112 protein-coding genes and 1 riboswitch (1 of these 113 only partly in view) are annotated in these 115,343 nt (G+C 36.3%); of the genes, 52 read left to right on the top strand and 60 right to left on the bottom strand.

The genetic code is table 11. The annotated features are described in order from the left end of the window. Window positions 1-220: 220 nt before the first annotated feature. Entirely contained in the window at window positions 221-829 is a 609-nt protein-coding gene (locus DF947_RS05540) for a cupin domain-containing protein (protein ID WP_109928716.1), read from the bottom strand. Window positions 830-836: 7 nt separating this feature from the next. Next, window positions 837-1,241, bottom strand: a complete 405-nt coding sequence (locus DF947_RS05535) for an RNA polymerase sigma factor (RefSeq protein WP_109928715.1) — start codon at window positions 1,239-1,241, stop codon at window positions 837-839. A 189-nt stretch (window positions 1,242-1,430) separates the two neighbouring features. Here DF947_RS05535 and DF947_RS05530 point away from each other — a divergent pair, with 189 nt between their 5' ends. Next, window positions 1,431-1,964, top strand: a complete 534-nt coding sequence (locus tag DF947_RS05530) for an OmpA family protein (RefSeq protein WP_109928714.1) — start codon at window positions 1,431-1,433, stop codon at window positions 1,962-1,964. A 69-nt stretch (window positions 1,965-2,033) separates the two neighbouring features. Here the strand turns inward: DF947_RS05530 and DF947_RS05525 are convergent, their stop codons facing one another. Continuing rightward, window positions 2,034-2,300, bottom strand: coding sequence for a hypothetical protein (locus DF947_RS05525; protein ID WP_109928713.1), 267 nt, complete (start codon window positions 2,298-2,300; stop codon window positions 2,034-2,036). A gap of 266 nt (window positions 2,301-2,566) precedes the next feature. On the opposite strand from DF947_RS05525, the gene DF947_RS05520 reads away from it, so the two are divergent. Beyond that, window positions 2,567-3,004 (top strand): hypothetical protein, encoded by a 438-nt coding sequence (locus tag DF947_RS05520; RefSeq protein WP_146202873.1) that lies wholly within the window; start codon window positions 2,567-2,569, stop codon window positions 3,002-3,004. A 43-nt stretch (window positions 3,005-3,047) separates the two neighbouring features. Here DF947_RS05520 and DF947_RS05515 read toward each other — a convergent pair whose 3' ends face one another. The 12 genes from DF947_RS05515 to DF947_RS05460 all read right to left on the bottom strand — a co-directional run bounded on the left by DF947_RS05515 (window position 3,048) and on the right by DF947_RS05460 (window position 10,746). Next, window positions 3,048-3,494 (bottom strand): pyridoxamine 5'-phosphate oxidase family protein, encoded by a 447-nt coding sequence (locus DF947_RS05515; RefSeq protein WP_109928711.1) that lies wholly within the window; start codon window positions 3,492-3,494, stop codon window positions 3,048-3,050. 107 nt (window positions 3,495-3,601) lie between these two features. Beyond that, on the bottom strand, window positions 3,602-4,126 hold the full coding sequence (locus tag DF947_RS05510) for a thermonuclease family protein (RefSeq protein WP_240615321.1): 525 nt from the start codon (window positions 4,124-4,126) through the stop codon (window positions 3,602-3,604). Next, window positions 4,114-4,323 (bottom strand): hypothetical protein, encoded by a 210-nt coding sequence (locus DF947_RS05505; protein WP_109928709.1) that lies wholly within the window; start codon window positions 4,321-4,323, stop codon window positions 4,114-4,116. The genes DF947_RS05510 and DF947_RS05505 overlap by 13 nt, the downstream gene beginning before the upstream one ends. A 45-nt stretch (window positions 4,324-4,368) precedes the next feature. After that, complete coding sequence (locus DF947_RS05500) at window positions 4,369-5,355, bottom strand: DUF4407 domain-containing protein (RefSeq protein WP_109928708.1); 987 nt, start codon at window positions 5,353-5,355, stop codon at window positions 4,369-4,371. Then, a complete protein-coding gene (locus tag DF947_RS22185; protein WP_158526233.1) occupies window positions 5,356-5,520 on the bottom strand; it encodes a hypothetical protein in 165 nt (54 codons plus the stop codon). A 20-nt stretch (window positions 5,521-5,540) separates the two neighbouring features. Further along, the gene (locus DF947_RS05490; RefSeq protein ID WP_109928706.1) at window positions 5,541-5,930 is read right to left on the bottom strand and encodes a hypothetical protein; all 390 of its coding nucleotides are present in this window, start codon (window positions 5,928-5,930) and stop codon (window positions 5,541-5,543) included. Then, window positions 5,923-6,300 (bottom strand): HNH endonuclease, encoded by a 378-nt coding sequence (locus DF947_RS05485; RefSeq protein WP_205940744.1) that lies wholly within the window; start codon window positions 6,298-6,300, stop codon window positions 5,923-5,925. Before DF947_RS05485 ends, DF947_RS05490 begins: the two co-directional genes overlap by 8 nt. A 90-nt stretch (window positions 6,301-6,390) precedes the next feature. Next, a complete protein-coding gene (locus tag DF947_RS05480; protein WP_109928705.1) occupies window positions 6,391-7,452 on the bottom strand; it encodes a type I restriction endonuclease in 1,062 nt (353 codons plus the stop codon). Window positions 7,453-7,536: 84 nt separating this feature from the next. After that, a complete protein-coding gene (locus DF947_RS05475) occupies window positions 7,537-7,863 on the bottom strand; it encodes a hypothetical protein (protein ID WP_109928704.1) in 327 nt (108 codons plus the stop codon). A gap of 196 nt (window positions 7,864-8,059) precedes the next feature. Further along, on the bottom strand, window positions 8,060-8,728 hold the full coding sequence (locus DF947_RS05470; protein ID WP_109929192.1) for a response regulator: 669 nt from the start codon (window positions 8,726-8,728) through the stop codon (window positions 8,060-8,062). 10 nt (window positions 8,729-8,738) lie between these two features. After that, window positions 8,739-10,394, bottom strand: a complete 1,656-nt coding sequence (locus DF947_RS05465; RefSeq protein ID WP_146202872.1) for a tetratricopeptide repeat-containing sensor histidine kinase — start codon at window positions 10,392-10,394, stop codon at window positions 8,739-8,741. Window positions 10,395-10,548: 154 nt separating this feature from the next. Then, window positions 10,549-10,746: a hypothetical protein gene (locus tag DF947_RS05460; RefSeq protein WP_109928702.1), complete on the bottom strand. Its 198-nt coding sequence runs from the start codon at window positions 10,744-10,746 to the stop codon at window positions 10,549-10,551. Between the two features lie 356 nt (window positions 10,747-11,102). On the opposite strand from DF947_RS05460, the gene DF947_RS05455 reads away from it, so the two are divergent. After that, window positions 11,103-11,831 carry a hypothetical protein gene (locus DF947_RS05455; RefSeq protein ID WP_109928701.1) on the top strand — a complete coding sequence of 243 codons (729 nt, stop codon included), beginning with the start codon at window positions 11,103-11,105 and terminating at the stop codon, window positions 11,829-11,831. A 4-nt stretch (window positions 11,832-11,835) separates the two neighbouring features. Here DF947_RS05455 and DF947_RS05450 read toward each other — a convergent pair whose 3' ends face one another. Next, window positions 11,836-12,438: a hypothetical protein gene (locus DF947_RS05450; protein ID WP_109928700.1), complete on the bottom strand. Its 603-nt coding sequence runs from the start codon at window positions 12,436-12,438 to the stop codon at window positions 11,836-11,838. A gap of 214 nt (window positions 12,439-12,652) precedes the next feature. Here DF947_RS05450 and DF947_RS05445 point away from each other — a divergent pair, with 214 nt between their 5' ends. The 3 genes from DF947_RS05445 to DF947_RS05435 all read left to right on the top strand — a co-directional run bounded on the left by DF947_RS05445 (window position 12,653) and on the right by DF947_RS05435 (window position 15,423). Then, complete coding sequence (locus DF947_RS05445; RefSeq protein WP_109928699.1) at window positions 12,653-13,378, top strand: SDR family oxidoreductase; 726 nt, start codon at window positions 12,653-12,655, stop codon at window positions 13,376-13,378. Between the two features lie 127 nt (window positions 13,379-13,505). Further along, entirely contained in the window at window positions 13,506-14,732 is a 1,227-nt protein-coding gene (locus DF947_RS05440; RefSeq protein ID WP_158526232.1) for a GAF domain-containing sensor histidine kinase, read from the top strand. A 106-nt stretch (window positions 14,733-14,838) separates the two neighbouring features. Beyond that, window positions 14,839-15,423 (top strand): RNA polymerase sigma factor, encoded by a 585-nt coding sequence (locus DF947_RS05435; RefSeq protein WP_109928697.1) that lies wholly within the window; start codon window positions 14,839-14,841, stop codon window positions 15,421-15,423. Between the two features lie 44 nt (window positions 15,424-15,467). Here the strand turns inward: DF947_RS05435 and DF947_RS22580 are convergent, their stop codons facing one another. Further along, complete coding sequence (locus DF947_RS22580) at window positions 15,468-15,596, bottom strand: hypothetical protein (RefSeq protein ID WP_262510072.1); 129 nt, start codon at window positions 15,594-15,596, stop codon at window positions 15,468-15,470. Window positions 15,597-15,790: 194 nt separating this feature from the next. Between DF947_RS22580 and DF947_RS05430 the strand changes: the two genes are divergently transcribed. Further along, window positions 15,791-16,195, top strand: a complete 405-nt coding sequence (locus tag DF947_RS05430; protein ID WP_158526231.1) for a hypothetical protein — start codon at window positions 15,791-15,793, stop codon at window positions 16,193-16,195. Here DF947_RS05430 and DF947_RS05425 read toward each other — a convergent pair whose 3' ends face one another. Continuing rightward, entirely contained in the window at window positions 16,196-17,161 is a 966-nt protein-coding gene (locus DF947_RS05425) for a ligand-gated ion channel (protein ID WP_109928695.1), read from the bottom strand. It lies immediately after the preceding gene. Between the two features lie 120 nt (window positions 17,162-17,281). Between DF947_RS05425 and DF947_RS05420 the strand changes: the two genes are divergently transcribed. Beyond that, a complete protein-coding gene (locus DF947_RS05420; protein ID WP_109928694.1) occupies window positions 17,282-21,010 on the top strand; it encodes a DUF3857 domain-containing protein in 3,729 nt (1,242 codons plus the stop codon). Window positions 21,011-21,081: 71 nt separating this feature from the next. On the opposite strand, the gene DF947_RS05415 is transcribed toward DF947_RS05420, so the two are convergent. The 5 genes from DF947_RS05415 to DF947_RS05395 all read right to left on the bottom strand — a co-directional run bounded on the left by DF947_RS05415 (window position 21,082) and on the right by DF947_RS05395 (window position 26,300). Continuing rightward, entirely contained in the window at window positions 21,082-23,310 is a 2,229-nt protein-coding gene (locus DF947_RS05415) for a glycoside hydrolase family 2 protein (protein ID WP_109928693.1), read from the bottom strand. 235 nt (window positions 23,311-23,545) lie between these two features. Next, complete coding sequence (locus DF947_RS05410) at window positions 23,546-23,980, bottom strand: DoxX family protein (RefSeq protein ID WP_109928692.1); 435 nt, start codon at window positions 23,978-23,980, stop codon at window positions 23,546-23,548. A gap of 4 nt (window positions 23,981-23,984) precedes the next feature. After that, window positions 23,985-24,668: a hypothetical protein gene (locus DF947_RS05405; RefSeq protein ID WP_109928691.1), complete on the bottom strand. Its 684-nt coding sequence runs from the start codon at window positions 24,666-24,668 to the stop codon at window positions 23,985-23,987. A gap of 86 nt (window positions 24,669-24,754) precedes the next feature. Next, entirely contained in the window at window positions 24,755-25,777 is a 1,023-nt protein-coding gene (dcm, locus tag DF947_RS05400) for a DNA cytosine methyltransferase (RefSeq protein WP_109928690.1), read from the bottom strand. Then, entirely contained in the window at window positions 25,770-26,300 is a 531-nt protein-coding gene (locus DF947_RS05395; protein ID WP_109928689.1) for a hypothetical protein, read from the bottom strand. Before DF947_RS05395 ends, dcm begins: the two co-directional genes overlap by 8 nt. A 151-nt stretch (window positions 26,301-26,451) precedes the next feature. Between DF947_RS05395 and DF947_RS05390 the strand changes: the two genes are divergently transcribed. Further along, entirely contained in the window at window positions 26,452-27,831 is a 1,380-nt protein-coding gene (locus DF947_RS05390; RefSeq protein WP_109928688.1) for a DUF418 domain-containing protein, read from the top strand. A gap of 6 nt (window positions 27,832-27,837) precedes the next feature. Here the strand turns inward: DF947_RS05390 and DF947_RS05385 are convergent, their stop codons facing one another. Both DF947_RS05385 and pepT read right to left on the bottom strand, forming a co-directional pair. Continuing rightward, a complete protein-coding gene (locus DF947_RS05385) occupies window positions 27,838-28,704 on the bottom strand; it encodes an aldose 1-epimerase family protein (protein WP_109929191.1) in 867 nt (288 codons plus the stop codon). Window positions 28,705-28,945: 241 nt separating this feature from the next. Beyond that, window positions 28,946-30,199, bottom strand: coding sequence for a peptidase T (gene pepT, locus DF947_RS05380; RefSeq protein WP_109928687.1), 1,254 nt, complete (start codon window positions 30,197-30,199; stop codon window positions 28,946-28,948). Between the two features lie 57 nt (window positions 30,200-30,256). On the opposite strand from pepT, the gene DF947_RS05375 reads away from it, so the two are divergent. From DF947_RS05375 to DF947_RS05365, 3 genes are read left to right on the top strand one after another with little or no spacing between them, the layout of a single operon-like run. Continuing rightward, on the top strand, window positions 30,257-30,991 hold the full coding sequence (locus tag DF947_RS05375) for a hypothetical protein (protein WP_240615320.1): 735 nt from the start codon (window positions 30,257-30,259) through the stop codon (window positions 30,989-30,991). A 29-nt stretch (window positions 30,992-31,020) separates the two neighbouring features. Continuing rightward, window positions 31,021-32,760: a M14 family zinc carboxypeptidase gene (locus tag DF947_RS05370; protein ID WP_167397999.1), complete on the top strand. Its 1,740-nt coding sequence runs from the start codon at window positions 31,021-31,023 to the stop codon at window positions 32,758-32,760. Between the two features lie 5 nt (window positions 32,761-32,765). Further along, entirely contained in the window at window positions 32,766-33,380 is a 615-nt protein-coding gene (locus DF947_RS05365; protein WP_109928685.1) for a rhomboid family intramembrane serine protease, read from the top strand. A 17-nt stretch (window positions 33,381-33,397) separates the two neighbouring features. Here DF947_RS05365 and DF947_RS05360 read toward each other — a convergent pair whose 3' ends face one another. Together DF947_RS05360 and DF947_RS05355 are read right to left on the bottom strand one after the other, a co-directional pair. After that, a complete protein-coding gene (locus tag DF947_RS05360; RefSeq protein ID WP_109928684.1) occupies window positions 33,398-34,381 on the bottom strand; it encodes a hypothetical protein in 984 nt (327 codons plus the stop codon). A 239-nt stretch (window positions 34,382-34,620) separates the two neighbouring features. Further along, entirely contained in the window at window positions 34,621-35,757 is a 1,137-nt protein-coding gene (locus DF947_RS05355) for a hypothetical protein (protein WP_109929189.1), read from the bottom strand. Between the two features lie 107 nt (window positions 35,758-35,864). Between DF947_RS05355 and DF947_RS05350 the strand changes: the two genes are divergently transcribed. Continuing rightward, window positions 35,865-36,896, top strand: coding sequence for a dipeptide epimerase (locus tag DF947_RS05350; RefSeq protein WP_109928683.1), 1,032 nt, complete (start codon window positions 35,865-35,867; stop codon window positions 36,894-36,896). Here the strand turns inward: DF947_RS05350 and DF947_RS05345 are convergent. The 5 genes from DF947_RS05345 to DF947_RS05325 all read right to left on the bottom strand — a co-directional run bounded on the left by DF947_RS05345 (window position 36,874) and on the right by DF947_RS05325 (window position 41,408). Beyond that, entirely contained in the window at window positions 36,874-37,071 is a 198-nt protein-coding gene (locus DF947_RS05345; protein WP_109928682.1) for a DUF6358 family protein, read from the bottom strand. The two genes, DF947_RS05350 and DF947_RS05345, sit on opposite strands and share 23 nt — an antisense overlap. Before the next feature lie 140 nt (window positions 37,072-37,211). Beyond that, window positions 37,212-37,529, bottom strand: coding sequence for a rhodanese-like domain-containing protein (locus DF947_RS05340; protein ID WP_109928681.1), 318 nt, complete (start codon window positions 37,527-37,529; stop codon window positions 37,212-37,214). A gap of 113 nt (window positions 37,530-37,642) precedes the next feature. Beyond that, window positions 37,643-39,085, bottom strand: coding sequence for a PD40 domain-containing protein (locus DF947_RS05335; RefSeq protein WP_109928680.1), 1,443 nt, complete (start codon window positions 39,083-39,085; stop codon window positions 37,643-37,645). Between the two features lie 77 nt (window positions 39,086-39,162). After that, on the bottom strand, window positions 39,163-40,992 hold the full coding sequence (locus DF947_RS05330; protein WP_109928679.1) for an outer membrane protein assembly factor BamB family protein: 1,830 nt from the start codon (window positions 40,990-40,992) through the stop codon (window positions 39,163-39,165). 14 nt (window positions 40,993-41,006) lie between these two features. Then, window positions 41,007-41,408, bottom strand: coding sequence for a hypothetical protein (locus tag DF947_RS05325; RefSeq protein WP_109928678.1), 402 nt, complete (start codon window positions 41,406-41,408; stop codon window positions 41,007-41,009). Between the two features lie 163 nt (window positions 41,409-41,571). On the opposite strand from DF947_RS05325, the gene DF947_RS05320 reads away from it, so the two are divergent. The 3 genes from DF947_RS05320 to DF947_RS05310 all read left to right on the top strand — a co-directional run bounded on the left by DF947_RS05320 (window position 41,572) and on the right by DF947_RS05310 (window position 45,996). Further along, window positions 41,572-42,696, top strand: coding sequence for a DUF4407 domain-containing protein (locus tag DF947_RS05320; RefSeq protein WP_109929188.1), 1,125 nt, complete (start codon window positions 41,572-41,574; stop codon window positions 42,694-42,696). A gap of 121 nt (window positions 42,697-42,817) precedes the next feature. Then, window positions 42,818-44,650, top strand: coding sequence for a M61 family metallopeptidase (locus tag DF947_RS05315; RefSeq protein ID WP_109928677.1), 1,833 nt, complete (start codon window positions 42,818-42,820; stop codon window positions 44,648-44,650). Between the two features lie 35 nt (window positions 44,651-44,685). After that, the gene (locus tag DF947_RS05310) at window positions 44,686-45,996 is read left to right on the top strand and encodes a M20/M25/M40 family metallo-hydrolase (RefSeq protein WP_109928676.1); all 1,311 of its coding nucleotides are present in this window, start codon (window positions 44,686-44,688) and stop codon (window positions 45,994-45,996) included. 94 nt (window positions 45,997-46,090) lie between these two features. Here DF947_RS05310 and DF947_RS05305 read toward each other — a convergent pair whose 3' ends face one another. The 5 genes from DF947_RS05305 to DF947_RS05285 all read right to left on the bottom strand — a co-directional run bounded on the left by DF947_RS05305 (window position 46,091) and on the right by DF947_RS05285 (window position 51,405). After that, on the bottom strand, window positions 46,091-46,585 hold the full coding sequence (locus DF947_RS05305; RefSeq protein WP_109928675.1) for a GNAT family N-acetyltransferase: 495 nt from the start codon (window positions 46,583-46,585) through the stop codon (window positions 46,091-46,093). Beyond that, window positions 46,582-47,145, bottom strand: coding sequence for a thiamine pyrophosphokinase (locus tag DF947_RS05300; protein WP_109928674.1), 564 nt, complete (start codon window positions 47,143-47,145; stop codon window positions 46,582-46,584). The genes DF947_RS05305 and DF947_RS05300 overlap by 4 nt, the downstream gene beginning before the upstream one ends. A gap of 49 nt (window positions 47,146-47,194) precedes the next feature. After that, window positions 47,195-47,827: a thiamine phosphate synthase gene (locus DF947_RS05295; protein ID WP_109928673.1), complete on the bottom strand. Its 633-nt coding sequence runs from the start codon at window positions 47,825-47,827 to the stop codon at window positions 47,195-47,197. Between the two features lie 160 nt (window positions 47,828-47,987). After that, entirely contained in the window at window positions 47,988-50,429 is a 2,442-nt protein-coding gene (locus DF947_RS05290; protein ID WP_317046752.1) for a TonB-dependent receptor, read from the bottom strand. A gap of 445 nt (window positions 50,430-50,874) precedes the next feature. Further along, window positions 50,875-51,405, bottom strand: a complete 531-nt coding sequence (locus DF947_RS05285) for an AAA family ATPase (protein WP_109929186.1) — start codon at window positions 51,403-51,405, stop codon at window positions 50,875-50,877. 469 nt (window positions 51,406-51,874) lie between these two features. Between DF947_RS05285 and DF947_RS05280 the strand changes: the two genes are divergently transcribed. Beyond that, window positions 51,875-52,192 (top strand): carboxypeptidase regulatory-like domain-containing protein, encoded by a 318-nt coding sequence (locus tag DF947_RS05280; protein WP_109928672.1) that lies wholly within the window; start codon window positions 51,875-51,877, stop codon window positions 52,190-52,192. Window positions 52,193-52,403: 211 nt separating this feature from the next. Beyond that, the gene (gene carB / locus DF947_RS05275) at window positions 52,404-55,241 is read left to right on the top strand and encodes a carbamoyl-phosphate synthase large subunit (RefSeq protein ID WP_109928671.1); all 2,838 of its coding nucleotides are present in this window, start codon (window positions 52,404-52,406) and stop codon (window positions 55,239-55,241) included. Window positions 55,242-55,323: 82 nt separating this feature from the next. Here the strand turns inward: carB and DF947_RS05270 are convergent, their stop codons facing one another. The 3 genes from DF947_RS05270 to DF947_RS05260 all read right to left on the bottom strand — a co-directional run bounded on the left by DF947_RS05270 (window position 55,324) and on the right by DF947_RS05260 (window position 60,603). Further along, window positions 55,324-56,070: a DNA alkylation repair protein gene (locus tag DF947_RS05270; RefSeq protein WP_205940743.1), complete on the bottom strand. Its 747-nt coding sequence runs from the start codon at window positions 56,068-56,070 to the stop codon at window positions 55,324-55,326. A 167-nt stretch (window positions 56,071-56,237) separates the two neighbouring features. Then, window positions 56,238-58,679 (bottom strand): outer membrane beta-barrel family protein, encoded by a 2,442-nt coding sequence (locus DF947_RS05265; protein ID WP_109928670.1) that lies wholly within the window; start codon window positions 58,677-58,679, stop codon window positions 56,238-56,240. A gap of 244 nt (window positions 58,680-58,923) precedes the next feature. Continuing rightward, a complete protein-coding gene (locus DF947_RS05260) occupies window positions 58,924-60,603 on the bottom strand; it encodes a dipeptidyl-peptidase 3 family protein (protein ID WP_109928669.1) in 1,680 nt (559 codons plus the stop codon). Between the two features lie 115 nt (window positions 60,604-60,718). Between DF947_RS05260 and DF947_RS05255 the strand changes: the two genes are divergently transcribed. Then, window positions 60,719-61,546 carry an N-acetylmuramoyl-L-alanine amidase gene (locus DF947_RS05255; protein WP_109928668.1) on the top strand — a complete coding sequence of 276 codons (828 nt, stop codon included), beginning with the start codon at window positions 60,719-60,721 and terminating at the stop codon, window positions 61,544-61,546. 131 nt (window positions 61,547-61,677) lie between these two features. Here DF947_RS05255 and DF947_RS05250 read toward each other — a convergent pair whose 3' ends face one another. Continuing rightward, the gene (locus tag DF947_RS05250; RefSeq protein ID WP_109928667.1) at window positions 61,678-63,333 is read right to left on the bottom strand and encodes a glutamine--tRNA ligase/YqeY domain fusion protein; all 1,656 of its coding nucleotides are present in this window, start codon (window positions 63,331-63,333) and stop codon (window positions 61,678-61,680) included. Window positions 63,334-63,720: 387 nt separating this feature from the next. Here DF947_RS05250 and DF947_RS05245 point away from each other — a divergent pair, with 387 nt between their 5' ends. The 7 genes from DF947_RS05245 (at window position 63,721) to DF947_RS05215 (ending at window position 68,831) form a co-directional block, all read left to right on the top strand. After that, complete coding sequence (locus DF947_RS05245; protein ID WP_109928666.1) at window positions 63,721-64,140, top strand: cobalamin B12-binding domain-containing protein; 420 nt, start codon at window positions 63,721-63,723, stop codon at window positions 64,138-64,140. Between the two features lie 3 nt (window positions 64,141-64,143). Further along, window positions 64,144-64,923 carry an enoyl-CoA hydratase/isomerase family protein gene (locus DF947_RS05240; protein WP_109928665.1) on the top strand — a complete coding sequence of 260 codons (780 nt, stop codon included), beginning with the start codon at window positions 64,144-64,146 and terminating at the stop codon, window positions 64,921-64,923. A 180-nt stretch (window positions 64,924-65,103) separates the two neighbouring features. Beyond that, complete coding sequence (locus DF947_RS05235) at window positions 65,104-66,534, top strand: sigma-54-dependent transcriptional regulator (protein ID WP_109928664.1); 1,431 nt, start codon at window positions 65,104-65,106, stop codon at window positions 66,532-66,534. Between the two features lie 50 nt (window positions 66,535-66,584). Next, window positions 66,585-67,634, top strand: a complete 1,050-nt coding sequence (locus DF947_RS05230; protein WP_109928663.1) for an AI-2E family transporter — start codon at window positions 66,585-66,587, stop codon at window positions 67,632-67,634. 72 nt (window positions 67,635-67,706) lie between these two features. After that, window positions 67,707-67,973 carry a YtxH domain-containing protein gene (locus tag DF947_RS05225; protein ID WP_109925794.1) on the top strand — a complete coding sequence of 89 codons (267 nt, stop codon included), beginning with the start codon at window positions 67,707-67,709 and terminating at the stop codon, window positions 67,971-67,973. 53 nt (window positions 67,974-68,026) lie between these two features. Continuing rightward, window positions 68,027-68,407 carry a phage holin family protein gene (locus DF947_RS05220; protein WP_109928662.1) on the top strand — a complete coding sequence of 127 codons (381 nt, stop codon included), beginning with the start codon at window positions 68,027-68,029 and terminating at the stop codon, window positions 68,405-68,407. Beyond that, a complete protein-coding gene (locus DF947_RS05215) occupies window positions 68,394-68,831 on the top strand; it encodes a hypothetical protein (protein ID WP_109928661.1) in 438 nt (145 codons plus the stop codon). Before DF947_RS05220 ends, DF947_RS05215 begins: the two co-directional genes overlap by 14 nt. A 66-nt stretch (window positions 68,832-68,897) precedes the next feature. Here the strand turns inward: DF947_RS05215 and DF947_RS05210 are convergent, their stop codons facing one another. Together DF947_RS05210 and mutY are read right to left on the bottom strand one after the other, a co-directional pair. Next, window positions 68,898-69,341, bottom strand: coding sequence for a single-stranded DNA-binding protein (locus tag DF947_RS05210; protein ID WP_109928660.1), 444 nt, complete (start codon window positions 69,339-69,341; stop codon window positions 68,898-68,900). A gap of 56 nt (window positions 69,342-69,397) precedes the next feature. Next, window positions 69,398-70,456, bottom strand: coding sequence for an A/G-specific adenine glycosylase (mutY, locus tag DF947_RS05205; RefSeq protein ID WP_109928659.1), 1,059 nt, complete (start codon window positions 70,454-70,456; stop codon window positions 69,398-69,400). Between the two features lie 168 nt (window positions 70,457-70,624). Here mutY and DF947_RS05200 point away from each other — a divergent pair, with 168 nt between their 5' ends. The 5 genes from DF947_RS05200 (at window position 70,625) to DF947_RS05180 (ending at window position 75,983) form a co-directional block, all read left to right on the top strand. Then, a complete protein-coding gene (locus DF947_RS05200) occupies window positions 70,625-70,927 on the top strand; it encodes an HU family DNA-binding protein (RefSeq protein WP_109928658.1) in 303 nt (100 codons plus the stop codon). A gap of 11 nt (window positions 70,928-70,938) precedes the next feature. Continuing rightward, window positions 70,939-71,817: a tetratricopeptide repeat protein gene (locus DF947_RS05195; RefSeq protein ID WP_109928657.1), complete on the top strand. Its 879-nt coding sequence runs from the start codon at window positions 70,939-70,941 to the stop codon at window positions 71,815-71,817. 282 nt (window positions 71,818-72,099) lie between these two features. Then, a complete protein-coding gene (locus DF947_RS05190) occupies window positions 72,100-73,650 on the top strand; it encodes an Rne/Rng family ribonuclease (RefSeq protein WP_109928656.1) in 1,551 nt (516 codons plus the stop codon). 155 nt (window positions 73,651-73,805) lie between these two features. Then, on the top strand, window positions 73,806-75,182 hold the full coding sequence (radA, locus tag DF947_RS05185; RefSeq protein ID WP_109928655.1) for a DNA repair protein RadA: 1,377 nt from the start codon (window positions 73,806-73,808) through the stop codon (window positions 75,180-75,182). A 336-nt stretch (window positions 75,183-75,518) separates the two neighbouring features. Then, window positions 75,519-75,983, top strand: a complete 465-nt coding sequence (locus tag DF947_RS05180; RefSeq protein WP_109928654.1) for a DUF4920 domain-containing protein — start codon at window positions 75,519-75,521, stop codon at window positions 75,981-75,983. Between the two features lie 64 nt (window positions 75,984-76,047). Here DF947_RS05180 and DF947_RS05175 read toward each other — a convergent pair whose 3' ends face one another. Further along, window positions 76,048-77,112, bottom strand: coding sequence for a branched-chain amino acid aminotransferase (locus DF947_RS05175; protein ID WP_109928653.1), 1,065 nt, complete (start codon window positions 77,110-77,112; stop codon window positions 76,048-76,050). A 143-nt stretch (window positions 77,113-77,255) separates the two neighbouring features. Continuing rightward, the gene (locus tag DF947_RS05170; protein WP_109928652.1) at window positions 77,256-78,221 is read right to left on the bottom strand and encodes a tryptophan 2,3-dioxygenase family protein; all 966 of its coding nucleotides are present in this window, start codon (window positions 78,219-78,221) and stop codon (window positions 77,256-77,258) included. Window positions 78,222-78,283: 62 nt separating this feature from the next. Continuing rightward, window positions 78,284-78,346: riboswitch (Fluoride riboswitch) on the top strand. Window positions 78,347-78,365: 19 nt separating this feature from the next. Between DF947_RS05170 and DF947_RS05165 the strand changes: the two genes are divergently transcribed. After that, window positions 78,366-79,655: a voltage-gated chloride channel family protein gene (locus DF947_RS05165; protein ID WP_109928651.1), complete on the top strand. Its 1,290-nt coding sequence runs from the start codon at window positions 78,366-78,368 to the stop codon at window positions 79,653-79,655. A gap of 238 nt (window positions 79,656-79,893) precedes the next feature. Here the strand turns inward: DF947_RS05165 and DF947_RS05160 are convergent, their stop codons facing one another. After that, a complete protein-coding gene (locus DF947_RS05160) occupies window positions 79,894-81,195 on the bottom strand; it encodes an HAD-IB family phosphatase (protein WP_109928650.1) in 1,302 nt (433 codons plus the stop codon). Next, a complete protein-coding gene (locus tag DF947_RS05155) occupies window positions 81,195-82,157 on the bottom strand; it encodes an NAD-dependent epimerase/dehydratase family protein (RefSeq protein ID WP_109928649.1) in 963 nt (320 codons plus the stop codon). The genes DF947_RS05160 and DF947_RS05155 overlap by 1 nt, the downstream gene beginning before the upstream one ends. Before the next feature lie 173 nt (window positions 82,158-82,330). Here DF947_RS05155 and DF947_RS05150 point away from each other — a divergent pair, with 173 nt between their 5' ends. After that, entirely contained in the window at window positions 82,331-83,512 is a 1,182-nt protein-coding gene (locus DF947_RS05150) for a formimidoylglutamase (RefSeq protein WP_109928648.1), read from the top strand. A 90-nt stretch (window positions 83,513-83,602) separates the two neighbouring features. Continuing rightward, entirely contained in the window at window positions 83,603-84,757 is a 1,155-nt protein-coding gene (locus DF947_RS05145) for a TlpA disulfide reductase family protein (RefSeq protein ID WP_109928647.1), read from the top strand. Between the two features lie 64 nt (window positions 84,758-84,821). On the opposite strand, the gene DF947_RS05140 is transcribed toward DF947_RS05145, so the two are convergent. The 7 genes from DF947_RS05140 to dcd form a co-directional block, all read right to left on the bottom strand. Next, on the bottom strand, window positions 84,822-85,328 hold the full coding sequence (locus DF947_RS05140) for an SMI1/KNR4 family protein (RefSeq protein WP_205940742.1): 507 nt from the start codon (window positions 85,326-85,328) through the stop codon (window positions 84,822-84,824). Window positions 85,329-85,346: 18 nt separating this feature from the next. Then, window positions 85,347-86,618, bottom strand: coding sequence for a phosphoribosylamine--glycine ligase (gene purD, locus DF947_RS05135; protein WP_109928646.1), 1,272 nt, complete (start codon window positions 86,616-86,618; stop codon window positions 85,347-85,349). Window positions 86,619-86,713: 95 nt separating this feature from the next. Continuing rightward, window positions 86,714-87,595, bottom strand: a complete 882-nt coding sequence (locus DF947_RS05130; RefSeq protein WP_109928645.1) for an SDR family oxidoreductase — start codon at window positions 87,593-87,595, stop codon at window positions 86,714-86,716. A gap of 49 nt (window positions 87,596-87,644) precedes the next feature. Continuing rightward, window positions 87,645-88,406, bottom strand: coding sequence for an enoyl-CoA hydratase/isomerase family protein (locus DF947_RS05125; protein WP_109928644.1), 762 nt, complete (start codon window positions 88,404-88,406; stop codon window positions 87,645-87,647). Window positions 88,407-88,600: 194 nt separating this feature from the next. After that, on the bottom strand, window positions 88,601-91,291 hold the full coding sequence (locus DF947_RS05120) for a carboxypeptidase-like regulatory domain-containing protein (protein WP_167397998.1): 2,691 nt from the start codon (window positions 91,289-91,291) through the stop codon (window positions 88,601-88,603). 146 nt (window positions 91,292-91,437) lie between these two features. Further along, the gene (locus tag DF947_RS05115) at window positions 91,438-94,191 is read right to left on the bottom strand and encodes a hypothetical protein (protein ID WP_109928643.1); all 2,754 of its coding nucleotides are present in this window, start codon (window positions 94,189-94,191) and stop codon (window positions 91,438-91,440) included. Between the two features lie 42 nt (window positions 94,192-94,233). Next, window positions 94,234-94,770 carry a dCTP deaminase gene (dcd, locus tag DF947_RS05110; protein ID WP_109928642.1) on the bottom strand — a complete coding sequence of 179 codons (537 nt, stop codon included), beginning with the start codon at window positions 94,768-94,770 and terminating at the stop codon, window positions 94,234-94,236. A gap of 72 nt (window positions 94,771-94,842) precedes the next feature. On the opposite strand from dcd, the gene DF947_RS05105 reads away from it, so the two are divergent. From DF947_RS05105 to DF947_RS22665, 5 genes are all read left to right on the top strand, one after another. After that, window positions 94,843-95,487: a 4'-phosphopantetheinyl transferase family protein gene (locus DF947_RS05105; protein ID WP_109928641.1), complete on the top strand. Its 645-nt coding sequence runs from the start codon at window positions 94,843-94,845 to the stop codon at window positions 95,485-95,487. A gap of 47 nt (window positions 95,488-95,534) precedes the next feature. Continuing rightward, the gene (gene lipB / locus DF947_RS05100) at window positions 95,535-96,314 is read left to right on the top strand and encodes a lipoyl(octanoyl) transferase LipB (protein WP_109928640.1); all 780 of its coding nucleotides are present in this window, start codon (window positions 95,535-95,537) and stop codon (window positions 96,312-96,314) included. A gap of 46 nt (window positions 96,315-96,360) precedes the next feature. After that, complete coding sequence (locus DF947_RS05095) at window positions 96,361-97,086, top strand: SGNH/GDSL hydrolase family protein (RefSeq protein ID WP_109928639.1); 726 nt, start codon at window positions 96,361-96,363, stop codon at window positions 97,084-97,086. Between the two features lie 91 nt (window positions 97,087-97,177). Continuing rightward, window positions 97,178-97,519 (top strand): CD225/dispanin family protein, encoded by a 342-nt coding sequence (locus DF947_RS05090; RefSeq protein WP_109928638.1) that lies wholly within the window; start codon window positions 97,178-97,180, stop codon window positions 97,517-97,519. After that, complete coding sequence (locus DF947_RS22665; protein ID WP_109928637.1) at window positions 97,516-97,917, top strand: DUF2752 domain-containing protein; 402 nt, start codon at window positions 97,516-97,518, stop codon at window positions 97,915-97,917. The genes DF947_RS05090 and DF947_RS22665 overlap by 4 nt, the downstream gene beginning before the upstream one ends. Here the strand turns inward: DF947_RS22665 and DF947_RS05080 are convergent. Then, window positions 97,914-98,648: an RDD family protein gene (locus DF947_RS05080; protein ID WP_109928636.1), complete on the bottom strand. Its 735-nt coding sequence runs from the start codon at window positions 98,646-98,648 to the stop codon at window positions 97,914-97,916. The genes DF947_RS22665 and DF947_RS05080 overlap by 4 nt on opposite strands. Window positions 98,649-98,741: 93 nt before the next feature. Between DF947_RS05080 and DF947_RS05075 the strand changes: the two genes are divergently transcribed. The 6 genes from DF947_RS05075 to DF947_RS05050 are packed head-to-tail and all read left to right on the top strand — an operon-like array spanning window position 98,742 to window position 104,825. After that, window positions 98,742-99,695 (top strand): stage II sporulation protein M, encoded by a 954-nt coding sequence (locus DF947_RS05075; RefSeq protein ID WP_109928635.1) that lies wholly within the window; start codon window positions 98,742-98,744, stop codon window positions 99,693-99,695. Continuing rightward, window positions 99,695-100,588 (top strand): hypothetical protein, encoded by an 894-nt coding sequence (locus DF947_RS05070; protein ID WP_109928634.1) that lies wholly within the window; start codon window positions 99,695-99,697, stop codon window positions 100,586-100,588. The genes DF947_RS05075 and DF947_RS05070 overlap by 1 nt, the downstream gene beginning before the upstream one ends. Before the next feature lie 2 nt (window positions 100,589-100,590). Continuing rightward, window positions 100,591-101,316 carry a hypothetical protein gene (locus tag DF947_RS05065; protein ID WP_109928633.1) on the top strand — a complete coding sequence of 242 codons (726 nt, stop codon included), beginning with the start codon at window positions 100,591-100,593 and terminating at the stop codon, window positions 101,314-101,316. Then, window positions 101,313-102,494: a DUF4350 domain-containing protein gene (locus DF947_RS05060; RefSeq protein WP_109928632.1), complete on the top strand. Its 1,182-nt coding sequence runs from the start codon at window positions 101,313-101,315 to the stop codon at window positions 102,492-102,494. Before DF947_RS05065 ends, DF947_RS05060 begins: the two co-directional genes overlap by 4 nt. A 2-nt stretch (window positions 102,495-102,496) precedes the next feature. Next, on the top strand, window positions 102,497-103,474 hold the full coding sequence (locus DF947_RS05055; protein ID WP_109928631.1) for an AAA family ATPase: 978 nt from the start codon (window positions 102,497-102,499) through the stop codon (window positions 103,472-103,474). A gap of 4 nt (window positions 103,475-103,478) precedes the next feature. Then, window positions 103,479-104,825 (top strand): DUF58 domain-containing protein, encoded by a 1,347-nt coding sequence (locus DF947_RS05050; RefSeq protein WP_109928630.1) that lies wholly within the window; start codon window positions 103,479-103,481, stop codon window positions 104,823-104,825. A 197-nt stretch (window positions 104,826-105,022) separates the two neighbouring features. On the opposite strand, the gene DF947_RS05045 is transcribed toward DF947_RS05050, so the two are convergent. Further along, the gene (locus DF947_RS05045) at window positions 105,023-106,081 is read right to left on the bottom strand and encodes a nucleoid-associated protein (RefSeq protein ID WP_109928629.1); all 1,059 of its coding nucleotides are present in this window, start codon (window positions 106,079-106,081) and stop codon (window positions 105,023-105,025) included. 135 nt (window positions 106,082-106,216) lie between these two features. Here DF947_RS05045 and DF947_RS05040 point away from each other — a divergent pair, with 135 nt between their 5' ends. Then, window positions 106,217-106,600 carry a hypothetical protein gene (locus DF947_RS05040; RefSeq protein WP_109928628.1) on the top strand — a complete coding sequence of 128 codons (384 nt, stop codon included), beginning with the start codon at window positions 106,217-106,219 and terminating at the stop codon, window positions 106,598-106,600. A gap of 32 nt (window positions 106,601-106,632) precedes the next feature. Here the strand turns inward: DF947_RS05040 and DF947_RS05035 are convergent, their stop codons facing one another. Next, window positions 106,633-107,376 (bottom strand): LytR/AlgR family response regulator transcription factor, encoded by a 744-nt coding sequence (locus DF947_RS05035; protein ID WP_109928627.1) that lies wholly within the window; start codon window positions 107,374-107,376, stop codon window positions 106,633-106,635. A gap of 1 nt (window position 107,377) precedes the next feature. Beyond that, on the bottom strand, window positions 107,378-108,970 hold the full coding sequence (locus DF947_RS05030) for a sensor histidine kinase (protein WP_109928626.1): 1,593 nt from the start codon (window positions 108,968-108,970) through the stop codon (window positions 107,378-107,380). Between the two features lie 573 nt (window positions 108,971-109,543). On the opposite strand from DF947_RS05030, the gene fumC reads away from it, so the two are divergent. The 6 genes from fumC to DF947_RS05000 all read left to right on the top strand — a co-directional run bounded on the left by fumC (window position 109,544) and on the right by DF947_RS05000 (window position 114,367). Continuing rightward, the gene (fumC, locus tag DF947_RS05025; protein WP_109928625.1) at window positions 109,544-110,941 is read left to right on the top strand and encodes a class II fumarate hydratase; all 1,398 of its coding nucleotides are present in this window, start codon (window positions 109,544-109,546) and stop codon (window positions 110,939-110,941) included. A gap of 306 nt (window positions 110,942-111,247) precedes the next feature. Beyond that, the gene (locus DF947_RS05020; RefSeq protein ID WP_240615319.1) at window positions 111,248-111,799 is read left to right on the top strand and encodes a fumarate hydratase; all 552 of its coding nucleotides are present in this window, start codon (window positions 111,248-111,250) and stop codon (window positions 111,797-111,799) included. Between the two features lies 1 nt (window position 111,800). Beyond that, window positions 111,801-112,607, top strand: a complete 807-nt coding sequence (locus DF947_RS05015) for a S1/P1 nuclease (protein WP_109928624.1) — start codon at window positions 111,801-111,803, stop codon at window positions 112,605-112,607. A gap of 78 nt (window positions 112,608-112,685) precedes the next feature. Continuing rightward, the gene (locus tag DF947_RS05010) at window positions 112,686-113,123 is read left to right on the top strand and encodes a hypothetical protein (protein WP_109928623.1); all 438 of its coding nucleotides are present in this window, start codon (window positions 112,686-112,688) and stop codon (window positions 113,121-113,123) included. 4 nt (window positions 113,124-113,127) lie between these two features. Continuing rightward, window positions 113,128-113,562, top strand: coding sequence for a low molecular weight protein-tyrosine-phosphatase (locus DF947_RS05005; RefSeq protein ID WP_109928622.1), 435 nt, complete (start codon window positions 113,128-113,130; stop codon window positions 113,560-113,562). Window positions 113,563-113,602: 40 nt separating this feature from the next. Beyond that, the gene (locus DF947_RS05000) at window positions 113,603-114,367 is read left to right on the top strand and encodes a ThuA domain-containing protein (protein ID WP_109928621.1); all 765 of its coding nucleotides are present in this window, start codon (window positions 113,603-113,605) and stop codon (window positions 114,365-114,367) included. Between the two features lie 125 nt (window positions 114,368-114,492). Here the strand turns inward: DF947_RS05000 and DF947_RS04995 are convergent, their stop codons facing one another. Then, window positions 114,493-114,897, bottom strand: a complete 405-nt coding sequence (locus DF947_RS04995) for a hypothetical protein (protein WP_109928620.1) — start codon at window positions 114,895-114,897, stop codon at window positions 114,493-114,495. A gap of 59 nt (window positions 114,898-114,956) precedes the next feature. Beyond that, window positions 114,957-115,343, bottom strand: partial view of a hypothetical protein gene (locus tag DF947_RS04990; protein WP_109928619.1) — the 3' portion only. It continues 288 nt past the right edge of the window; the window shows 387 of its 675 coding nt (coding positions 289-675); the start codon falls outside the window, past its right edge; the stop codon is at window positions 114,957-114,959.

The following is a 115,343-nucleotide window of genomic DNA, read 5'->3' as shown; positions in this document are numbered from 1 at the left end:
CCCCGCTGGTCGAGATTTGTAATCTCGTCCTTAAGAACTGTGGATTTGTAATCCACAGGAAAACATAGTTTAACGGCATGAGGTCCGCTGGTTGAGATTTTATAATCTCGTCCTTAAGAACTGCGGATTTGTAATCTACAGGAGAAATAATTTAACAACATTGAAATTCCCCGCTATGTTGAAATAACGATTAAGCTAATGGTTTTTACAAAACAATTGATTAAACCGGAACAGTTACGTGTTGCAATATTGCGGTAACCGAGGGAGAGGTCAGTGTAACGGTATGTGGCTCGTGAAGCGGGATTTGCATAAAATCGCCCGGACCCATGTTAAAAGAAGTTTCGCCTATGGTGCACGTGCAGGTTCCTTTTAAAATTAGAAAACTTTCTTCCAAATCTTCGTGTACCTCTTCGTCTATATCCGTTTCAGAAACCACCAGCATTTGCATCACACCATCTGTATTGCGGAGGATTTTTCCAAACCGTTCGGTAAGTTTATGTTCTTTGGGCAAATAAGAAGAGATCAATTCTAACCATGCATTTGGATTAGAAAATGGGTTTATCAATGGAAGCCGATCTATAGACATTTGATGTTCCAGTTCTAAGTTGGCAAAAACAACTTCCATTTTTTTATCTAAGGCGAAACTTGGTTTTATCGCATTCTGTAAAGCATCTTGCTCAAAAAAGTATTCCAATGCCTTAATTTCTGCAGAGATTTCGACAGGATGTTTTAAACACATTTGTTCCATAAGCGCCGCCTCTTCAAGATTAAGACTGCCTAGTAGGTAGAGTTCTAATATGCCACTTTTAAAAAATTCTGCTAAATCCATTCCGATATTATTCCCTCAAACGATTTCTTAATTTATCCATAACCTCAACAAGACTAATTCCCAATAATCCCGCGGCCTCTTTCGGGTTAAATCCCTCACAAAGTACCAATTGCACCGGGCAACGCTCTGCAATGCTTTTCTTAATTGAATAATCCAATAGGTATTCGCGTGATATGTTTCTGGAAATCCGCAACAGCCAGATCGATATTTTGCCTTTTATCGCACCCGTAATTTTTATTTCCTGTTCTGCCTTTTCAAAAACCCGCCTCATTAATTCTACCGCCATCGATTTATCTTTGCAAAACGAAATAAACCGGCCATAAACCTGACAGCGATATTGTTCGTAAAGCGCCGACTGAAAACCTTCGTTTTGCGATTGCATCAGCTTTTTAAGATCTTCTTCACCAATCATTTTATAACGAGGTATTTAGCGGTTTTTAAAGATAACAAAATCCCGACAAATTGATCATATACAATTTTATTTAGCTGATTTATAGCTTTTCAAAATTTAACTTAAACACAAGTTCTTATAAAATGTACCGTTATAAGTGTAATTATAAACTGCTTCGTATTTGGAAGCATCAAATTAAACCCTTAAAATATGAACTTGACCAAAAATCTCTTTTTTACAGCACTCATCGGATTATCTACCTTAACGTTATATTCTTGCAAAACCAAGAAACTTGTTGCCAAACCCGATCCAGCTCCAGTTTCGAAACCTGCACCACCCGTTGAAGAAAAAAAGCCTGAGCCTGTACCGGAAAAAGAACCTGAAAAACCAGCACCTGTAGAAAAGCCCGATTTTAATTTGGATAACATTCAGTTTGAGTTTAATTCCTTTGTTTTAAAAACGTCTTCGTTCCCGATTTTGGATAAAGCAGTAATGGAAATGAAAAAGGCGCCGAATACTAAATTTGTACTTAACGGCCATTCATCGGCAGAAGGAACTCCCGAGCATAATATGTCCTTATCTATTGATCGGGCCAATGCCGTTAAATCGTACTTTGTAAATGCCGGATTAAATGCCTCTATTTTTACCATTGTAGGCCATGGCGAAAAAGAACCTGTGAGCAGTAATGCCACAGAGGAGGGCAGAATGTTAAATAGGCGGACTGAAATTAAGGTGCAGAACTAATTGTTTTTACCAAAAAAAGCGTCCTGATGTTTGTTAGGGCGCTTTTTTGTGGTTGAGAAAAAAAATGCGTTACACTGATTTTTTTGATTCTAGCGTTGTGGTTATTTGAGCCAGTGTTTTTTCGCTAAAATTATGTTTTCCATTTAGCCATTTATTTACCTCCGAAATCTGCGTATCTACCAACTGAGCAAGTGCATGGGCATCCATTCCATTTTGGGCGAGAAATGAAGATACCTTGCTAGCGGTTTCCAAATTTACCTGGGTTAATTTTTCAATTGCCGGGTTGCCATTTTCTTTGATCCAATTGGCTACCAAATCCTCGTTTTCAGTGCTCATTCTATATGCTATGCTTTATTTTTCGAATAAAATTTGGGCAAAGATATTAAATTGAAGCTTAGTGAAAAGGTTGTTGGAAAAAACCTTTCCCCTTCCGATGGGAATAGCTGACGCTATAGACTATTTTACAAATACAGTTAATGTATATCCGCACAAAATACACCGCCCCATGCCCCATCCAAATAGGATAAATTGTTAAGCGCCTAAATATCAAGTACGGAAACTGATACTTCGTTAAAGATCCATTTTCTTCCTACCTTTAAAGTATGATGACTATCAGACTAATTGCAATGTTTTTGGTGCTGCTCCTTCTTGGTTCGTGCAATAATAACGTGCTGGATTTGGATCATTCAAAAATCTTAAAGATAATATCTTCACCAGATAAAAAGATTGATGCGGTTTTAATTGCAACCACCGGTGGTGCAACTGTAGCCGACGGGAACAAAGTATATATCCTGCTCAGTGGAAAAAAAATAACTGAACATGATCATCCAATACTTGTAGCAGATTATACCAGGAATTTAGATATTATTTGGAGGGCAAATAAACGGTTAAATATTAAATATGATGATGCCAGAATATTTCAGTTCACCAATTTTTGGAAATCGGAGGAATTAGATAACTGGAATTACATTGTTGAAATTGACTTAGAAAACAATTCTATGAGCAAGGAATTTAAGCCGGCTGAAAAGAGACCGCTCTGATCAGGTTTAAAATCTTGCACAAAATCTAAATACTCAGTCCTCCCTAAATATAATCGAAATGCGATTCGTACTTTCCACTAACCGATGTTAGAACGATTTTATACACAATAATTTGATTGTGCTTTTCGGGATTTATCCCGTGGGATGGTTCTTCCGAAGGCCGATCTGTTAAAGGCATAATTCTATGAATAATTCCCTGCATGGCCTGTTGCCTTTCTTCCCCAAACAATTCTATAAAATTTCCATTAAGTATGGCGCTCGTCCATCTAAAGGTGTCGATGATCTCATCCACTTCGAAGCAAACCTTTGGATTGATGCGCATCATGTCGATTTTTTTTCCATTTCCAGAATGCCCGTAAATGGCATTATCTTTATACACATAGTTAATGGGCACCACATAAGTTTCGCCATTTGCATGGCAACCCAATCTGCCGATTACCTGTTTTTCTAGAAACTCAATGAGTTCTCCTTTATTTAAATCGCCTAACATAACCTTGTAATTTGATTCAATAAATATGCGAGTAACTGGGCTCAAAATAAATGATTGTAATCATTTTAAAATGGAATGTAGATCAAATTTAAAACTAAATGGCTTTTTTATTCGGTAAGGCCGTGCCTGGGTTTTCTCCACTCCCATGGCGGTGTCGGTTTAGCATCGTGCCATAAGCCGATCTTGTTCTTTCTGGCGTTTATTTCCAATTGGGCATAAAGTGGATCAGTAGAGTATTTCTTAAAATGCCAAGCCATGCCCTGCTTAATCATTTCCTGATTTACAATTTGTTTTTTGCTGTTTTGTACCACTGCGATTAATCTTTTATAACGATCGTATTTTTGACCGAAAATTGTAACCTTTTGCCCGAAACATAAATCAGACAAAGCTTTTTTTGCATGGTTACCAAAGGGTTGAGCACCTCTTTTTTCTGGACAATCTATATGGGCCAAACGGATTTTGATGGGATTATTTTTATACAAAACCTCCATGGTATCACCATCCAATATGCGAATTACCTTGGCACTGAATGTCTGATTTTTTAAGTTAACCTGGACCGCTTGATCAATCTCTTTCTTACACAATACAGGCGTAAAAAAGAGAAATAAAACCAGCGGTATTATTTTTCCCATCCACATAAAGTTTTGCCATCTTTCTTGGCCTTATCTAATGTTGTTTCTAAAATTTTATATTGGCAATTGCTTAAGCCACGACAACTAGATTTATAATGATATTTTTTAGCGCCTTCGCTGTTGCAAACATAAACGGTTTTAGTTTCTTTACAGGTAGCACTGATAAGGAAAAGGAATAATAAAGAGAGGGTTTTCATTTGGGATGAGATTATTTTTAAAATAGATTTTTGTACTGATTTTTATTAAAGTAACTGTATTTTTCTTAAATGTATTTCCATTTGTTTTTGTATTGTTTTGTCATAATCAGATTCTGAATCATTTGATTTTCCAATTAACACTAATAATTCAAGAAGAAGGAGAAAAATAAACCATATTAAATATACTACACCTGCAATTATTGAATTTCTAATTATGCTGAACATAATTGTCAATTCATCTAAGAAACCCACTTTACTTTGAACTTCTTTTTCTAGATTCGCTTTTACATTTAACAGCATAGTTTCTTTAGAACCCTTTTGCACATTCAGCTCTTTAAGTTGATTATATATTTCTGGAAGTTGCTGTGTCTTAGGATTTGGAATAACTCTTACATTAGTGGAAGTTGTTCTTTTTAGGACTGTATTTGTAGTTGATCTTTTAAGGCTATCTGTAGTCTGCTTAGTTACGGGAATCATGTTTGACGATGTTTCGATAATACTTATGTTCGGATTTTTATTAATATCTTCGATAAGTATTTTACGTTCATTTTCCTTCATTCTTATAGCGTCATTGAATGCAGAGATCTGATTTGTTATTTCTTTTGTCTTGGTTGACATAAGCGAATTAACTTTTTGCTGATTTATAGCGATTTTTGTTTTATCAATATCATCTTTAAAAATCAATTGATCTATTATTAATGAACCGATGATCGCCATTAGTATTGCCAACCCGATACGGGTTGCTTTAAGTATGTTGTTCGTTTTATCAATTAACAGAATCTGCCTTTCAATTTGAAGAATGATAAGAACGGAAATAATTGAGCCTAAAATACTTCCAGATACTCCTAATTTAATATAACGTGAACAAAAACAGAATCCAACAAAGGACCAAACAACTGAAATGATTAGTAGCGCAGCAGTGTATTTTTTTACCTTTCGAATTGATACTTCGCTACAATTACTTAAGATATAATAGTTATAACCCGTTAAAAAGCAACTTATTTTAAGCCACCAAATTTGAAATGCTCTCATCTAAAATCTTTTTAAAATACTATAATGTGAAATTGCCGAAAGTCCATTCATAAATCCTCTGGTATAGCTTATAATCATACCTCGACTATCACCGACGTTCTTTTGATGTTCTATTTCCATTTCAAAAACTTTTTGAATATGACTTTCAGCGATGCTTCTTTTCATTTTTAATTCATCAACAATATCTACCATTCCATTTCGTGATCTACTATCAATGTGAAAATCAATCTCCTTAATAAAATCCTCATAAAAGGTTTTAACTCTTCTAATAGTCTCTCTAGTTGATTGTTTAAAGCGTCCACATTCTGATTTAGATGCTTGACGTCAGGATTCATTAAGGCATCTTCATAACCCTTTGTTTCATGATTTTTATCTAGGAAATCAAAAAGCGACTCAATAGTGCTTTCGGGCTTCTTTATTTTTGATTCATTGTTTTCACCAAATGAGCCTACTTCTTTTTCAATAAACACATTTTCTGGAATGTCAATCTTAGTTAATTGATTGGTTGCATCTGAAGCTTGGAATTGATTTGAAGGCATATTTTTTGCCTTGTCGTTACTGAAAATTTTAAACATAAATTACAGGTACTTTAAATTTGGAATGGCCACGTTGATGGCATGAATTGCAAAGAGTAATCAATATCTTATCCGGATATTCCCATGGTGCACAGAATTTTTTTAATTCTTTTATGAACCTATACTGTCTATGATGAACTTCTAAATCATTATTGTTTTCGCAAATAACACATTGATTGTTATCTCTCATTAATATAATTGCTCTCTTATCTTTCCATCTTTTGTCAAATAATAATGCACCATAAGATCCATGTTGTTCAGGGGCATTAATGATAATTGCTTTCGAATTAGTTTCGTTATTAGTAAATCTTCTATAGAGAGCCATATTTTTGGTAATAAGTTGATGATATTCTAGAGATGGTTTTCTCATTTCCAAAATGCGGGATTGCCTTACCGGAACTACTAACCAGGAGGCAACCCCTACATTTTTCTGAGAGCTGAGCGCTAACGGTGATTGCGTTTAATATTGATCGATGGATTGATGCAATTGGCTTCGGAAATTGTAGAGCTCGTCTAAGTTATTGAGCTGTATTTTTTCTCCTGCATCTTTTCCATTGGCAAAAGTTTCTAGGTATTTATTTGCAGTATTGAAATTAAATCTGCAGATCGGTTTGCGATTATTATCATCGAGGAGTACACCGAAATAAGATTGTGTATCTCTTGGCGCAATGCGATGAGATGGAATTTTTTCTCGCAAAATGGCTTTCACAATTTGGAAGGCTTCCAGTTCCTCATCAGTTGTAATAATTTTGGACACTTCGTTGTCTATAATTGGGCTTGATTTTGAATCGTCTATTTTCTCAATTTTTTCGTTAATATTTAACGCGGATTTTAAGCGATCGCTAATGGATTCGTTAATGGAAATGGCCAGTGCTTTTCGCGAATATTCTTTAAAAGCCAACATTCGGTTTGCTGTTAAGGGCTTATCAAAAAAACGGTTCACCAATAATTTTACCAGCTCATCAGAAGGATTATCAACTTCTTTTTCGAATTCTTTTCTAATGGCTTTTATGTATTTTAAACCTTCAGCCGAATCTAAAATGGTTTCTAGGTTATATTCGGTTTTGGTAAAACTTTCTAAAATCTTAATCGCATTGTCTTTCAGGTCTTCAATATCAATGGTTAAGAAAGGTTTCTCGTCCATGATGTTTGGCTTTTCCAAATCTGTATAAAAGTTATAAACCGTACCATTGGTAAGTACGCCGAATCTTGCTTTTGATACATGATAATATCTGTGCAACTGAGAATTGTGTGCATCGGCATTCTCTTTCCAATGTTTGCATTCGAAGATCAGAATCGGCTCGTTGTTTTTACGGATTACGTAATCTACCTTTTCGCCTTTTTTGGTGCCGATATCGCAGATGTGCTCTGGAATAACTTCAGTTGGGTTAAAAATATCATAACCCAAAATTTGGATGAACGGCATTACGAAAGCGTTCTTTGTGGCCTCTTCGGTATTAATCTGATCTTTCAATCCGACTACCCGCTGGTGAAGTTGTTCTAACTTTAGTTTAAGATCCATAGCCTGTAAATAAATAGAGTGGTTTGTTACTCAAAAGTATACAGGTGCTGTTTGCTTTTATTACGGGAAACCGTAAACGAAAATTTATTTTATCGGCCCTTCAGATTTTTCCTTTTTCCACAGATTACCATCTAAGCGCTTAATGGAATAAAATTTTCGGGTTACGCCCACTTTCATTGTTGCGGTATCAAGATCATTGTACCAAACATAAAGGATTGTGTCTTTACCTATTTTTACCCACCAAAATGTTTTGCCGTAACGCTGAGTGGTGTAAACTTCGGAAATTGTTCCACCTATTTCTTTGGTGTTAAATCCAGGCTTCATTAGCTGGAAGGTTTTTACATTTTGTTTTTGTGCACGGGCACTCCCGAGTGCGAAAAAGAATAAAATTACGGTTAAAGTATTTTTCATATATAGCAATTAGGCTATACATGCTAGAGATGTGGACTAGGGAAAATATGGATTATTACTTTTTCAGAAACCAAAAAGCATGTTCAATATCACGAGGATATGGGAATTAATACATTAAGGTTTCTGTTTCCAAAAATAAGAGCATATAAATTCCTACCCTTACGGTTGTCCGTAAAATGGTTTAAAAGAAGTTTTGTTAAATAATTTGCCGATCCTTACAATAAGCAATCAGTTGCTCGTTGTTGGAAATGTTCAACACCGTTTTTATAGTGTTTAAACGTTTTTCGATGCTGCTTAAACCAGATGGTTTGATGTTGTTTTTTTGTAGATAAAATGGAATATCTTTTTGAGGTGTTCCTTTTGTAAGCAAAGAAATAATCGTTTTATCGAATGAAGAAAACTCAAAGGGTGTTTCTTCCTTTACAGCCTGTTTAAGATTCGGAGAAAGATATTTCCGGTTTTTATAAATGGTTTCTATGGCAATTTTTAAGTCTTTGGCATCGCCACGGGCTTTTGGTACAAATGCATCAATCTCGAGATCTTCCATTAATGCTTTAGCTACATGGGATCTGTTCTCTATTGAAAATATTAGGATCTTTAAGTCTGGCTGAATCAGCTTAACCGCTTTTATAAGTGTTGCGCCATCGGAAATTTCCTGTGGCCTGTCGTGCTCAAAAGAAAGGTCGGTAATTAGTAATTCATACGGTTTCTCTTCTCGCAATGCTTTTTTAATCCGTCCTAGGGCATCGTCACAATAAAAAACATAATTGCTATGATCGTGAACAATATTTATATCTGATAAGGTTTTTTGAACAGAGATGCTAACGCTTTCGTGATCTTCGGCAATTAATATTTTTTTAAACATATTCATGTAATTAAGAAATCGGGAATGAGATTAAAATTTTCAAACCCTTTTCAGCTTTTGTATCAAAGGTAATTGTGCCCCGAATATGATCTATACGGTTTCCCGTACTACTTAGTCCGTTTCCGTACTGAAACTGATCTGAAATGCCAATTCCATTATCGGAATAATTAATATTGATATTGCCATTTTTTTGTTCAAAGTGTAATGCAACCTGATTTGCCTCGCTGTGTTTCATCATGTTGGTCATCAGTTCTTGCAAAATGCAGGAGACCTCAGATTTTGTAATGCTTGAAACAGCTGTCCAGATGCTTTCATGGTTTCCCTCAATATCAACTTCAACCTTTTCAGAAGAGTAGGCTTTTAGCATCTGATTAAGTTGTTGAGCAAAATTTTCCTCATCTATGTCATTTCTTTCGTAAGAGATATTTCGCGAAATGTCATATAAAACTTCAAGCTTATCCAGCAGTTTTTCTTTGTCCAGATGAGGTGTATTTTCCACTTCAGACATTACATGGTAAACTTTATTGGCAACTCGATCGTGCACCTTTTTTACATACTTAAGTTCAGTATTTTTAACTTCTAGTTCTCTTTCATTTTTTAATATTTCTTTCCTTTTCCTGTGCCAAAAATAAGCGGAAATTAAAATCACACCTAAAACACCAAGCCCAATATTTTTAACTAAAATATCTTTTTGTTTTTCTATGTTTTCAGCTTGGGCTTTTAAAAAGTCGCCCTTATTTTTCTCACTTTCGTACCGAATAATGGCATATTGGTTTTTTTCCGAATTTCTAACCGTTTGCAAACTGTCTGATAAGTTTTGATAACGTTCGAAGTATTTCTTCGCCAAAACGGGAGAACTTAGTTTGATAAGTTTTTGAAGTGCCTCTAATTGATCATCTGGACTAGCGAGCGTCTGCGCTACATGGTACATCTTAGAAGCATAATATAGCGCAGAATCTGGAACTCTGCCGGAATAATAATCGGCAAGATGAGCATAGCTGGCATTCTGCCCCCATTCATCATTTTCCTTTACGCGAATCTGAAGAGCTCTTAAAAATTTTGGTAGGGCGTTATATTTAGGATTTTGAAGCCACTGTGTTTTGGCGATGTTGGATAATATTCTGGCATATTCTACGGTATTTGCATTTTTTTTTGAAATGATTCGATTATAGATGAGCAAGGCTTCATTATATTTTCCGGCATTTCGGTATACAAGTGCTTTATTATTCAGTATGGTAAGCCTAAAAACATCGTCTGCCGAAAAGTAAAGTGCCTTTTCAAAATAAGTTAATGCAATTTTATAGTTTTTTAGATAGTAATTGGTTAATCCGAGCTCATTGTAAGTTGAGGATAAACAATCAAAATTTGATGTTTTTTGTTCGTTTAAAAATCTTAAAGAAAGAATTAAGCTCTCCTGGCTTCCAAAGTAATCGCTTGATTCGGTTTGAATGGTGGCCATAAATGTATAGGCTTGAGCAACCATAAGACTGTCTACACTGTTTGTGGCGACTTTGTTAAAATGAAAAAAGGCAGAATCATTATCTTTATACATTAAAGACTTAGCCTTTTCAAAATCTAAATCTTTTATGGTTAGATTATTAAGTTTCTTTTCTTGGCAAGCCAAATAGAAAAGGCAGAATGCGAGAATTGCTATTATATTTTTCAAGGAGAGCGGATATTTCCTCAAATATAAAAAAAGAGGCTGTAACAATATGATCTATTTCTCAGCTTTAAGTTTGCCGAAAGCCTTAAATAATAAGGCATTCCGACAAGCTTGACATGAAATTTTTAGATCTTTGTTACAGCCTCAAAAATTCAGCTTATGGTTTTATTGGCGGTTTAACAGGTGGCACGTGGCCTCCTTCTCCGCCCGTGTCATCGCCTCCTGGAGGCGTATCGCCAGGGTCTTCATCGCCGTAAGCGCTTACTGTTGTTCCGTTGTTGTGATTACAATTGGTATTTGTATTTGATGGGCTTGCCAACCCTAATAATATGGCAATGAATAATGGAATAAACATGATTCAAAAATTTTAGAAAATGAGATACTAGTGGCTCCCTGCGACCATTCGCAGGGTTCACCACAATTGAGTATCAGAAGGCCTTCTGAAAATTTTTGGGAAGTGTTTTGAGTTTCAATCGCGGGAGCTTATAACTGCTTCCCAAACCGGTTATTAACTACCACGATTTCGGCTCTTTTTAGAAATCGGGTTTATATAAAGTCCAATTAGCTTGAAGGACTTGCGTTGATTTCTGAAACAAATGTATAGGGGTAAAAAGCTAATCTTCAAAGGATTCCGTTTATTCCGTTCGAATTCCGATTATGCAGTAAAAATTCCGAAAATTCCGTTTATTTGCATCTGTTAATGCTCCCTATATGATAGAAAACTATACGAAGAAAGTATTTGAGGATTATAAAAAAAGACTAAAAGAGAAAACGATTTCTTCAAATCTGGTCGACCCAACTCCTGCTGGTTTAAGAGATGAATGCCTTAGAGTTTATACAGAAAAGAAATTTCCAACGGAGGATCCTACGTTGAGATCCTTTTTTGGTCCATTGAACAATGACTTAAATTATACAGAGCGTATCCAAAATTTTGATATTGATAAATTTCGACCGCTCATGAAATTTATGAATGGAGAAACTATAAAACCAAACAAAAGAATTGTTGAGCTTTTGGAGTGGCTAATGAAAGTTAAAGGTAAAAATGATGTAGTAGATATACCTAAAAAATATAATAAAGCCCTAATGGCATTTGTTGCTTCCTTAGTTGTTGCCACTGGATCTTATATCTTCTACAAGAAAAACAACCAATGCATGTATTGGAATAAAGATCATTATGAATCCATCGCTTGTGATGAGAAGAATGGCGATGCCGCAATTATTGCTTTGGATGATTTTAAAATATCAAATCTAAAAAAAATCACAAAGCCTGATACCCTTACGAGAAATGCTTTAGGTAAGGTCTGGTATGTGAAAGTAAAGGTTGACAGTGCAGAATTTTATACTTCAAATGGAGAATATCCTTTGGATACAAAAAAGATGCTCATGCCACTTACAGATTACATTTTAACAAAGTATGTTTTAAGTAAACAGAAACACTAAAACATTAATGCCTAGCCTCCGTAAAATACAGTCTTATCCTATGAGTAGGAATATGAGTAAGCGCACCTTCTTGTTTGTAATAATTTGATAGCGCTGTGTAAAGCGAAACATCTAACTGACCGCTAATCATCCAGGTATCTGATCGGTTTAGGCCACCGGGTTCTTCAATTTTGGCAAGTGCAGATAAATCGCCTTTGGCCATTCCGGCACCATAGCGCTCTGTTAAAAAATTGTATAGCGAGTTGTATTTAAAAATTAAGGCCTTATCAAATGTTAGGGGTTTTACATTGTGATCTGTTTTTTCGAAATTTCTTACATCCCATTCGTAAGCAATCCTGCGGATAATCGAATCTTTTTCGCTGAAGGTATATTCGATAATTAAATCAGGTATATTTTTTTCAGGACGAATGTATCGAATGGGAACAGCCATGCCTCCAGGCACAATAATGTCTTCATCAGAAGTGTAAACTTTAGCTTTCATTTTTTGTTCCAGTTTTATAGCCGCACTCATCTTTTTGCCGATTAATTCAGGATGAATGCTTTGCGAAAACGAGGACGTGCCGGTAAGAACCAAAATGGCGAATAAAAAAAATAGGCGATCGCTCATAGCGGTAGGATGATTAAAATAGATTTAAATAGGTGGAGATTTGGGTTCTAAATTAAGGATATGAATAGAATTTCGAGCAAAATCTGTTATGTTTTATTTTAAACCTTATGGGAATATAAACATTAAATATATTGAAGTAAAAAAACTGTACTACTCACCATGATTATTCCCTTGGACTGATCTAATTTTGTAATTCAATTAAATAGTAGAAATCATGAAATTAACAAACAATAAAATTTTAATAACTGGCGGTGCAACTGGAATTGGGCTAGGGCTTACCGAAAGATTTATTCAGGAAAATAATACCGTAATTATCTGTGGCAGAAGAGCATCAGCTTTAAAAGCGGTATCTGATCGATTTCCAACGGTAATTACCCGAGTATGCGATTTGGCCATCGAAACCGAAAGAATTGAATTGTACAATTGGATTGCAGAAAATCATAGTGATTTAAATGTGCTCGTAAATAATGCGGGGATTCAAAACTGGATGAATGTTTCGGATGAAGATTTTTATGCAAAAGCCAATACCGAAGTTTCAATTAATGTTTTGGCGCCCATTCATCTGGCCTCGCTTTTTAGTGGATTACCATCCTTAACAACCATTATGAATGTGAGTTCTGGCCTTGCCTTTATTCCATTGTCAAAAATTGCGGTGTATTCGGCTACAAAAGCTTTTCTTCGTTCGTTTACGCTTTCTTTGCGTCATCAGTTAAAAGACAGCAAGATTGAGGTAGTCGAAATTATTCCACCGGCTTTAAATACCGATCTTGGCGCACAGGGTTTGCATAGCGAATACCCGCCGGTAAGCGAATTTATCGCATCAATATTTAAACAGCTTGAAGACGGAAAGATAGAATTAACTTTTGGTACAAGTGAAACCAGAACACAGGCAAATAACGAAGTAATCAAGGATTATTTCAACATGATGAATCCGGGTTAAGATCATATTTTCTTGCTTCGATAATCCACCTGTAATGATTGGGGAGGAATTAGAATGATTTTTTGATATTAAATCGAGGGTTTTTACCTCTTTTAAGAGTGAAAACCCCATTTAATTTTACTTACATTTGAAGGTTTTAATCCCGCATTATAGAATGATTTTACCCGAAAAACCAGCAAATGAAATTGAAAGACTCAAATCTATTGAATCTTATCATATTGAAAGCTGGGGTTCGGATAAAGATTTTGATGAATTAACCATGCTTGCGGCTGAAATCTGCCAAACGCCAATTGCATTGGTAACCATCTTGGGCGAGAATAAACAATGGTTTAAATCTAGCTTTGGTACAGATTTGAAGGAAAGTTCGAGAGAGGTTGCCTTTTGCTCACATGCCATTCTCGATGATCGGGAAATAATGATAGTTAAGGATGCCCGAAAAGACGAACGCTTTGTAAACAATCCTTTGGTTACCGGCGACACGCGGATTGTTTTTTACGCAGGTGTGCCATTGGTTAACCCCGAGGGTTATGCTTTGGGTACCATTTGTGTAATCGATCACGAAGAAAAAGAGCTGAGTAAAAACCAGCTTAATGCATTACGTATTTTAGGTAAGCAGGCCTTGCATCAAATAGAGCTTCGCCGAAAATTAAAGGAACTCGAAACGGCCAATACGGCCTTGGTAGAAGCCAATACTTTTATCGAAAAATTTGCGCACCGTGTGGCTCACGATATTAAAAATCCGTTAACGAGCATCATTATGTCGGCCGATTCGATTCAGAAAAAGTTCCAGTCTGAAGGCGATGAACGTTCGGTTAGATTAATCAATATTGCACTTCGATCGGCAAAAAACTTGGTTACCTATGTAGATAATATGCTGGATTATTCAAAAAAACCATCATCACTGCTTTCGGCACACGAGACTTTTGAACTGCATGAGCTTTTCGAAAAAATTGTTCCGATGCTGAATGCACCACAAGAATGTAAAATCAGTTTATCAAATTCTGCTCAAATTAAAAGTTCACGGATAGCACTCGAACAGATTTTGCTGAATTTATTTAGCAATGCCATCCGTTATAACAATAAAAGCCAGCCCGAAATACACTTGGGCTTTAAAGAAGATCAGCATCAATATTACTTTTCGGTAAGCGATAATGGGAGAGGAATAGAAAAGGACCTGTTAGAGCGAATTTTTGAAGAGGGCTTTACTTCTGCGGAAAAAGATCGTTTTGGAAAAAAAGGCAACGGTTTAGGTCTTGATGCGGTAAGCAGTTTGGTAAAAAAAATGCAGGGAAAAATTCATGCCTTTTCCGAAATTGAAAAAGGAACAACCATCTCCTTTTCTCTCCCAAGATAATTCAAAACTCTCTATTTAACAGCTTTTTACGGAAAAAGTAAGAGCAATTTGGAATACCAAAAACATATTTGAAATTAACGTGTTCAGTTTCGTAAAAGCACTGATCATGATTGCATTTATACTCGCCACTCCTAACCTAAAGCTCAAAAATAAGCCTGCCTTGCCAGATGAAACTTTGCTTGCCGAAGGTTTGGTTTCGGGCAGCTTCGATGCATTTAATCAGCTGTATAAAATGTATGCACCATCGCTTTTGGGTATTATCCATAAAATAGTACAGCAACAGGAAACAGCCGAAGATTTGCTTCAAGATACTTTTATTAAAATAAGAAAGTATGCCTCGAGTTACGATCCTGCCAAGTCTAGAATTTTTACGTGGATTAGTCGGATTGCCAAAAATACGGCACTTGATCATCTCCGTTTAAAGATTAATAAAGATGGGGCAAAAAATATCTCTTTGGATGTTGTTTCGGCAGAACTTGATACAAATTATACAAATACATTTAATCCAGAAGTTATTGGACTAAAAACACTTTTCAGTTCGCTTAATTGCAAGCAGAGAGAAATTATCGATCTGATTTATTATAAAGGTTACACGCATGAAGAAGTTGCAGAAAAACTGAACATGCCCGTTGGAACCGTAAAAACGCGAATTAGAACATCGATTCAAAAATTAAGAATGAGTTTTAATTGATTTTTAATTCAATCTAAAAATAAAGCTTTTTAAATCTGATGAACTTAATGCAGGCTTGAAAAGGTGCGCACCGCCCAAATGGCAACAACTGCAAAGGCGATACAAATTAATATGATGAGCAGGGTTTTCTTTTTCCGTTTGGCAGAAACTTCCGCTTCGATGAGCTTATCCATTTAAATATTTTACACAAGCCTTTACAAGAGAAATGCCATTGTTAATTATTTGAAAATCAAATAATTATAATTTTATTTAAAACAAAAAATGCCCGATATCGAACGTTTTGTTTGGTATCGGGCAATAAAAATGAAAGCACAAAAGAATGCACTTCATTTGTAGAAATCGGGCTACAATGGTTACTTTTATTAAAATGCTTAAATATTACAAATACCCTTTAAAGGTTTGGACCTTGGTTTTGGCCGGAAGTATGCCCTTATTCTATCTGCTTAAATATATTTTTTCGAATACGCAGTTAGAAGATTTTCTGTTTGAATTAACTTATTTAAATGTGTTGATTGGTTATTTGGGAAGTTTATTGGTTTGTATGCCCTTTTGGTTAATATTTTGGATCATTTACGTACAATTGATCAAATCAGGAACACAAAAAACAAAGGCTTATCTATTCGTAATTTCTCAGGTTCTTTGGTGGCTTCCTTTTTACCTAATCTGCTTTGTATTTAAGCTTTTTTCCGGTGATGATTTCTTGCTCACCTTTGCACCGCATGCCATTATTCTGGCTGTTGCAGTACTTATATTTAAAACAGAGCAAGGTTAATTATCCGTTACTGGCCTGTATAATAAAGAAGATATTTAGGCTGATGTAAGCAATTAACATAACCAAGGCAAAAACTTTATCAAATTTATTAGCTTGTTCAGCTTTCCCTTTTTTAATCATCCGCAAAGAAAATGCAGTCGAAATAATGACCACCAAAATAAAGATTAGGGTTATTCCATGTAAGGTATCTACAAGTGTAAAAGTGGTCGATTCTGGTAACGAGCCATCGATAATATATTTATTTCCAATTACGGCGAATAGAGAACCTACGCTTAAGCCAAAACGAGAATCGATACTATCTGCATGAATGTAGAAGCACATAAAGGCAATTAAAAAAGCCACATACATGCCCAAAAACATTTTCCAGAAAAGACCCATAGCATCTCTACTTAGCGAAACCCTAACTTTAAAATTGCTGTATTCTGTATGAGGTTTTATGGTTTCATCGCCAAATGCGGTTTCGTAAATTTTGGTTCCGGCAGAAATATTTAAGCTATCGATATTCCATCCTCGCAAGGTAAAACGGTGATCATACTGTTTGCCTACCGTATCTGGAACGAAAACAAATGCATCAGAATCGAATTGCGAATTTTCTATCGAGAGGCGAAGTTTCTGTTTATCAAAAGGGAAATTATCAATAGCCCAAGAATCTTTCATTACACATTGCAGTTTCATCAATAAGTAAACCTGGTTTCCGCTGGTATCAATAGTAGAGAAGGATTTGGTAACCGTTTTGGCCTGTGGAATCTCCAGATTTTCAACAAAATTAAAATCCCTGTTCTTGTATTTTAACCAAAGCCAAAAATCTACCGTATATTCCTTTTCCTTAAAATCAATATCGTGAATGCTGGTTACGTAAATTCCGGCTTTTACTTTTTCCGAAGTGCTTTTTTGAGCAAAACTGCTGCTGGAAAAAAATATTGCTAGTACTATAAGTTGTAAAAAGATTATGGTGGAATTTTTCAATTTTTTTGAGGCTTAAAGGTGATTCTGCTTAAAGATATAAAATATTTGTTTGCGATAATTATTTCAAAATTCATTCCGTTCTGGTTCGCATTTTTGCAAATTTTATTTTATCATTGAATTATGAAAAATTACGCTACTCTATTGTTATTAATCTTACTTTCATTAGGATTAAAGGCACAAAATTCGGTAAATACGGCATGGGAAAGTTTCTTTAAAAACGATCGAAAAACCGCCAGAGCATCCTTTATTGAGCTTGCTAAAAATCCTGAAACAGCCAAAGAATCTTATCTGGCATTAAGTTTAATGTCTGAATTTGATCAGTCTGGAGATCAAAGTTTCGAATACTTCAAAAAATTCTTCGATTTATCTGATAACCCTGAGCCTTATCTTTTGGCCATGTGGCGAAGCTACGCCCTGAGTTACAGCTCTAGTGTTGAAAGCCAAAAGCACCTCGATTTTTATAATGCCTTATTGAAGAAGAAATTCGATGGAACCGTGTATGCCCTGGCAAATTCTAGCATTGGCGGTTATTACGAGGCAAAGAAAAAATACGATTTAGCCGATAAAGCTTATGCCCAGATTGGGAGTCTGGATAATTGGCTAATTACCGGAGAATTCGAAAACATCTCCACCAGCGGTTTTGATAAAACCTACGATGTACTAAATAAGCCTGAAGCGGACGCTACTTTTGTGGGCAAGAAAAGCCAAAAATTTGGTTGGAGAAAAGTGCCTTTTACAAAACACAGCAAATGGTTCGATTTTGAATATTATAGCAATTACAGCAATTCGGTAATTTTTGCGCAAAACTTTGTTAAGGCGCCTGCAGATGTGACTGCCCAGCTGCGGATTGGTGTTTCTGGATCTGTTAAGGTTTGGGTAAATGATCAATTGGTCATTACGCAAGCCGATGAGCGAAATAACGATTTAGATTCTTACATCAGTACCATAAAATTAAATGCCGGTTACAATAGAGTGCTGGTTCAAATTGGCGAAAGCTATGCAAACCGCTCCAATTTTTTAGTTCGTTTAACGGATGAAAACGGAAAGATTTTGGATGGCATTACATCAACCAATGATCCGCAGGTTTATACAAAAGAAACTGCTTTTAAACCCGCAAATGAAAAGTTGCCTTCTATTACTTTTTTCGAAAATCAGATTGCAAAAAACCCGGAGAGTTATTTAAATAAAATTCTTTTGGCTAAACTTTATCTGCGTAACGACAACGCTTTTGAAGCCCGTAAAATTTTAGAAAAATTAAAGGATAAGTTTCCAGAAAGTACCCTTTTAAATAATTTGTACATCGAACTTTTTGATAAGGAACAAAACAGAACAGGTGCAGAAACCTTGCAGGAAACGATTAAAACTGCAGATCCAGAATCGCCATATGCTTTAAGTTTAATCTACAACGATTTTATCAACCAACAGGATTTTAACAATGCCGAGTTGGTTATGAAAAAGCTTGAGGCTATTTATGGCGAGAATGAAAACATTCTTGGAAAAAAAATTCAATTGGCAGGAAAGCGCAATAATCAGGAAGATATTATCGCCTTGGTTGATAAAGCCTTTGTACAGTTCCCAAATTCCAGCTCTGTTGTTTGGCTGAAATATCTATGCGAAAAAGAGATCAGAAAAAATTCCAGCGCAATAAACTATCTTAAAAAATATGTGGAGGAGCATGATAGCTACGAAATGTCTAAATACTTGGCTAAAGCATATTTTGATAAGAATCAGGTTCAGGAAGGCTTAGCCGTTTATCAGAAAGAAATTGCAAACGATCCAATTTCCGTTGGTATTTATGTCGATTTGGCCAATCAATATTATGCTTTGCAACAGTATGATAAAGCTGAAAAACTGTACTTGCAATGTCTGGAAATCGCCCCAAATTATAGCACGTATTTCGAGTCGCTAGGCAAGATTTATGAGATGGAGAAGCAAAAAGATAAATCGATAAAAGCTTATCAAAGATCTTTACAGTTAAGGCCAAATAATTATTCTGCGATACAGGCTTTGCGTAAAATAGAAGATAAAAAAGATGTTTTCGATTACTTTGAGCAGGCAGATGTTAAAGCGCTTGTGGCTAAGGCTCCAAAACTTGCCGATTACCCTGATGACCACATGGTGATTTTAAATGAGGAAGTACAAAAGGTGGTTTACGAAAATGGAGGCTCGGAAGAAAAACATTTTTACGTATCGAAAGTGCTTACGCAAAAAGGTTTAGAGAGCTTAAAAGACTATAACATTCCGTATTACAGCTCTCAGGATTACAATATTGAAATTGCCGAAGTGATTAAAGCCAATAGCACAAAAGTGCCTGCCGAGCAAAATGGAAGTCAGGTTATTTTTACCAATTTGGAGGTTGGCGATGTAATTAATCTGCGTTATAAGATTCAGAATTTTAATGATGGGAGTTTGGCCACCCATTTCTGGGATTCGTTTTACTTTACGCATGGTGTAAGTTATGTGAACACCAAATTTTCTTTATTGGTGCATAGAGATAAGCAATTTAAATACAAGTTTTCTCAAAAAGCAATCGAACCGATAAAAACGCAGCAGGATGAATTTGATTTATATGTTTGGAAGGCCGATAATCAGAAAGCATTAATTTATGAGGATAAAATGCCTCCAATGGATGATGTAACCAACATTCTATATCTTTCTTCTATCCCGAACTGGGAATTTGTTGCCGATTGGTATAACAACATCGCGACAGCAAAAGCAAGAAGCAGTTATGAAATTCAAACCGTTATTAATGATATTTTTAAGGATAAGGGAAATTTAGATGAGCTTGCAAAAATTAAGCTGATTTATAAATACATCACCTCGAATATTTCTTACAGCTCGGTTTCATTTAGACAAAGTGGAATTGTTCCTCAAAATCCGGCAACGGTAATTAACACCAGAATCGGCGATTGTAAAGATGTTTCAACCCTGTTTGTTACCATGTGTAAAGAGGCGGGAATTAATGCAGAACTGGCTCTTGTAAAAACCAGAGATAACGGGCAAAACACCATGCTTTTACCTAATATCGATTTTAACCACTGTATCGCAAAGGCGATTATTAATGGTAAAAGTTACTATGTAGAATTAACCTCCAATACTTTGCCATTTGGTACTTTTTACAATGGTTCATTAAACGAGCAGATTTTAGAAATCAACAATAAAACCAATGCCATTACTACTCTAAATCCAACTCAACGCCCTAAAAATGTATTGAATTACACTACATCGATTATTTTAAAGGGTAACGATATGCAAATTAAGGAAACGAATTTTTCTACAGGGGCGGTAGCAAGCAATACGAGGTCAGAATACAACGATTTATCGAATAAGGATCAGATTAAAAAGCTGAAGGAAAATTTGGCAACTGTATTTCCTGAAAATGATGTGTACGTATTAAAATTTACCAATTTGAGTCCAATTACGGCAACATCAGATACCTTAAAAGCTTATACTGAATATGCGCTAATGAAAACCTGCAAACCGGTTGCTGGCATGAGTGTGTTTGCTTTACCGTGGTCTATGTCTGCTTCGGCAAATCAGTTACAGGTTACACAGCCAAGGCTTTTCGGTATCGATTTAACACAGATGTTTTTAACTGAAAACTGCATTGAAGAAATTACCATGCAGTTACCAGAAGGAAAGAAATTGGTAGAAGCGTTAAAGCCAATTAACATTTCAAACGATTATGTAGATTATTCTTTAACCAGCAAAATGGTTGGTACCAAGATTGTGTTTACAAGAAAAATGACTTTAAAGAAAGATTATGTTCCTGCAGATAAAGCACAGGATTTTAAAGATGCTTACATTAAAGTTGTTGATGCTGATGAACAACAGCTTGCAGTAAAATAGGAAGAAATATAAAGACAGAAAAGGCTTCACAAAATTAATTGTGAAGCCTTTTCTTATTAAGATTAGTTGAATTATTTAGTTTCTACATAAGAAATTCCAGCATCAATATACTGGCCGCCTTGTTTCTGAGTACAGTGAATTGCAATTACATTTTTGCCATTCGCAATTAAAGCATTCTGACTTTCTTTAGAGATTTTAACCATCGAATAGTTAGAAGAGTAATTTGGAATTACAACCGCTTTTACGCCATTGATATAAACCTCAGCATCTTCATCATGATGGATATATAAAACCAAATCCTCACGATTAATCCCTTTTAAATCGCCCAAGGTAAACTCCTGGCGCAACCAGATGTCTGATGTATTCCAAACGGTTTTCACATTTGCTCCGGGAGTACCTTTTGTTCCGAAGCCAGCCAAACCAGATTTCCAGTTTTCATCTTTAAATGAAGCGGCCATCCATTCGCCATCAGGTTTTTCAAAAGAATATTTCCAGGTTCTGGCCACATCCTGAGAAGTTGGCAAAACATCCTTAATGTAAATGTTTGTCTTAATCGCTTTCTCGTTTGATGCTCTAATTTTATCAGCAGAACCTTTGATTACTTCTCTATCATATGTTAATAAGCCATTTAGCTCAACCTCAACATCGGTAATTTCTGTATAAACCGCGGCACTTAAGCCTTTGTTGGTTTTAAAAATGGCCAAATCCGTAGAGAAGTCGTCATACAGTTTCGTATAATCTTTTTCATTATCGATCATGATATAAGTTGGACCTGTTTTCCATGTATGTCCGGGAATGATGTAACCAATTCCACCATATTCGCCACAAGCTAAAGTTTGTACTGCACTCGTTGGAACTGCGGGCGGTGGATAACTGTGGATATCCAAAACATCGCCAACACCAAAATGCTCCCAACCACTGCCTTGGTTAATTAATCTCGTTGGATCTAATTTGCGAACCTGATCTACATAACCAGCCGTGTTGTGCTGTGCCTGGCCTTCGTTAAAAATTACCCAGCTAATGATGCTCGGCGAATTCCAGTGGCTTTCTACCAATCTTGTTAGTTCTGATGTAAATGCTTTTTTATCAATCGGAGGAACTTTTTCGGTATACGAATTTGGCGAAGGCATATCCTGCCAAACCATTAAGCCCAATTTATCTGCCCAATAATACCATCTATACGGCTCAACCTTGATGTGTTTACGCACCATATTGAAACCAAATTTTTTGGTCATCTCCAAATCGTATTTCAAAGCTTCATCAGTTGGAGCAGTATAACCACCATCTGGCCAAAAACCTTGATCTAGCGGACCAACTTGGAAAAGGAATTTATTGTTCAAAAACATTTTCTTGAAACCACCTTCTTCGCCGATAGAAATTTTTCTCATACCGAAGTAACTAGAAACTGCATCCAATTGCTGTGTTCCTTTTTTTAAGGTGATGGAAAGATCATAAAGGAAAGGACTGTCTGGCGACCAAAGTTTTGCATTGCTCACCGGAACAATAATTTCGGTATTTGCCTTGCCTACTTTAGTTTGAATGGTTTTATTGCCATCTTTTACTTTAATCTCCACATCTGCAGAAGATTTATCACCAGTATTAACAATTAGTTTAACAACTGATTTATCAATATCCGGAACAATTTTAATGTTGCTGATATTTGTTTTAGGAACAGGCTCTAACCAAACGGTTTGCCAAATTCCGGTAACAGAGGTATACATAATACCCTGTGGATTTAAGGTTTGCTTTCCTCTAGGAAAACCACCATTATCGGTTGGGTCAAAAACCCGAACAGCAATATCCTGCTCGCCGGCACCTTTAATAGATGAGGTTATATCATAGGTAAAAGGATCGTAACCACCTGTATGTATGCCTAAGCTTTTGCCGTTTATAAAAACCTCTGCTTCATAATCAACAGCACCAAAATGGATTAATACATTTTCACCTTTCCAGGTTGCTGGTACTTTAAACTTCCTCCGATACCAAATGCTTTCATGATGTTCCATAACACCAGATAGTGCGGATTCTACCGGAAAAGGAACAAGAATTGATCTGGATAAATTACCGCTTGGTAAGGCTTCGGTTTTGCTTGTTGCCGGCTGAAATTGCCAAACACCGTTTAGGTTCATCCATTTTTCTCTAACCAACTGCGGTCGAGGGTATTCGGGCAATACGCTTTCGGCTTTTACATCCTTAGCAAACTTGCTCATTAAAATAGCCTGTTTAGGTTGCCATTGCTGTGCGAAAAGAAATGCGGGACTCACAGCAAGAGCTAGAATTAGGAGATTTCTTAGCTTCATAAATTAATCTATTTGGTTTTTGTGTGTGTATTTAGTGCCGCTATTATAAGGATATAAAATCGTTTTAGTAAATCGGTACTTCAGATTTAGAATAGTAGTTTTTATAACTAAGATTTAAGAAGTTGCGATTAATTGTCGTATTGACAATTAATAAGGGTTTTTAGCGAAGAAATGTAAATCGGGCACCGTATGTAAAAAAATTGATACGAATTTTTTTGAGGTTAACAATTCTCTATTAAAGTCTCTTTTTCTCAATCGACCATTTATAATCGGAAATTGAAGCCAACAACAAACTCGAAGCACTTACTACAAAAACAGAATAATTAAATGGAGCTCGGTACCCAGCAAAAAATAACATGCTCAAAGCAAATATGAGCGTCAGCAAAAAACTGCCTATAGATGCCAGCCTGATTTTGTACCCAACAATTAAAAGTATAGCAAAAACAATTTCGCCGGCAGTAGCCAAAATGGCCATTACATTTGCAGCTGAAAGGCCAAGGTAAGGCATTAAAGAATTTGTATAATCTACAAATGTAGCCCAGTTTCCCCAGCCTACATTTGGAGCACCTGGGGCTCCAAGCCAGCCAAATCGATCCATAACAGGCAAAATAAAACCGATTCCTAAAGCTAAGCGAAGAAATAGTTGCGCAAATGGCGTAATGTTTTTCATGCGGTTATAGTAGTTTTTTATTTATGGTGTCAATATTCTTTAAATCAAAAGCTTGAATGTAGTAATTACTCGCATCCATTTTCAGTTTTCCGTTTAACAAACCACCCTGTGGAATAATGTGTTTTAATGCTATAATTTCCTTAAAATCGCTTCTTTCCATAAAACCGGGTATATCATATTGCCAATCGGGAGTAACAATTATCTTTTTAAGAATTTCCTTATCCGCAGTATTAGAAAGCATTAAACTGTTACCCCGCATTATACTTTTCCCATCAGGGCTTATCCTTGTTAAAATAAAATAATCGTAAGCAGTAGGCGGATCAGAATGGAGCGATAGTGCCTCAAAATTCCAGTCTTTGGTTTCAAAGAGCAAAAGGTTGGAAAAGTGCGATGCCGATTTTACATTCACTTTTAAACGGCCAATTTCAAAATCACCATTATCCCAAAAGCCCTTTCCCCATAGGCTTAAATCTGGTTCGGGAACCTTTAAGCCCAATGCAGTAAGTTTGTAATAAACGGCAAACTCGCCTAACTTGCCTTGAAAAGCATTGATAAAAATCTCCCCTTCTTTTCTAGACGCTGTCCCTCCTGAACGGGTTGAACGATGTTCGCCAGTATGCCCGAAAGACATTCCCCAGGCAAATTCAAATACTTTGCCTATGTCTTCTATTTGAAAAGGATTTCCCAAAAAAAGCTTTCCTTTTTGTAATTGTGTATGAATTGCCGTTGATTGAGAGCGCGTTGAAATTCATAAATTATACGGGTTAGTTATTGTTATTCCACTGCTTCTTTCACCCTCGTTTTAGTTTTTTTGGTAACTGCTTTTAATCGTTCTTCATCGCCCAGTTCTAGGGCTTTATTAATTTCTTCTGCTATTCTTGCAATTACTTTTACTGTAACCGAATTGCCTGCCTGCTTATATAATTGAGCCTGAGAAATTTCCGGCAATTTATATTCTTCAGGATAACCCTGAAATCTGAAACATTCTTTAGGTGTTAGTTTTCTAATTCCTTCATCGGTTAAAATTATGGGAACATTGTGCCCGCCTGTACCCATATTTGCCGTTAAGGTTGGGCAAACATTTTGCTTGTTTTCCCTTACGTAATGCCTTCTCCACTGATAAACGGTTTCTTTTGATTTTACCCCTTCAGCAAGTTCATTAAAGATCTTTTTATCAGCTCGGTAAAAATATTTGTCGGCAACGTTTAATGATAACAATTCGCTAACGCCAACACTAAGTTTTATAGGCTTAGGAAAACTGAAATGTTTACCATAAATATCTTCGCCATTAGCATCTTTTTGAAAAGCGACCAAATAAATCCGTTCTCTATTTTGAGGTACATTTCCGAAATCTTTAGAATTTAAAACCCGATCGTACACCGAATAATTTAAGGCCTCTAATGTTTCTTTAATAATTTTTAAAGTTTTTCCGTGATCGTGAGAAACCAGATTTTTTACGTTCTCCAAAAAAATAACTTTTGGATTAAGCACTTTGGCAAATTGGATAATTCTAAAAAAATGATTGCCACGAGTATCTTCAAAGCCTTTTCGGTAGCCCGCTATAGAGAAGGGCTGACAAGGAAAACCTCCAGCAAGCACATCAATTTTTTTTAAACCTTCTGGATCTAAATCCCAAATGTCGGCTTCATGCAAATCATGTTTAAAGTTTTCGCGATAGGTTATGCATGCAAATTTATCAATCTCGTTGGCCCAAGAAAGTTCAAAATCCTGATTTATAAAACCCTGGCATATACCACCCACCCCAGCATACAAGCTTCCTACTGTATATTTACTCATTCTCAATTAATAATTTGTCAAGAAAATCTATTTGCGAAAAATCTTTTAATGTTCCAATATAAGCTTTTGCTTTGGTTGGAGAAAGATCTGCAGATACTACGGCATTTAATAATACTGCTGCAGATGCAAAACCGGTTATGTACACCTCTCTACGTTCGATGTTTACAAAAGTAAAAATAGCATAATCGTAATTACCAATCGGAATTAATGGATATTCATCTAAAGAACTGGCTATAATTTCGAATGTTTTATCGTTAAAAAGAACTTCTGGTTTATAGCGTTTGTTTTCTTTTAATTCTAAGGTTACAAAATCTACTCCAAGCATTTTTTGAACAGCAAACTCGGAAAAAGATTTTGTTAAAAACCGGTTTAAGTAGGTCTGTCCCTCATACCTATCGCGAAGCTGATTCATATTTTGAAGCCCTAAATGTTTTATGGCAATGTTATGCAACTGCGTATTCAGTTTATAATCCACTTTAAAACGATAAGCTTTGTCAAAAATGTTCAACAGTTCTTTGAGCATGTACAAAATTACCAAGTTATTTACCAAACCCTAATATTTGGGCTGTTTTTTATACAGTTAGAAAAAACATTTAAATTTTTCTAGAATAAAAAATCTATTTGCTTGATATACAGATATATATTATATTTGATTTAACCTAAGTCGCTCTGTCATGTCAACTTTATCATCCCTGGATGCCTCAGAACAATCGGCATCTCCACTAAGTAAAAAGGACCGCATTCTATTTCTCGATGCGGTTAGAGGAATTGCTGTTCTTGGTATATTGTTAATGAACAGCATGGCACAAGGTCAGCCACATATTTTTTATGCATTTCTAAACCTTGATCAGCCCATTTTTGGTAAGAATTACTATGCCTGGGTTTTAGAGATGGGCTTTTTTGAGGGAACCATGAGAGGTTTATTCTCAATTTTGTTCGGGGCGGGAACAATTTTGTTTATTAATAGATTGGAACATAATAGAGGGCATTTGGATGCTGCCGATATTTACTATCGCAGAATTTTATGGCTCTTGGTTTTTGGATTAATTAATGCATTTATATTCTTTTGGCCAGGTGATATTTTATATTCTTATGCATTATGCGGATTGGTCTTGTTTCCTTTTAGAAAATTATCTGCCAATAGATTATTGCTCTGTTCATTGTTTTTATTATTGATAGGCACTTACCGAGAAACATCTTCATTATATGCTAGAAAAGAAATTATAACAAAAGGGAAAAAGGTAGAGTTGCTACAGAAAGAACACAAAAAAATTACTGATGAACAAAAAGGCGAATTAGAAAAATGGCAAAAATTTCGGGATAAGAATAATAGCGCAGGAATGATGAAGGATGCGAAGGAAGAGTTTAAAACAATTAAAACCTCTAATTATTCTCAATTATTCGGTTTCTATCGTGATGTAAATATGGAATTACAAAGTATCGGTTTTTATAACGGATGGTGGGATATGCTGATGTTCTTTTTCATTGGAATGGCCTTTATAAAATCTGGATTTTTAATGGGCTCAAAGCCCCTTTGGCTTTACATAATCGGTGCTGTTTTGGGGATTGGCATTGGTGTTGCATTTAACTTTATGGGTATTAAGGAAATGTACGCCGCAAAATTTGATATGGTTAAATTAACTGAATCTGCTCCTGCAGAGCTCTATCAGGTTAGAAGGCTTTTGCAAACTTTTGGTTATTTGTGCCTGCTAATTCTTCTCTACAAAATTACGCCTTTTAAAAAGTTGTTGCACATTTTTGTACCAGTGGGCCAAATGGCTTTTACCAATTACCTTTCTCAGTCCATCATTATGTCGACTATTTTTTTGGCTATGGGTTGGTTTGGCCAATTGCAACGTTACCAAATTTACGAGGTTGTTTTGGGCGTGTGGATTTTCCAAATTGTATTTAGTACCATTTGGCTTAAGTATTTTTTGTTTGGTCCGTTTGAATGGTTGTGGCGAAGTTTAACTTATGTAAAATGGCAACCCATTAAAAAAGTGAGGTTAGATGTTCAAGCACAAAGTACATCTGCAACGGTGGCCGGTTTATAGAGCATTTTAAAAACACTCTACTTCCCAAAATCTTTGCCAGTTTTCGCCAGCGTTAAGTTTAATTATGCCTTCTTTGTGCTCCAAATTTTGATCGTGGTTTACACCATCGGCAACGCCGCACCATGGTTCTAAACAAACAAAGGGCGCATCAGGTGCAGCCCAAATCCCGAAGAATGGGAAATCTTCAAAATGGAAATGAATACCGTAATCATTTTTGGTATTTAATAAACTTATGCAATTACTTTGCAGGGTTTTAAAAACCAGCGCATCATTGTAAAACAAGTTGTGCTTTAAATTCAGTTTATGGCCGCCCAGCTCAATGCTTTCGGTTTCATCATCAACCAAACCATTATCAAGTTTCCAATAGGTTAATTTTTCATCGGTATTAAATGCTAAATAATAATCTTCGTAAACTGTATTGGCTGTATTTGGAACGGCAAAGGCCGGATGAGCGCCCAAAGAAAATAAAAGCTCGTCTGTTCCGATATTTATCACCTCGTAAGTTAGGCTTAGCTTTCTTTCTATAAGTTGGTATTTAAGCTTTAACTCAAAGTAAAACGGATAAACCTTTAATGTTTCCTTGCTTTGTGTTAAGGTAAAAATGGCTTCGGTTTCGCTTGGCTTTTCTACGTTAAAAACATGGTCGCGGGCAAAGCCATGTCGAGGTAGGGCATAACTTTTACCTTTATAAGTAAAATGCTCGTTTTTTAAGGCCCCAACAATTGGGAATAAAACAGGACTGTGTTTTGCCCAATATTTTGGATCGGCATTCCATAAATATTCAATATTCGTTTCTTTGCTAAATAAGCTTTGTAGTTCGGCACCTTTTGCTAAAAGGTCAACTTTAATATAATCGTTTTCGAGTGTTATCATTTGCATTTAAAAGTAACAAATTACGAGTGCTTAAAAAACATCTTTTTTATAAAAATCAGCAGGATAAGATAGAAACCTAGATTCAGGTCATATCAAATGTAAAATTACTTTAGATTCTAAAAATTAACCACATAAGAAATATAAGAATATAAGCTTATATTTTCTTACATGCTTTATGTGGTAAAATAACTGTAGACCGTAAATAGCCAACTGTAACTGCAACTATAAACTGAAGAACTGTCTAACTATTTTCTTCCCAGATGCAGGCGATGTTGATTATGGTTTGTACTGCCTTTTCCATATCCTGAACGCTAACCCACTCCTGTTTGCTGTGAAAAGCATGTTCGCCAGCAAAAATATTTGGGCAGGGTAAGCCCATGTAAGATAATCTTGATCCATCGGTTCCGCCACGAATGCTTTGCTGTTTAGCAACAATACCCGCTCTTTCAATGGCATCTATTCCGTATTTTACAACTTGAGGATGTTGATCCAGAATCTTTTTCATGTTTCTGTACTGCGATTTTATGTTAAGTTCGTAGGTAGAATTTGGATATTTTTCCATCACAGATTGAACTAATGATTCTAAAAACCTTCCATGTTCTTCTAACTTTTCATCAGTAAAATCACGAATTATAAATTGGGCTTCGGCCTGTTCTACCTGCCCTTTAATTCCAACAGGATGAATAAAACCTTCTTTTTGATGCGTTGTTTCTGGTGTTAAACGATCTTTGGGGAGCGCGTCCAAAACCTCGGCAAGAATTTTAATTGCGCTTTCCATTTTTCCCTTTGCAAAACCTGGATGTGTGCTTACTCCATTGATAATTAATTTTGCGCCATCGGCAGAAAAGGTTTCGTCTTCTATCGATCCTAAAGTTTCCCCATCGATGGTATAACCGAAATCAGCTGCCAACTTTTTCAAATTTGCCTTATCAACACCTCTTCCAATTTCTTCATCGGGTGTAAAAAGGATTTTTACGGTACCGTGTTTAACCTCTGTATTTTTAATCAAAAAGTCTGCAGCTTCCATTATTTCGGCAACTCCGGCCTTATTATCTGCGCCAAGCAATGTTGTTCCGCTGGCCGTTATAATATCGTTGCCAATCTGGTGTTTCAAATCTTTATGCTCATCCATTTTCAAAATGATGGAAGGATCATCTGGCAGAATTAAATCTTCTCCCTGATAATTGCTGTGGATTATTGGCTTAACGTTTTCACCACTACAATCTGGAGAGGTATCCATATGCGAGCAGAAACAAATTACAGGTACGTTTTTATCGGTATTAGATGCAATTGTTGCATATACATAGCCGTTTTCATCCATATGGGCATCGTTAATGCCCATTTCCAAAAGCTCGGCAACCAGTTCATTGCCTAGGTTTTTTTGTTTTAAGGTAGATGGACATGTTGGAGATTCTGGATCAGATTGGGTATCTATTTTGGCGTATTTTATAAATCTGTTCTCTAAAGATTTGTTAAAGTTGGTGTAATTGCTCATATTCAAAGGTAAAAGTTATAGATATTCAATAAACATATTATTTTTGTAAAAAAAACAATGATGCGTAACCTCCTGAAAATTACATCCCTACTTGTTATATTCTCGCTTAAGGTTCAATTTGCATCAGCTCAATCCAACTACTTTAAATTGTCATACGGTTTTGGAGTAGGCCCTAATCGGTCTTATACAGATGTGTATAAGGGCAGTATTGGCTACACAGCCTACGGTGTTTTCGATTTTCATATTTCGCCATTTGTAACCATTGGTTTGGAAGGACAATATGGAATGATTCAGGGTGGAGATATAAATACAGATCCGCACAACCGACAGTTTATTAATAAATACACTTCGGTTACGGTAAATGGCAAGTTAATGTTGGGCGAATTAATAAATTACGATCGTAGTGAGTTTTTATACAACATTAAAGGATTATACGCCGGTTTAGGGGTAGGCATTATCAATAATAAAATGAGCGATATTGTTCGTTATAAGCCGAATACCGAGGCATCTTATCCACCGCTTGGGTATAAATTTCCTGGTAAAGACAAAAGCATGAACATTGTTGTACCCATTAATTTGGGTTTTAACTATTACATTAACGATGGTTACGGCTATGTTCGATATGTAATTAACTTTAACGCACAAGCGAATTATACATTTGGCGAAGGACTTGATGGTTATGATGATCCTGAAAATAAATTCCAGAATTATCAGCCAGATCAATATAATGTTTACTCACTTGGCTTTAAGTATTTCTTCGGAAACATTAAATCTTACCGCAAAACATTGTAGCATTTCGTCCATCATCCTCAACAATATTCATGAAAAAATTTTTAGTGTTTTGGCTCCTTTCAATAACACTCCAATCTATGGCGCAAAAAACTCCCTACGAGCTTAGTGGCAAAAAAGAAACAGCCACTTATGCCGAAGCCATTTCATATTACGAGAAGTTGGCAAAATCAAATCCGCAGGCCAAGCTTTTAACCTATGGAACAACCGATTTTGGCAAACCATTGCATTTGCTGGTTTTATCCAAGGATAAAATTTTTGATCCAGCAACCATTAGAAAAAGCAATAAGAGAATTCTGCTGATTAATAATGGCATTCATCCAGGCGAACCTGAAGGTATTGATGCCTCGATGATGCTTGCCAGAGATTTGCTCCACGCTGATCAACTTCCTAAAGATGTGGTAATCTGTATTATTCCGGTTTATAATATTGATGGAAGTTTTAATCGCACAGGTACATCTAGAGCCAACCAAAATGGACCCATAGCTTACGGTTTTAGAGGAAACAGTAAAAATTTAGATCTTAACCGCGACTTTATTAAAACCGATTCAAGAAATTCGGCTACTTTTCAATTGATTTTTAATACTTGGCAACCCGAAATATTTGTGGATACGCACACCAGTAATGGGGCCGATTATCAATACGTGATGACGCTTATCCCAACACAGAAAGATAAGTTAAATCCCATACTGGCAGATTATTTAACCCAAACTTTAGTGCCCGATTTATATAAAGGTATGGAGCAGAAAGGGTATCCAATGATTCCGTATGTAAACTCGATAGAAGAAACACCAGACGCAGGAATTACAGGTTTTATCGATCTGCCAAGATATTCTACAGGTTACACCACGCTGCACAATACCATTGGTTTTATGCCAGAAACGCACATGTTAAAGGCTTATGATTTACGGGTTGATGCGACTTATAAACTGCTTCAAACCTATATTGATTTAGTAGAACGCGATGCAAAACTTATTGGTGAAAATAAACGCAAGGCTGATGATTTGGTTGCAAATCAAAAAGCTTTTGGTTTGGAATGGAAATTAAACCGAAGTGAGGTAGACAGCTTGCCATTTAAAGGTTTCGAAGCCGGAGAAAAGCCCAGTACGGTGAGTGGGCAGGAGAGATTATTTTACGATCGGAATAAACCTTATACCAAAAGCATAAAGGAGTGGAATAAATTCGATGCTTCTATAACCGTTCAGAAACCGATAGCCTATATTATTCCTAAAGCTTGGGATCGGGTTATCGCCTTACTTAAGCTGAACAATGTTGTGCTTAAAGAGCTAAAAAGCGATGGTAAAATTAAAGTTGAAAGCTATTACATTGGCGACTTTAAAACCGGAACGCGTCCGTACGAGGGGCATTACCTCCATTCGGCAGTTAAGGTTATTTCTACGCAACAAGATTTGCAATATTATGCTGGCGATTATGTAGTTTATGTAAATCAGCCTACTAATAGGTACATCGTAGAAACTTTAGAACCGCAAGCCACAGATTCTTTTTTTAACTGGAATTTCTTTGATTCCATTTTAGACATGAAGGAACATTTTTCTGCTTATGTTTTTGAAGATACGGCAACAGAATTATTAAAGAATAACCCAGCTTTAAAAGCTAAATTAGACGCAAAAAAAGCTTCCGATCCTAATTTTGCAAAGGATGGATCAGCCCAGCTTGATTTTGTATATAAAAATTCTGATTATTACGAGAAAACCCACAATAGATATCCGGTAGCACGTTTAGTTAACGATGTGAAACTAGATTTAAAATAACCCAAATGGAATATTTAAACGCAACACCAGTTGCATCAATCATTTTTCTTTTTACCGTTGTAACCAGTCTCTACGCCTTTTACGATCATGGCATTTATGGCAAGTTTATGTTGCATCCTTACAGTGTTTCTAAGGGAAAACATATTTTCACCATCATTACCAGTGGTTTAATCCATGCAGATTGGATGCACCTGTTTTTTAATATGTTTACCTTCTATGCCTTTGCATTTACATTGGAAAAAATGATGGGCAGTTGGCAATTTGGATTGTTGTATTTTTTCGGATTGGTTTTAAGTGATATTACCACTATTTTTAAAAATAAGGATAACTATCACTACCACAGTTTGGGAGCTTCTGGAGCCATTAGCGCAGTGCTTTTTAGTTATATTCTTTTTAATCCCTGGTCGGGAATTAGAATACTTTTTATTCCCTTTGATATTCCTGCCTTTGTTTTCGGTGGGTTATACCTGGTTTACTGTATGTATGCTTCGAAAAATTCCAGAGACAACATCAATCACGATGCTCACTTTTTTGGAGCACTTACCGGATTAATATTTACGGTAATTTTTGTTCAGGGAATAGTGCCGCATTTTATTTCGGCATTAGCCAACGGAAAGTAGATTAAAAATATTTTATTCTAACCAGCAGTTGGCAGGCTCGGATTTTCGAAAAAGCTCATCGGCTGTTCTGGGTTTTTTAAGATTTCGAATAATACATATCCCCAGGGTTTCCAAAAATTTTCCAATACCTGAGCATAGGTTTTATGTTGCCAAACATCAAAAAGAGGCTTGGTCATATTTCCCCGTAAAGGCATTGCCTCGATGTAAATTGTTCCTTCAACAGGCATAAAAGTGTATTCTGGCAAGCGATTAAAAAGATAAGCAGAATAATAAAAGCGGGCGCTTAATTCTTCAAATTGTTCTGCCGTTAAAGCTTTATCTTTTACTTCGTTAATAATATCCTGATGATAGCGTTTGTTGGTTCCATTATCCTGTAAACACGCAATAATTCCAAAATCCTTCATCTTTAAAGAGAAGGTTAAAGTGTTTATTTCATCCCGAAAGCTGAATGGTGTTTCTTCGTTTTCCAGTTTTACAACCGTTATAGACCATGGCGTAAAATCTTCAAACTCTAGTTTGGTATATAAACTTTGCATCATGAAATTTAGGTTGGCAAACTTCATCATTAAAGACTGCGACATGTTTAAGCCATCGGCGGTCATTTCCTTGCGCAAAGCAGAGTGCATTTCGATGTAAACAAAACCATATAAAAACTTGCCAATCCAGTTGAATAGATCAAGCTCGGGCAAAGCCGAAACAGCACTATAGCCCTGAGCAAAAGCCTGCTCAATTTTTTCTTCCAGAGGATTTAAAAACTGCTCGTTTACTTCGCTGTTTACCGGGATTACCAAAGTATTGTAAGAGCGGATGCTTTCATCTAAAAACTGAATCTGTTCTTCTCCAGTTAAACCTGCGTGTTCTAAAAGCCATTTCGGAATCAGCGGAACCTGCAATACAGGAGAGCTAAAGGTTTTGCCACTTAGAAAGCAAATTTTATATAAAAAATCGAAGTTTTGGAAAGGATTGTATAAGCCAGTATTCATCGCTGCAATATTAGCCATTATATTTTAGTGCTCGGTAACGATGATTTTTTTTAACGTTTGGATTACTATAAGGGAACGAGTAAAGGGCTTCCCGCAGATTTCGCAGATAAAAAACGAAGATTTTAAGGCTTTGCAAAGTTTATACAGTTAGCCTATCCGTCTTGCAATTTTTACTCAAGTAGGAACCTTGGCTTTATGACCAATAAATCTGCATTAATCTGCGATCCTTATCCTTAAAATCTGCGGGAAATATTTACCTAATAACTATTATAAAAACTACCAATCTCATTTACCAGTTGATTGTAAATCGGTTTCGTAAACTCCAGGAACAAAGCAGTTGGTGGTGGAGGCAAAGATTCTCTTTTTCTGGTCATGGCCAGTTGCTGTTTGTTTAAAGCCCTATCATCGCCTTTGTAACTTGCCCAACTGTCCCGCCAAATATAAGTTCCGGGGATTTTTTGTTGTCTGATAATTTTTTGATCATGCCAGTCTGTTATGGTCATGTCTAATAATCCAGAAGAGGAAATATTTTTGTCAAAAATACTTAAAGTTGCTTTTACAGTGCCATAAATTGGTTTTTTCTCTCTTGTTTGACCAATTACTACGCTATCGCGTTTAATTTTTTCTACGCGTTCTTTCACATAAGTTTGGCCAACTACAAAATCATCGAAGTTTAAACTTAATACTTGATCTGGAATAATTTTTTGATTCGTTGCCTGTTCTTCAGAATAAAAAATCACAAATTTATTTCTTGCATAACTGGCTATAAACTGATCAATCTGTTGTTGAAAATAATCACCACTGAGTTTGTATAAATTACTGTTTACCATAATCGGCTGAACGACAACTCTAGTTAAGGCTGCCCAATAAGCATCATCCATTTTGGCTTTTACATCCTTATAATTGGGTTGTAAATTTTGAACCTTTTCAAACTCGTAATATGCTTTTTTGGCACTTTGTCTATTATTGTCGTTTAAATATTCCATGCCCGAATTGTATCTCGCAACCGCTGCATTGTATTTACTCTCACTTAATTCTTTTATATATTTTGAAGGTGATGGAACCAAAGGCAAACAGGCTGGGCAACTGTTAATGTCATCCGCCAACTGATTGATTTTTTGATATTCGTAGATAATGGCTTCCCATCTAAATAAATCGTTTGACGCTTTTGCCTCTTCAATTTTTCTTAAATGATCCTGCAATGCAAGGTTGTATGCAGTAGGTAAAACACCTATTGCCTCGCTATTTTTCGGTGAATTTTGCAAACGGCTAACTGCTTTTGCAACAGAAGCATCGTAATCTCCTTTTTGCAAAGCTTTTTTTCCTGTGGTACATCCTCCAATAATTATGAAGGATAAATAAATAAAATACCGTAATCTTGAAATGTTTTTCATGGCATTGAGCATTAATAGTCGCTGTATGAATATAACTATAAAGTTTTATTCGCATTGACTAGATTTGTAAGGCAATATTACCCTATTTATTTAGAAGACGATTGATAATGAAAATTAGTTGCAAGCAGTTCGAATTAGAGTTAAAACATCCTTTTTCCATTTCTAAATTTACCAGAACGAGTACCCCTTTAATGCTTTTAAAAATTCAGCATGAAGATGTAATTGGTTATGGTGAGGCCTCTATGGTACCATACATGGGAGAAAGTTACGAAAGTGCAAATGCATTTCTGAATCTGGTAGATTGGGATAGAATACAATATCCATTTAATTTCGAGGAAATAATTGCCTATTTGGATGGCCTTGCGCCAGGTCAGCCAGCCATTAAAGCAGCCATTGACATTGCACTGAACGACATTAATGGTAAAATCTTAAACAAACCCTGTTACGAGATTTATGGTGCTGATCCAGCTAAAATGCCCGTAACTTCTTACACCATCGGAATTGATAAACCAGAAGTTATCCGCGAAAAATTAAAAGATGCAGAAGGTTTTAAGGTGATTAAGGTAAAGCTTGGAAGAGATAACGATAAAGAAATAATTGAGACCATTAGAAGCCTAACCGATGTACCGCTTTATGTAGATGCTAATCAGGGATGGAGTGATAAAATACAAGCTATTGATTTAATTTATTGGCTCCATGCAAAAGGTGTTGTATTAATTGAACAGCCCATGGATAAAGCAAATATTGATGGAAATGCCTGGCTTACAGAGCGTAGTCCAATTCCTTTACTTGCAGATGAAGCCGTTCAGCGTTTGGCCGATATGGACAGCTTGAAAGATGCTTACCACGGTATTAATGTGAAGTTGATGAAAAGCTGTGGCATGTACGAAGGCCATCAAATGATTTTGAAAGCACGTTCTTTCGGAATGAAGGTTTTAATTGGTTGCATGAGCGAAACCAGTTGCGCAACTTTAGCGGCTGCGTCATTAGCGCCACTATGCAATTGGGCCGATTTGGATGGGCCATGGCTTACCACCAATAATCCGTTTGCCAATCCAGCATTCGAGAATGGAAAGTATATTTTAAAAAATTTACCCGGCTTAGGCTTGGAAGGTGTTAGCCCTGACCTTTTTCTTTAAAGGTTTTCCGGATTTGTTTCATCAACTGAATTTTAAAATAAATAAGTGCACAGCCTGTACCTACTAAAAACGCAGCCGGAAGATATTTTCCATTTTGATAACACCAAACTATCCCGAAAAGAGAGAGAATGATACCTAAATTATAGAAAATATTTAATAAGAATTTTTTGCCCACAATTTGAGGATTTGTTCTGTAATAAAATTCATTGATTAATTACCAAAGAGAAAATTCAATTATCAAACCTCCTGTGCGCAGATTATGTTTTAACCTGCAATTGGCATCGTTTGATAATTGAATTTTGCTTATTGATTATTTTAATATACTGGCATATTTGGATCAAAAGCTTCTTGCCAGGCTAAAATACCGCCTTTTAAATTATACAGGTTATCAAAGCCATACTGTTGCTCTAATTGCATAACAGCTGCGGCACTTCTTTTACCGCTACGGCATTGTACAATAACAGGTTTGTCTTTGGCCACTTTATCTGCTTCGATTAAAATTCCACCTAATGGAATGTTTTCTCCGTTAAGATTAGAAACCTCATATTCAAATGTTTCGCGAACATCAATTAACTGAAAATCTTCATTGTTGTCGATTTTCTCTTTTAGTTCTTGTACCGATATTTCTTTCATGTAAAAATCTATTTATAACGAAGTTAGATAAAACTGTGGAGCAATCCTTAAATCAGACAAAAAAATTCCTTCCATATAATTTATTTTGACCGATAACCAACAGTTTGCATCTGTTATTTCGGCATTGTTCCTGTTAAGAGTTTTATGGGCAATTTGATTTTTTGAATCGTAGAAACTCCATCACGTAGGGAAACAAAATAAAGCATCTCTAGTTTTTCATCATAGAATGGATGAGTATCAAAACTTTGCCCGTTAACTTTTGGCCCTAAATTTTTTGGCTCCGACCAGTTTTTCCAGCTGTCATCCAAGCGGGTGCTCACAAATAAATCGAAATCGCCATAACCACTAAAGCCGTTGCTAGCAAAAATTATGGTTTTATTATCGCTCAAAATAAAGGGTGTGGTTTCATCTGCAGCGCTGTTTAAAGACTTGCCCATATTTTGCAAATAACTGTAATTTACATCGTCTTTGGGTTGGGTAAAATATAGGTCGAAACCACCCTGAGTAAGATCAGACTCAATCGAAAAAATAATGTGCTGCGCATCCTGCGTCATAAAAGCATCGGCATACTCTCCATAGTTATTGTAGGCAATAATTTTAAGGGGTTTTTGATAAGAATATGTTCCATTAATTAAATTAAAAAAGTCGAAACCCAGCGATTCATCGCCAATTCGATATTTTTTTTCGCTTCCCATTAAAATGGATTTGTTTGCTGGCGAGTAACCCAAAATATAATTGAGTTTTTTATCGTTCTTAATTTTACTGCTGATGTTTATGCTGGCTTTAGGATTATCGAGATTAACAGCATGTACCTCACTCACTTTAGTTGCAGTGCTAATGGTGTAGTAAAAGTCTCTTTCGATTACAAATGGGGCACTTAGTTCATGATCTGCAGATTCTGAAAAAATAAAGGTTTCCGGGTTTGATAGTTTATCTGCCCCATCAATTAAATTAGGAGTGGCTTGGATGGGCGTTTCCTCATCAGAAATTCCGATCGCATCTACCTGTTTTTGTCCAGGCTGTAAAGCAAAATTAAATTCAACTCGAAGTGCCTTAACATTGCTTTCAGGATTTTCGAGCATAAAATATTCAGCATCCGCATTAAAGGCAACATCGGGTGCGGTTTCTATTTTTCTCCGTTTCTTATTGAAATAAAATCGCCTATCGGCATTGCTTTTCTGTTTCGATCCATAGCTCATTTCCCTATAATTTATTTTTTTTCTGCTTACGGTATGATATTTACCTGTACCATCTCCAACCTGAATTCTGCTTACACAACCCGCATTTAAATTTTCGAAAATGGCTATCTGTTTAACGGTTTGTGCCTGTTCAAATTCTACCTCAACATAAGCTGTACCCAGAGCATCTTTAGAAACCCATGCATTTGCACTCGGCCCACCTTGCGGAAAAGCATCCGGTCTGCCCAAAATTCTTTTTACGCTATTCTGCTTTCCACCAAGATCTGAAGTGTACTTTAAAACTTTGCCTGCCCACTGAATTTGTTGTGCACTTGCTACAATTGGAAACAAAAGGAATAAAAAGTAGATTTTTTTCATCGTTATAAGGGGACTAATTATAAAAACGGCTACAGGTAAACCTGCAGCCGAACCATAAACAATGTTGTATTAAACAACTAGTTGTTAACCTTAATTTTTTCAACTTTCTTTCCTTTAAAAGCGAAAATATATTCTCCATCTTCGGTAATGTCAATTCCATCTCCATACTTCGGACTACCGCCTTTTCCCTTAGATTCTACCATACCTTTTGTTTCACCATTGGTCATATTTATTCCGTAAATAACATTTTTGGAATTGCGCTGATCGCGAAGGAAATAGTTATCTCCAATGTGATAGAAATAATCTACCCCTTTAATTTTTTCTGAGGCATAATTTCTTTTGCCATCTGCCTTTTTATAACTCGCCAAACCTTTTTCTGATAAGACAACAACATCATCACCAAAATCAATTACATCGGTAGCGCGACCAACTTTTGCATCATTGTGTTTAACATCGAAATACTGTTTTCCAGATTCAATATCGTAAGAGTAAAATTCATCGCCATCGCCAACAAAAACGGTTTTATCTTGGTGGATAATCATATCGGTGATGCGTTTATCGAACTTTTCTGATCTCCAAACCGTTTGCCCGGTTTTATCATCTAAAGAAAGAATTCCATTTTTCTGGGCTTTATAATCGTAAAAAATATAAGGAACCCAAGCTTTTGCACCACCGCCACCTCCAAGTAACATCCCAGCAGCCATACTGCCAGCATTAGAAGATTCTTCGAATCTTAGCTCCTGAACTTCTACTTTCCCGCCAACTTGCACCATAACCCTGTTCCCGGTTTTGTAAATGTTTGGCATTGCAAAAGCACCGGTAATTTTTTCTGATGCCCAGATGAGTTTTCCACTTTGCAGATCGTGCTTTTCTACATATTTCGAGCGATCTCCGCTTCCCATAATTACAATGTAAACTGCATCATCAGTGTAAATTGGGTCGGCAATTGCATGGTAATAACTGGTGCGTTTTTTCCCGGCTCCAAGTATTCCGTTACTGCTTTTGCTGATGTCATTTTCATAGGTAACATCCCATATTTTTTGTCCGTTTGATAAGTTGAAACATTGAATCCCATCCATCCACATAAATAATTTATCACCTACAATGTTTAAATCAACAACCGGTTTTCTGGTAACGAGTTCTTTCTCTACCACGCCTCTAAAAGTGGCATCCCAAAGAATTTCGCCATTTGCCGCGTTGATTTTTACCAACTGATTTTTAAATCCAGAAAATAAAGCCGCGAGAGCCGTAGGCTTAAAATTTACCATAATAATCTGGTTGCTGGCCTTATCGTAAATGTATTTTCCAACACTTCCTTTAAACAATTTGGTTTCCCAGATTTTTTCGCCGGTTTTGGCGTTAAGCATATTTAATCCATCTCTTTGAGCAATCATAAAAGCGTCTAATTCTGCAATGTATTTTACAGTTTCTACATCAGAGTTTTCGGTAACATCCTTCGGTAAAAGATTTTGATAATTTTCCGAGTTCCACAATTCCTTGCCCGTTGCAACATCTAGAACCGCGATGCGATCGGTGCCTAATTTTCGTCTATCGAACAGAAAAAGATAGCCCCCGCTAGTAGAATAAATGTAATATTGAAACTCTGAATTATTGGTTTTGTTGGTGGTTATTTTTTTAAAATCTCCGTCCCAGATCGATTTACCATCGGTGTTTAATACCGTTGCAGAGTTATCGTCTGTTCCTAAAACAAATGTTCCTTCGGCATTAACCATAGCTAATCTTGTAGCCTTGTTAGAGAAATCGGATTCCCATACGGTTTTAAAGTTTCCGGCCTTTTTGCCTGCTTTTCCTCCGCCTACTAAACTTTTTAATTTGCCAAATTGCGCATTTGCAACACCACCGCTAATTCCCAGCAGCAATGCTAAAATGAATACTTTTTTGTTCATGGTTTAAATTTTTATTATTCGATGTTTATAGTTTGTCTAATTTTATATCGCTGTTGTTTGGGTAACTTAAAAGCGAATTTGTGGTTGAGTACCGTATCGGATAAATACTCCATAAAGTCGATGTCTTTTATATCGCTATCTACCTTAAAAAAAGAAGAGAGTTTGCCATTCTGAACCACAGCAATATCTACAACCATGTAGCCTTTAATGGCACTAAACTTTTTATTTTTCTTTTTAAGAAACTCTGGGCTTTTAAATAGCGCATCAACCTCTGTTGTTACGGCATCTTGTACCTGCTCTTCTTCGGTAAGAATTGGTTTTTTTTGTGCCAGCGCCTGGTTGGTGTTAAAAGTTAGCGCAAAAAGACAGATGCAGATTGCAAAGCAATGAAAGGTGTTTTTTTTGAGAGACAGCATTTTCTGATGATTTTATTGTACTCAAAATTGATTTAAAACCTATGAATTGTAAATACCTCACAGTGGGTATTTTAACATACCCACCAGTACGGATATGCCGAAAAATTTTTTGCCAAAAACTGTAACATATAGGCTTGTGGGGCGTTTAATTATAAATAATAAAATGGACAAATTGAACCGTTTCTTTTGGTTTTGTTCTGGTGCCCACATCCCGACATTAGAAAAGTATCCTTCAGAACAAAATAAATATACCGGGATTGGTGCCACAATTTTCTTTACAGGTTTGTTTGCAGCCTTATCTGGCGGTTATGCCATGTATTTTGTTTTTAGCGGAAACGACCTTGCCGTAATTTTTGCTATCGTTTTCGGCTTTTTATGGGGTGCTGCAATTTTTAATATGGATAGATACATTGTTTCCAGCATTAATAAAAGTGCCAGTACAAACAAACAGCTTTTACAGGCTACCCCTCGTATTTTGTTGGCCATTATGATTGGTATGGTAATTTCTAGGCCAATTGAACTGAAAATTTTCGATAAAGAGATTAAGCAACGTTTAAAGGTGAGCTATCTTAATGGGCAACGCTCTAAAATTGATACCCTGAATAAAGCTTTCGAGAATAAATATCAGGTAGAATTTGGTCGGTTAAATCAACAAAAGGCAACCCGCGATTCGTTGGAAAATGGAATTAAAGCCGATAAACAAAAATTAAACTTCGAGATTTTCGGGAATAAAACCACTGAAACCTCAGGTGTTATGGGATATGGCCCTTATGCAAAACGCAAAGAGGCCGAAATAAAACAGCGCACAGCGGAGCTCGACAGCTTGAAAGCAACAATTAATAAATCAGAATCTTTTATTGATAAGCGAAAGGAATTCGATGGATTGTTTACAGAGAAACTTTACACAGCCAAACAGTTGGATAGCCTGGCAAACTTAGCCGGTTTTGCCGATCGGAACTGGGCATTGGGTCAACTTAAGTTTAATGCTGATGGAACCAATGATAACAATACAGCAATGGCTGTAACGTTTATTGGCCTACTTTTTATTTTCTTTGAGTGTTTGCCTGTATTTGTAAAGTTAATGAGTGCCCGCGGACCTTATGATTTTGCAACATCAGACGGAGATGAAGTTGCAATCTATCAATCTAAAAAGGATAAGGATTTCCATATGGAGGTAGCCGATAATATCCACGAAACCCGGGTAGATTCCGAGTCATCCAAAAGGAAAGAAATTATAAAAGGTAAGGCTTATCGCGATTTGGAAAAATACGACTGGGATAAAGAATGATGGAAGATGTAATATGGATGAGTGAAATGAGAGAACGATTGATAGATCATTGAAATCCTCATTCAATTATCCATCTTACGTAAAACATTTTACGTATTTTAACGCCATTAAACCCAGCTTTATGAAGAAAATCCTCGGTACAGCAATTATTAGTATGTTGTCGATATGTGCTTTTGCACAAAATGAAATCAGTTATACGGTTTCTTTTCCAAATGCAATTCATCATGAAGCGCAGATTAGCATGCAAATTCCAAACGTTCCGGCAGGGCCATTAACAGTAAGAATGAGCCGATCTTCGCCAGGTAGGTATGCCACGCACGAATTTGGCAAAAACGTTTATAACTTTAAAGCTTTCGACCCTTCGGGCAAGGAACTTATTTTAAAACAATCCGCAGGCGATGTTTATGAAATCCCTGCACATGGCAACAGTGTAAAAATTACCTATACGCTTTTTGGAAACTGGATAGATGGAACTTATGCTGGTTTTGATGAAACCCATGCACACATGAACATTCCGGCAACTTTTGCCTTTCCTGTTGGGATGGATAAACGGGCCCGATTGGTAAAGTTTAATTATGCCGAAAAGCAAAACTGGAAAGTGGCTACCCAACTTAAACCAATGGGAAATGAAACCTATTTTGCGCCAAACCTGCAGTATTTTATGGATAGCCCCACTGAACTTGCTAATTATAAAACTGCAAGCTGGAAGGTAAAAAATCCCGATGGAAAAACTCAGACCATCCACCTAATCGCTCATTCTAACGATAGTCAAAAAACCATCGACAATTATGCAGATCTGCTAAAGAAAATGGTTGATGAGCATTTGGCTGTTTGGGGCGAATTTCCGGCTTACGATTATGGAAACTATTATTTTTTAGAAGATGTTTATCCGGAAAATGCTGGAGATGGAATGGAACACCGAAATTCTACTTCTATTGTTCAGCGCACACCAAAAATAGATGGATACGAATCTCAATTATTGGGAACATTTTCTCATGAATATTTCCACAGCTGGAATGTAGAAAGGCTAAGGCCAAAAACTTTAGAGCCATTTAATTTTGAACATTCGAACATTAGCGATGAGCTTTGGCTGGCAGAAGGTTTTACGCAATATTACGGTGCGCTGTTGTTAACTCGGGCAGGTTTAAAAACGGTTGATAATGCCACACAGACATTTAATGGGCTAATCAACGCCGTTTTAACTTCGCCAGGAGCGCGGAATTTTTCGCCAATACAGGCCAGTAGATATGCAGTTTTTGCAGATGCAGGAGTAGCCATAGATCAAACCAATAAAGGAAATATCTTCACCTCCTATTATACGTATGGCGCCGCCACAGCGCTCGCCTTAGATTTAAGATTAAGAGCTGATTTTAATCTTACCCTTGACGATTACATGAGGGCACTTTGGAAAGCTTATGGAAAGCCAGAAATCGCCTACACCGTTCCTGATTTAGAGAAAACATTAGGTATTTTAACTAAGAACCCAACTTTCGCTAGAGATTTTTTTAAGCGGTATATCTATGGAACAGAAAAAAGCGATTATGCCAAATTGCTGTTAAATGCAGGCTTTATTCTTCGAAAAGTGAACCCAAATCAGGCCTATACAGGTTTATCAAGAGTTAATTTTGATACAGGAAAAGCAGTATTGCCTCAAACGGTACAGGGTACGCCAGCCTATAATGCTGGTTTAGATGTAGATGATGTGATTTTGACACTCGATCATTTGGAAATTAAAGATCAGGCTACGCTAACAAAAATTACCGATTCACGTAAACCCGGCGATGTAGTTTTGGTGAGCTATCTACATAGAGGGGAACAAAAATCTACAAATTTAACCTTTGCAGAAAACCCTGTGATGGAAATTGTTCCAATAGAAAAAACAGGCGGTGCTTTAACAAAAGAGATGGAGGCTTTTAGAGATAAATGGTTAAACTCGCAGGTTAAAACCAAATAATAATCTATAACTTGGATCGCATAAATTATAATAGAATGAAAAAGATTTTCCTTTTTACACTTGTCGGCCTGGCAAGTTTCCAACTTCGGGCACAAAACATTGATAAAATAATAACCCGCGACTATGCCGATCATCTAATTAAAACTTTAAGCAGCGATGAGATGCAGGGCCGTGGAACTTTTACACCCGGAATAGATAAGGCCGCAACATTTATAGAATCGGAGTTTAAAAAAATAGGTCTTCAACCGTTAACCGGAGAAAAATCTTTCCGTCAAACTTTTTATAAATATCAGATTTCAAACTTAAGCAAAACAGTAAAGATTGATGGAAAAGACATTGCACAAGAGAATTTATTGATCACTGGACTTTCGGCTGAAAGTGTTTCACTTACTAAGGCAAATACTGCTGTGGTTAAGCTTGATGCAAGTAAACCTTTTATGGGACAGCTTAGGGCGATGATGAAGGTTAAAAAAAATCAATTGATTTTGGTTGATGCAAAGCTTGCCGATAATTTTAAGCAATATCAAAGCTATTTTAGCAAACCAACCACTGTTGATGAAAAGGATTATAAAGTTGGCGAATCGAATGTTCAGGTTTTTGTATTGGGAACAGATACCGTGGCCAATGATTTTAAGATAGAGCTGAAAAACAAGGTTGATAAAATGCCTTTATTCAATGTAGCGGGAATGATTCCGGGGAAATCCAAAGCCAAAGAACTGGTTGTTTTTTCTGGTCACTATGATCATTTAGGCATTACTAAAACTGTAAATGGAGATAGTATTGCTAATGGAGCCGATGATGATGCATCTGGCACAACAGCAATGATTGCTTTGGCTAAATATTACAAAGCACTAAAAAATAATGAGCGTACATTAATTTTTGTGGCTTTTACAGCTGAAGAAATTGGTGGTTTTGGGGCAAAATATTTCTCTGCAAAATTAAATCCTGATGAAGTTGTGGCGATGTTTAATATCGAAATGATTGGAAAGGACTCTAAATTTGGAAAAAATACAGCGTTTATTACGGGATTTGATAAATCTGATTTCGGAAAAATTTTGCAAAAAAACTTAGCAGGAACAGAATTTACTTTTCATCCAGATCCTTATCCAGATCAAAACCTATTTTACCGAAGTGATAATGCAACACTTGCCGCATTAGGTGTTCCAGCGCATACCATTAGTACCGATAAAATAGATGTAGATGAATTTTACCACACGGTGAAAGATGAGTATGGTACTTTGGATGTAGAAAATATTTTATCAACCATTAAAGCCATTGCAAAAAGTGCCATTACAATTGTTAATGGAACTGATACGCCAACCAGAATACCTAAGTTGAAGCAATAAAATTGTCTATTTCTTCAATAACAAGCTAATATAAAGCCACAGATTAACAGATTATATAATTTAATCTGTTAATCTGTGGCTTTCTTTTTTAATTTTAAAATTTATACTCCATTACATAATCATCCATGAAATAGCCTTCTCCAATATCTAATTTAACAGATTCCTTTACTGTAAATCCGGCTTTTATGTAAAAGTCTTTCGCTTTATTATTCTTATTTACATTGAGTTGCAAAGCAGATCCGCCAGCATCTTTAACTTGATTAAAAACTTCGTTAATTAGTATTTTGCCTACACCTTTGCCATGTGCAGAAGGTAAAACATAAAGCTTGTGGAGCTTATAAATCCGAGCTTCGTGATCTGTAATGGAGTAACCCGCAAAACCATATTGATTTTCGCCTTCTTCTGCAATTAGGAAAATATGCCCTTCCATAAACTGTTTCAAAAGCTCGCCTTTGTTGTACATCTTATCGAGCATATAATCGATCTGTTTTTGCCCAATAATTTCGAGATAGGCAGATGGCCAGGTTTCTTTGGCGATATCTCTTATGATTTCTATATCATCTTCTTTGGCTTTTCTAAGTGTAATCATATTGGCTCACTAATAAAAATGGGTTGACCTGAAAATGTAAATTCTATAAAACCATCTTTAACAACCTCGAAAATTTCATTTTCATTTTGCATCAGATTAGTCACTTCAAGATAAGAATTCCCGAGGATGTTAAATTCACTTCCGGCAGGTTTCCAAACAGAGAAGCCAGATTTAATGGCATAAAATTTTGCTTTTGCCGTAAACACAACCAGATTTATTTTATCGCTAAATCCTGCAAATCTTTCTAAATCAAATTTATCGGTAATCACATTTACAGCAGGAAATTTTTCTTCATAAAGATAATTTATGGCAACCATCAGCGCATCAACGGGGCCTTGAATAATCTTGGTGTTTTCTTGGGTTTCTACATTATGGTTACCATTTACAACAACATCAACCTTTAAGCCCAAAGAAAGAATTTTATCGTAATTGCTTGCGTTAACCAATAAAGTAGGGCTCCACTCTAAAAGCTGACCTAAAAGTTCTTCGTTAAAAGTGCCCAGCTCATCAATATAAAGTGCTGGCTCTTGTTTCTCTTTTACAATATGGTGTGAAGACATGCTACGAAGTTAATACTTAGCGGCAAGAATTTAGAATTACGTGTTAAGATTAAAGTTTTACTGCCTCGTAAAAATCCTCATAAGCCTGAATAAAATCATCAGCAAAATTTATGGCGCCAGAAACAGCGACTCCGTAAATTCCTGTTCGCATTAAAGCTTCAACATGGTAAATTTTGATGCCACCAACCGCTAAAATGGGTAGGCTTAAATTAAGTTCTTTAAGTTTTTTAGCTGTATTGTGATAATCATCTAAAGTTAAAATAGAATAATTATTTGGTTTGGTCTCTGTAGCAGAAAAAGGCCCTAAACCTACATAATCTGCACTTTCATTCGCCAATCGCACCACGTTTTCAAAAGTATTTGCAGAACCGCCTAGAGTTATGTCATTTCCAACTTTTTTTCTTAATGCAATAAAATCTGCATCCATATCTTCAATATGAAATCCCTGAATATCGGCCTTGCCATTTAAGTGGATATGATTGGTTACAATAAGCGTTGTTCCCCAATCATCGCAAACTTCAGCAATTGCATGTATATCGGCTAAAAGTGCATCGTCAGTTTTGCTTAAACAGCGATATTGAATCCATTTTGCCCCGGCCTCGCAAGCTTTTTGTGCTTGTTCTACATGGGTTAAATTTGGAATATCGTGTGTAATGTAATGGAGCTTTTCTATGTATTTCATACCCGTATTCAAAGGATTAGTGGATTTTCAGGATTAAATTTAGCTATCACTTAACTTAACTAATTCTAAAATCGTCATTGCGAGGCGCGAAACAATCTTAATTGGGGAGAGATTGCTTCGTGCCTAGCAATGACGAAAGTACTTTAGTCTTTAAGTTCTATTAAAACTTAACATTCAAACTTAGCAAAAAATTGGTTCCTGCCTGTGGGTAAAAGAAGTTCTCTGTAATTCTGCTTCCGCCATATAGGTAACCATAAGTATAACCGTTACTCTCGTATTTTTTATCGAAGAGGTTATTTACAAGTAAACCTAAATTTACATTTTTAACACCGGCAAATTTAAAATCGTAACCAAGGCGGGCATTGTTCACCCAATAACCATTAATTGTACGATCGTTATTTTGAGTATTATCCATATACTGTTTGCTTACATATTTGCTTTGTAAAGCAACAGCAAAACCACTAATCGGCTTATAAGCCAATTCTCCAAAAAGTACGGTGGCCGGCGAATAGGAAATATCGGTTAACGAATAATTATTTACAACCTGCCCGCCGTTATCATAATCATCATAATATTCGGTAAAGTTTTTAATCTTATTTCGGCTAAAAGCTGCATTTGCATTTACAATAAATTGCTTGCTTATGTTGTAAGATCCATCCAGTTCGATTCCTAAACGATAACTTCTATCTACATTTTGACGGTAATTTCCGCCAACATCATTTATTTTTCCGGTAACTACCAATTGGTTTTTATAGAACATTCCATAAGCGTTTGCACCTAAGTTAAAATCTGCATTTTTAAAACGATAGCCGACTTCAACATCATTTAATCTTTCTGGTTTTGGAAAAGTTCCAATCGAGGCATCGGTATAATCATCTCTATTGGGTTCTTTGTTGGCTACACTAAATGATGCGTATAAATTACTTTGCGGATTAATAAAATAAGTGGCGCCAAATTTAGGATTAAAGAAATTTAAGGTTTCGTTAATGGCCAAGGTATTTAACTTGTTTTCTGTTCCAGCAATGTCGTAATAAACTCGGCGGTATTGTAAATCGGCAAATAAACTAAGGGCTTCAATAGGACTGTAATTTACTTTTCCGTAAATATTAAAATCAGTCTTAAAACCATCATTATCATAATAATGCCTGTCTATATTTCCATTTGATGCATATTGAGCCCAGATAATCTGACCAAAGTGAGCGCCTTTATACTCGTTATAAGCACCGCCCAATGTAAAATTCAAGTTCTTTTGTGGTACATAATTAAATGCATAGGTAATGCCATAAAAGTCGTTATCTAACCACCGGCGGCGGATTAAATCTGTTTCGGTTATAGTAGTTGAGCCATTTACAACTGGATTTAATCCATAATCCGCTAAATCGTTTTGAACTCTATATTCTTCATAATAGCCTTCGCCCTGTGTATAATGTAATGCTCCATTAAAAGAAAATTTATCGGAAAACTGCCTTGCGTAAAGCATTTGATAGTGGTTTTGCCAATAATTATCTGTCTGATTATTGTATAGAAAGCTATTGTATGTTCTCCCAGAATTTAACAAGTTATAAGCATCCTCTCCACTCAGTCCATTTCTATCTATGTAAGCCTGCATGCCTGCAACATCATTGTTTAATCTAGATTCCGGAATTCCGTTCCACGATTGGTATGTTTTTTCACTTCCGGCAAAAACGTTTATACGAAGTAAATCTTTATTGCCATGATAAGCACCCGATAAGAAATAAGATTTAAGTAAAGACGATCCACGATCTACGTAACCGTCAGAACTGATTCTAGATAAACGACCATCGAAGCTAAATCTATTGTTGATTAATCCGGTACCAACTTTTATGGTGTTTTTCCAAGTGTTAAAACTTCCATAAGTGCTGTTTACTTCGGCATAAGGTTCCATTTCGCTCGCCGTGGTCTGAATGTTTAAACTTGCACCAAAAGCACCGGCACCATTGGTTGATGTACCAACACCACGCTGAATCTGCACGTTATCAACCGAAGATGCAAAATCTGGCATATTAACGTAATAAGTTCCCTGACTTTCGCTATCGTTGATTGGAATTCCATTTACAGTTACGTTAATCCGGCTATTGTCGCTTCCACGAATTCGAATACCCGTATAACCTACACCAGCACCTGCATCAGAATTTACAACTACGCCAGGTGTATTTTGTAAAATAAAAGGTAAATCCTGGCCAAAGTTATTTTCCTGAATTTCTGCCTTGCTGATGTTCTTGTAAGTGGTTGCAGATTTTTCATTTGCCCGAGTAGATCGTACAACAACTTCATCTGCGAGGAAAACCTGTGCCTCTAAGGTGAAATTCAAAGTCGTGCTGGCTGTTAAATCAATAGTTTTTTCTACTGTTTGATAACCTACATAACTTACGCTAAAAACGTACTTGCCAGCCTTTAGGTTGCTTAACGTGTAACTGCCATTGGCATCGCTTACTACAGCGGTTTTCTGGTTTTTTAACTTAATGGTTGCACCCGGAAGCGGTTTTTGATTGTGATCAGATACATTTCCTGTAACTGAGATTTGTGCCAAAGTTAAAAATGGCAACATTGCAACAATAGCTGCAAAAAGTAATTTTTTCAATGTTTTTGTTTTTAGTTAAACCCATCGGAAATAGGGGTACTCCCGATTTCAGTTAAACTTCCATAACTCCAATCCCTACGCCGGCATTACCCGGATCAGGTGCATGACCTTAAAATTCCAATGATCAAATTCAATTTTCAAACGTTTGGAAATTGATTATTCTGATTTGATTATTTTTAAGTCAATGGGTATGATCTCAGCCTGTTTTTGTGTTTTTGAAAAAACAAGGCACCCCTAATGATGAGGCAAATGTAGAAATTATTTTAAGATTCTAACATAAAACTTTAAATGATGGATTTTTCTTTAATGATTTGGAATTAAATCTTGTACTATTAGGAAAATCATTCCTATTTTAACTAATGCCTCAAATTTTCCGCAACTTTAAAGTTTAGGCATAAACTGCGGGAACAATTTTCCCCATTAATCGCCAGTATTGCTTTTAAAATTACAGCCCTAAAAATTCATTAATTGCATTTATTGCGTTTTGATTCCGAACATCTCCCTGGCCATTAATCACCTTGTAATTTGCACTAAGTGCTTTCAATTCCTTGTGCCAAACTTCCATAAAATATTCGCGTTGATTTGGGAAATCACGAAGAGGATCGTCCTGCCAAGGCAAATCGATATCTAACAAAAGGTAAAAATCGTATGGGCGTTTTGGTAGGGCATCCAAAACAATTTGTGGCGTTTCTCCCAACATCTCATCACTCCAAATTTTAACCGTTACAAAAGTGGTATCACAGATGATAAAATCGTTTTTCGTTGTAGTTAAAATGGCATCTTCCAAAGCAACCTGGCCATAATACATGTTTACTTCATCTTGTAAGGTATATGGTCCAACAAGAGCTTCGCAATAATAACGAGCATATTCTGGTACCCATGCAACTTTATAATATTTTGCCAAAAATTGAGACATGGTAGATTTTCCTGTACTTTCAGGCCCAACTATAGCTATCTTTTTAATTGATTTGATCACGGTATAAAATAATGCAACAATGGTTTTTCTGTTAAGCCAAATGTAATGTAAAAACGGATTAAACAAAAAATCCGGTCGAGGAGGGCTCCTCAGACCGGATAATAAACCAAACAAACTATTTATGAAGAAATCCTCTTGCGGTTAACTACTCCGCTGAGGAAGCTTTAGATATTACTCTAAAGTATTTACAAAACGCAAATACGGTGAGCTTATTACAACATTATTGCCAATAATTGAATCATAACAACTTCGTGACTTAAATCTGACTTCCTAAGTGTGTTTTCAAAAAATCTTTTAACATCAATTAACATTTGAGGCATATAAAAGGATTTAGTACCCACAGGCCTTGTATAATTTATAGTACGCTTGCTGTAATAGTGTTCATTTTTTAAAACTAAATCTGCCAAAAGGTGTTATCTATTTCGGACATTAAAAAAAAACTTAAAAATTTTAACAAAATCATCACATCATGAAAAGGTTAAGTATTATTCTATCCCTTATTGTTGTTTTATCGATTGGATTAATCGCATTTAAAAATATTAGGTTAGGTGGAATAATGGGAAAAATTACTCCGGTAGATGGTGCTTCTTCAGTATCTGTTGTTGCCGGTACAGATACTTTAAAAGCTCAGGTTAATCAAGGTACTTTCGGTTTTACAAATTTAAAACAGGGCGTTTATACCATTTGGATTAAAGGCAATGCGCCATACAAAGATGCCATGATTGAAAACGTTGCAGTGAAAGATAGCGCAACTACCGATCTTGGCGAAATAAAATTACTACAATAGTAGAATTTGCAAAAGAAAAATTTAAAATGGAGCGTGCTTTTTGCGCTCTTTTTTATTTTAAAAAAATCAGCTTAAAATACTTCTAAAGATGTATCTTTGCATCCCGACAGAACAGTTGGGATTTTCTTCTTATAAAAGCAAAAAACCTCCTTGCTTCATGGTTCTAACAAGAACCAACACTTTAGAATTTTAATTATTGTATTAAGCTATCATGCCTAAAGACACTTCCATTCGCTCAGTATTAATTATCGGATCAGGCCCAATTATTATTGGCCAGGCCTGCGAATTTGATTACTCGGGTTCTCAAGCAGCGTTATCCTTAAAAGAAGAAGGAATAACCGTTTCCATTATCAACTCCAATCCGGCTACAATTATGACGGATAAAGTTATTGGCGATCACGTTTATCTTCGCCCTTTAACTGTTGATTCTATTGAGGTTATTTTGCAGGAGCATATCGACTCTCCAGATTTGCCAAAAATTGATGCCGTATTGCCAACAATGGGAGGCCAAACTGCACTAAACCTTTGTGTAGAAGCATCCGAGCGTGGTGTTTGGGAAAAATTTGGTGTTAAAGTAATCGGTGTTGATGTTGCGGCTATCGAAAAAACCGAAAATCGTGAAGCCTTCCGCCAGTTAATGGTTGATATAGGTGTAGGGGTAGCGCCATCTAAAATTGCCAATTCATTTTTAGAAGGTAAAGAAGCTGCACAAGAAATCGGTTACCCATTGGTAATTCGCCCATCATACACTTTGGGTGGTTCTGGTGGCGGTTTCGTACACAAAAAAGAAGAATTCGACGCTGCGCTTAAACGCGGATTAGAAGCTTCTCCAACTCACGAAGTTTTAGTAGAACAAGCCGTTTTAGGTTGGAAAGAATATGAATTAGAATTACTAAGAGATAGCAACGATAACGTAATCATCATTTGCTCTATCGAAAACTTCGATCCGATGGGTATCCATACAGGAGACTCGATAACGGTTGCACCTGCAATGACATTGTCTGATCGCTGTTACCAGGAAATGCGTAACCAGGCGATTAAAATGATGCGTGCTATCGGAACTTTTGCGGGTGGTTGTAATGTTCAGTTCTCGGTTAATCCTGCCAATGATGATATTATTGCAATCGAAATTAACCCGCGTGTATCGCGTTCATCTGCATTGGCAAGTAAGGCAACAGGTTATCCAATTGCTAAAATTGCTGCAAAACTGGCCATTGGTTACAACTTGGATGAAATCGAAAATCAAATTACAAAAACAACTTCAGCATATTTCGAACCTACCTTAGATTACGTTATTGTTAAAATCCCTCGCTGGAATTTTGATAAGTTTAAAGGCGCAAATAAAGAACTGGGTTTGCAAATGAAATCGGTTGGTGAGGTAATGGCCATTGGTCGTACTTTTATCGAAGCGCTTCAAAAAGCCTGTCAGAGTTTAGAAATAAACCGAGCTGGTTTAGGTGCCGATGGTCGCCAGGTACGCAATATTGAAGAAATAATGGATGGTTTGGAACATGCTTCATGGAACCGTTTATTCTTAATAAAAGACGCCATGACAATGGGTGTGCCTTTGGAATCTATCCGTAAGGTTACCAAAATTGATAAATGGTTCTTAAATCAGATTCAGGATTTGGTTCTATTGGAAACTGAGCTGAAAAGATATTCATTAAACAATATCCCTCAAGATTTCTTCATGACGCTTAAACAAAAAGGTTTCTCTGATATTCAGATTGCCTGGTTGCTTGGAAACGTTACTGAAGATGAAGTTTACGATCGCCGTAAAGCTTTAGGCATAAATAGAGTTTATAAAATGGTAGATACTTGTGCTGCGGAATTCCCAGCCCAAACGCCATATTATTATTCTTCATTTGATGAAGAAAATGAATCAATTGCATCGGATAAGAAGAAAGTAATTGTTTTGGGTTCTGGACCGAATCGTATTGGTCAAGGTATCGAATTTGATTATTCTTGTGTACACGGTTTGTTGGCCGCAAAAGAGTCTGGAATTGAAGCCATCATGATTAACTGTAACCCTGAAACGGTTTCAACAGATTTTAACATGGCCGATAAATTATACTTCGAGCCGGTTTTCTGGGAACATGTTCGCGAAATTATTGAGCTGGAAAAACCAATGGGCGTTATCGTTCAGTTGGGTGGACAAACCGCTTTAAAAATGGCGGAGAAACTGAAAGAAAAAGGCATCAGAATTATCGGAACATCTTTCGAGAATATGGACATTGCTGAAGATCGCGGACGTTTCTCTGATCTCTTAAAAGAATTGGATATTCCTTATCCGAAATATGGTGTTGCAGAAAATGCTGAAGAAGCAATTGTTGTAGCAAATGAAGTTGGTTACCCAGTTTTGGTTCGTCCGAGTTACGTATTGGGTGGACAAGGGATGAGTATTGTAATTAACGATGAAGACCTTGAAAAAGCGGTAGTAAAGTTATTGGGCGATTTGCCAGGTAACCGTGTACTGATTGACCACTTTTTAGATCGAGCTGAAGAAGCAGAATCTGATTCCATTTCTGATGGTGAGGATGTTCACATAGTTGGTATGATGGAGCACATCGAGCCTGCAGGAATTCACTCTGGAGATTCGTTCGCAGTTTTACCAACCTTTAGCTTACCAGAATCGGTAACTAAATCTATGGAAGAATATTCCATTAAGATTGCAAAAGCACTAAACGTAATAGGTTTATTGAACATCCAATTTGCCATTAAAGACGAGAAGGTTTATGTAATCGAAGCAAACCCAAGAGCGTCTCGTACAGTTCCTTTTATTGCCAAAGCCTATGATGTTCCTTACATCAATATCGCAGCGAAAATTATGTTGGGCGTAGCGAAATTGAAAGATTTTACTATAGAGCGCAAGCTTAAAGGTTATGCCATTAAAGAACCTGTGTTCTCTTACGAGAAGTTTCCAGAAGTTGCGAAAGAATTAGGTCCGGAAATGAAATCAACAGGTGAAGCCATTCGTTTCATTAAAGATTTGGAAGATCCTTACTTCCGCAAACTTTACAAAGATAAATCTATGTATTTGAGCAAATAATAGCAAAGGCCGATGTTTAACATCGGCCTTTTTTTGGTTCCGTCGGCTGAAGCCAGACGGCAATAAAGAAAACCAGCGAGGCTTAATGAAATGTTGCTTTCAGCCCTAGATAATATTCTTTTTCTCCTTTATCAAAGTGTTCAATAGCATTTCTTAACATTGTTCTGGGCATAGTTGATGCATGTTTTTCAAGAAAAGAAATAAGTTTGGCTCTGTCCTTTTTACCAGCTTCCCTTAACCATCCACCTGTTGCTTTATGAATTAAATCTTCGGTATCGTTTACTAAAATCTCCGCGATTTTAAAAGTGTCATCCAATTGGTTTTGCCTAATAAAAAAGTAAGTGCTCACAATCGAAGTTCTTCGCTCCCACATATGCTCAGAAATGGCAAGCTCATATAAAACATCTCTTGGTTTATTGAACAGATAACCGCCAACCACATAAGGTGCAGAACGATCTACTAAATCCCAATTGTTGATCCGATCGTGCCGATTAATATAAAGTTCGAATAATGCTTTTTTTCTGTCGCCAGTAGTTTTCTTATTTCGAGCCTGAAAATCCATAATGCTAACGCCGGCTGTTCTCACTTCATGAATCGGGCTTTCTAAAAGTTTTTCAATCTCGTTTATAGGCAAATCAATAAAAGCTTTTGCAGTTTTAAAAACCTGTCCCATTTTAACACCCATAAACTCATCGCCTACACTGTACTCATTTTTAAAATACCGCTTAATTTTTTCTAATTCTAGATTTGATTGATGGATATTAAGCTCGTTTATGAGTGTTTCGGCCGTTAAGTTTAAAATTTGCCTTGTTGTTTTATTGATGGTCATGTTTAGCTTTGATAAATAAATATACAAAGCCGTTGCAAATTTCTACCTATTTATTGCCCTTTGGTTTTTATCCAAATCATAAAATTAGCTTTGACCACTTTCTAGCAAGTTTATTAGAAAGTGATCAAAGCTTTTAAATCCTCGAAAGGACAATTTAATCTGAATGTTTAATTTTTCATTCTTCCTTGTTCAGATTCTGTACCTGTTGAACGGCGGCGAGCAGGTTTAATTTCATTTTTGCCAAAGCGATACGTGAAACTTATTCTGCCAATTCTGCTTTCATTTTTTTGATGCACATAATAATTTAAACCTGGATAAGCACTGGATAGATTGTTTTCAGACATATTAAATATATCCGATAAAGCCAGTTTTAAACTAGCCTTTTTGTTAAATAATGATTTGCTCAAACCAGCATCAATATAATAACGAGCTTTTAAACTTAGGGTTCCGTAATCTAGCGGAGACTCATAACTGCCATTTAGCTCAGCCGTAAAGCCATTTGCAATGGTAAAGCTTTGTTGAGATTTAAACTGGAACGAGGTTTTTCCAGTTTTTAAAGCCGTCCCAGCTAAATTTGGTGCTTCAAAACTTAAATAGAAAACATTTAAGTTGTTATTCATCGACCACCATTTTGCTACCTGAACCGGGATATTCAGGTTTGCATTATAGCTGATGTTTTTGGCAAGATTGGCATTGGTTTGGTATAATGCTTTTTGCGCTTCATCTGGCAGGAGCACTTCAATAATTACATCATTAGTTCTACTGTAGCCTACAGAAAGCATGTATTTCTGCTTAAAGGTATAACTTAGTTCTAAATTGTTGGTGTATTGAGGATTCAGAAAGGGATTTCCTTTATTGTATGTATACTGATCCAGATAGTAGATAAAAGGATTCAATGCATCATAACTCGGACGATCAATCCTTCTGCTGTAAGAAAGTCCCAGTTGGTTGTTTTTCGATAAGGTTTGCTGTACAAATAATGTTGGAAAGAAATCCCAGTAGCTTCGCTCTACTACGGTATTTGTCGTAATTAAATTGCCCTTAGAATTGGTTTGCTCTACTCTTAAACCAACTTGTATGCTGGTGTTTTTAAACTGCTTATTAATGTTTGTGTAAGCGGCATTTACATTCTCATCGTAAATAAACTGATTGCTTCGGCGTACATCATTTTGCCAGTTATTATTTACAAATTCTTCAGCCTGCAGATCATTATCGGTTTTTACCCAGCTGCTTTTAACACCTGCTTCTAATTTTATGCTTTTGCTTAACGAAACATTGTAATCAATTTTAAAGGCTTTGATATCAATCTTTGATGGTGTATTGTTTCTAATGTAGCTAATTGGACGAATCCGATTTCCATTGGCAAAAAGGTAATCGTTTTCATAATCGGAGCCGTCATTACCGTTATATTTCGAATAATCTACATCAGCAGAGATTTCAGAACCTGCAGTATCCAATATCGATTTGTAATTTAAATTGTAAGCTATATTATTGTATTTGTTGGTTTGAAGGCTGTTCGATACCAAAGAAGAATCTACTTTTTGAAAAGAAGGGCCAATTATGGTATTATTTACCGAAGCCTCTGTTCCGTGATTAAAATATCCATTTACCAATACACCAATCGTATTTTTCTTATCGATAAAATAATCCAAACCAGCCTTAAAGTTATTGTTCTGCTGTTTTCTTCGGCTTGTACCTGTTTGCATAAAATAAGTATCTGGCGTGCCGTTTGAAATCCGGTCTATGGTAATCAAATTTTCTCTTTCGGTTTTTCCGTAATTGTAATTTCCAAACAGATTAACCTTCTGCGTTCTATGGTTAAGGTTTAATCCAGCATTGCCTCTAAAATTTTTCCCATAACCCAAAGTTGCATTTGCACTTCCGTTTGTTCCACCGTTTTTGTTTTTTTTGGTTTTGATGTTGATAATCCCCGAATTTCCGGAGGCATCATATTTAGAAGATGGATTGGTAATCAATTCGATGGTTTCTATTTCAGAGCTCTGCATATTTCTTAGCAAGTTGGCTACATCTGCACTGCTCATGTAAGTCTGTTTTCCATCTAGCTGAATTAAAACGCCTTGTTTACCTTGCATCGAGATATTATCATTTTGATCTACAGAAACTCCAGGGGCTTTTTGCAGCACTTCAAGCGCATTCGAACCAGTCATAATTGCGCTATTGGATACATTCATTACAACTTTATCCATTTTTCGTTCTATTAATGGTTTTGTAACCGCAACCGTAACTTCCTTTAAATTTTGGGTAATTGAAATAAGTTGTGCTGAACCAAAATCTAATTTCTGGCTGGCATCTGTAAGGGATAATATTTTACTTTTAAAGGTTTTGTATCCCATATTACTGGCTTTATAGAAATATTCGCCCTTGGCAGAGATTGTAAAACCAAAAGCCCCAGTTGGATCGGTAAATGCAGTTTTAACAACGCTAGAATCGGATGCTTTAAAAAGTACAACGGTTACATAATCTGCAGGTTTTTTGTTCTCATCAAGGATAGTCCCCGTGATGTTTGCCTTTGGCTGGGTTTGCCCAAACGCATCTTTCCCTGTAAAAATGGCCAGTATAATTAGTGATATTTTGTAAAATGTTTTCATTGGTTTATTCGTATTGGTTTAAAAATTTGGGCAAAAAGATTTCTCTAACGCATCATCTGCGATTTAAATTTAATTGCTCACCTGTTTAAAGTTTAGTAGCAGAAACGAACAATTTCCGCCGTTTAGTTATTAATAAGACGACCGCTTTTTAAAAAGGTTACAGGAATTTTGGAAATGAATTGCGATAGAATAAAAAAAGCCACAGAATATCTGTGGCTTAGCATGTTATAGAATTTTTATTTTTTTATTTCATTCCCAGTACATCCACACCTTGTTCAAAAACAACATCAACCGGAATGCTTTTTTTGGTTAACCTATCTAAATCAGTTTTTAATTCTGCTGGAATTATAGCCATAGTCTTTTGAGCTTTTTCTACTGCAGCTTTATCTCCATTGCCTTGAAGCGTAATAATAAATGAACTTAAATCATTCATCGCGACAGCAAATTTATCAAAGTTAACCTTGTATGTTCCTTTAGCTGTGCGCTCGAAGGCGCCTTTTTCTTTAAAATAATTAAAGCATTGCATATTGGCTTTTCCATGCGCTTCTGATACACCGAAACGCACCGAACGCAGAATTCCAGCCATAAAAGTGGTGTAATAATCTTTAATATCGCCTTGTAATTCTCCTTTTTTAAGTAAACCGGTTACCATATATAAGCCTAAAATATCGGCTTTACCCTCTTCTAACCAGCTATATTGTTCTTTCAGTGCCTCGCGAACAAAACCTTTGCCTGTTATGGTTTTTTTAATGCCAAGACCATGCGCAACTTCGTGGAACATTACATTTGCAAAAAAGGCATCAAATGTTATATATTTTTGTTGCTCAGCATCAATAAGTTCTTTTGAAATGGGAAGTAAAATTTTATCAAACTTTGCTTTCATTGCGTTTTTCAACTGGGAACGGCGAGTGCCTTTTTCCTGCTGAATTTTTTCATCATTTGGTAGGTTTACGGCAATGGTTTTAGAACCTGCATTACAATCGCCAGCATAGTAAACTACATCATAGGCATTTAATTCAGAATCCGTTCCTGGGGTCTCGGTTTTGTATTTTGCAGCTACCGGCAGATTTTTCTGTAAGTCAGGAAGCATTTTTACGTACTTCGCTAAGCGCTTGCTCCAATCTTTGTCTTTAACTAAAACGTAAGCTTCGTAACTTGTACGGGCATTAAAAAGTTTGTCTTCGTAATTTTCTATCGGACCAATTATAAGATCCAGTCCGTTGGTTTTCATATCTAACCAGGCATAGTCAGACGCTGTAAAATTATCCGTTACTAAAGCGTCAGCCCTTAAATTTAGATATTTTTTTAATCCTGCATCGTCTGCAATTAATGCGGCCTGCTTTAATAAGGAAGAAGCCCTTTGAAGTTCTGAGGCAAATAAAACATGATATGGAACCGTACTTAATTTTCCTGAACTGTCTTTTTGAACAACAGAATATGCGCCAAATTTATCTTTCAAATCCGACTTCTCTATCGCTTCTTTTGTTATCCCATAAGGATAAAAAGATGCGCCTTCTGGTTTGTTTCCAACACCTGTAACAAAAGGTTTTTCATTATTTAACCTATCCCAAGGACCGTAATTAATATTTACGAAATCGCGGGTTTTTTCGTCTTTAATCGTTGCCAATAAACTATCACGCTGTGGATAGGCTTGCTTCCAATACAATTGATCCATAATTTCTGCAGCCTGAATAAGCAGCGGTAATATTTTCCGATCGTTAACGCTTAACTGATTGATGTTGGTTGAAAGTTTAACTCTTTCATATATGGGCAAGCGTTGTGCAACATAATCTATAAGGCTATCTTTCTGTATCACAACAGTCTTATCCCCAGAGGGTTTTGATGTGTTTGTACAAGCCGGGAAAAGCCCTGTAGAAATGGCAATGGCAGATAAGAACAGGCTTGTTTTGTATAAATTCTTCATTCTAAAAGTATATTGGGTTCTAAATTAGTAAAATTTAAAAGCTTTGTATAAAGTTTGATGCAAAGGATGAATTTTAGCATACTTTCGTAACTTCATGGCTCTAATAAAATAGGTTATGTTATCAGTAAAACACCAGTCCATTTCTTTAATCGTTGCCATACTTTTTTTATCTGCATGTAGCACGAATAAATATGCCATTACAGAAAAAGTGTATAAACAAAAAGCCAAAGACTTTTCTAAAATAATTGCCAGTACTCCACCAGAAGGGCAACTGTATGACTCATTAGAGGCAACAAACCAGACTTGGGTTGGTTCTGTAAATTTTGGGATACGTAAACCAAATTTTGTAATCATTCACCATACTGCACAAGACAGTTTGGCCCAAACCATAAAAACCTTTCACTCAACCAGAGCGGCCACAAGTGCACATTATGTAATCAGTCGCGATGGCAAGGTTGTACACATGGTAAACGATTATTTAAGGGCAAACCATGCCGGCGTGAGTAAATGGGGTAAGGATACTGATTTAAATTCTTCATCTATCGGAATCGAGTTAGATAATAATGGGCTTACAGATCCTTGGCCGGATGCTCAAATTAACAGTTTAATTAAACTTTTGGCTACCTTAAAGAAAACTTACGGAATTCCTACGGCAAACTTTATCGGTCATGCAGATATTGCCCCGAAACGTAAACCGGATCCAGCTCATTTTCCATGGAAAAAATTAGCAGATAAAGGATTTGGATATTGGTACGATGATGTTTTAAAAAATCCACCTGCAGATTTTAATACTGAGATGGCTTTAAAATATATAGGCTACGATACACGGAATTTGCCAGGTGCAATCGAAGCCTTTAAAATTCACTTTATCCAAACCGATATTACACCAACACTTACCCCAGTGGATATTTTGGTTTTGTATAATGTTTATACGAAATACTAGAAAGGTTGAAGATAGAGGGTTTAAGGTTTAAACCTAATACTAAAAACCCATAGATAAACTTAATTTTATCTGTGGGTTTTTTATATACGCATTGAAAGCAATTCCTTTCAGTGTAGGGTTGGGAGGGGCTTTTAATTGGGTTTCTTGAACGTATCTTTTAGTGTTACCGTTCTATTGAAAACCAATTTATCAGCCGTAGAATCTCGGTCTAAACAGAAATAACCCTTACGAATAAATTGATAACGCCCTTCTAAATTGGCATCTGCTAATGCAGGTTCGATATAAGCGTTAGGTAAAACCGTTAGGCTTTCAGGATTTAAATATTCCTTAAAATCACCTTCTTCGGCATCCGGTGTTTCTGAGGTAAATAAGCGATCGTATAAACGAATTTCTGCAGTTTTTGCATGTTGAGCACTCACCCAATGAATGGTTCCTTTTACGTTGATTCCACTAGTATCGTTTCCACTTTTTGATTCTGGAATGTAAGTACAGTGAATTTCGGTAACGTTTCCGTTATCATCTTTCACAAAATCCTCGCACTTAACAATGTAAGCAAACTTTAAGCGAACCATTGCGCCAGGTGCCAAACGGAACCACTTCTTGGCGGGAACTTCCATAAAATCTTCACGCTCAATCCAAAGCTCATTGCTAAAAGGAATGATACGTGTACCGCCCCCGTCTTCTGCTTCAGGATTATTTTCGCCAATTAAATCTTCGGTTCCTTTTTCGTAATTGGTGATGATTAACTTAATTGGATCTAAAACGGCCATTACGCGGTTAGCTGTTTTATTCAGATCCTCACGGATGCAAAATTCCAACAGGCTTAACTCGATTAAATTTTCGCGTTTGGCAATACCGATGCGTTCGCAAAACTCGCGAACACTCTTCGGAGTGAAACCTCTTCTACGTAAACCAGAAATTGTTGGCATGCGTGGGTCATCCCAGCCGTTAACCAGATTTTCGTTAACCAATTGAAGCAGCTTACGTTTACTCATTACCGTAGAAGTAAGATTTAAACGGGCAAATTCATATTGTTTAGAAGGAAAAATTTCTAATTTCTCGATAAACCAATCGTACAATTCGCGGTGTGAAACATACTCCAGAGTACAAATAGAGTGCGTGATGTTTTCGATACTATCGCTTTGCCCATGTGCAAAATCGTACATTGGGTAAATGCACCATTTGTTACCTGTACGGTGGTGTTCTGCGTGTTTTATACGATATATAATCGGGTCACGCATTAACATATTCGGACTGGCCATGTCGATTTTTGCCCTTAAAATATAAGCACCATCGGCAAATTCGCCATTTTTCATTCTCGTGAAAATATCCAGATTTTCTTCGACACTGCGGTTGCGATAAGGACTATCCTGGCCAGGCTCTGTAGGCGTTCCCTTTAAAGTTGCGATTTCATCGGCAGAACTTTCATCAGCATAAGCCAAACCCTTTTCGATTAGTCTTACTGCAAAAGAATATAACTCATCAAAATAATCTGATGCATATAATTCGTTTTTCCAGTTAAAACCTAACCATTTAATATCTTCTTGCTGGCTGTTTACATATTCCGTTTTTTCCGTTACCGGATTGGTATCATCAAAACGCAGATTGGTATAACCGCCGTATTTTTGTGTTAGTCCGAAGTTTAAGCATATCGCTTTCGCGTGGCCAATGTGTAAATAACCATTAGGTTCAGGCGGGAAACGCGTAACCAAAGTTTTATACTTGCCACTATTTAAGTCGTTCTCAACAATTTCTTCAATAAAGTTCAATGACTTCTCTTCACTCATAAAAACCTGTAAATTAGGATTGCAAAGGTAAAAAGATTGAGCATAATTAAGTAAAGATAAACGGGTTTATTAGCTCACGATTTATTGTTGGTGTTTTAAAACAGCGAATTCATTATATTTTTGGCAAACACTAGTTATATCCATCGGATGAATATCGCCAATATTTGTATATATCATCCGATGGCTTGTTTGGTCAAGAATAGTAAATTTATAATAGGAAATTAGGTAATGATGAAGAGGTATAGGGTAAAATCTAACCGGATTGCTATCCTTTCGCTTTTATTTATTCTTTTATCTTTTTCTATAGTCTAGTTTCCCATTCCCCCATTTCCTCCCCTTTTCAATTCCCGTCAAAATCAATACATTTACATCAACTTAATATTCATTATGAGCAAAGCATTAAACCGACCAATCCGTGTTTTAGTTGCAAAAGTTGGCTTAGATGGCCATGATAGAGGAGCAAAAGTAATTGCTACCTCACTTCGTGATGCTGGAATGGAAGTCATTTATACCGGCCTGCGCCAAACACCAGAAATGGTTGTTAATACTGCATTGCAGGAGGATGTTGATGCCATTGGGATTTCTATTTTATCGGGCGCACACATGACGGTCTTTCCAAAAATAATTCAATTTATGAAAGAAAAACAGATGGATGATGTGCTTTTAACAGGTGGAGGAATTATTCCGGATGGAGATCGGATTAAACTTGCAGCCTTGGGTGTTGGTGAATTATTCCCCCCAGGTACAACAATGGCAAGCATTGTAGAATACATACAAAATTGGGTTACAGAAAACAGAAATTTTTAAGATATGGCATACCAGAATTTAATTTCAGAAGTTAAAGAAAACATACTTTACATTACAATAAACAGAGAAAAGGCGTTAAATGCTTTAAATAAAGATACCCTTGCAGAACTGGCAGACGTAATTGAATATGCTGGTAAAACCGATGAGGTTAGGGGGGTAATTTTAACTGGAGCTGGCGAAAAAGCTTTTGTTGCTGGAGCAGATATAAAAGAATTTTCTGATTACAACGGTAAGCAGGGAGAGGAATTAGCTAAGCAAGGCCACAAACTGGTATTTAATGCAATTGAAAATTCTCCAAAGCCTTTTATTGCAGCGATAAATGGTTTCGCACTAGGCGGAGGATTGGAATTAGCGATGGCTTGCCACATAAGAATTGCATCAGACAATGCCAAATTGGGTTTGCCCGAAGTAACCCTGGGACTAATTCCTGGTTATGGAGGTACACAACGATTAACACAACTGGTAGGTAAAGGCAAGGCCATTGAAATGATTACTACGGCGAGTATGGTTTCTGCTGAAGATGCAGAAAAAATTGGCTTAGTAAATTATGTAGTTCCTCAAACAGATTTAATAGGCAGAGCTGAGGAGATTTTAAATGTAATTAAAATGCGTGCTCCTCTAGCGGTTGCAGCTGCAATAAAATCAGTAATTGCATCGATAACCGAAACGGATGGTTATGTTGTTGAAATTGAGCAATTTGGAAAATGCTTCGAAACAGAGGATTTTAAAGAAGGTGTACGTGCATTTGTAGAAAAAAGAAAAGCAGTCTTTAAAGGGAAATAAACATTTTGTATTATTAGTTCTAGTTGATTATAAAATAAGTGTGGAAAATATTTCCCAATTTCATTAAAAATCTGTAATTATGTCTTATCTAAATATCTATTAGAAAGCCCTAATCACAACGGAAATTAGCATTTTTTGTGAATAGGTTTTCTGCTAATGCATAAAAACAGATTACATCTGATGAAAAAGAAGATACTAATTATCGATGACGAAGTAAACATCGGACTCTTACTCTCAAAATTTCTAATCAGAAATGGCTTCGAAGTCTCAAATGCCATTACTGGAACCTCCGCTATGGAGATAATGACGAATGAAACTTTCGACTTGGTGTTGTGCGATTATCGCCTCGATGATACTGATGGCAGGGAAATTCTGATTAAAATAAAAGAAAACTATCCCACAACTGGAGTAATTATTATTACCGGTTATTCTGATATCAAGCTGGCTGTAGAGCTAATTAAGCTTGGCGCTTATGATTACATAACAAAGCCACTTTATCCCGACGAAATTTTAAATACCATTAATAAAGCACTGGAAACGCAAAGAGCTCTTAATGAAAATAAAGGTTCAGGAAAGAAAAACAGTGCCGAATCAGAATCTGATTATGTAAACTATACTGAATATATTGATGGAAAAAGCGAAGTTTCTGGTACACTTCTGAAACAAATCCAACTTATTGCGCCAACTTCTTACAGTATAATTTTAACCGGTAAAAGCGGAACGGGTAAAGAGTGTGTTGCAAAAACCATTCACTTAAACAGTTTAAGAAGAGATAAGCCTTTTGTTGCTATGGATTGCGGATCGCTTACCAAGGAACTTGCGGGCAGTGAGTTTTTTGGCCATGAAAAAGGTTCCTTTACGGGAGCACTTTATACAAAAATTGGTCATTTTGAACAGGCAAATGGAGGCACGTTGTTTTTGGATGAGATTGGCAACTTATCATACGAAATCCAGGCAACTTTATTAAGAACAGTCCAGGAACGCAAGGTTAAGCGAATTGGCAGCACCAAAGAAATAGATCTTGATGTAAGAATTATTGTAGCTACAAACGAAAATCTATCAGAAAATATTTTAAAAGGAACATTCAGAGAAGATTTATATCATCGATTTAATGAGTTTTCGATTCATATTCCATCACTGAAAAAGAGGGGGAACGATATTCTGATTTTTGCAGATAAATTTTTAGCGGTAGCCAATCAAGAACTTAACAAAAATATCCGTGGTTTCTCCGAAGGGGTGAAAAGTTGTTTCTTAAACTATGGCTGGCCAGGAAACGTTCGCGAGCTTAAAAACGTAATTAGGCGTGTTGCTTTATTAACTGATGGAAATGAAATCCAAGTAGATGTTCTTCCCCTCGAATTATCAAATTTTGCAAAAGAATACGATCATGAAAAGGTTTTGAGCCAGATGAAAATCAAAACTTCCGATAAGCCCAAAAATTTAAGAAATGCTGCGCAAGAAGCAGAATATGATACCATTCTGAATGCGTTAAAAGAAGTAAACTTTAACAAAACCAAAGCAGCAAAAGCACTAAAAATTGATCGTAAGACACTTTACAATAAAATAAAGGCAATCAAACTGGATATGGATGATAATTCTGAAAATGAATAAAACAAAATAACGCCTTTTTGTATTTTAAGAGTACCAAGCATAAAACGGATATGTCGGTATTCTCTTATAAACAACGCAATAACATCAACCTTGTAATTATAATAGCGCTTGGGCTATTAATTGCTTATTCTCTGCAAGATATTTTTAGTGCAATTTTAAGTACACTTGTGCTGTACACAATTATGCGCCCCGGATACATTTACTTTGCAGAGGTTAAAGGCTGGAACCGAAGATTTGTCGCAATTTCATTAATTACCGTTTGTATAATTTTAATCATACTGCCATTTTATGCATTGAGCAGTATGGTAATCAGTAAAATTTCGGAGCTAAAAAACAACGAAATCTTTTTTAAAAACCTTCTGGTAAAACTTCAGCATTTAATTCCAGTTAAAATAAATGAAAGTGTAATTCAGGACGGCTTAAATCGTTTGGGCAATTGGGCAACCTTACTTTTTCCCTCATTAATTTCTAGCGCTGTAAATATTATCTTAAGCCTGTTGGTGATGTTCTTCTTGCTGTATTTTATGCTAATTGAGCGCAAGAGATTTGAATTTTCACTAATAAAATATGCGCCGTTTAGAGAACAAAATGCACTTAGATTTGGCGATGAAATGCGCAATACAACTTATGCCAATGTATTGGGCCAAGGCCTAATCTGTTTGGTGCAGGGTTCTTTGGTTAGCTTATCTTTTTTTGTACTGGGTTACAAAGACCCAGTTTTTTGGGGGGTAATTACTACATTTATTTCATTTGTGCCCGTATTGGGCCCACCGGTTATATTCGTGCCCGCTGCCATTTTGCAAATCGCAAACGGCAATAATTTTGCAGGCTGGGCCATGTTAATTTTCGGTTTTGTGGTCATCATTAATATCGATAATGTTCTAAGATTTATCATAGCGAAGAAAGTTGGCAATATTCATCCTATTATTACAGTAATTGGCGTAATTATTGGTATACCTTTATTCGGAATATTAGGTCTTGTTTTTGGCCCGCTTCTATTATCATATTTTATTTTGCTTGTTAAAATTTACGAAACCAGTACACTCGCATCAGAAAGATTGGAAAGAATTAAAACAAATAATGAGCATAATGAGTTATAATTTATAGCTTAACAATAAAATTATGTAGAAGTACATATATTATAAATGTTAAACCCTTAAAATACATATATTATGAATGATAACTCAAAAGTTGTAGTTGCTCTTTTAGCAGGACTAGCTGCCGGTGCCGCTCTAGGAATTTTGTTCGCACCAGAAAAAGGTGAAGAAACGCGTGATAAGTTAAGCCAATCCTTAAAAGATTTAGGCGATTCTATTAAAGATAAAGCTGCTGATGAGATCAATAATCTATCGAGCTTAAAAGATAAAGTTGTTAGCTCAATTAAAACCAAATTGAGAAGTGTAGAAGAAGAATATAGCGACGACGTAGAGCACGCATAAATAAAAAATATTAAAGCCGGGCGATTTATGCCCGGTTAAATTACATCTAAATTATGCAGGAAAATAAAGATAAAAGTATCGAAGATTTGGTAGATGATGCCAAGGGATATCTTGAAGCAAGGGTAGAATATACCAGACTTTATCTTGTAGAAAAAGCCTCGAAAATATTTGCCGATTTAGTAACCAGCACAGCTGTTATTGTCTGCTTTATATTGGCTTTTTTATTCGGCTCAGTAACGTTGGCTTTATATCTTTCTGATGTATTGGGAAGTTATTCGGGTGGTTTTGGATGTGTATCCCTAATCTACATTATTTTGGCCATTATCGTTTATTTAACCAAGGATAAATATATTGAGAAGGCAATTATTAATGTAGCCATTAGAAAGTATTTTGATAAACTTGCAGATAAGGAGGAAGAAGATGAGAAGCTATAAAAACATCAGAAACCTCGAAGACTTACAAGCGAAAAAAATCGAGCTAAAAGTAGAGTATACGCTTAAACAAACCATGCTTAAGGCTGATGCTAAAAATTTTATCCATCAATTTACGCTGGGTTCTTTAATCAAAAAGTATGCTACACCGAGTAACCTTTTTAAGGTCGACGATAAATTAAATCTCAGCGGAACGGCAATGTCCTTACTTCTGCCAATGTTTTTAAACAAAACACTTTTTAGTGGTGCCGGTTTTTTAACCAAGGCAGCAGTTGGCTTAGTTTCTGGAAAAGTTGGAAAATCTTTAGATGCCGAACATTTATCGGCAATATTCAATTCGGTTAAAGGTTTCTTTAGTAAGAAGAAGGAAAAAAAAGATAAAAAGTTTGTTGATTATGGAATTCCGCCAGATAGTGAGACGTATTAACATTAAAAAGAAAAGCCTAAAGTAGTTAACTACCTTAGGCTTTTTTTATGTATTTAATTGGAATTGTTAAAATGGCAGATCTCCATTCTCATCAGACGGCCCAATTGTAAACTCATCATCAATTTTAGACTCTGTATGTTGGGGAGAAGATAACGTAGTAGATGGACTTTGCTCAAAATCACTTTTTCTACCCAGCATTGTAAAGTTCTCGGCAACAATTTCTGTTACATATTTTTTTACTTTTTCTTTGTCTTCGAAGGATCTGGTTCTAAGCTTGCCCTCAATGTATACCAGTTTGCCCTTTTGTAAATACTTTGAAGCTACTTCAGCAAGCCCTCGCCATAATACAATATTGTGCCATTCTGTTTGCTCTACTCTTTTTCCATCCTTGTTGTATGTTTCAGATGTAGCCAGCGGAAAGCTTGCAACAGTTACACCACCATCCAAATGCCGAACCTCAGGGTCTTTACCCAAGTGGCCCACTAAAATCACTTTGTTAATACCAGACATAAAATATTTTTGGTTAGTTGTTTCGTTTATCAGATTGCCATTGCCTAGGTGGTTAGTTATTCCATCTTATTCTTAAAATTATCCTCCAAAAAATCGTGGATAACCTTAGGTTGCGGCAATTCATCTAACTTACTTAAAGAAACCCAATTAAGTTCCTTTTGTTTACTAAAGTTAAATATATAATTTTTTAATGCAAAAAAATGTACGTGTATTATTTGGTGGGTTAAAATATGTTTTTTATAGCTAATAAGTGTAAATTCAGTATTTATACCGAAAAAATCTTTAACGGTATTATTAAAACTGGGGTCCATCCAATTGGGTAATTCTAGAGTTTCAATTAACGGAAAATCATATAGATGTTGCCAGATATCGCCAGCCTGTCTTTCCTTAACCAATATTTCATCGCCTTGCGTACAAATAAAATAATTAAAGAATCGGTGTTTTTTCTCAGCCTTTCCAATTTTTACAGGTAATTCTTTAACCAGATGGTTATTAAATGCATAACAAGTTTGATTTAGAGGACAGATATTACATGCCGGAGATTTCGGTTTGCATTGCATAGCGCCAAATTCCATTATGGCTTGGTTATACAGCGCAGCGTCTTCCTTAAACATCAGTTCATTGGCCAATGTATAAAATTGTTTTTTCCCTGCCGGAGAATTGATTGGTGTATTTATTCCGTAGTATCTAGCCAGCACCCTAAATACATTTCCATCTACAACGGCTCTAGCCTCGCCTGATGAAAAGGAAGAAATCGCGGCTGCGGTATATTCTCCAATTCCCTTCAGTTTAATGAGATCATCATAAAGAGTCGGAAATACACCGTTAAAGTCGCTCATTACAATTTGCGCCGTAGCATGCATGTTCCTCCCTCTTGAATAATAGCCCAATCCCTGCCAAAGTTTTAGCACTTTTGATTCGCTTGCGCTTGCAAAATCTGAGACATTAGGGAAATTTTCCAAAAATTTATTGAAATAAGGGAGCCCTTGTTCAACTCGGGTTTGTTGAAGTATGATTTCGGATAACCAAATGATATATGCGTTGTTAGTGTGCCTCCAGGGCAAATCTCTCTTATTTTGGTTGTACCAATTTATGAGTTCATTTTGGAATGTCATTGATGCAAATTACGGTGTATTTATTCGTTTAAAAAAAAACTTGCATTTCGCTGATAAGTGAGAATATAAAAAAATCATCTTTTATTTCCCTATCTCATTAAAAAGCAATACTTTTGCAACCCCAAAACAGTTATAATATTAAAACACAATATATATAAATAAGTAAATATGACTAAGGCAGATATTATTTCAGAAATATCAACAAAAACCGGAATTGAGAAGGTTGATGTACAGGAAACAGTTGAGGCATTTTTCAAGGTTATCAAAACAAGCATGATTGGCGGTGAAAATGTATACGTAAGAGGCTTCGGAAGCTTTGTTGTTAAAAAGAGAGCGCAGAAAACTGCCAGAAATATCTCTAAAAATACTGCAATAATTATCCCAGAACACTTTGTGCCTAGCTTTAAACCAGCAAAAGTATTTGTTGATAAAGTGAAGAGCAATTCAAAAAAAATCCAAGTAGAAGCCTAAAATCTTAAAAAGTGAATAGCAGCATCAGATTAAAACAAACCATTATTGTTGGAGCGATTTTATTGCTTGTTGCTTTCTTATTTACAAGAGATATTAAAGGTTTAGTAAAACCAACTGAAGAAAACGGCAAAATGCCTGCAAGCGGTCAAATGACTGATGCACAAGCGCCCACTTCTTCCAGTGTATTAAGTATTGAAACTTCATCTACCGCTGCAAAAAATGTAATTAATAAAAATTTAGCTACAGATATTACAGCATTAGAAAACAGTTACAAAACAGCTAAAGGCATTGAAAAAATTGAATTGGCAAAACAATTGGCTCAGAAATGGGATGATGTGGAGCAAATTACACCCTCTGCGCTTTATTTAGAAATTGTTGCCGAAGGAAATCCATCTTCTACAAGTTGGTTAGCCTCGGGTAATAGATTCTTAAAAGCTTTTGAGAGTACTCAAGATAGTTTAGCTCAACCTGCTTTATTGCAGAAAGCCAATACATCTTTTAAAAATGCGTTAGAGCAAGATTCTACAAACATTGAAGCTAAAACAGGCTTAGGTGTAACTATTGTAAACGGCTTAGGTGCACCAATGCAAGGTATTGCAATGCTGCTAGATGTTGTTTCTAAAGATCCTAAAAATTTAAAAGCGAATATGAATTTAGGGTTGTTCTCAATTAAATCAGGTCAGTTTGATAAGGCAATTCCTCGTTTTAAAACGGTTATTGCAACTGCTCCTACTCCTGAAGCCTATTTCTATTTAGGCACAGCTTTAGAGAATTTAGGCAGAAATAAAGAAGCAGTTGATGCTTATTTAGCAAGCAAGAAATTAGCGGCAAACCCTACTTTATCATCATTTATTGATAAAAAGATTGTCGAACTAAAGAATAAAAATTAATTAACAGATTAATAAAAACATTTAAAACTTAAAACTATGCCAAGCGGTAAAAAAAGAAAGAGACATAAAATGGCTACCCACAAACGTAAAAAACGTTTAAGAAAAAACAGACATAAGAAAAAATAGTTTCTTATCTTGATTTAGCTTATTAAACCTCATAGTACTCACTATGAGGTTTAAATACTTTTATATGATTTTTAATTATATAAATTTCTGCTACATCAATATTTTCTTGTATACTATCCATTTGTTAATAGGCGAAAGCCTTAAAATCTGTAGCTGTTGGTAAAAGAATTAATTATCAATTCGACTCCTGCTGGAGTTACCATAGCATTGATTGAAGACAAACAACTTGTTGAGCTTCATAAAGAACAAATCAATAATAACTACGCCGTAGGCGATATTTATTTAGGCCGCATTAAAAAAATTATGCCCGGTCTAAATGCTGCTTTCGTTGATGTTGGTTATGAAAAAGATGCGTTTTTGCATTATTTTGATTTAGGCCCACAGGTACAATCTTTAATTAAGCTAACTAAGATCAAGCGTAATGGCTCGGTTACAGGCACATTATTAGATAATTTAAAGCTAGAAGCCGATATAAACAAGGCAGGCAAAATTTCTGATGTGCTGAGTAAAAATATGCTCCTTCCTGTTCAAATTGCTAAAGAACCAATTTCGACTAAAGGACCAAGACTGAGTTCCGACTTATCAATTGCCGGCAGGTATGTGGTACTGGTGCCATTCTCCAATACCATATCCATATCAAAAAAAATAAAAAGTAATACTGAACGTAATCGCTTAAAAAAGATTATCGAAAGTATTAAACCTCAAAATTTTGGGGTAATTATCAGAACCGTTTCTGAAGGCAGAGGTGTTGCCGAAATGCAAAAAGATCTTTTGGATTTAATTGCTAAATGGGAAAACTTCACCAAAAAAATGCCTTCTACCGAACCTGCAAAAAGAGTTTGGGGAGAAATGGACAGATCATCAACGTTAATTCGTGATATTCTGAACCCTGATTTTACAAACGTTTACGTTAGTACACCAGAACTGTACGATGATATCCGTTCTTATGTACACGATATTTCTCCAGAAATGGAAAAGATCGTTAAGCTGTACAAACAAAAAGAACCAATATTTGAACACTTTGGAATAGAAAAGCAGATTAAAAATGCTTTCGGAAAAACAGTAAACTTACCAGGTGGCGCTTACTTAGTTGTTGAGCACACCGAAGCGCTTCATGTTGTAGATGTGAACAGCGGAAACCGCACCGCCAGTAAAGAAAATCAAGAAGAAAATGCTTTACAGGTAAACAAAGAAGCGGCTAAAGAAATTGCCCGTCAATTGCGCTTGCGTGATATGGGTGGTATTGTGGTAATCGATTTTATCGATATGCACAAACCAACAAACCGTAAAATGCTATTTGATTATCTGCGTGAGCTGATGTTATTGGATAGAGCCAAACATACCATTTTGCCTCCGAGCAAATTTGGTTTGGTGCAAATTACCAGACAGCGTGTTCGTCCGGAAATGAATATTGTTACGGTAGAAAAATGTCCGGCCTGCGATGGGACGGGAGAAATTAAAGCGAGTATCGTTTTAATGGATGATATTGAGAACAACCTTAATTATATTTTAAGAGAGCAAAACGAAAAAGGAATTACCCTTTGTGTACATCCGTACATTGAAGCTTATATTACCAAAGGAATTTTTAATTTACAACGCCGCTGGTTTTTTAAATATGGTCAATGGATTAAAGTAAAAGCTCAACCATCCTATTACCTAACAGAGTTTCATTTTATCTCTTCAAAAGACGAGGAAATCAAATTGTAACATCAAATACATTTAACAGAAAGCCTGATTTTTATAAAATCGGGCTTTCTGTTTTTAAAAGATTTTTAATAAGGATGGGCCTGAAAGATGTTCAAAAAAATAAAAGCACTTTAGGGCACTAAAGGTTAAATTCGTAATCTAAAATCTAAAATCAATTGGCAAAAACAAAAACTGCATATTTCTGTCAGAGCTGTGGCTACGAGTCGGCTAAATGGTTGGGTAAATGCCCTTCATGTAGTCAGTGGAATACCTTTGTTGAAGAAGTTGTCGAAAAAAGTTCGACCGCTATTCCAACTTGGAAAAGTGAAACCGGCTCCAGAAAATTAAGCAAACCGAGTAAAGTAGATGAAATTCAATCCTCAACAGAAAGAAGAATTTTAACTGGCGATAAAGAACTCGATCGGGTTTTGGGTGGAGGATTGGTGGAAGGATCTCTGGTTTTAATTGGTGGTGAGCCGGGAATTGGAAAATCGACGCTTATGCTTCAGTTGGCCTTAAATTTAAAAGGTAAAAAACTTCTTTACATTTCTGGCGAGGAAAGTGAACAACAGATTAAAATGCGTGCGGAAAGAATAACCGAAAGCCCATCTACAGATTGTTATATCTTAACAGAAACATCTACACAGAATATTTTTAAGCAGATCGAAATTTTAGAACCCGAAATTTTGGTCGTAGATTCCATTCAAACCCTTCATTCCGCACATATCGATTCTACGCCTGGAAGCGTGTCTCAGGTAAGGGAATGTACAGCGGAGTTGCTTCGCTTTGCAAAAGAAACGGGAACGCCGGTATTTTTAATTGGTCATATTACAAAAGATGGTGCTATTGCTGGTCCGAAAATATTGGAGCACATGGTAGATACGGTTTTGCAGTTTGAAGGCGATAGGCATCATGTTTATCGTATTTTAAGATCGATTAAAAATAGATTTGGAGCAGCTGCAGAACTGGGGATATATGAAATGCAGGGAACAGGCCTAAGGGAAGTTTCCAATCCTTCAGAAATTCTGTTGTCGCAACGTGATGAAGAATTAAGTGGAATTGCAATTGCCGCGATGCTGGAAGGAGCCAGACCAATGCTGATAGAAACTCAAGCATTAGTAAGCCCGGCAGCTTATGGAACGCCTCAAAGATCTGCTACTGGGTTCGATACCAAAAGAATGAATATGCTATTGGCCGTATTGGAAAAGCGCTGTGGTTTTAGATTAAGTACTCAAGATGTTTTCCTGAATATTGCAGGCGGAATCAGGGTGGAAGATCCAGCAATTGATTTGGCAGTTTTAATCGCGATTATATCCTCCCATCAAGATATTGCCGTTTCATCTAAAAATTGTTTTGCTGCTGAAGTTGGCTTATCGGGAGAAATTAGAGCTGTAAATAGAATTGAACAACGCATTGCTGAAGCCGATAAATTAGGTTTTGAAACCATCTATATTTCGAAGTACAATTTAAAAGGAATTGATTCGGAGAAATATAATCTAGAAATAAAAGCGGTAAGCAAAATTGAAGAGGTTTTTGGCCTTGTTTTCGGGTAAAAAGGGATTGTGGTTCGGGGCAACAAATCAACAATTTTACTCGATGTGGGGAAAATTTTCCCCATCATCCCCGAAGCTTATTTTTTGGCACAGATTAAAATTTTTGCTAAAATACTAATAATCAATTGATTAATATCTGTTGGCACGCCTAGTTAAAGTTTGGATTAACATTTGCCTAAGGTAATATGTTGTACATCATGGGATGTGATCTATAACAATAGGGATGATTTTCCTCGTTAGTGAGAGCTAGCGAGGATTTTTTTTGTTTTAACTATTTAGTAAATTTAAATAACTTTGTTTCAGATAAAACTGGAATACTAATTAAAGTATAAATCAATGAAAAAGATTCTTTTAAGTTTAAGCTTCTGCTTAATCGCTGCATTTACATTTGCTCAATCAGAATATAAAGGCCAAAAATTTGGAGAAGAAGTTAAGCCTGGCGATGTGAAACCAGCTGCCAAAATGGAAGTTGCAATGGGCGATAAAAAAGCTGTTGATATGAAAATTGAAGGTAAGGTTGTTGATGTGTGCAAGAAAAAAGGTTGTTGGATGACATTGGAAATGCCAAATGGAGATCCGATGAGGGTAACGTTTAAAGATTATGCATTCTTTATGCCAATGGATATCGTAGGTAAAAAAGTTGTTTTGGATGGTGTAGCTAAGAAACAAACCATCTCTGTTGAAACATTGCGTCATTATGCTGAGGATGCGCATAAATCGGCTGATGAGGTTGCTAAAATTACAGATCCAAAAAAAGAACTTGCTTTTGAGGCTAAAGGAGTTGTAATTCTTGATAAATAGATAAGCTTAAAGCGTAAAAAATCCCCATTACTCAAAGTAATGGGGATTTTTTATGAAGTTTTTTTTATAATACCCAGTTCCATCCAAACTCATCTGGAGCTAAACCGTAACGGATATTGTTTAATTTTTGTGCAATTCCGTTTGATACATTTCGCGTTGCTGAATCTGTCAAAGTATAAATAGAGCCTTTATAGCCAATTTCTCCAATTTGAGTTACTGTTGCTGCTGTTCCTGCCGCAAAAGCTTCTGTTAAACTTCCATTTTCTATTCCATCAATTACTTCTTTAACCGAAACCCTGCGCTCTTCTACTTCTATTCCAGCATCTTCGGCTAATTTTATTATGGTATCACGTGTAACACCGTCTAAAACGGTACTACGAATTGATGGGGTAACCAGTTTGCCATTAATTACGAATATTAAATTTGCTGTTCCAGCTTCCTCAATAAATTCATGCGTAACCGAATCTGTCCAGATTAATTGATCGAAGCCTTCTTTTTTGGCCTGTTCAAAAGGATATAATGAACGGGCATAGTTTCCAGCTGTTTTAGCAAAACCAACTCCACCTTCATCAGCTCTTGTAAATTCAGTTTCGATTTTTACTTTTAGAGCCTTACTGTAATAAGGACCGGTTGGTGTGGTAAGCAAAGCAAATTTATATGTATCAGATGCTTTAACGCCTAAATATGGATCCATAGCAAACATTACCGGACGAATATACAACGCATAGTTTTCTTGCGAAGGAACCCACTTTTCGTCGATGTTAATTAGTGAAGCCAAACCTTGCATAAAAATCTCTTCCGGAATTGTTGGCATAGACATTCTATCCGCAGATTTATTAAAACGCTCGAAATTTTTATCAGCACGGAAAACACTAATTTTGCCATCTGGCTGGCGATAAGCTTTTAGTCCTTCAAAAATGGCTTGGCCGTAATGAAGTGCAGAAATCGCAGGACTCATCGGTATAGGTCCGTAAGGCAGAACCTGTAAATTTTTCCATTCGCCGTCTTCAAAATCAGCGGTAAACATGTGGTCGGTAAATACTTTACCGAAAGGTAACTCTGAAAAATCAGTAACTGTTAAACGTGTTTGTTCAGATCTGGTGATTTTTATATCTAATGTCTCGGTCATTGTATTTGAATTTTGAATGAGCGATTGATGGAATGCGTGAATATGTATTAACACATTCTCTAACTCACCGAATCTCTAATTCTATCATTAATTATTTTCGCAAATTAAGAAAAAACGAGCTTTTTTAATAGCTTTTTTTGATATTAATCTTTGTTTCTGAGTGTTTTAAGTACACTAAGAACCCATCCTTTGCCCCATTCTTCCATTTGTTCCTCCGTCCATAAGAACGGATAGAAAATCCTCTTCTGGAAACGCGGAGGCAAATATTTCTGCCAGTTTGTTCCACCGGTCGCGGCAACATCTACAGGATCTTTCTCTAAATAACGAACTGCAGATTTGTAGTGAGACAATGGCCATTCTACGTTTACATACAAATCTAGCTTGCGTAATTCTTCTGCAAGTGCAGAAACATCTTGTCCATTGGCTTGAAATTTTTGGTAAAGTGATGCGAAATTAGTCAAGGATCGGTTTTTGGCCAATTGAAGGAATTGATCGGCATACTTTTTAATAAACTGTTTTAAAGTTAAAGTCTGCTTGCCCGATGCAAGTTCAGTAGCCCCAAATTTCCAATAAATGTGTTCAAATTGTTCTTCAATAGTTGCTGTACTTAATTCTACTCTTCTGCTTTTATCCACCAAGCGAATAAAATCGGTAGCGCAGATTTCGATCATTCTGTATTGCCCAGATTGAAAACCGCTGGCCGGTAATAGAGACATTCGGAATTTTAAGAACTGTTCCTTTTCCATACCATCAACCATAACTTCGAAAGAAGTGGTTAAAGCGTTAAAATAAGCATTAATCCTTTTTACTCTGGCCGTAAAAAAATCTACGGTCAAATTTTCATGTTCGGCAATCTGTTTACACTCATGTAAACTAAGCTTAAAATATAGCTCAGTAATTTGATGATACATGATGAAAATTTCTTCATCAGGGAAAGGTGTTTTAGGGCTTTGTAAACTTAAAAGGGTATCCAAATGAATATAATCCCAATAGGTAAGAAAATCTGCATACAATAATCCATCAAGATACGATGCCATATCTTGGCCCATGGCCGTGTATTTTTCCTGTAGTTGGTTGAGTTTGTCTTTGATTTCAGGTGTAAAATCCATTATTTGAAGTTAGCTGTACAAAGGTGTTAAAGATTTTGCAACAAATAGTAATTTTTATACATTTGAATAATGGCGATGGGGTACCGCCAAAACCGCCCAAACAGGCTGATGACTCCTACGATTTTTATTTAAAATTGATGTAAAATGCCTGTTAAAAAAATAACGGAAGGTTTTCTGCTTTCCATTTACCACTTTATTAAATTCGACTTTAGTCTAGTATTAATCAATACGCTTAAATGGCTTTTGTACGCTGCTTTACTTGGCGCTATTGTGGGCTCTGCATCCGCCCTTTTTTTAGAAACTTTAAACATGGCAACCAATTGGCGTGAAACCCATGTATGGATTATTGCATTTTTGCCACTGGCAGGCTTAATAATTGGATTTGCATATTATTATTGGGGCAGAGAAGTTGTTAAAGGTAATAACCTGCTGATAGAAGAGCTGCAAAGCCCAAAAAAGGTTATTCCCTTAATTATGGCGCCACTAATTTTTGCTGGGACGATTATTACGCATTTATTTGGAGGTTCTGCTGGTAGAGAAGGTACCGCAGTGCAAATGGGGGGTGCCTTTGCCGATCAGTTTACCAAGCTGTTTAAGCTAAAACCCCGTGATCGGAAAATCATTTTAATATGTGGAATTAGCGCTGGTTTTGCTTCTGTTTTTGGAACACCTCTGGCTGGAGCCATATTTGGATTGGAAGTCTTTGTAGTTGGGAGTATTCTTTATGGAGCCATTTTACCGGCTTTCGTTACCGCCATTATAGCCGATTATGTTTGCAAAATGTGGGGTGTAGGGCATACACATTATTCTATTTCGTCTGTCCCTGAAATGGGAACTATAAATTTACTTTTATCAATGGGCGCAGGAATAATTTTTGGTCTTGTTGCCAGAAGTTTTTCGGCCTTAAATCATTTGGTATCGAACTTATTTGGCAGAATAAAATATGCACCAATTAGGCCATTCGTTGGCGGATTTATTCTGATTTTAATGATTTATCTTTTGGGAACCACTCGATATATTGGTTTGGGAATTCCGGTTATTTCAGAATCTTTTACGCAACAAGAGCCCTATTATACTTTTCTTATTAAACTTTTCCTTACCGCATTAACATTGGGTGCAGGTTTTAAAGGCGGAGAGGTAACGCCATTATTTTTTATTGGGGCAACTTTAGGAAGTTTTCTGAGTTTCTTTATTCCATTGCCTTTTGGATTGCTTGCCGGAATGGGTTTTGTTGCTGTTTTTGCTGGCGCTGCGAATACGCCTTTAGCTTGTATCTTTATGGGTGTTGAGCTTTTTGGTGTAAGCCCAGGGATATATATTGCAATTGCCTGCGTTACGGCTTACCTTTTTTCTGGCCATACGGGCATTTATCGTTCTCAGGCAATTGGTAGCCCTAAACACTTATTGTTAAAAAGACACCAATTTTTGAGGTAAATAAATCCATCGTCTTTTCGAATGAAGTGGAGCGAAATGAAGAAATCTTTGATTCTGAGTACAAAGATTTCTCCACTGCGGTCGAAATGACGGCAATGATTATTTTATTTCTACGGAATACGGGTTTTTAAGATAAACTAAATCGATCGTCTTTTCGAATAAGTGCAGCGAAATGAAGAAATCTTTGATTCTGAGTACAAAGATTTCTCTACTGCGGTCGAAATGACATGGTGCGATATTAATAAAGCACTCTAAATTTAATTGTATTCTCTATTTTTTTAAGCGATTTGAATAACTGCTTATCGTATTCCGTATTAATATCCGTAATGGCATAGCCGATTTCAGGATTGGTCATTAAAAACTGGCTGACAATATTGATGTCGTGTTTGGCAAAGACGGTGTTAATTTTAGCCATAATCCCTGGAACGTTTTTGTGGATGTGGATCAACCTATGCGATTTGTCGATTTTTGGCAACTGTAAATTCGGGAAATTACTGCTAAGATAAGTTGCGCCGGTGTTCATGAAATCGGCAACGCGTTTTGGGATAAAATCTATATTTCGGGGATTATTCTTAGGATCATCAAAAACCACGATACCTTGCTTGGTGCACAAATCAAAATCCAGTTTATTCCTGGCACTGCCCAAATAACCGATGGTTTTAAGTTTTACAGCATTTTTCAATTGCTCTTTATCAATTTTTTCTCCATCAGCTAAAATTAAAATCCCAACGTCTTTAATGTATTTTTCTTCAAAAGATGTTTTTTGTCTGATGGATAGTCCATCATTTTTTAAGATGCTAACAGTTAATGGGTCAACATTGCCAACTACCAAACAAAGGATTCTATTTTTTGGATAAGAAATCGCTCTTGGCAGATTATTTACGTACAAAAATTCATCAAAGCTTGGTGTTACATGATCTGCTTTTGAAACAATGCTTTCTCTGGCAATATTTTCGGTAAAGGCAAAGAATTTATTAATCATCCCACTTTCCCGAAGCTGAAAATCAGAATAGCCATCGCCTATGCCAAAAAGTTCACCCTCCAGTTTTAAATGTTGAAGCAATTTTACTTTTCCACCTTCCTCGCTTAACGGATTTGCATGATCGTAATCTATAATTTTACCATCACCTGTGGTAACAAAAGTATTGGCGTAAATATTTTCCTTCTTAATGTGGTACTGGCTAACAACAGGCGTAATAAATTCCTTAAACCCGCCAGAAACAATTAAAACTTCGTCTGCATGTTTTTTGAAAAACTCGGCATTACGAGAGAAAGAAGTAGAAACTTTCTTTTTTAAATGTTTGATGAGCTGTTTAAGATGATCTTCACTGGCTTCTAGTAACTTAACCCTTTGAGCCAGGCTTTCAGAAAATGAGAGTTTGCCTTCCATTGCCAGATTGGTATAATCTTCAATTTTTTGAAAGATGGCTTCTTTATCTGGATGGTTTTTTAATGAGATTCGTGCGAGTTCATCTAACGCTTCTACCTGGGTAAACGTACTGTCGAAATCGATAATGTAGTAAGCTTTTTGTTTGGGCATTATTTTAAATGTTGGGTAATTTCCTTTATACTTTCTGCAACAGGTTTAAATTTAATCGCTGTTTCTGCTATAATTTTTGAATTGTCGTAATAACTGAGAACGGTGCTGCTCTTCGCGGCATCTTTAGTTATAGATGGTTCTGAACCGCTAAATAAAGAAAAGAATTTCAATGCTCTCCAAGCAATTCCGAGCATCCAGGGTTTTGCTTCTTTTGTTGGCGCTTTAACGGCAAAAGCTTTTGCAATTTCTGTAAATAAATCCTTATAGTGATAATCATCAGATGAAATGATATAGCGCTCTGCCGTAATTGAGCCTTCCATTAATAAAATCATCGATTTTGCAACATCTACCACATCTACCAAACCAGTTGCACCATTGGTATAAAATGGAAAGCCACCTTTTACAAGTTTAAAAATTGCTCCACTGCCATTAAAACCAGCATTTTTTCCGATAATTACAGATGGATTTACAATAACGGCATCTAAACCTTCGGTTATGCCTCGCCAAACCTCCATTTCACCCTCATATTTGGAAAGGCCATAAGCATGAGCCTTTGCATCATATTCCCAAAAATCTTTTTCGTTTATTTTTCTTCCTTTTTTTGCATCACCAAGCGCAGCAACAGAGCTTACATGTAAAAGCCTGCAGTTATTTTCAATGCATAGATTTACAATATTCGAAGTTCCATCTATGTTTACATGAAACATGTTTTTTTTATCCTTCGGATTAAAAGAAACAAATGCAGCACAGTGGTATACTTGTGTTATACCATCAAAGGCATCTTCTAGAGTTGAAAGATCATTTATATCGGCTGTAAACCATTCAATTAAGGTAATATTCTTAACTATTGGTGGGATTTCTGATGTTTCTCTTTTCAGCGCCCTAACTGCCAATCCTTTATCGGTTAGCTGTTTTAATAATTCAGATCCTAAAAATCCCGTTCCTCCGGTTACCAGTATCATTTTTTTAATCGGGCTGTTAATTTATTTTCTTGCAACAAAAAAGATAGATGCAAAAATTTAAAGCTTAAAATGAGTTAATTACAAAGTCCTATCAAAAAGAAATCAATAGAAATCTTATTTTTATAAAATATGTGCATCCAAAAATAGATATTTGAGCCGATAGTTTTAAAAATATGTCATTAACGGATTTCTTTTCCCCTGTAAACACCGATAGTTTTATTCCAAAGCAAGGATTTTTTACCAGCCAGCTTGGTTTAAAGGCTGTAATTCATACCGAATCATTTCCGGATTTAGAAGAAAATAAATACGATTTGGCAATTATTGGTGTGCTTGACGGAAGAAGTGCAATTAACAACGAAGGTTGCGCATTGGGTCCGGATTATTTTAGGGAAAAGTTTTACAAACTAAATGAGGGAGGTTTTATAAGCAGAATTGTCGATTTAGGCAATATCAAGCATGGCGTTACCTTAGCTGATACTTATACCGCCGTAAAAATGGCCGTAACCGAGCTCATCAAAAAAAATATCATTCCAATTATTATTGGGGGTGGGCAAGACTTGACCTATGCTCAGTATTTAGGATACCAAGATTTAGAGCAAAAAGTAGATCTGGTTATTGTTGATAACCAGTTTGATATAGACGATGATAGCCATGATGGAATTGCAACAAGATCGGATTGTTATCTAAATAAAATTTTCCTTCATCAGCCCAATTATCTGTTCAATTTTAGTAACATCGGTTATCAAACATATTTTGTAAATCAGGAGAGTTTGAGCGTTATGGATAAGCTTTATTTTGATGTACACCGCTTAGGGGAGTTTGCTCAGGATATTACCTTAACCGAGCCAATTATCCGCAATGCGAATATGATTAGCTTTGATATTGGCGCCATTCGCTCTGCTGATGCAGCGGCCAATGCAAATACAACTCCGAATGGATTTGATGGCGAGGAAGCATGCAGAATTGCACGTTATGCTGGCATGAACGATAAACTTACATCCATTGGCTTTTACGAATTTAATCCGGCATACGATAATAATGGGCAAACGGCTTTCCTTTTGGCACAAATGGTTTGGTATTTTATGGAGGGTTTTTATGCCCGCAAAAAGGATTTCCCTTTAACACCGAAATCTCAGTTTATGATCTATCGTACAAGTTTAAAGGATGGTTCCGGAGAGATGGTTTTTGTGAAGAGCAAGAAATCAGACCGGTGGTGGATGCAGGTTCCTTATCCTTCTGGTCAATCAAAAAATGAAAGATATCACCTCGTGCCTTGTAGATATGATGATTACCAAGTTGCCGTAAATGGAGAAATGCCTGATTTGTGGTGGAGAACTTATCAAAAGCTATCATAATTTTACACAGGGATTTACGTTATTAGCCAGACGATTATTTATCTTTGAAAACAATCATTAAGCAACCATTTACCATTAAATTATACTCTAATGAAAAAAATATTATTATCTGCAATGGCACTTTTGCCTCTTGCTGCTCTAGCTCAAAAACCATTTGCTGTAAATGGTGACATTAAAAGCTTAAAAACTGGCGATAAAATCTTCTTGGTTTATAACGCAGATGGCAAAAACATTACAGATTCTGCAACAGTTGCCAATGGTGCGTTTGCATTTAAAGGCACTCTTGCTGGTCCAGCTCAAGGCAATTTGTTCTTAAATAAAAATCCATATGTGCAACGTCCTGCACAGGGAGAAAAATTAGATGCGCTAACTTTATACATTGAACCAGGAACTTTAAAGGTTACTGCTCCAGATTCATTAAAAAATGCAACAATCTCTGGATCAATTGTTAATGATGACAATAAAAAATTAAAGGCATTAACGAAACCTGTTACAGATAAATTGGCTGCTATTAATGCAGAATATGCAAGCTACACTCCAGAACAAAAGAAAGATAAAGCTGTAATGGAAGCTTTGGGTGCACGTTACGAAAAAGATGCAGCCGGTATGACACCTCTTTTGCTAGAGTTTGCTAGAAATAATCCAAAATCATACATCAGTTTGTCTGCTATTGGTCAGTTGGCCGGAGATCCAGATCAAGCAGTTGAGGCTGAAAAAGTATTTAAAACTTTGTCGCCTGAATTAAAAGCAAGCAGCTCTGGCGTTAAACTTGCTCAACTTTTTGATGCAGGTAGAAAAACTGCGGTAGGTGCAATGGCTATGGATTTTACTCAAAACGATCCAGATGGTAAACCCGTTAAATTATCAGATTTTAAAGGTAAATATGTCCTGGTTGATTTTTGGGCGTCTTGGTGTGGTCCATGTCGTCAAGAAAATCCTAACGTTGTAGTGGCTTACAATAAATTTAAAGATAAAGGCTTTACGGTTTTAGGCGTTTCTTTAGATGGAGGCAATACAAGAACAACAAAAGAAGCTTGGTTAAAAGCTGTTGATGCAGATAAATTAACCTGGACACATGTTTCTGATTTAAATGGATGGAATAATGAAGTTGCCAAAATGTATGGAATTCAATCTATCCCTGCAAACTTCTTAATTGATCCAACTGGTAAAATTATTGCAAAAGGCTTAAGAGAACAAGCCTTACAAGACAAACTTCAAGAGTTATTGGGAAGTAAATCGAAATAAGAAATATATTAAAACGATAAAGGCCCGATCTAAATTTTAGATCGGGCCTTTATCGTTTATTAGGTTATGCTGATTTTAAAAAATCAAGTGCATTGATAAAATAGTTTTCCATCCCTTCATAGGGGTCTTCGCCTGGAATCCAAGAGGCAAACTTCCAATACTCCCAGCCTTCGTTCTCCAATAATGGTGGCACTAAAAGGAAGTATTGTTCTTCGCCGATTCCACCTACAACGATGCTTCGGGATAATTTAATTGCAACATCCAGTAATTCATCGTTATTAATCCAAATTTCTATTAACTTTGGATCGATATCTTTTAAAAAGCCAACATTTTCTGTTTTTTCAAATGAAGGCTCGATGTTTTCATTAGGAGTTGCAAACCCGTTACTGATTAGCAGAAAATCTTTATAATCTTTAGGCAGAACAATTTGCAATTTTTCTTCGAGCTGTTTTATTTCTGTTGCTGAAGCAGGAGCATTACCCAACCACTTCGACTCCATCTGTTCATCGGTAAAAATAAACTCACCTTGACGAATTGCTGTTTCAGAAATCTTTTTAAGTACTTTTTTCAAAACTTTTTCCTTTCAAAATTAAACTAAATCGAAGCCGATATCTTCTCTAAAATATTTTCCATCGAAGTAAATACGACCGGCATCAGCTGTAGCAGACTGTAAAGCTGTAAATAAATCTTTTTGTAAACTGGTAATGGCAATTACACGACCGCCATTCGTTTTTACCACGTCGTTTTCTAGAAGTGTTCCTGCATGAAATGCATTTGAATGACGCAGATTTTCGATTCCCGAAATTGCTTTTCCTTTCAAATATTCGCCAGGATAACCGCCTGCAACAATCATTACGGTTGCAGCTGTTTGATCGGAGATTTTTAAACTGATGGTGTTTAATTTTTTCTCGGCTGTTGCAACAAAAAGTTCCACCAAATCATTTTCTATTCTAGGAATAACGCTTTCGGTTTCTGGATCGCCCATCCGAGCGTTATACTCAATTACGAAAGGTTCTTCACCAACTTTAATCAATCCAAAAAAGATAAAGCCAGTGTAATCAATATTGTCTTTCTTTAAACCTTCAACAGTTGGTTTAATAATTCTTTCTTCCACTTTGCTTAAAAACTCATCAGTTGCAAAAGGAACTGGCGAAACAGAACCCATGCCACCTGTATTTAAACCCGTATCGTTTTGCCCTATTCTTTTATAATCTTTTGCAGATGGAAGTGTTACATAATTTTCGCCATCGGTTAAAATGAAAACTGAAAGCTCAATCCCGCTTAAAAATTCTTCAATAACAACAGTAGCACCTGCAGGGCCGAATTTGCCACCAAGCATTAATTTTAATTCTTCTTGAGCTTCAATGGTTTCGGTGCAAATTAAAACGCCCTTACCTGCGGCTAAACCATCCGCTTTTAAAACAACAGGTAAGGCATGATCCTGCAGATAAACTAATCCATCTTCTAAAGTTTCTGGAGTGAAGGATTTAGAGGCTGCGGTTGGAATGCCATGACGCTCCATAAACTGTTTAGAGAAATCTTTACTTCCCTCTAAAATGGCGCCTTCTTTTTTTGGTCCGATAACAGGAATATGAGCTATAGCTGTATCTGCAAGGAAAAAATCATGAATACCATTAACAAGCGGTTCTTCTGGTCCTACTACTACCAAATCAATCTTTTCAGTAAGGACTACTTTTTTAATCGAATCAAAATCATTTACATTGATGTTGATATTTGTACCGTAAATTCCTGTACCGCCATTTCCGGGTGCAATAATTAGTTTATCGCAGTGCGAAGACTGGCTCATTTTCCAGGCGAATGCGCTTTCTCTGCCACCTGAACCTAAAAGTAAGATATTCATATGGGCAAAGATAAAAAAAGAGTTTAGAGTTTAGAGTTGAAAGCAGCAAGTATCGAACGTCAAAATTCTCACTTTGAACCTTTAACTTTTTATTCTCAACTCCCTTTAGCACTTCTCGTCATTTGTTCCAGCATATCCCACATTTCATTTGGGATTGCTTCTAAGCCATTCATTTGACCAGCACCTTGAAGCCACTCTCCACCATCAATTGTAATGATTTCTCCATTAATGTATCCAGAGAAATCACTAACTAAAAAGGCAGCTAAATTGGCCAGTTCCTGGTGTTCGCCAACTCTTTTTAATGGAACACGGTTTTTAAAATCGAATTTTTTGGCAAGGTCGCCGGGTAATAATCTTTCCCAGGCACCTTTGGTTGGGAATGGTCCCGGTGCGATTGCATTGGTTCTGATTCCATATTTTCCCCATTCTACAGCCAATGATCTGGTCAAAGCCAATACACCGCCTTTAGCGCAGGCAGAAGGAACAACGTAGGCCGAACCTGTAAAAGCATAAGTGGTGATGATATTCAATACCGTAGCCTGCTGTTTTTCCTTGATCCAGTGTTTTCCAAAGGCAAGTGTGCAGTTAACAGTTCCTTTTAAAACAATATCAATAATAGAAGAAAATGCATTTGCAGATAATCTTTCTGTTGGAGAAATGAAATTACCCGCAGCATTATTTAGCAAAACATCTACCTGACCAAATTTTTCTATGGATTTTGCCAATACGTTTTCAACCTGTTCAATTTCTCTCACATCGCATGCAACTGCCAAAACTTTACCACCGGTTTTCTCTTCCATTTCATCGGCAGTTTTTTGCAGTACATCAACCTTTCGACTGGTTATAACCAAATTTGCACCTAACTTTAAAAAATAAATGCCCATTGCTTTGCCTAAACCCGTTCCTCCGCCGGTAATTACAATGGTTTTTCCTTTTAAGGCATCATCTCTAAGCATGGGTTGGTTAAATGCGAACATAATATGTGGTTAGGTTAAATTGGTTAATTGGTTATTTGAAAATGTAGGCTTATTTTCTTTGTAGATTCTCTAAAATTGTTTTTAAAATGTGGCGTGTTGCAGGCGACCACCACTGGGCCAGCATTTTCTCTAGCGTTGCAGATTGATCGGCATTTGCTGATGCGATTAATTCTTCACGAATGTTAAGTTTACTCTGTGACCAGGTGTTACTTTCTAGTTCCATAAACTTTTTGATTTTTCTTTCTGCAGCCGTTAACAAACTTTCATTTTTTACAACATCATCAACCAATCCAACTTTTAATGCTTCTTCTGGATTGTATAATTTACCTGAAAGCAAGCTTCTGGTTGCTTCGGCTTTGCCAATCCAAAATGAATAGAGCTGAAAGATACTGTTTGGAACAATAATGCCAACGGGAACTTCATTTAAGCCAATAATATAAGATCCTTCTGCCATAACACGGTAATCGCAGGCCAATGCCATTACACAGCCGCCTGCCGGACTGTGTCCGCTGATGGCCGCTACCATAGGTTTTTTAAAAGCGATCATATTGGCTGTAAAACTTAAAAACAACTGCCAAAAAGATTTTGCTTCTTCTTCATTATAGTTGTAAAGTTCTATTAAATCTAGTCCTGCAGAGAAAAACGGCGCTGTTCCGGTCAAAATTACACCACCAATATTTTCATCGGCAGATATATTTTTAAGCATTTCATCAAGCTCGGTAATGAGTTCGCGGTTTAATGCATTCGATTTTCCTCTATCGAGTGTTATGGTTGCCAAACGATCCTTTACACTTACTTTTATCGTATTCATATATTCGGTTCAAAAGGTGGAAATTTAAGTAATTTAATTAGAAAGCCAAATAATAGAACAGGTCTGATTATTTGGCCTTCAAATATGATTGATAATAAACTCTTGGAAACTGTTTAAATTTCAATTGTCAAAGGTGCTTCGACAGGCTCAGCATGACAAATTGCAAATTGATTCACCGAAATTTAAACAGATTCTTATTTTACGTCGTAAGTATACACTTTTCTGGCTAAGTGCCCAAAAACATCCACGCCTTCGATTACTACTCTATAACTTCCAGGTTCGTCGGCATTATAGAATTCGAATTTTGCCTTACCCTCTTTATCTGAAACAACTTGTGGATTCCAATAAATGGTTGTTCTTAAATCTGCCTTGCTCGTTGTAGTGCCTGCATCATATTTTGGCGAATAAAATTCTCTAGAAATCGAAATTCCGCTCGGGTTATAAGTTACCACGCCTGGTGCATATCGGTTATAGCTGCTGCCTCCATCGCCTCTCTTTGTGGTAATAACCAGTACGCCACCGCCACCATTCATACCATAAATTGCCGTGTTTCCAATACTTTTTAGGAGTTCTATCGATTCTACGTCAGTTGGAGAAATGTTATCTAAAAACTCAGGTTCAACCTGCATTCCATCTACAACAATATGCATGGGCGTAGTTTGGCTTCTCATTAAAAATGGAACGTTTCCTCTAAAAATTACACCTGGTAAACGGCCTTGTAAACACATAGAAAGTGTTACGCAGGTAGAAAGATCTTCTGCAGTCATAATGTAATCTGCTCTTCCTGCCCCATTTAAATTAGATGAATTTTTTGCAGGATTTTTCTTTTCGGTTATGGTTACTTCTTCAAGTTTAATGGTACGCTCCAACAATCCCAAACGCGTCATTTCATTAAAGTAATTGTCGCTTTCCTTAATGTATTTCATCAGCGTGTTGTTCACATTAATATCTATATCTGCTCCATTTTTGTTTTTAGTTACAATTTGGCCAGGCACTACATCCAAATTAATATCCACAAACTTACGCTCGGTTTTGGTTCTCGCCTGTACGACAAACTTTGTGCTATCGCCAAAACTCAGGTTATCAAATACAAATCTACCTTCAGCATTGGTTACCGTATCTACAATTATCATTGTGCCTTTTGTGGCCATTAGCATCACTTTTCCGCCAACTACAGGTTTATTTCCCTTGGTAATTGTTCCGCTAATTTTAAGTGATTCTTCTGGCTTGTAGGTAATGTTTGGATTGATGTTATTGATAACGTTTTTCCATGTAAATCTTCTCCAGCCTTGGGTAAGCATTAAATTATCCAGCTCTTTCAGTGTTTTAGCATCATCATTTAAAAAATAATGATTGGGCTTTTCAACGTAACCAACCAAATCTGATGTCAGCAAAAGAGAAGTTAAAATGTTGGTTTCATTATCTTCATCGGGCGCAACTTTGGTTGCGTTAGTTACAGCGACAGAAAAACTGCCCAAAACTGGTTTTTGCTGATTTGTAGCATCAAAGCTGAAAGCTGATTTTCCTCTTCTCGCAGTAGAAACCGAACCGTTATTCAGGGCCACGTTAATTATATCATTTTTTGGATTTAGAAAAACCAATCGTTCGGCAATAGGCTGATTATCGGCAGAGAATAATGTAAATTGTACGATGCCGTCTGGAAGATTTTTTCTGGGAATATTGGCAATTAAAACCTGTTTATCCATTTTAGCTTTAGAAACATAGTAAACATTGCCAGCTTGTTGGGCTACAACTTTTAGTTCAGAGCTATTAAGCAGACTTTCGCTTGCCATTATTTTTAAGCCGACCTTGGCCGTATCGGTATTGTTTATGGCTATGGCATAGCCGCTTTTTTGTGCTAACGGAAGTTTAATGTCTTTCTCCGAACCATCTTTAAACTTAACCTTCGCCGTATAGGTTTTGCCAGATTGCATATTGAAAACGAAACTTCCCATCCCCAAATAACTTGTTTCGAAAGAGGTTACCGCATTTCCTGCATCGTCTACAACTGATCCTTTTACATCTTCTCCATGGCCGGTTGAGTTTACGGCTTTTATGGCAATTCTTTGTGGCAATTCTTCTACCAATGTTCCGCCTTCTGGCATAAATTGAACATCAACATCGTTAGAGGTTGATGTAATTGGAATAGATTTGGTAACTTTTTGTTTGTTCTCTAAAGTAATGGTTGCAACAATTTTACCTGTTTTATTTTGGAAACTTTGATTGTTTATAAAGCTGATTACCGCATCGCCGGTTAAGTTGGTTTTTACCTTGCCTTTTGCAACCGATCTAAAATCCAGCTGAACATCATAACTTACATCGCTTTCCTTGTATGCAATTCCATTCTTATCTTCAAAATGGATGCTGGCCGTTACTTTATCTGTATTGTTCTCTTTCTGAAAATCGTATTTGGTTTGGGTAAAAACTTTGTTCGCCCAGCTGTTGCCAATCTTTATGGTTTTATCAAAAAAGAAATCAGTTCCGAAATTGCGCATGTAAGCTGTGTACGCCCGAATTCGGTAATTGCCTTCTCCCAGAGAATCTGTAAGTTTAAAATCGCCCCAGGTTACACCGCCCATCAATGGCAATCTGAGTTGTCTTTTAACAGAATCTTTCTCGTTAATAAGCTCAACATACAGAATTTTGCTGATGTTGGTTGGTGCAGACGTTTTGGTGTTAAAAACATAACCTTTAAGCCAAATATCATCGCCAATGGCGTAATAAGGTTTATCTAAATGGATATGTACTTTTTCTTGAGGATATTTTGAAGTGTATTCATCAAGTTTCTTTAAAAGTAAGGTAAAGGGATCATCATCCATTTTGAAGGCGGTAAAGCCTAAAAGAATAAACAATACACTAATTGGGAGGATAATTTTGAGTTTCATTTGTGGCTAGATAAAATAAAATATGCCTCAAGGTACAAAACCCGAGGCATATTTTAATGAAGTTAGTATGAATTTTGGCTAATGAAACCGAACCTTTACAATTGCCATTATTCTGATATTGTTTAGGTTAACTTGCGCTTGCAAAACTATTTTACTTTATATCTGTAAACAGATCTGCCGATTAAGCCCGATCCATTAATTCCCTCTACAACAACTAGATAGTTTCCTGTTTGATCGGAGTTGTAAAAACTGATTTCTGTTTTCCCTTCTTTACCTGTAATAACAGAAGGATTCCAGTAAACCGTGCTTCGAAGATCTGGCGTTGTTGTGTTCTGGCCATCGTATTTCGGGCTGTAAAATTCTTTGGCATTATCGTAGCCTTTCGGGTTATAATCAAGAACAGATGGATCGTAACTTCTGCGGAAATTTCCCGTTCTGGTAAAAACGGCCATAATCGGTCCATCGTTACCACCGCTTGCTTTCGAGTTTACGCCCTTACTTTCGTGAAGAAAATAGATTTTATCGATATCGGGTGGATTTTCTCCGGTAAAAAAGGTTTGATAATCGCATGGATCGATTGTCATTCCGTCAATCATAACCGTATATCGCACTCTTTTAAACATCGGAACATACATTTGTCCGCATTCATCTTTTGGTGTTCCGAAAACGTATTCAAAATTAACCCGGCTTCCATCCATTCTGGAAATACACTCCATTAAATTGCTACATGGAGGACGTCTGCTATCGGGGCGATAAATTTCATCAACCTGACTTTCTTTAATGGTATTGCCATAAGCCATTTTTTTCTTGGCTCTAATTTTAACCTCCTGTAGTTGTTGCGTACGACTAAGCATTCCGCTTTTTTCAAGTTGTTTATCAAGTTCTCTACTGCTTTCGAGCGATTTTTTAACCAATTGCTGAATGTCTTGATTTAATTCGCCGGTATTTGGATTTGGTGTTACCGATTGTGGGTTTGGCTGATCTATGTATGTGGTAACCAGTTTGGTTCCTTTTTCGTTTCTGCCCTGAATGGTAAATTGCATTCCATCTAATATAACCAGGTTATTAAATGCATATCGTCCTTGCTGATTGGTTAATGTATCTCTTATGAGCCCATATTTATTGTTAAGCAGGGTCACTTTTCCATTTACAATTAGTTTTTTGCCTAATGATGTTATCTTGCCCGATATGGTGCTGGTAATTTTTTCTGGAGCAAAGGCTGGTGCACTTTGTTGTGGTGCAAGTACATCTTTCCAAACAAATTTTCTATAGCCCTGAGTAAGCATTAGTAAATCTAAATTTTCTCTTGTTGATGCCGTTGGATTTGCAAAATAGTAATTGGGTTTTTCTATAAAGCCTTTAATATCTGCACTCAGCAATAGTTGAGAAAAAATGGTATTAATCTTTGTTTCATCTGTAGGCACAGCATCTTCACTTATTACAGCCACCGATAAATTTCCACTAACAGCATCGCCATTTGGAGTTGCTGAAGCAATTTGTAAGGAAACTTTTTCTCGAACGCCATATTCTTTTTGAGCCACTTCACTTATTTTGAGTTGTAAAGCATCGCTCCTCTGTAAAAAGAAAACCCTTTCATTTAAAGGTACGCCTGCAGAAAACAACGTTATTTGTACAATTCCGCTTGGTAAATCGTTTAACGGGAGGTACACAGAAGTTGTTGGCTTACTCAAATTAACCTGCACAGCGGAATATACTTTTCCGCCAGATTGTGCAACTAAACTAAATTGTTGCGGTCCTTTTTTTAAGGTTGCTTCATTTGTATTAATGCGTACCAAAACGGTATCAGACTGCTTGCCACTCATTTCATTTTCTCGAGGATAAACAGAAAGAATCTGTCCTTCAGGTTTTGCGGTAGGTAATTTAACAATCAGTTCAGAGCTATCTTGAAGTTTAATTTTGGCACTGTAGGTTCTGCCTTCTTCTGGCATAAGATTGAAAAAACCCATTCCCAAATGTTTGGTTTCTATTTTCGCAACCTCTTTTTGTTGATCATCAATTACAATACCCTTTACATCCGCACCAAGCCCTGAAGTTTCCGTTGCCTTAAATGCAACCCTGCTCCAAACGCCGTTGACCAAATAGCCACCTTCGGGAAATAACTGAAAATCAGTTTTTAGCAAAGCCGTTTTTAATGGAAATGTTTTCGGGATAGAAGTATCCTCATTTAAGTTGAAATTGGTTACTAGATAAGTGGTTAAAGCTGTTTCTGCCTTTGGTGTTGGAATATTGATGGTGATTTGACCAAGCGCATCGGTTTTGCCCCTACCTGCAGTAAGCGTTTTGTAGCTTTCTTTTAAGCTGAAACTTACATTGTTGTTGGCGTAAGGTTTTCCGCTTTCATCGGTAAATTTAAGTACAGCCTTAATTTTTGTTTTGTCGCCATCTTTCTCGTAAACATAATCTATTTTGGCAAAAACAGTATTTGCTACAGAGTTGCCCACGCTAAAAGTATGATCGTAAAAATACTGCGGGCCAGCATTTCGCATCCATTGCGTGTAGGCTCTTAGCCGATAATTTCCTTCCCGGGTGGTACTATCATTCAGTAAAAAATCGCCTTTAGCCATTCCGCCCATAAGCGGAAGCTTAATGGTTTTTGCTGTAGAATCGCCTTCATTGATAAGATCGATATAAACCGCCCCACTAATTGCAGAAGGCTTATGGTCGTAACCCGAAGTTACATAGGCTTTGAGCCAAATGGTATCGCCAACTAAATAATATGGCTTATCGGTATGGAGATAAATTTTTTCTTGTGGATTGGTGCTGATCCATTTTTCAAGTGAGGTTACAATTGGCGCAAAGGGCTCGTTTCCTTTCTGGGCGAAAGCCAAAAAAGAAAAAAAGCACAAGCCAAAGCTTAAGAGCGTGCGTTTAAGAAACATATTTAGTTAGGTATTTGTTAAACGCAATTTAGAACAAATTTGTTAAAATTTATTCTTCCACATCATACTTTCTACCGGCCGGGTTGTTTTATTGTTGTATTTGGCGTTTCCTTTTGAGTTGTACATTGTTTCAATATTACCTTCTACAATAAAATATATCAGCTGTCCGATAGGCATTCCGGCATAAATTTTAACCGGCTGAGCTACTGATATTTCAAGTGTCCAAGTGTTGCAGAAACCAACATCGCCTTTCCCTGCCGTTGCATGAATGTCTATTCCTAAACGTCCTGTGCTGCTTTTTCCTTCTAAAAATGGTACATGAGCATGTGTTTCCGTATACTCTAAAGTTACGCCTAAATATAATGTTCCAGGATGAAGGATAAATCCATCCTTAGGGATTTCGAAGTGTTCAATTTCATTATGAGCTTTAGCATCCAACACACGGCTTTTGTATGTAGCCAAATATTTACCTAAATGCACATCGTAAGAGTTTGTACCCAAACATTCGCGTTTAAACGGCTCTATAATGATTGTGCCCTTATCAATTTCCTCCAAGATCCTTTTATCCGATAATATCATTTTTATGCGTATTTTTGGCCTAAATTATCATTTATTTAAGATAGTTTTGCATGTAAATCTCCAATTTTATAAATGCCAATAGTTTATAATAAAAATATCGAGGATCATTCTGCTCTGGCAATCTGGAAAATTGAAGAAACGGAAGAAGAATTATTTGCCGGACTCCAGCTTAAGCAACATGAGCTAGATTTAATCGCATCGTTTAATAATGGCAAAAGATTATTGCATTGGCTAAGTACAAGGCTTTTATTGAGAACCATGCTCAATACGAAAGATTATATCGACTGCCAGTTTGATGATGATGGAAAACCTTACCTTGTTAATTCTGATTATCATATCTCATTAAGCCATTCTTACGATTATGCCGCGGTAATGATTAGTAAGGATTTTGCCTGCGGAGTAGATATCGAATTAATCAAGCATAAAATAAAAAGCATTAAACATAAGTTTTTAAGCGACGTTGAACTTGCTCAAAAACAAATTGGCGATAACACCGATGGTTTATATGTTGCTTGGTGCGCCAAGGAAGCGATTTACAAATGGCACGGTAAAAAGGGATTGGAATTTAAACAGCACATCCACATTAAACCTTTTAAATTAAAATCAGAAGGTTGTTTAAATGCACTTATCGAACTGCCGACAGGAACAAGGGAACTTATAGTGAATTATTTTAAAACCAAAGATGGGTATATGCTTGGTTATGTACTTGCCCAATAGTGCCAAAATCTATCACATCGCTCAGAAATTGATTTAAATTCTATTTTATGCAAAACGAGATCAATATTGGCTGTTCGAATACAGGTACAATAGCAAATAAAATTGAAGATAATGTATTGCCTATTGCTGCTGCAAATGTTCCTGTTCAATTTATGGATTGGGGTTTAACAGATTATCAGGAAGCCTGGGATAAGCAAGAAGCATTGTTGAATGGTACTGTTGCCATTAAAACCAAAAATCGCGTAGAAAATTCTAAATTACCAACACCAAATTATCTTGTTTTTTGTGAACATCCACATGTTTATACATTGGGTAAAAGTGGGCATCCAGAAAATTTGTTGTTGGATGAGGAAGGTTTAAAAGCAAAAAACGCTACATATTATAAAATTAACAGGGGAGGCGATATAACGTATCACGGTCCTGGCCAAATTGTTGGTTATCCGATTTTAGATTTAGAGAATTTTTTCACCGATATCCATTTATACCTCCGTACTCTAGAGGAAGCCGTAATTTTAACTTTAAAAGATTACGGTATCGAAGCTGGTCGCTACCCCGGATATACTGGTGTTTGGCTGGATGCTGACAATGATAAAGCCCGTAAAATTTGTGCAATGGGCGTACGTTGCAGCAGATGGGTAACCATGCACGGCTTTGCATTTAACGTAAATGTAGACTTGGATTATTTTAAAAATATTGTTCCCTGTGGGATAGATGATAAAGCTGTAACTTCTTTGCAACAAGAGCTTGGATATAAACTAGATCTTGATGAAGTTAAAACTAAGTTGAAAAAACACATTGCCCAGCTTTTCGGAATGGAACTGATTTAGGTTTGTCCATAAAATCTATCTGGATAATTTTATCGTAGATTAGATCATGAAAACTTTGTTTACGGCCTTTTTATTTTCTTTGTTAACTTCGGCTTGTACAAAAGAGAAAGACATGTCGGTTGCCAAAGATCCAGATACATCATTTGTTGCCCCAAATCAGGGCACTTCTTTCACCTATTTAGCCATAGGCGATTCTTATACCATTGGCGCTTCGGTTACGCAGGCAGAATCTTTTCCATACCAACTTCAAACTTTTTTAAAAGCTCGGGATATTACAGTTGCAGATCCGAAAATTATCGCCGTAACCGGCTGGACTACTGATGAACTGCAAAATGCAATTAAACAGGCCAAACTTACCCAGAAATATGATTTTGTAACGTTATTAATTGGTGTTAATAATCAATATAGAGGTTATCCGATAGATAATTATCGGAAAGAGTTTTCAGAATTGTTACAAACAGCAATTGCCTTTGCCAACAGTAATAAAAGTAAGGTTTTTGTAATCTCCATTCCCGATTGGGGGGCAACTCCCTTTGGTAAAAATGCAGCAAAAAGTCCTCAAACGATAGGTGCGGAGATAGATGCTTTTAATGCTGCAAATAAAGAAATAACCCTTGCAGCGGGTGTAAGCTATACTGATATTACACCGGGTTCAAGAAATGCAAAAACAGATCCAGCGCTTATTGCTGCAGATGGATTACACCCAAGCGGTAAAATGTATGCAGAGTGGGTTAATGCATTGCTTCCAAAAGTTGCCGAAGTTTTAAAATAATTTAATGGCAATCACCTTCCGATTTTAATTTAAAAATTATACTTTTAGTTTAAACATTTAAACTAAAACCTTTTAAATCTAAAAATTAACCATGGAAGATCAAAAACCTCAAGACCAAGCACCATTTGGCCAGCAACCTTTTGGCCAATCTCCGTTTGGAAACAATCCCACCCCTATCCCAAAAAACTGGTTGGTAGAATCTATATTGGTTACAATTTTTTGCTGTATACCTTTTGGTATTGTAGGTATTGTTTATGCTTCAAGCGTTAATAATAAGTATGCAATGGGTGATTATGCAGGTGCTCAAGCAGCATCAGCCGCTGCTGGTAAATGGACTAAAATAGGCTTCTTTTTAGGGATTGTTAGTATAGTATTATCTTTTCTTTTCTTCGTAGTATTAGGCTTTGGAGGCTTTATGAGCTCTTATAGATGATAATGAAATTAAAGTACATCTTAGGTTTTATCATAATAATAGGCCTTTCAATAATCTATTATAAGTTTAATCCTGAGGTGTACAATTTTTTTCCTGAATGCCCATTTCACAAGTATCTTCATTTAGACTGTCCAGGGTGTGGATCTCAAAGAGCTGTTCACGCTTTGTTACATGGTCATGTTTTATCAGCTGCAAACTACAATTTGCTCATGGTGCTAAGTATCCCTTTATTGCTGGTTCACTTCAGCTTAAAAGTGTATTCCCAAATTACCAAAAAAGATTTTGCGCTAAAAATCTGGTATCATCCTTCCACCCCTAAAATCATCTTCGCAATTGTAATTTTGTTTTGGATAACCAGAAATATTCCTTTTGTGCCCTTTAATTACCTGGCCTCTTAATCTGTTCTGGACGTAGAGTAATTATAATCGCTCATAATGGTTTCCAAAAAAGAAAGTTCGTGCATGCCTTGCGGAATGGCTACGTTTAAATGATTAGAAATTCTAGCGGCCATATGGTAAATCAATGTATGATTGCCCGTTTTATAATAGGTGCTAATTACTTCGTGAATTAATTCTATATCTCTATCGGTTAATAAATTTACTTCATTAAAAACCGGTGTATATTCTTCTACAACCGGATGGAAAGCAATTTGATCTAACTGTGTTGGCGGTTGGGTTTTTATAAGTGTTGTGCCAGCAACCAAGTCGCCTAAACGCTGTTTGTTTTCGGTTACAGCTACACAAATTAACCCGGCCAGCCACGATGTTAATGTAAAGTCTACAATCCTAAAAACCCAACGCATAAAATATTGGCCAAGGGTTGCCTGCGAGCCATCGAGACTAATTACCCTTATTTTAAGTAACCGCTTGCCTATGCTTTGGCCATTCATAAAAATCTCGCAAAGCAAATCGTAAAAAATAAAGCCAACACCATAAATAACCAACAGTACAATTAGGGTAATACTTCCGGCCTGTGCTAATCCGGTAAGGGTAAACAAAAGCATAAAGACTAAAAATAATGCAATGAATAATCCAAAATCAATTAATCTGGCAGCAACCCTTTCTCCTAAACCTGCAACTGCATAATCTATATCGATGTGTTGGCTCGTACTTACTTTTATAGTTTCCATGTTGCTCAAATATAATATGGTTTTTTATTTTTTATTGACTAATAAAAATTTTGTTTTATTTTAACAGAAAATTAAACGGGTACAAGTTATTTTATGAGAGAGGCGCTTTTTGTAAAGCAGAATTCTGAAAAGTGGAAAGGTTATGAAACTTTGCAAACTGATAATCCAGATGAACTGGCGCATCGCTTTATCGATATAACGAACGATTTAGCCTTCTCCAAAACTTTTTACCCAAAATCTAAAACTACGGCATATTTAAACGGAATCGCATCTGTACTTCATCAGGCCATTTACAAAAATAAAAAAGAAGAGAAAGGACGATTTGCCAAATTTTGGAAATACGAACTTCCGATGTTGTTTTTCATTTATAGAAAACAGCTTTTATATTCCCTAATCTTTTTTGTAATATCAGCAGCAATAGGGGTGGTTTCTGCAAAATACGACGATTCGTTTCTTCGGATGTTTTTTGGTGATGACTACATCAACATGACCAATGAAAACATTGCCAAAGGTGATCCTTTTGGGGTTTACAAACAACAGGGCGAAATCATGATGTTTCTCCAAATCGCCTCGAACAATGTATTTGTAATGTTAATGATGTTTGTTTCTGGCATATTCCTCTCCATTGGGCCTATTTTTTACCTGTTGAGAACTGGGATTATGATCGGAGCATTTGAATATTTTTTTTACAGCAAAGGCTTAGGTACACAATCTATACTGGTTATTTGGATACATGGCACTTTAGAAATTCTTTCGGCCGTAATTGCCGGCGGAGCAGGTTTAATTTTGGGTAATGGCATCCTGTTTCCCAGAACATTAACAAGAATGGCCTCATTTAAAAACAGTGCAAAAGATGCATCCAAAATAGCAATGGGCATTGTACCCATCATTTTATTGGCTGCTTTTTTCGAAAGTTTTGTTACCCGCCACACCGAAATGCCAATTTGGTTAAGCCTTGGCATTTTAATTGGCTCATTTATTTTTATGGTTGGATATGTAGTTATTTATCCAGCCAGATTATTTAAACGCACTCAAAAAAATATATAATGGCAGAAAAAATTGAATTCAGAAAATTACGCGAATTCGGAGAAATTATTGGAGATACCTTTTTGTTTTTAAGACAAAATTTTAAGCCCTTAATGAAGGCTTTTATCTATCTGTGTGGAATTTTTATGTTGGGTGGAATCTTAACTTCTATTATGGCCCAGATAGAAATGGGTGGTATGCAACAAAACTTCAGAGATTCTTCAAATTTTTCTGACGGAACGGTTTGGGCAAAAATTTCAAAATTTGCAATTCAATACCTGCTCATGATCGTATTAATGATTTTAAGCTATACATCAATTTACGTTACCGTTTTAAGTTACATCTCCTTATACATTCAAAAAGGAAATGTAGCCCCAAGTATTGAAGAGGTTTGGAGCTATTTTAAGTTTTATTTTCTTCGCATGCTGGGAAGCGGAATTGTAATGTCGCTTTTTTTGGGGTTGTGTTTTTTGTGCTGCTTTATTCCGGGTGTTTATGTTTTTCCTGCAGTTTCGATATTTTATCCAATTATGATTATTGAAAATGCAAGCTTGGGTTACTCCTTTGATCGCTCATTTAAACTCTTAAAAAACGAATGGTGGTCAACAGCTGGAGTGATATTAATAATCTTCATAATAACCTATGCCTGTACCATGTTTGTACAATTGCCAGCAACCATAATTGCAATGGTAAGTGCTTTTACACATGCCGAGCAGCCAATAACCAAAACTTACGCAATTGTAACATCCATTTCTCAATATATTTCGCAGGTATTTTTAATTATTCCAATTGTTTGCGCCACCTTAATTTACTTTAATTTAGTAGAACGCAAAGAAAGTGCGGGCTTGATGGATCGTATTGATGGTTTAGGAAAAGCACCAGAACAGTTTAATTCTACTCCAGAAGAATATTAGAAATGCGATTACTGCTTATCTTAATTGTTTTTCTAGGCATCACCACAGTAAGGGCAGAAATTGTTCAAAAACCTGTTGTGGTTAAAAAGGCTGTGGTTTTAAAAATAGACAGCAGTAAAGTCGAGCTTCGCAAAATCGATAGCCAGGCAGTAACCAATTACAGCAAGCAAAAGGATTTTATTTATGATGATGTTGCACCAGAAACGTTAAGCTGGTGGGATAAATTTTGGAACTGGTTTTGGAGACTTGTAAATAGAATTTTTAGCAATAAAATTAGTGGCAGTATTATAAAATTCTTGTTAATTGGTTTGGCCATTGCTGCGGTAGTTTTCTTTGCAATTAAAATTATTGGCTTAGATTTTAAACTTCTTTCGGGCAAATCAAAATCGTTAGAAGTACCTTTTGAAGAAAGTCTGGAAAATATCCATGAAATTGATTTCGACGAGCAAATTTCTAAAGCATTGCAAGCTCAAAATTATCGCTTAGCTGTTCGCCTGCTTTATTTAAAAACATTAAAAAGTCTGAGCGATAAACAACAAATAAATTGGTTGCCAGAAAAAACAAATCAGGCTTATGTTTTAGAGATTAGTGATGATGTTAAACGAAGCGAATTTTCGAAGCTTACCGATCAGTTTGAATACATTTGGTATGGAGAATTCTTTCTCGATAAAAACACTTTCGAAAGTGTAAACACAGCCTTTCATAATTTTAACCAGAAAACGGTATGAAGGGACTAAAGAAATATCTAATCATTAGTGGTATTTTGTTACTTGCCTATTTAGTTGCACAATATTATAAGCCAAAGCCTACCAATTGGGCGCCAAGTTATTTAACCGAAGATAAAATTCCTTTTGGAACTTATATTTTGCATCAAAGAATTCAGGATATTTTTCCAGGAACGGTTGTTAAGAAAAGCAAACGCCCGATTTACAATACCTTAAAAGAAAATTCTATGGGTAAATCCAATTACCTAATTATTGCTTCTGATGTAAAAGTGAATAAATTGGATTTTAAGGAGATGGTTCGTTTCATGCAAAGCGGGAATAATATTTTTATTTCTGCCTTTGATATTAAGGGCGTTCTTTTAGATACGTTAAAGCTTAGAATTACTTCCAACTTTGAATTTAATAATAAGAAAAAATCAGTTGTAAATTTTACCAATCCAAGTTTACATACCTTAAGTGGATATTCTTTTGAAAAAGGAATTAGCGAACAGTATTTCAGGAAAATAGATTCTGCGAAAGCAATCGTTTTAGGAAACAAAAATGATAAGGATGTCAATTTTGTTCGGTATAATTTTGGCAAAGGAGCTTTGTTTATTATGCCTAACCCACAACTATTAACCAATTATAGTTTGTTAAAACCCAGCGGAAGTGATTATGCATCGAAGGCATTATCTTATTTGCCAAACTCGAAAAGCTTAATCTGGGATGAGCATTTTACCCGGCCAAGTATTGAGGATACTTCGCCATTAAGGCTAATTTTTAAATACGATTCGTTGCGGTGGGCATATTATATTTCAATTTTCGGTTTGCTGGTTTTTGTACTTTTCGAAATTAAAAGAAGGCAAAGAATTATTCCGGTAATCACGAGGTTAACCAATACATCGGTAGAGTTTGTAAAAGTTGTAGGTAGAGTATATTACCAACAGAGAAACAATAGGGATATTGCCGAAAAAAAGGTAAAATATTTACTCGAATACATTAGAAACAAGTATAGGTTAAGAACATTGGATCTTAATCAAGAATTTAAAGAAAGTTTAATTAAAGTTTCTGGCGCTACAGAAGAAACCATACAAAACCTTTTAATAGAAATAAATCATTTAAGAAAAGGGCAAATGGTTCATGATAAGCACCTAATTGAACTGAACAAAACGATAGAACAATTTTACAAGGAAGACCAATAAATATGGAACAGGAAATGTTGAACCAAAGAACCGACTTAACCCAACTGAGTACAGCGGTAGAGCAGATTAGGCAAACATTAGGCAAAATAATTGTCGGGCAAAAAGACGTAATCGATCTTTTAATTGCTGGCTTGCTGGCCGATGGTCACCTTTTATTGGAAGGCGTACCTGGTGTAGCCAAAACATTAAGCGCAAAGCTAATGGCGAAATGTATATCTGCAAGCTTTTCGAGGATTCAATTTACACCAGATTTAATGCCCTCTGATGTTTTGGGAACCGCCGTTTTCAGTCCAAAAACTGCTGAATTCCAATTTAGACACGGTCCTATTTTTGGAAATATTATTTTGGTAGATGAAATTAATAGAGCACCCGCAAAAACGCAATCTGCCTTATTCGAGGCTATGGAAGAACGCCAGATTACAGTTGATGGAAGCACCTACAAATTGGAAGAACCTTTTATGGTTTTGGCTACACAAAATCCGGTAGATCAGGAAGGAACTTATCGTTTGCCAGAGGCACAATTGGATCGTTTTTTATTTAAAATTGAGGTAAAATATCCTTCACTGGAAGACGAAATACAGATTTTGGTTAATCAGCATCAGCAAAAATCAGATGATCAATTGTTAGAAATTGAGGCTGTTTTATCGGTAGAACAGGTAAAAGCATTGCGCTCTACAATTAAAGCACTTTTTGTAGAACCAAAACTATTGGCTTATGCGGCACAGATTACTCACGAAACCAGAAATAATAAATCGCTCTACTTAGGTGCTTCGCCACGTGCTTCGTTGGCAATGGTTAATGGAGCAAAAGCGATTGCGGCAATGGCCGGAAGAGATTTTGTTACACCAGATGATATCATTAAAGTGGCTGCACCTGTATTGGCGCATCGCGTTATGCTCAGTCCTGAAAAGGAAATGGAAGGCTTAACTCCTGCCGATATCATTGCACAGATTATCAAGAAAATAGAGATTCCTAGATAGAGAAATGAAAGGCTTTTTCAGAAAATACTACATAGATTTATTCCTGAATAAACGGTTATTCATCGGCCTTGGCCTGTGTGTAACTTTATTTGTATTTTCTTTCTTTTTATCGTTTTTAGGCGATTTGCCCTATTTCATTTTCGGAGCCTTAATATTACTTGTATTAATCGATTTGCTCTTGCTTTATCGAAATAATCGCGGTGTTTTTTTAAGAAGGGATTTGCCAGAACGCTTGAGCAACGGAGACGATAACGAGATAAAAATTTATCTCGAAAATTTCTATCCATTTGAAGTTAAAATCGGAATTATTGATGAAATTCCTTTTCAGTTTCAAAAAAGAGATTTATGGTTTAGTGCAATGCTTGCTTCTAGAACTCAGAAAAATATCACATACCTGTTGCGCCCAAATAAACGTGGTGAATATGATTTTGGGCAAACTAGATTATATGTTCAATCGCCTCTGCGTTTAATCAGTAGAAGGTTTAATATCGGCATCAATAAAACAGTGCCTGTTTATCCTTCGTTTTTAAAATTGAGGCAGTATGAATTGATGGCCATTTCCAATCGCCTAACCGATTTCGGTATAAAAAAAATGCGCAGAATTGGCCACAGCATGGAGTTTGACCAAGTTAAAAATTACGTTGCCGGCGATGATTATAGAACGGTAAACTGGAAAGCAACAGCCAGAAAAGGCGACTTGATGGTGAATTCTTACACTGATGAAAAGGCGCAACATATTTATTGTGTAATCGATAAATCGAGGGCAACGAAAATGCCATTTGAAGGTTTAAGTCTGTTGGATTACGCGATTAATGCCAGCTTAATTTTAAGTAGTGTTGCCCTGGTAAAGGAAGATAAAGCCGGACTAATTACAATAGCAGAAAAAACAGGAAGCATTGTGCCTGCAGATCGCCGACCAACACAATTAAACAAAATTATGGAGGTTTTGTACAAAGAAAAAACCCGCTATCTGGAAACCGATATGGAAGCTTTGTACATCAGTGTTCGCGCTACTTTAAAGCAGAGAAGTTTGGTTGTCTTTTTTACAAACTTCGAAAGTATGTCTGCTTTGGAAAGACAGTTGCCACACCTTAAACGGATTGCAAAATTCCACCTGTTGTTGGTTGTCTTTTTTGAGAATACAACCTTAAAAACATTAAGCGAAGAACCAGCAAAAGATATTGAAGGGATTTACATTAAAACCATTGCCGAAAAATTTGCCTTTGAAAAGAAATTGATGGTTAAAGAACTTACTAAACATGGTATTTTAAGTTTGCTTACCGCACCACAAAACTTAACGGTTAATGTTGTAAATCAGTACTTGGCCTTAAAAGCACAGCAAAGAATTTAATTTTGAATCAGTAAGTAGGCAAACTATTCAAAGGCTTTGTAGCTACCAGGTAGCCTCATCTTAATGCATAAAAAACCTGAAAATGGATTCAGAGTGATGACCTCCTTAGCCTAAATTTGACATTACTTAGGTTATTAATAATCGAATGCAGATCAACAGTTAAATCTGTGTGCATCTGTGGTAAAAATTATTTAGCATTACTCCTCTTCTCTGAAATAGACTTTGTAAAAGTTCATCGATTTATCATCGTCATAACCCTTCTCAATCATATCCTTATTTCCGTGAATGTAGATGTGGAAATTCTTGTCCAATTTTAAAACACTTTTATAGGCTCTGGCTTGTTTTTTAACAGCCGATTCGGCAATCTCAAAATTATCTGCAATAGGCGATTCGTATTCCTCCTCGTAATTTTTCTTATAATTTTTAAAAGATTCGATTCCCTCGGCATTTCCAATAACTTCGTTTCCAAACTCTTCAATGTCAAAGGTTTCTTTTTCCTTAAAATACTTCATCGATCGGTTTAAAAGATCAATTTTATCAGCCTTGCTAATCTCGTAATCGGTATCAAGCTTTTGCGTTACAAAGTTTTTATAAACGCCCAAAACATTGTTGGTTTGGTTGTAACTGTCGTTTCTGATCTTCAATTTTAAGAATTCATCTTTCCAGTATACCGCACTTTCATTACTGCTTTTTGCTTGATCGAGCACAACAACCTTATAACCTTCTTCCTGATCAACATTAAAAATTAAACAGCCTTTATCTAGCTTATTGATGCTGATGGCGTCTTGCTCGTAACTCATGTTAAAGCCATCCTGTTCAGGGTAAACTTTTAAATAAGTATCTTTTGTTTCTGATTTAAAAATACCGACAACATCCAATTGTTCACCCTCTATCTGAACCTTTTCAAAATAGGCAACATACAATTCGCCAGATTTTATTTTTGGGTGATTGGCAACATCATATAAATACTTTGCCAACTGCTGTGAGTCTTCGTGAAAAAGATCATTGTTCTCGAAAATTTCATTGGCAAAATGGAAAACCTCGTTCAATTGTAGGTTATCGTTTGGATGATAAAAACGATAAACTTCATTTACCTTTTCGAATGGTTTCAGAAAATACTGCATAAGCAAATTGCCTAAAACCTCATCTTCAATGTTTAATGGTGCATCAGATAATTTATAATATTCCTCAAGCAACTTATTGCCTGTGTGGTGGATAGATAATTGTTTAAGCGAAGCCTCGAAAAATGAAATCATGGGGGCAAATTAAGTAAATAATCAGCTTAATTAATTGGCTACTTTTAAACAGAAATTTAAAAACATTAAAATGCTGATCTACTCACTGGGTGTAAAATGCTTCAAATTCTATAACTTTATTTAAAAGCACAGGTTATGACAATCTTTAAAACAACATTTCTCATTTTAATTTTATTTGCATCAACAACTTTCGCACAAAAAGCCTATGATGTGGAGTATTATAATGGTAAGATGAAAAATTTAAACATTAGATTTTCACTGGCCAACGGTTACATCTCCGCCTGCGAAGTAAAAATCACAAATCCAAAAACAAAACTTTTTTCTACATTCCATGCAGAATTTGGTGCTGAAAATCCTGATTTTAAAATGAAGTTTTTGCCCACTGTTAAAAATAAAATGAACAATATTTATCTTATACTTTACGGAATTAAAGATGGATACGAAGTTTTGCCAAAAGAAATACACGGCATTTATTATAAGAATTTGAAAGCATATAAAATAATCCTTTTTAAGCGATAAGTCATTTATTTAGGGGCATTTTCGATGCACGGTTACTTGCCCAAAACTTCTTTAACCATTTCTCTATTGGGTTTCGATACTGGGATTTTATCGCCATTATTCATTAACAAAGTTCCGCCATCTTCTTTAAGCCAGCTTTTCACAAATTTTGGATTAACCAAATGACTTTGGTGCGCCCGGACAAAACCATGCGGCTTAAGTAAATCAGAATATTCTTTAAGCGGTTTCGAGATTAAAATTTTATCGCCGTTTACTAAATAGAAAAACGTGTAGGTATTATCGGCTACGCAACGAATAATGTCGTTTACAGAAACATAACGGATTTCGTGTTGTTGAGGCAAAGCGATTTTGGGAACATTCGGTTCTGTACGTTTAATTTGATTAAGTAAAAAATTAAGCTGATCACTGTTGAACTTACTTTTAATCCGTTCTTCGGCTTTGCCAACCGCAACTTTTAATTCATCGGGATCTACGGGTTTAAGTAGATAATCCAAGGCCGCAAATTTTACGGCCTGGATTCCATAATTATCATAAGCCGTTACAAAAATAACTTCGAATGATTTTTCTCCAAGCATATTGAGCAAATCGAAGCCAGTAGTTTTACCCATTTGAATATCGAGAAAAAGTAAATCCGGGCGGTGTAGATTTATTTGATCAAATGCGTTTTCTATATTATGGGATAGCGCTACAACCTTAACTTCGGAACAGTTTTTTAAAAGCAAAACTTGAAGGTTTTCTAAGTTTGCTTGTTCATCATCAACTAAAATTGCCCTCATTTTAAAGCCATTGTTTTAAGATAATTGTAATTTCCGTTCCGTTCATATCCGATTGGATATTTAAAACAAAAGGGCTGTCTTTGTAAATTGTATTGAGTAAAGATATCCGGTTTTTGCTGAGTGCCAAACCTAAGCCGTTGTAATCTTTAGAAGAATCGAAACCTTTGCCATTATCTTTAATTAGGAGGATAAGATCAGAAGATTTTTTCTTAAATGCTATTTCAATAATTCCAGCATTTCCTTTTTCGGCAATGCCGTGTTTCACTGCGTTTTCGGCAAAGGGCTGTAAAAGCATTGCTGGTATTTCTATGTTTTCGGTATCTAAATCTGTTGTTGCATTAATCTTATATTGAAAACCAAATCTTAATTGTTCCATTTGAAGATAATCATCCAACAACGTTTTCTCTTCGGTTAAGCTGATTAACTCTTTGCTTTCCAGTACATTTCGGGTTAGTCGGGCAAATTTGGTCAGGTAACGATTCGCATTGTCAATTTCATTTTTGTTCATGAGGTTTTGAATTCCAGCCAGAGCGTTAAATAAAAAATGCGGATTTAACTGTGACCGAACTGAATTGAGCTGAAGTTGAGCAAGCTCTTTTTGTTTGGATTGTTCAAGAACTTTTTTCTTCGTTTGTCGGTTTTTGATATAAACCACTAAGCTACCTGTTATTGCGCCAACGATGAGTGAAAATAATAATCCTGAGGTGATTAATTCTTTGGTTGTAAAGTTTTCTTCATCCAAAGTTATACTAAGAATTTGTCTTGTTGTGTATTTTTCCTTTTCTTTTGGTGAAATATTCCATCTGAGATATGGCTGAATAATAATTTGATAATCTCCCGATTTTTTGAATACGCTTTTATCAATCTTCACGTAAGGTAAAAACTCATTATCATCAATTAAACCACCGTATTCCCAAGCAGTTGATTTAAAAATTATTTTATTTGTTTGCTTGTCTCGTATTGAGATATAGTAAAGGTAATCTATATCTGATTTATCTTTTACAACTGTAATTCCTACATCTTTTTTAGCAAAACTGAGGTTTGTTTTATCTTTTATATCCGTAGTCCAGGTAACGTAAAAGCCGTGCTCACCTTTAGCGAGTTTTGAAAAACCTATGATTTTCGCTCTAGGAATAGGTTTTCCATAAAAAATAGATTTATAAATATTAAGAGGCTTGTCTATGTTGTAAATTAAGGTCGTAACATTCTTGCCCTTTATTGGAAAAATACCGAGCCTTTTAAAGCCTAAGTGTTCCGGTATTTGAACATCGGTTAATTGCGCTTCATTGATTGACTGATTAACTAAGATGGGTTTATTATCTACTAATATTGTATAACGATAACTCTTAACATTGTCTTTCTTATCAAAATATATTTGGATGCTTAAGTTGTTAACTTCAGGTAAATAATTAAAAGCTGTTTGAGGCTGATTGGAGAATTTATTGTCATAGTAAACGTTTTTCGCTAAACTATCAACACACATGAGCAGTTTATGTCCGCTACTGTACAAATAAGAAAAGTTGATGCCTTTTTGCGCATTGGCTGTAGATACCGCAATAACAAGGTTGAGAAATAAGAAGACTATTTTTTTCATAATGTAAAATTTTCATAAACCTCCATTTAAAAGCTGGCTTACAAAACACCAAAATAGTAAATGCAATTATCAACTTAGTATTTAGATGGTTTGGAACAGAATTTATTTCGTTGGCTTTAGTCGAACGGCAATGAATAGCGAAGATTTGCAAAACAGGTAGTGATGGTTTTGCAGTTGAGCGTATGTGCAGCTTTCCATCCTTTGCCGTTGGTTTCAACCAACGGAAAAATGTTTAAGCGCCCCAGGCTTTAGCCAAAATCTGCATTATGCAATCTTTGTTAATAGTAGTATCCATGCCACCCAAACCCGATGGTAGCGAAAATACTTTTTGTTTGCAGGTCTTCTACAGGCTCAGACTGACAATCACAAAAAGATTGGAGCGAATCAGCGGGACCGAACCCAAGCCAACAACTACTTCAGTACCTTTTCAAAATAAAATCTGTGAAATCATAAAATCCGTGTAATCAAACCGAGGGAAAAATAAGCGGAAACATGCCCCAGTAAATATCGAATATAATACCTTGCTTTATAGGCAAAAAACTTAAATTTGCGACAACAAAAATTAAAACCATCATGAGTTTCAGAATAGAACACGATACCATGGGCGAGGTGCAGGTGCCTGCAGATAAATATTGGGGTGCACAAACCGAACGCTCACGCAATAACTTCAAAATCGGGCCAGAAGGTTCAATGCCTAAAGAAATTATCCATGCTTTTGGATACCTAAAAAAAGCAGCTGCACAAGCCAATACCGAGCTTGGTGTACTTTCTGCAGAGAAAGCAGATTTAATTGCCAAAGCCTGCGATGAAATTATTGCTGGCCAGTTGGATGATCAGTTTCCTTTGGTAATCTGGCAAACTGGTTCAGGTACGCAAAGTAATATGAACGGCAACGAGGTTATCGCAAATCGTGCTCACGTAATTAACGGAGGTTCTTTGGCTGATGATAAAAAAGTACTTCACCCGAATGATGATGTAAACAAATCGCAATCATCAAACGATACTTACCCAACCGCAATGCACATTGCAGCCTATAAATTAACAGTTGAAAATACAATTCCAGGGTTAGAAAAACTGAGAAATACTTTGGCTAAAAAGGTTGAAGAATTTAGTTCGATTGTTAAAACTGGTCGTACCCATTTTATGGATGCAACCCCATTAACCTTAGGGCAGGAATTTTCTGGTTACGTTCAGCAAATTGATAACAGCATCAGAGCCATTAAAAATGCTCTGGTAATGGTTGCAGAGCTGGCATTAGGCGGTACAGCTGTTGGTACAGGTTTAAATACCCCAAAAGGATACGATGTTTTGGTGGCTGAAAAAATAGCCGATTTAACAGGTTTGCCTTTTGTTACGGCGCCAAATAAATTTGAAGCCTTAGCCGCACACGATGCAATGGTGGAACTTTCTGGTGCTTTGAAACGTACAGCAGTGGCATTAATGAAGGTAGCTAACGATGTGCGTATGTTAAGTTCGGGCCCGCGTTGTGGCATTGGCGAAATTGTAATTCCAGATAACGAGCCGGGTTCTTCTATCATGCCGGGAAAAGTTAATCCGACACAGCCTGAAGCAATGACAATGGTTTGCGCCCAGGTTATGGGTAATGATGTTGCAGTTTCAGTGGGCGGTATGTCTGGCCATTTCGAACTTAATGTTTTTAAACCTTTAATTGCGGCCAATGTACTGCAATCTGCACGTTTGATTGGCGATGCCTGTGTTTCTTTTAACGATAAGTGTGCTGAAGGCATTACGGCTAATTTACCAGAAATAGAAAAGCATTTACAAAACTCGCTGATGTTGGTTACAGCTTTAAATCCGCATGTTGGTTATGAAAATGCAGCCAAAATTGCCAAGAAAGCACACAAGGAAAATAAAACATTAAAAGTTGCAGCCGTTGAGTTGGGCTTATTAACCAACGAACAATTTGATGAGTGGGTGCGCCCAGAAGATATGGTTGGAAGCTTAAAATAACCCCCTGAAGGGGGAATCTTTTTCTGAAGCGTAATTATACGAAGTTCAGGAAAGTCCCATTAGGGTTTGGAGTTTAGAAAAGCAGTGCAATGCGTGCTTGGTTACGGTAGCCCCGCTTTTGCTTCAAGTTATTTCAACTGCTGTCATGCTGAGGAACGATGCATCTGTTTCATGGGTTGCAGATGCTTCGTGCCTCAGCATGATAGATTATTAACGTTGTTTCAAACAAAAAAGCTTTCAGCATCAATCGGGTTTAATCAACTCAAAATAGTGCTTAAGAATTAAAAGATAATCGCCTTTCGAAAAATGCCAAAATCAATTAATAAACTTCTTGGTTTCAAAACAATCAAGCTTTCTTGGTGGCCAAGGCGTTTGTACATTCTCCTTTTTACCTTTTCCATCTTACAGTTTTCTTGTACTTCTCGTCCAAACATTCAGGGCAAAGGGGAAGCATTTATGCAAGGTATTTGGAACGAAGATTCTGTAGCTTTTAGCAATAAGTTAACCAATTATACCCAGCATCATTTTAAGTTTACCTGCGATTCGGTTTACATTGATTTTGTAACCCACAGTAAGGTTAATTTTTACGAAGATTCCTGTTACAATAACGGTGTATGGAAAGAATATGCCAAAGGTGTTTATGCAGTAAAAGGCGATACGTTATTTGTTGGGGCTACTTTTACTTACGCCAATTACAAACAGAAAATTTCAGGTTGCTATCGAATCGGACGTTACGATAAAAACTTTTTGATAAAAAAACGTTCGGCAGATACCTTGCTTCTTGAAAGTTTAAGTGATCAGCGTGAAATTAAGTTAACCCTCAAGGAAAAAATTACCTGCGTACAAAAAGAATTATAAAATGATATTTACATCAATAAGAAAAAAATTAACCAGCGCATTAGTCTTCGGAGTTTTGGCTTATTTGCCCATCCAGGCAAATGCATGGGGAATGATTGGTCACCGCGTGGTTGGCGAAATTGCCGATAGTTATCTAAAAGTAAAAACACGTAAGGCCATTCAGGCCATCTTAGGTTCAGAAAGTTTGGCCATGTCTGCAAACTGGGGCGATTTTATTAAATCAGACTCTACTTACAATTACATGTACAACTGGCACTTTGTTAATTTGCCTGGCGGATTGGATAAGGCTGGTGTTTACAACATTCTAGAAACTGAAAAGGCACCAAATCTTTACAATAAAATTCCAGATTTGATCGCAATATTAAAAAAGACGAGTAGCACCGCAGATCAAAAGAAATTGGCCTTGAGAATGCTTGTTCACATGGCGGGCGATTTGTGTCAGCCCATGCATGTTGCGCACAAAGAAGATTTAGGCGGTAACCGTGTTTCGGTCCTATGGTTTAACGAAAAATCCAATTTGCACAAAGTTTGGGATGAACAGTTAATTGAATATCAGCAACTAAGCTATACAGAATTTGCTAAAGCGATTAATCATCCATCAGCAGTGCAACTTTACAACTGGCAGAATACAAGCCTTAAAGATTGCATTTACGAATCATACAATGTGTGTGCTAAAATTTATGATCATACTAAACCAGATTCAAAATTAAGCTATCGCTATAATTTTGAATGGGTAGATACACTTAATCAACAGTTATTAAAAGGTGGCGTTCGCTTGGCCAAAATGCTTAACGATATTTATGGCTAGTTTCTGTAACACATATTAATTTATTTTACTGTAGCTATTTTGCCTGTCGACTCGTTTAAGTAGAAACCAAAAAAAGCTATGAAAAAAATATTACTAATTGTGACCATTTGTTTAGCATTTGCTTGCAAAAAGAAAACTGTTTCTGAGGTTGTCGACATAACCACATACAACTGGCCATTGGCATCTGCAACAATTACTCCTGCCAAGGTGGTAGATGGAAAGTCAGAAACGAATTTGATGCTGATATCTGGTTCATCTGCCTGCCTAAATAATAATTTTACACTGGTCTTTTCTAAAGATGGATCTTATGCGTTTACATCAACTGGTCCATTATGCGATATGATTAGTTTTAAAAATGCAAAGTGGACAAAAACTGGCAATGAAATTAAACTTGATGACGGGTTTGGGCACATAAGCATTTACAATTTAAGCGGAAACATAATAACCAATAATTACGTTTATACAGAGAATAACATTACTTACACTGTAAGTTACACATACACCGCCAAGAAATAAATATTTGAAAATTTTAATGGTCTGTCTGGGCAATATTTGTCGCTCGCCTTTGGCGGAAGGCATTATGCGCCATCTATCCGACAAAGAAAATTTAAACTGGGAAATTGCCTCGGCCGGAACTGGAGATTGGCACATTGGAAAAGCCCCGGATCGTAGAAGTACCTTGGCTGCAAAACAGATCGGTTACGACATCAGCAATCAAAGGGCTCAGCAATTTAGTCAAGACATGTTTAATCGTTACGATCTTATTTTTGTAATGGATCGGAACAATTTAATTGATGTTCAGCGCTTGGCAAGAACCTTTGAGGAGCGGGAAAAGGTTAAATTATTTTTAGATAACGATGAAGTTACAGATCCTTATTGGGATGATTCGTTATTTGAGCCCGTTTGTAAGCAAGTGGAAGAAAGATGTAGAGAAATTATCAAACAACTTTCTTAAATTCACACTTTACAAGGATTCACCCTAACCAAATATTTTCATGAAAAGATTATTTTCTATCTGCCTTTTAATTGCTTCGCTTATTATTTTTCAAAGTCATATCTCGGCAAAAAAAACACCGAAAATTTTAGTGTTTTCTAAAACAAAGGGATTTAGACATGCATCTATTGGTGTTGGCAAACTGGCCATCCAAAAGCTGGGCTTAGAACACAATTTTGCGGTAGATACTACAGAAGATGCTTCAAAGTTTACCGAAGAAAATTTAAAAAATTATGCCTCCGTAATTTTTTTAAGTACAACAGGTGATGTTTTGGATAACACACAACAAGTTGCTTTCGAAAGATATATTCAGGCAGGTGGCGGTTATGTTGGTGTTCATGCCGCAACTGATACCGAGTACGATTGGCCATGGTATGGGAAACTTGCTGGTGCTTACTTTACCAGTCACCCTGCAGTTCAGGAAGCAAGATTTGTGGTTAAAGATAAAAAGCATCCATCAACAAAATTTTTAACCGATTCGGTTTGGATGCACAAAGATGAACTGTACAATTTTAAAGATATTAATCCAGATATTAAGGTGCTGATTACAATTGATGAAACATCATATAATGGTGGTAAAAACGGCACTTTCCATCCATTTAGCTGGTATCATAGTTTTGATGGCGGTAGGGCTTTTTACACTTCTATGGGGCACACAAATGAAACCTGGGCAGAAGATAAGTTTTTAAGACACTTACTAGGAGGCATTGAATATGCCATTGGTAATCAAAAACTAAATTATTCTAAAGCTCATTCTAAAATGTAATTATGAGGCTGGATCATAAATATCAATGGTCATCCTAAGCTTGTCGAAAGACTCAAAAAATATATTTGAAGCATTTCGGCAAGCTCAATGTGACAGAATTAAATTACGATGCAGCCTCTTTCTCTTTAATAAAACAATTGCGAAAGTACATTGCTTGGTGTATTGGTAGCAGGTTTTAAAGAGCTAAACTTTGCTAGTTGCGCAACAGTTAACGCTGTGCCTAATTTAGATTTTAAGCCAGATAATAAACTGCTTACTTTAGTTGCAGAAGCCGTAGCATCCGTTTTTTTTGTTGCCAAAGCAGCTGCTTTTTGAACTAAAAAATCTTTAACAATTGTGGTTACCTTTGGTTTCTGAGCAGCCGTTAAGCTTAAGGCAGGGGTTAATTTTCCTAAAATTCCAGAAGTTAAACTGTTTACATCAAAACCTGAAGATGTTGCGATTGATGTTGCCTTACCTAAAATGCCTTGGGCATTAGATGAAATGTTTAAGCCCAAAATAAGGGCAGATAAAATGAGTAATTTTTTCATTGCTAAATTTTTGTTTAGCTAAGGTAATTTTTTTACACCTTTTAAGAATGAAGATTTAGTTAAGATTTAACTTTTCTAACATTCCCTAGATAAATATAATTAAGCATGCAAAATGAGGCAACTGCCCCAAAGGTGTGCCAAAGAAAATGAGTGCCCACGCTTAAAACTTCCCACTTATCAGCAATGCGGAAAGTTAAGGCAAAAACAAAGGCAATCAATGCAAAGCCCACCCATTTACCGTTTAGCCACTCTGTTTTAACCAAATAACCAAATACCGGAAATAAAACCAAGGCTGCCATGAATGCATAATTAATATTAATGAAAATTTGAAAATCGCCTCCTGTAAACTGTCTGCGTAGGAAAAATTGAAAAAGGGCATAAATGACTACAATCAATACTGCGTAGTACCATTTAGTTAGTTTGGTTAAAAAATAGACACCAGCTGA

It is taken from the genome of Pedobacter paludis (assembly GCF_003173575.1).
GTDB classification, from domain to species: Bacteria; Bacteroidota; Bacteroidia; order Sphingobacteriales; family Sphingobacteriaceae; genus Pedobacter; species Pedobacter paludis.
The sequence above is the reverse complement of the archived record's forward strand: the minus strand, read 5'-3'. Positions and strand labels throughout refer to the sequence as shown.

Bases quoted from the DNA above. Each gene is read 5' to 3' on its own strand.
- DF947_RS05540 (WP_109928716.1), bottom strand. From the start codon at position 829: ATGGATTTAGCAGAATTTTTTAAAAGTGGCATATTAGAACTCTACCTA.
- DF947_RS05535 (WP_109928715.1), bottom strand. From the start codon at position 1,241: ATGATTGGTGAAGAAGATCTTAAAAAGCTGATGCAATCGCAAAACGAA.
- DF947_RS05530 (WP_109928714.1), top strand. From the start codon at position 1,431: ATGAACTTGACCAAAAATCTCTTTTTTACAGCACTCATCGGATTATCT.
- DF947_RS05525 (WP_109928713.1), bottom strand. From the start codon at position 2,300: ATGAGCACTGAAAACGAGGATTTGGTAGCCAATTGGATCAAAGAAAAT.
- DF947_RS05520 (WP_146202873.1), top strand. From the start codon at position 2,567: ATGATGACTATCAGACTAATTGCAATGTTTTTGGTGCTGCTCCTTCTT.
- DF947_RS05515 (WP_109928711.1), bottom strand. From the start codon at position 3,494: ATGTTAGGCGATTTAAATAAAGGAGAACTCATTGAGTTTCTAGAAAAA.
- DF947_RS05510 (WP_240615321.1), bottom strand. From the start codon at position 4,126: ATGGGAAAAATAATACCGCTGGTTTTATTTCTCTTTTTTACGCCTGTA.
- DF947_RS05505 (WP_109928709.1), bottom strand. From the start codon at position 4,323: ATGAAAACCCTCTCTTTATTATTCCTTTTCCTTATCAGTGCTACCTGT.
- DF947_RS05500 (WP_109928708.1), bottom strand. From the start codon at position 5,355: ATGAGAGCATTTCAAATTTGGTGGCTTAAAATAAGTTGCTTTTTAACG.
- DF947_RS22185 (WP_158526233.1), bottom strand. From the start codon at position 5,520: ATGAAAAGAAGCATCGCTGAAAGTCATATTCAAAAAGTTTTTGAAATG.
- DF947_RS05490 (WP_109928706.1), bottom strand. From the start codon at position 5,930: ATGTTTAAAATTTTCAGTAACGACAAGGCAAAAAATATGCCTTCAAAT.
- DF947_RS05485 (WP_205940744.1), bottom strand. From the start codon at position 6,300: ATGAGAAAACCATCTCTAGAATATCATCAACTTATTACCAAAAATATG.
- DF947_RS05480 (WP_109928705.1), bottom strand. From the start codon at position 7,452: ATGGATCTTAAACTAAAGTTAGAACAACTTCACCAGCGGGTAGTCGGA.
- DF947_RS05475 (WP_109928704.1), bottom strand. From the start codon at position 7,863: ATGAAAAATACTTTAACCGTAATTTTATTCTTTTTCGCACTCGGGAGT.
- DF947_RS05470 (WP_109929192.1), bottom strand. From the start codon at position 8,728: ATGTTTAAAAAAATATTAATTGCCGAAGATCACGAAAGCGTTAGCATC.
- DF947_RS05460 (WP_109928702.1), bottom strand. From the start codon at position 10,746: ATGTTTATTCCATTATTCATTGCCATATTATTAGGGTTGGCAAGCCCA.
- DF947_RS05455 (WP_109928701.1), top strand. From the start codon at position 11,103: ATGATAGAAAACTATACGAAGAAAGTATTTGAGGATTATAAAAAAAGA.
- DF947_RS05450 (WP_109928700.1), bottom strand. From the start codon at position 12,438: ATGAGCGATCGCCTATTTTTTTTATTCGCCATTTTGGTTCTTACCGGC.
- DF947_RS05445 (WP_109928699.1), top strand. From the start codon at position 12,653: ATGAAATTAACAAACAATAAAATTTTAATAACTGGCGGTGCAACTGGA.
- DF947_RS05435 (WP_109928697.1), top strand. From the start codon at position 14,839: ATGATTGCATTTATACTCGCCACTCCTAACCTAAAGCTCAAAAATAAG.
- DF947_RS22580 (WP_262510072.1), bottom strand. From the start codon at position 15,596: ATGGATAAGCTCATCGAAGCGGAAGTTTCTGCCAAACGGAAAAAGAAA.
- DF947_RS05430 (WP_158526231.1), top strand. From the start codon at position 15,791: ATGCTTAAATATTACAAATACCCTTTAAAGGTTTGGACCTTGGTTTTG.
- DF947_RS05420 (WP_109928694.1), top strand. From the start codon at position 17,282: ATGAAAAATTACGCTACTCTATTGTTATTAATCTTACTTTCATTAGGA.
- DF947_RS05415 (WP_109928693.1), bottom strand. From the start codon at position 23,310: ATGAAGCTAAGAAATCTCCTAATTCTAGCTCTTGCTGTGAGTCCCGCA.
- DF947_RS05410 (WP_109928692.1), bottom strand. From the start codon at position 23,980: ATGAAAAACATTACGCCATTTGCGCAACTATTTCTTCGCTTAGCTTTA.
- dcm (WP_109928690.1), bottom strand. From the start codon at position 25,777: ATGAGTAAATATACAGTAGGAAGCTTGTATGCTGGGGTGGGTGGTATA.
- DF947_RS05395 (WP_109928689.1), bottom strand. From the start codon at position 26,300: ATGCTCAAAGAACTGTTGAACATTTTTGACAAAGCTTATCGTTTTAAA.
- DF947_RS05390 (WP_109928688.1), top strand. From the start codon at position 26,452: ATGTCAACTTTATCATCCCTGGATGCCTCAGAACAATCGGCATCTCCA.
- DF947_RS05385 (WP_109929191.1), bottom strand. From the start codon at position 28,704: ATGATAACACTCGAAAACGATTATATTAAAGTTGACCTTTTAGCAAAA.
- pepT (WP_109928687.1), bottom strand. From the start codon at position 30,199: ATGAGCAATTACACCAACTTTAACAAATCTTTAGAGAACAGATTTATA.
- DF947_RS05375 (WP_240615320.1), top strand. From the start codon at position 30,257: ATGATGCGTAACCTCCTGAAAATTACATCCCTACTTGTTATATTCTCG.
- DF947_RS05370 (WP_167397999.1), top strand. From the start codon at position 31,021: ATGAAAAAATTTTTAGTGTTTTGGCTCCTTTCAATAACACTCCAATCT.
- DF947_RS05365 (WP_109928685.1), top strand. From the start codon at position 32,766: ATGGAATATTTAAACGCAACACCAGTTGCATCAATCATTTTTCTTTTT.
- DF947_RS05360 (WP_109928684.1), bottom strand. From the start codon at position 34,381: ATGGCTAATATTGCAGCGATGAATACTGGCTTATACAATCCTTTCCAA.
- DF947_RS05355 (WP_109929189.1), bottom strand. From the start codon at position 35,757: ATGAAAAACATTTCAAGATTACGGTATTTTATTTATTTATCCTTCATA.
- DF947_RS05350 (WP_109928683.1), top strand. From the start codon at position 35,865: ATGAAAATTAGTTGCAAGCAGTTCGAATTAGAGTTAAAACATCCTTTT.
- DF947_RS05340 (WP_109928681.1), bottom strand. From the start codon at position 37,529: ATGAAAGAAATATCGGTACAAGAACTAAAAGAGAAAATCGACAACAAT.
- DF947_RS05335 (WP_109928680.1), bottom strand. From the start codon at position 39,085: ATGAAAAAAATCTACTTTTTATTCCTTTTGTTTCCAATTGTAGCAAGT.
- DF947_RS05330 (WP_109928679.1), bottom strand. From the start codon at position 40,992: ATGAACAAAAAAGTATTCATTTTAGCATTGCTGCTGGGAATTAGCGGT.
- DF947_RS05325 (WP_109928678.1), bottom strand. From the start codon at position 41,408: ATGCTGTCTCTCAAAAAAAACACCTTTCATTGCTTTGCAATCTGCATC.
- DF947_RS05320 (WP_109929188.1), top strand. From the start codon at position 41,572: ATGGACAAATTGAACCGTTTCTTTTGGTTTTGTTCTGGTGCCCACATC.
- DF947_RS05315 (WP_109928677.1), top strand. From the start codon at position 42,818: ATGAAGAAAATCCTCGGTACAGCAATTATTAGTATGTTGTCGATATGT.
- DF947_RS05310 (WP_109928676.1), top strand. From the start codon at position 44,686: ATGAAAAAGATTTTCCTTTTTACACTTGTCGGCCTGGCAAGTTTCCAA.
- DF947_RS05305 (WP_109928675.1), bottom strand. From the start codon at position 46,585: ATGATTACACTTAGAAAAGCCAAAGAAGATGATATAGAAATCATAAGA.
- DF947_RS05300 (WP_109928674.1), bottom strand. From the start codon at position 47,145: ATGTCTTCACACCATATTGTAAAAGAGAAACAAGAGCCAGCACTTTAT.
- DF947_RS05295 (WP_109928673.1), bottom strand. From the start codon at position 47,827: ATGAAATACATAGAAAAGCTCCATTACATTACACACGATATTCCAAAT.
- DF947_RS05280 (WP_109928672.1), top strand. From the start codon at position 51,875: ATGAAAAGGTTAAGTATTATTCTATCCCTTATTGTTGTTTTATCGATT.
- carB (WP_109928671.1), top strand. From the start codon at position 52,404: ATGCCTAAAGACACTTCCATTCGCTCAGTATTAATTATCGGATCAGGC.
- DF947_RS05270 (WP_205940743.1), bottom strand. From the start codon at position 56,070: ATGACCATCAATAAAACAACAAGGCAAATTTTAAACTTAACGGCCGAA.
- DF947_RS05265 (WP_109928670.1), bottom strand. From the start codon at position 58,679: ATGAAAACATTTTACAAAATATCACTAATTATACTGGCCATTTTTACA.
- DF947_RS05260 (WP_109928669.1), bottom strand. From the start codon at position 60,603: ATGAAGAATTTATACAAAACAAGCCTGTTCTTATCTGCCATTGCCATT.
- DF947_RS05255 (WP_109928668.1), top strand. From the start codon at position 60,719: ATGTTATCAGTAAAACACCAGTCCATTTCTTTAATCGTTGCCATACTT.
- DF947_RS05250 (WP_109928667.1), bottom strand. From the start codon at position 63,333: ATGAGTGAAGAGAAGTCATTGAACTTTATTGAAGAAATTGTTGAGAAC.
- DF947_RS05245 (WP_109928666.1), top strand. From the start codon at position 63,721: ATGAGCAAAGCATTAAACCGACCAATCCGTGTTTTAGTTGCAAAAGTT.
- DF947_RS05240 (WP_109928665.1), top strand. From the start codon at position 64,144: ATGGCATACCAGAATTTAATTTCAGAAGTTAAAGAAAACATACTTTAC.
- DF947_RS05235 (WP_109928664.1), top strand. From the start codon at position 65,104: ATGAAAAAGAAGATACTAATTATCGATGACGAAGTAAACATCGGACTC.
- DF947_RS05230 (WP_109928663.1), top strand. From the start codon at position 66,585: ATGTCGGTATTCTCTTATAAACAACGCAATAACATCAACCTTGTAATT.
- DF947_RS05225 (WP_109925794.1), top strand. From the start codon at position 67,707: ATGAATGATAACTCAAAAGTTGTAGTTGCTCTTTTAGCAGGACTAGCT.
- DF947_RS05220 (WP_109928662.1), top strand. From the start codon at position 68,027: ATGCAGGAAAATAAAGATAAAAGTATCGAAGATTTGGTAGATGATGCC.
- DF947_RS05215 (WP_109928661.1), top strand. From the start codon at position 68,394: ATGAGAAGCTATAAAAACATCAGAAACCTCGAAGACTTACAAGCGAAA.
- DF947_RS05210 (WP_109928660.1), bottom strand. From the start codon at position 69,341: ATGTCTGGTATTAACAAAGTGATTTTAGTGGGCCACTTGGGTAAAGAC.
- mutY (WP_109928659.1), bottom strand. From the start codon at position 70,456: ATGACATTCCAAAATGAACTCATAAATTGGTACAACCAAAATAAGAGA.
- DF947_RS05200 (WP_109928658.1), top strand. From the start codon at position 70,625: ATGACTAAGGCAGATATTATTTCAGAAATATCAACAAAAACCGGAATT.
- DF947_RS05180 (WP_109928654.1), top strand. From the start codon at position 75,519: ATGAAAAAGATTCTTTTAAGTTTAAGCTTCTGCTTAATCGCTGCATTT.
- DF947_RS05175 (WP_109928653.1), bottom strand. From the start codon at position 77,112: ATGACCGAGACATTAGATATAAAAATCACCAGATCTGAACAAACACGT.
- DF947_RS05170 (WP_109928652.1), bottom strand. From the start codon at position 78,221: ATGGATTTTACACCTGAAATCAAAGACAAACTCAACCAACTACAGGAA.
- DF947_RS05165 (WP_109928651.1), top strand. From the start codon at position 78,366: ATGCCTGTTAAAAAAATAACGGAAGGTTTTCTGCTTTCCATTTACCAC.
- DF947_RS05160 (WP_109928650.1), bottom strand. From the start codon at position 81,195: ATGCCCAAACAAAAAGCTTACTACATTATCGATTTCGACAGTACGTTT.
- DF947_RS05155 (WP_109928649.1), bottom strand. From the start codon at position 82,157: ATGATACTGGTAACCGGAGGAACGGGATTTTTAGGATCTGAATTATTA.
- DF947_RS05150 (WP_109928648.1), top strand. From the start codon at position 82,331: ATGTCATTAACGGATTTCTTTTCCCCTGTAAACACCGATAGTTTTATT.
- DF947_RS05145 (WP_109928647.1), top strand. From the start codon at position 83,603: ATGAAAAAAATATTATTATCTGCAATGGCACTTTTGCCTCTTGCTGCT.
- purD (WP_109928646.1), bottom strand. From the start codon at position 86,618: ATGAATATCTTACTTTTAGGTTCAGGTGGCAGAGAAAGCGCATTCGCC.
- DF947_RS05130 (WP_109928645.1), bottom strand. From the start codon at position 87,595: ATGTTCGCATTTAACCAACCCATGCTTAGAGATGATGCCTTAAAAGGA.
- DF947_RS05125 (WP_109928644.1), bottom strand. From the start codon at position 88,406: ATGAATACGATAAAAGTAAGTGTAAAGGATCGTTTGGCAACCATAACA.
- DF947_RS05120 (WP_167397998.1), bottom strand. From the start codon at position 91,291: ATGAAACTCAAAATTATCCTCCCAATTAGTGTATTGTTTATTCTTTTA.
- DF947_RS05115 (WP_109928643.1), bottom strand. From the start codon at position 94,191: ATGTTTCTTAAACGCACGCTCTTAAGCTTTGGCTTGTGCTTTTTTTCT.
- dcd (WP_109928642.1), bottom strand. From the start codon at position 94,770: ATGATATTATCGGATAAAAGGATCTTGGAGGAAATTGATAAGGGCACA.
- DF947_RS05105 (WP_109928641.1), top strand. From the start codon at position 94,843: ATGCCAATAGTTTATAATAAAAATATCGAGGATCATTCTGCTCTGGCA.
- lipB (WP_109928640.1), top strand. From the start codon at position 95,535: ATGCAAAACGAGATCAATATTGGCTGTTCGAATACAGGTACAATAGCA.
- DF947_RS05095 (WP_109928639.1), top strand. From the start codon at position 96,361: ATGAAAACTTTGTTTACGGCCTTTTTATTTTCTTTGTTAACTTCGGCT.
- DF947_RS05090 (WP_109928638.1), top strand. From the start codon at position 97,178: ATGGAAGATCAAAAACCTCAAGACCAAGCACCATTTGGCCAGCAACCT.
- DF947_RS22665 (WP_109928637.1), top strand. From the start codon at position 97,516: ATGATAATGAAATTAAAGTACATCTTAGGTTTTATCATAATAATAGGC.
- DF947_RS05080 (WP_109928636.1), bottom strand. From the start codon at position 98,648: ATGGAAACTATAAAAGTAAGTACGAGCCAACACATCGATATAGATTAT.
- DF947_RS05075 (WP_109928635.1), top strand. From the start codon at position 98,742: ATGAGAGAGGCGCTTTTTGTAAAGCAGAATTCTGAAAAGTGGAAAGGT.
- DF947_RS05070 (WP_109928634.1), top strand. From the start codon at position 99,695: ATGGCAGAAAAAATTGAATTCAGAAAATTACGCGAATTCGGAGAAATT.
- DF947_RS05065 (WP_109928633.1), top strand. From the start codon at position 100,591: ATGCGATTACTGCTTATCTTAATTGTTTTTCTAGGCATCACCACAGTA.
- DF947_RS05060 (WP_109928632.1), top strand. From the start codon at position 101,313: ATGAAGGGACTAAAGAAATATCTAATCATTAGTGGTATTTTGTTACTT.
- DF947_RS05055 (WP_109928631.1), top strand. From the start codon at position 102,497: ATGGAACAGGAAATGTTGAACCAAAGAACCGACTTAACCCAACTGAGT.
- DF947_RS05050 (WP_109928630.1), top strand. From the start codon at position 103,479: ATGAAAGGCTTTTTCAGAAAATACTACATAGATTTATTCCTGAATAAA.
- DF947_RS05045 (WP_109928629.1), bottom strand. From the start codon at position 106,081: ATGATTTCATTTTTCGAGGCTTCGCTTAAACAATTATCTATCCACCAC.
- DF947_RS05040 (WP_109928628.1), top strand. From the start codon at position 106,217: ATGACAATCTTTAAAACAACATTTCTCATTTTAATTTTATTTGCATCA.
- DF947_RS05035 (WP_109928627.1), bottom strand. From the start codon at position 107,376: ATGAGGGCAATTTTAGTTGATGATGAACAAGCAAACTTAGAAAACCTT.
- DF947_RS05030 (WP_109928626.1), bottom strand. From the start codon at position 108,970: ATGAAAAAAATAGTCTTCTTATTTCTCAACCTTGTTATTGCGGTATCT.
- fumC (WP_109928625.1), top strand. From the start codon at position 109,544: ATGAGTTTCAGAATAGAACACGATACCATGGGCGAGGTGCAGGTGCCT.
- DF947_RS05020 (WP_240615319.1), top strand. From the start codon at position 111,248: ATGCCAAAATCAATTAATAAACTTCTTGGTTTCAAAACAATCAAGCTT.
- DF947_RS05015 (WP_109928624.1), top strand. From the start codon at position 111,801: ATGATATTTACATCAATAAGAAAAAAATTAACCAGCGCATTAGTCTTC.
- DF947_RS05010 (WP_109928623.1), top strand. From the start codon at position 112,686: ATGAAAAAAATATTACTAATTGTGACCATTTGTTTAGCATTTGCTTGC.
- DF947_RS05000 (WP_109928621.1), top strand. From the start codon at position 113,603: ATGAAAAGATTATTTTCTATCTGCCTTTTAATTGCTTCGCTTATTATT.
- DF947_RS04995 (WP_109928620.1), bottom strand. From the start codon at position 114,897: ATGAAAAAATTACTCATTTTATCTGCCCTTATTTTGGGCTTAAACATT.